The organism is Enterobacter cloacae complex sp. IR5422, assembly GCF_049238165.1.
GTDB lineage: Bacteria > Pseudomonadota > Gammaproteobacteria > Enterobacterales > Enterobacteriaceae > Enterobacter > Enterobacter roggenkampii.
This window is the reverse complement of record NZ_JBMKHT010000006.1, coordinates 1-113,224: the sequence shown is the minus strand read 5'-3', so window position 1 is coordinate 113,224 and position 113,224 is coordinate 1. Positions and strand designations below refer to the sequence as shown.

Below are 113,224 nucleotides of genomic sequence, written 5' to 3'. Positions count from 1 at the left end.
TCCTGGTGTGGGGCGCCGCGATCCAGCTGCCGGGCTGGGGAGAAAGCTTCTCCTGGCACGGGCTGGTCGGCGTCGTGTTTATTATGTTGGGTGTACTGGTGATTTTCCTGCCCCGACGTGGATAATCGACTCGGTGGTCAGGGTGTAAGGGGTCGACGTACAAACGGCCAGGCTGAGTGAGCCGATCTGCACCTGGCTGACCGAGTGCGACGGCGCCGTGCTGTCGATGCTGACAATCTGCCAGGCGCTACCGCCACGCTGTTTGATGATTGCCTCTTTTCGCGTCCAGATACGCCAGAAGGCGGCAAGCCGTTCCTCTGGCGCTTCGCGCTCAAGCTCATCATGCTCCGTCATGCTGAAGACGGCATTCGCCAACGCCTGCCAGTTCTTCCTGGGGCGAATCACTTCGATATCACAGCCGACTTCGCCTTCATCGCTCATCAGCAAGGCGATATCGTCACCGCTGTGGCTCAGGTTGAACCACAGCGGATGGCCCTCCGCAAAGGCCGGTTTCCCCTGCTCGCCGTAAATAATGTCGGGGAGCGGATGAGGGGATAACGCTCTGGCGAGCAGCATCCTGCCAGCCAGCCATGAGGCATTGCGAGCACCCTGAGGTGCGCTGTCTGCGAGCGTTGACGCCAGCGGGTCCGCGCAAAGGGTGGATATTTTTCCCAGTACAAACTGGTACATAGTTACGCCCAGCGTTTAATGATAATCGAGGTGTTGATGCCGCCAAACGCGAAGTTATTGCTCTGCAGGTACTCGCAATCGATCTGGCGGGCTTCTCCCATAATATAATCTAAAGCACCACATTGCTCATCCGGTTGCCTTAAATTGAGTGTCGGGGCAAACCAGCCTTCACGCATCATCTGTAAACTCATCCATGCTTCCAGCGCGCCGCAGGCTCCGAGCGTGTGGCCAAAATAGCTCTTCAGCGATGAAATCGGCACGTTGTCACCATAGATAGCGGCAGTGGCCTGGCTTTCAGCAATATCGCCGCGATCGGTGGCAGTACCGTGTGCGGAGATATACCCCATATCCAGGGCGCTTAGTCCCGCCATGGCCAGCGACTGCTCCATACAAATCTGCATGGTTTCACGCTGAGGCTGGGTGATATGGGCCGCATCACAGTTAGTGGCAAAGCCCACGATTTCGCCGTAGATAGTGGCTCCGCGCGCTTTGGCATGCTCCAGCTCTTCGAGTATCAGGGTGCCCGCGCCTTCCCCAATCACCAGACCATCGCGCTGCGTATCAAATGGCGAAGGGGTGGTTTTGGGTTCATCGTTACGCTGGCTGGTGGCAAACAGCGTGTCAAACACCGCCGCTTCAGACGGGCACAGCTCCTCAGCGCCCCCCGCAACCATAACGGTCTGATAGCCGTGGCGAATCGCCTCCCAGGCGTAGCCAATTGCCTGGCTGCCGGACGTACAGGCGCTTGAGGTCGGGATGACGCGGCCACGTAATCCAAAGAACAGTCCGGTATTCACCGCGGTGGTGTGCGGCATCATCTGCACGTAGGTTGTGCCGGTGATGTTATTGGTGTGCTTTTCGGTGAGCATAGTGGCGAATTCGCTGACGGGCCCGGTACTGCCTGTGGATGAGCCATACGCGATACCCGTTTGCCCATTGGTGAGCACCGCCTCGCCAATCAGCCCCGCCTGCTCCAGCGCCAGCTCGGTGGCGCGGGTCGACATCAACGACACGCGGCCCATGGCGCGGATCCGTTTGCGGGTATAATGTTCCGGCAGCGTGAAGTCATCAATCGGCGCGCCCAGCAGGGTGTGCAGGCCATCATAGACCTGCCACTCCGGCATTTTACGCACCGCGTTTTCATACGCCAGCAGCCTGCTGGACACGGATTGCCAGTTTTCGCCAAAGGCGGTCACGCCGCCCATGCCCGTAATCACCACGCGACGCGTCATAGCATTCCTCCGTTAATGGAAATGACCTGGCGGGTGACGTAACCCGCAATATCTGACATCAGATAGCTTGCCAGCCCGGCGACCTCCTCAGCCTGGCCCATGCGTTTCATTGGAATGATGGACATCGCTTCTTTCAGCGCGGCCTCTTCCATTTCAATCATTCCGGTATCAATCAGCCCCGGCGCAATGCAGTTCACGGTGATTTTGCGTTTTGCCAGCTCAATCGCCAGCGCTTTGGTGGCACCGATAATGCCCGCTTTTGCCGCGCTGTAGTTCACCTGCCCGCGGTTACCCATCACGCCGGACACGGACGATAGGGTGATAATGCGTCCCCCTTTACGGGTGCCAATCATCGGCATAATGCAGGGGTGAATGACGTTATAAAAACTGTCGAGATTGGTGTGGATCACGCTGTCCCAGTCGTCTTCACTCAATGCCGGAAAGGCGCCATCGCGGGTGATACCCGCGTTGCTGACCACGCCATACCATGCGCCATGGGCTTCAATGTCCTGTTCCAGCACCTCGCGGCACTGTTCGCGGTTGCCCACATCAAACGAGAGTAAACGGCCGTTGCCGCCCGCCTGCGTGATGGCGTCCAGCGTCTCCTGCGCGCCTGCGGCATCACGATGGTAATGCACGCCTACGGTAAACCCGTCGGCGGCAAGCTGGCGGGCGATGGCGCGCCCTATGCCTTTGCTGGCCCCGGTGACCAGTACGGAACGACTCATGCGTTAGATCCCTGATTAAAAAGCGAGGTTAATTCTTCTGCGCTTGGCTGGAAGGTGTTGACCCGGCCCGTGGCCAGCGTCTCTTCATTAGCGGAAATTGCGCATTCAAAACTGCCGAAGCGTTCGTCCTGCATCAGCAGCTTAACGGTGATGTCCAGCGTCAAGCCTGCGGCGAAACGCCCGCTGGCGCAGATCAGTTCACGCGCGCCGAGCACCATGCCCAGCGCAATATGCTCCTGCCCCTGCTGCTGGCGATGCCAGCCGGACCAGACGCCGACGGTCTGCGCCATCAGCTCGAGCGCGTACCAGCCCGGCATGTCGCCATCGGCATTCAGAAAGGGTGCCAGCACGCTTTGTCTGTCTATCGCGACGCGGCATACCGCCATGTCGTCCGTCACATTCTCAACGGACTCCAGCAGCATCATGGGCGCATCGTGCGGCAAATAGGCTTCGGGTGATAAGTAGCTCATGACGCTCTCCCCAGCAGAATGCTGGCGTTGTTGCCGCCAAACGCGAACGAGTTAGACAGAATGACCGGTTTTGTCAGCGCGGTGCGCTGGTGCAGCAGACCGCACGGCGCCAGCGTGTCGTCCGGTGCGTAGCGGGCGAAGTCCTGCGGCGGTAAGGGCAGATCGCGCGTCAGAATCAGCCAGCTCAGGGCCGCTTCGGTGATACCGGCAGCGCCCAGCGTATGGCCGGTAAGGTGTTTAGTAGAGCTACAGGGTACGCTTTCCCCAAAGAGATCGTGTACCACCTGCGATTCAATCTGATCGTTAAGCGGCGTGGCCGTGCCGTGCAGGTTGATGTAGCCGATATCTCCGGGCTGCATACCCGCTTCGTTGAGCGCCTGCGTGATGGCTCTGATCGCCCCTTCGCCCTGCGGATGCGGAGCGGAGATATGGTACGCATCGCTGGATTCCCCCGTCCCGAGCAGCGCCACGTCCGCGGGCTCACGGCTAAGCACCATCAGCGCGGCGGCTTCACCGATGGTGATCCCCCGACGGTCGCGACCAAAAGGCTCGCAGAGCGTAGGGGAGAAGGATTCAAGGCTGTTAAACCCGTTGACGGGCATCCGGCTCAGGGTATCTGCTCCGCCAACAATCGCGATGTCCACCAGCCCGGCTTCAATCAGACGTTTGCCGCCGATCATCGCCCGCGCGCTGGAAGAGCAGGCTGTCGAGATCGTATAGGCCGGGCCTTCGAGCTGAAGCCAGTTGGCGAGGAAGCGGGACGGATCGCCGAGCTCCTGCTGCGGGTACTGCCAGTGCGTGCTCGCTTCGCCATGGGTCATGCGCTGCACGTGCTCATCGCCTTCATCCAGCCCCGAGGTGCTGGTCCCCAGCACCACGGCCACCCGATCGCGGCCGACGCGGGCGATAGCCTCGTCGACGGTCGACTGAATCTGCGCCAGCGCGGCCAGCAGAAGCTGGTTATTGCGGGTGCGGTGTGCGGACAGCGTTTCCGGGATGGGCGGCAGTTCGCCTTCCACACCGCCCAGCACGGCGTCGGGTGAACCCTGTAACCAGCCGGTTCGGGCATGCATACCCGGCGCTACGCCCGTCACCAGGTTGGCAGCGATTTCATCATGCGAGTTGCCCAGCGCGTTGACCATGCCAACAGCGGAAATATAAATCATCTCAGTCACCCAGATATTGAATGGTGATGTGGTATTTAAAAACGTGTTGCTCGATGCTGATCGGCTCGCGCTTGCCTTTACGCTGCAGGTAGACAATCTCCGTCACCAGCTTGCCGCTGGCGTTACGCAGTTCGCGCCGATCGCCCGTGTCAGTCAGCGTCCAGCCCTTCGGCAACTGCGGCTGCCAGGCGCTAATCGGCCAGTGGCTGAGCATCACGTCGGCCAGCACCTGGCTGGCGGGCGGCAACTGCGGCACAACGATCGACTGCTCGGTATGAATACCGGTCTCATCGTACGTCGCCAGGAACAGACGAATGCCCACGGAAGAGAGCCCGGCCAGCGTCACTTTATGCGCATCCGCGTTGAGCATCACCAGCAGGGACTGCGTTTGCCCGTTAAAGCTGCCGGTCAGCAGCTGCTGGGAGCTTACCGCCGGGCTAATGCCGGGCGGCGGGAGCGTAACGCGGGTTCCCGGCTGGAGCCAGGCCTGGGGACGCGTCTCTTGGGTATCGGTCGAATGGCTGCAGCCTGCCAGCAGCAGCGCCGCAGCCAGCGCGGCGGCGCGGTAAAAAGCGTTCATTTACGTTTTCTCTCTTTCTTATCCGGCATCGCCAGCGGCGCCAGCAGGAAGGCGGTAAAAATACCGCTCACCAGCACGATACCAAAGCTGCTAATGGCCTGCGTGGCGCTGAAGACGAGCATGCCCAGCGTCAGCAGCGTGGTCATCATCGCCAGCGTAATCGCCAGCATCGAGGTCAGCGGCGTGCCGCGCGGGTTGCTGAAAAACAGCGTGTAGTTAATGCCAATGCCGAGCACCAGCACCAGCGCCAGCAGTGAAAACAGGTTTACCGGGTGGCCCGTTGCGGCCAGTACCGCCAGCCCGCAGCTCAGCGACAGCACGGACGGCACCAGGCTTATCAGCCCCTTACGCCAGCCGAGGCGCACCATCGCCCCGCAGGCAATCACCGCCAGCGCGGCAAACAGGAGCCCCGTCAGCAGCGTGCGGTAGAGGGCAAACAGGGTGTCAAAACTGGCTTTGCGATCGACCCAGACGACGCCGTCATGGCGCGCGGCCAGCTCGCCGAGGGCCGCGCTGTTTTTTGCGCCGTCCACCGGTACGAGCACGCCGCTTTGACCGTCGGGCAAGGTCAGCCAGAGCAGACGCCAGCCTTCGCTGGCCGGGCTTTTAAGCCACGCGTCCACGCTGACCGGCATGGCGTCCAGATTCGGGGAGACGGCGTTGAGCCCTGCGCTTTTCAGCACGTTCGTTACCGCAGGCGCGGCGTTTTGCAGCAGCGTAAGATCGCTTTTCTGACGGGCCAGCGAGTTCAGCGGCAGGGTGCGCCAGCGGGTAATTTCTCCCGCTTTCTGCGCCTCTGCCAGCGCCGGGGTAAAGGCTTCCAGCCGCTCCAGCGTTTGCTGAGGCGAAGCGCCATGAACCACAAACCATTTCTGATCCACGCTCTGTCCGGTCAGGGCGGTAATGGCCTTCTCCTGCGCCAGAATATCTTTCGGCAGCGCCTGCAGCTGGGCGATGTCGTCGTCCACCTTCAGCGTGCTTATTCCCACGGCGGAGAGCAGCGCCAGCGCGACGGGAAGACCAATTGACAGTTTTTTACTGCGTCGCCAGGCGGCCAGCCAGCGCAGCATCAGGACCATAAAGGGAACCGGGCGCACCGGTAACCCGCGGCACAACCACGGATGCCAGAAAATCACCGTCAGGCAGGAGGCGCTGAGTCCCACGGCAGCGAACACCGCCATCTGGCGGATCCCGGGGAAGGGGGCCAGCATCATAATCAGGTAGGCGGCGACGGTCGTCAGCAGCGCCAGCAGCAGCGCATTGCGAACTTTGGCCAGGCTTTGCCAGGGAGAATGCTCCGCGCCGTGTACCATCCGTTCGGTCAGGTAGTAAAGCGTGTAGTCTGCCGAAATTCCGATGATGCTCATGCTCATCACCAGCGTCATCAGGTGCAGCTCGCCAAAGAGCAGCAGCGTCACCACCGTCCCCGCCAGCGCGCCGATGGCAATGGAGAGCACGCTCAGCAGCAGCGGGCGCAGAGAGCGGAACACCGCCACGATGAGCAGGAACACGCCAAGCAGGGTGGCGATACCCAGCGTCGAAACATCACGTTTGGCCTGCTGGCTGGCGTAATCGCTGTAGAACACGGTCCCGCGGGAAAGCAGCTGTGCCTGAGGGTAGCGAGCTTTCAGCGTCTCCTGCAGCGCGTTAAGCGTCGTCACGAGCCGGTGGGTCTGCTGCATATCAAATGATGAGCCCGCCAGCTCGCCGTGGAGCAGATACCAGTAGTTTCCCGCCTCATCTTTTGCGACCAGCCAGCCGTCCATCAGCCGCAGCTTCTGGCCGTTTTGCGCCAGAGCGAGCTGCGAGCCGCGCATCAGCATCAGGGGATCGTTTTGCAGCTCTTTGCCGCTGACGCCGGAAAAGGCCGAGTAGAGCTGAGATAAAATCCACTGCGCCTGCGCTTCTCCGCCGTTTTGCAGGCGGGCGCGGGTGGCGGGGTCAATCAGGCCATTTCGGTGCTGCCAGAAGAACTCTCCCCAGGCCTTTTGCCCGGCGGCGTCCATCGGGCCTTTGACCTCGCTGAGCGAATCAGTGCTTTGCAGCAGCGCCAGCCACTGCTGTGCCACGCGCGGATCCGGCTCTTTGCCGGGGCTGACCAGCCAGACCAGCTGGCGGTCGAGACGCTGCATAAACCCGTCGTTGAGCGCCGGCGGGATCGCCCCCAGCGTCTGCTTCGGCAGCATGGCCAGCACGCTGCTGTTCAGTCGCGCGCCGGGCAGAAGCGACAGCAACACGCCCAGCAGAATCAGGCATAGCGTGGCCCACAGCAGCGCCGGGCGCAGGGATTTACGGTGCGGCAAAGCGTTGGCGTTCGTCATCGGTCAGGCTGGCGGGCGTCAGTTGGTGGCGAGAAAGGGCGATATCGGTACGGTCGCCCTGTTTGTCGTTGAGGCGAATCGTTTCCAGATAGGTTGCGCCGCCCAGATCGAGGGTGGCGAAAATCTTGTCCAGCGGCGTCGTTTTTGGCGTAAGCACCAGCGACCAGCGGCCCGCTCCCAGGTCTTTAAAATCGATGCGGAAGTTCTCTTCCAGCACCTTGCGGTCCGCCTGGAACAGGGCGCGCAGAAGATGGTTGAACTGGAACATCTGCGGATTATTGTCGGCAGTGATGGTTTGCGGCGGCTGGCCGTTAATCGCCTGAACCATCCGCTTGTCGTCCAGCAGGAGCGTCATCGGAAACGGCGCTTTTTGATCCCACAGCAGGCCGCTGTCGCGGGCGATCAGCATTTCGCCCTGCGAGCGCAGCGGCTGCGGCATATCTTTTATCGTGCGAACCTGTTCGAAATGCGCGCGCACCACGGGCTGCTCGGTGAAGCGCTGCTGCAGCTCATCCAGCGTCACGGCGCTGACCAGCGGGCTGACGATCAGCGCCAGTAAAGGCAACCATCTCATGGTGTTACTCCCATACGTTCAAACAGTATTGCCGGGCTTACAAAGCACATTTCGCGGGTCGCTTCTTCCACCGCCACCTGAATGGTGTAACCGGTGGTCGTGCGTTTGCCGGTCTGCGCATCGAAAATTTGATAGGCAATGCGCAGGCGGTTTTCATACTCTTCAATGTGCGCGCGGACGCGAATACGCTGCTCAAAGGTCACCGCATCGCGGTATTTCACCCGGGTGTCGACGACGGGCCAGACGTAGCCGGAGGCCTTCATCTGGCGATAGCCATAATCAAACTGATTGAGCAGCGCCTCGCGGGCGATCTCAAAGTAGCGGAAATAGTTACCGTGCCAGACCACGCCCATCATATCGACGTCGTGGAACGGAACGGTGATCTCGACTTCAGTCGTAAAGCGGGGATCGGTCAGCACCCTTTACTCCTTCTCACTGGACTCTGGCAGATGCCAGAAATCGAAAAAATTAAACCAGTCGAGCGGCGACATGAGGGCGTAATGTTCCAGCCGCTGCGCATAGCGATCGACGGTATCTTGCAGTGCCTGCTGGCGTTCACCGCGCGGCAGGCGCAGCGGGTCGGCAAACGGCTCGCAGTGCAGGACGAGCTTACCCTGCTGGCGCAGGGCGAAAATCAGCACCACCGGGCAGCGGAGGATGGAGGCCAGGATAAACGGCCCCTGTGGGAACGGTGCAGGCTGGCCCATGAATCGGCTCCAGATCACGCGCCATTCGCCGCCGCGCTGCGGATTCACCGCGATGCGATCCCCCACAATCGCGACCCATTCACCGCGCTCAAGCTTCTCTTTAATGGCAATGGCGGTATCCGGGCCGATGTCGGTGACCGACATCAAATTCACGCCAGCTTCGGGCGCCATTTCGCTCATGATTTGCTTAAAGCGCTGGGCGTTCTCGCTGAAAACCAGGGCGTTGATGATTTTACTGCCTTCCAGCTGAGCCAGGGCCCGGCAGGCCTCTACGTCGCCAAGGTGCGAGGCCAGCAGCAGTTTGCCCTGTGGAGCCGCGATGTTTAACGCTTCGCTCGCGCCGGGGGCAAAGACAATATCGCGATGAAGCTTCAGCTCGCCGCGCCAGCTGGCGACTTTATCCAGCATCGCGTTGCCGAAGCGCATGAAATGGAAAAAGCTGTTAAGCCGTGAGGGAACAGGCATGCTCCGCTGACGCAGTTCTTGCTTCACTCTCGCCATCCACTGCCGCGAGGCCTGCCGCGCCGGACGCGCGATAAGCCAGTACACGCCGATAACCGGCCACAACAGCACGGTAAAGGCCCGCCGACCCAGCCGTTCCCAGACGCGCAGCATCAGGCGCATCCCCCACAGACCCTTGACCTCGTCCTGCTGCGCCCAGTGCTGGCGGCGTCGACGGAAAAGCAGGCCGGGCATGCGGGGCAGCATGCCGAAGAAGAGCCGGGTATGCATCAGGGAGATCCGCACGTTATCTTTTAGCGCGTCGAAGTGGGACAAACCGTCCTGCGGATAGGTCACGCGCGTGGGCAGAAAGACGCTGGTGTTGCCCTGCCAGTAGAGACGAACCATCACTTCGGTGTCAAAGTCCATCCGCTTGCCGAGCGGTTCGCGCGCTGCCAGCCGCAGCGTGGGTGAAACCGGATAGACCCGAAAGCCGCACATGCTGTCTTTAAGCTGCAGCGATAAGGTTTCAATCCACACCCAGACGTGGGTGATCCAGCGCCCGTAAAGTCGGGAGCGCGGAATAGAGTCATCGTAAATGGGCTGGCCGGAAATCAGCGCGTCCGGGTGGCGCTCCGCCAGCGCCAGCAGTTTGGGGATATCTTCGATGGCGTGTTGGCCGTCCGCATCCACCTGCACGGCGTGGGTGTAGCCCGTCCGCGCGCACTCCTCCAGCCCTCTGATGACCGCGGCACCTTTTCCGGCGTTTTGCGCCAGACGAACCAGCGTCATCTGCGGCTGCTCCGCCGCCAGGCGCTCAAGCTCCTGACGGGTGACTGCGTCGCTGCCGTCATCCACCACCAGGCACGGCAGGCCGAACGGCGCGAGACGTGACAGCACGCTGGCAATCATCGCGCCGTGGTTGTAGCACGGGATCAGCACGCAGGGACGAAAGATTACGGACATAGACGAATTTTCCCGCTGCTGGCGGTGTGGCGCTCAGCCCCGGCATGGCGTTGATAGCTGAAGGTCAGCATCTGACGTTCGGCATGCCACTCAAGCATCAGCGTCACCGTGGTTTCCGGCAGCAGTGGTGCCTGAAACTTCACGTTTTGAATGCTGTGAAAGCGATAGCCCGGTGCCAGTAACGTCGTGGCGTAGTGCATCACCCAGTCAAGCTGCGCAACGCCGGGCAGCAGCGGTTGTACGGCGAAATGGCCCTGAAACCAGAACAGCGTTGCGTCGAGATGCAAAACGATCTCCAGCTTCTCCGGCTGTGTCTGGTGGCGCTCAATTTCATGAATTTTCATGAAATAACTCCTCTAACTGCGCATAGACACGCTTGTTCATACTGTTTACCGGCATTTCATCAACGATGCGCCAGTAGCGCGGCACCGCGACAGGTTCAAGCCACGGCAGCAGGGCGCGACGCCAGGCGAACTCCTGCGCTTTTTTATCCTGCACATACCCGCGCTGACGGGCCGTTTCATCCAGAACCAGCAGGGCGCCAATCCCCTGACGACCCCCGCGCGTGACCGGCAGGGCGGCCGCTTCGCAAATACCGTCGAGCTCCAGCAGGCGGCGTTCGATCTCGTTAAGCGAGATGCGTTTTTCTTCAATTTTGACCACTCGCCCGCGGCGACCGGCGATGCTGAAAAGCCCCTCGCTGTCGAAGTGCAGGATATCGTCGAGCTGGAGCCCTTCTGGCTCATGGATCAGTGGCGACGTAACGCGACAGGCGTCATCTTCCTAATGGAAGATCACGCCGGGGAACGGTAGCCAGGGCACGTTATCCTCCTGACGATGGCGCCAGGCGAGGATCCCGGTTTCGGTACTGCCATAAATTTCATCCGGCCAAAGGTTAAGCCAGCCGGAGGTGGTCGAGACGTCACGCCAGGGCAGCATTCCACCTGCTGAAATCAGCATCCTGACGGGCGGCGCGGCAAGCTCGGTATCCAGGCGCTTCAGGAACGCCGGGCTGCTGATAAACAGGTATTGCCTGTCAGGAGGCAGGGCGGCCAGTTGTTCTGCGTAATAGAGCATCGCGGCATGCAGCGGCAGACCCAGCGCCATCGGCAAGACGATACGGAATGTCAGGCCATACAGGTGTTGCGGTACGACCGAGGCCACAATGCTGCATCCGGCCAGACGCTCACCAAAGCGGTTAGCCAGCAGGCGGGCTTCGCGATCCAGACTGACGATGTGCTTAACCACCCGGCGCGGCGTGCCCGTGGAGCCTGAGGTGAACAGTTCAACGAAGCGGTTTTCGTCAATGGCCGGCAGAGGCACCCAGTGGCTGGCTGTCTGGTGGCTGGAGGCCACCACAATCTGTTTCCCATGAAAACCAAGCGTTCGATCGCTCAGAACGCCGCTAAACAAAGATTGCTGTTCTTCAAGCTGCGAGACGCGGCTATGGCCGGGAATGACCGGTGTTTTACCGGCGTGCAGCGAGGCCAGCAGCGCAACAATAAACAGGTAGCTGTTTTCAAAGCACAGCGCCCAGCGCTCGCCTTCCTGCTGACGCAGGGTCTCGACCAGTAAGGTTACGTCGTGGCGCAACTGGCCCAGCGTCCAGGTACGATCGTCGAGCCAGGCAACAGGCGTGTCGTCAGGGCGCGGCGCATTTAACCACTGGCCCAGCGGAAGGGGGTTAGTCATTGTGCATCTCTTTTTTTATCACCCGCTGGCGCACCAGCCACTCTGCTGCCATCAGCATCCCCATCAGGATGTAAGCCACCATACCATTCCATAGCGTCCACAGATGCATGTCGCCGTGGAGGACGGTAAACAGCGCCATCGTGCCGTTGCCGACGAAAAAACCGCACCAGACGAGGGTCACCTTACGGGTATAGCGCACGCCCTCCGGGGGCAAGTTTGGCTCGCGCAAGCGCGCCAGTCGTTCGACAAGCGGCATCGCTGTCCACAGCGAACCGCCAAACACGGCCAGCATGACAAGGTTGACGACCACCGGGTAGAGCAGCAGCCACTGGTGGGCTTTCAGCAGGTAGCTTGCCGTGCAGAGGGCGATCCCCGCCAGCGCCACGCACTGCACCACATACCGCATCGGGCTTGTGTTCCGCTGCGCCTGACGCAGCCGCAGCAGTAACACCAGAGCCATCACGGGTAATAGCCACTGCAGGCTGTTATGCGCCAGCCCAAATCCAATCAGGAAGGGCCACGCCAGCAGCATCAACCCCGTCAGAAGTGGGATGATCGGGAATGTCCGTCCGCCGCGCACGACGTCTTACTCTTCGCGCAGAAGCTGTTCGACGGCGTCTACCACATCCTGAACGGTACGAACCGATTTGAAGGTTTCCGGCTTGATTTTCTTGCCCGTTTTCTTCTGCAGATGAACAATCATGTCCACCGCATCAATGCTGTCCAGCTCCAGGTCTTCGTAAAGGCGGGCTTCAGGGGTAATATCCTGCGGGTCGATTTCAAACAGTCGGGTCAGAAGGCCACAGACTTCCTGATAAATGGTTTCTTGTTCGGTCATCGTGATCACATCTCAGGCGCGTTGAGCGTTGATAAAGGACGCCAGCGTGGCGACGGAAAAGAAGTGCTGGCGCATCTCTTCGCTTTCAGCGGAAAGCACCACGCCATACTGGTTTTTCACGGCCAGACCCAGTTCCAGCGCGTCGATAGAGTCGAGACCCAGCCCATCGCCAAACAGCGCGGCATCGGTATCAATATCCTCTGCGGTAAGCTCGTCCAGATTCAGCGTGGTGATAATGAGATTCTTAATTTCAAGATAAAGCGCTTGCATCATTAATTCCTGACAAAGATTGAAGGCCTGATGTTAATCGATGCTGTAGATGCCGGTTTAACTGCCTTGCCGCCAGCGCCGGTTCTTGTTCATTTGCATCGTAAAATTCGTCGATGTTCACGCGGTCGCGGACATCCACGGTGAAGACAGGTTTTTCTGGCGGCACATCATACCAGCGACTTTTTTTATCCAGCAGATGTTCGCTACAGTGGATCAGCACCACCCGCAGATCGCTGTTACAGCGCACGGCGATATTTGCTGCGCCGCGCTGGAGGGAAATAGCTTCGCCAGACCGGGTACGTGTGCCTTCCGGGAAGATTAACAGCGTGTCGCCCTGAGCCAGACGCTGCTGGCTTGCAGCCAGCAGAGGCTCGGCTTCGCTGTTAATCAGGTAATCCGCCGCGCGGATGACGCCGCTGACAAACGGATTGCGCAGCAGCGCGCTTTTCACCAGACAGTCGGTTTCTGGCATCACCGATGCCAGAATCACGTAGTCAATTAACGTGGGGTGGTTAGCCACCACCAGACAACCCCGATCGTTGCGCAGGGCGTCAAGATTGTGAATGCGATAGTCCAGTACCCCGAGGCCGCGGGCAACGGTCAGGAAGAAGCGGAAGCTGGCCGCAATGCTGCGCCGCGCAAGGCGACGGCGGTTGGTGCGGTCGCGCTGGACGATCAGCAGCAGGTTGAACCATACCAGTGACAGCAGCAGCCCGCCCACGCCAAACAGCACGAAGCAGAATCCGGTCATCACCAGACGCCATAACCAGTTAATTCGGTCAGTCAGGCGGTTCATGCGCGCGTCCATTGCCACAGCAAACGTTCGCCGGGTACCACAAACTGGCGTGCCTCGCTGAGATAGCGTTGCAGGAACACCAGGCTTTGCGGAAGGGCGGGTTCATCCCCCGTGCTGCCGCTGCGGGTTTCACACTGCAATTCCTTGCCGGATTCAATCACCAGCGCCAGCGCGTAGGGCCAGGTGGGCATCTGGTGCGGTAACGCCGGGTGGTAAAATTCCGGCAGTGCGCCGTCAAAATCGACCAGCAAGACGCGGGAGTAGCCCGCCTGCAGCAGGCTCAGGACTTCACATAATGCCTGCTGGAAGGTGTCCAGCCCGGCAGAAATGGATGACGAGACGATTGCCTGGCGTGCGGTAATCGTGAGATTGCCCACCGCCGAGTTGTGCACGGACATGGCGAAGTCGGTAGGCGATACGGATTGCCCCGTCGCCAAAGCATGCAGAATACGGTAGTTGCGCTCCAGCTCGCCGTGGCGGCTGGAATAGACGACGGCATCAATGGCGTGGTGTTGCAGCATAGCGAGACCAATGTCCACCGCCAGCTTACTGCCTGAATTGAGGCGGCGCGCGGTCATCATGGGTAAAGCGGTCAGCCGGGGAAGCGGGGCCGCTGGATCGACGGGCAGCTGCAGGCGTGACCACGCCTGCCACTCTGTGGCATCGCTGAGTCCTGGGGCTCTCGCCTGCCAGTCGATAATGTTCAGTGAAAATTTCATCTACGCGCGTCCGCGAAAAAAACCGTATTCAAAGGGCAGACCTGGCCACCCGGGCAGCTAAGCTGCTCTATTGTTCACGTTTGGTGCATATCAGCAGGGTATGACCGACCCCAAGGTTATCCAGACGCTGTTCAACGCTGAAACCTGCGCTCTCCAGGTAACGATAAAACGCCTCTACGCTGTAAAACCGGCTATTGCCATTCGCCATACAGGTGAAATAGAGCGAGGTGGCATTCAGGCTGAAAGAGGCCGCTTCAAACTTCTGGGCATCCCAGAAAAGCTCCATGATGCACAAACGTGCGCCTGGCTTCATGACCTGTGCGACGCGCGTCAGCATGGCGACAATCTGATCCGGAGAGAAACAATCCAGAAACTGGCTCATCCACCAGACGTCGGCCTCACCCGGCAAGGCTGCTGGGCTAAGCATATCGACAGCATGGAATCCAATACGATGAGAAAAACCTGCTTTTGCGATGTTTTCCTGCGCCAGCGCTATCTGCTGCGGCAGGTCGAGGATCGTCACGGCAACATTTTCGTCATAGCGGCAGCAGCGTAACGCCCATTTACCCGTATTTCCGCCCACATCGTACAATTTTGTCGGCGAGCTTGCGAATATATATGGCAAAGCGGCGTCAAACGCGGCGTCGGAATAGTAATGATCAAAGGCGAACCAGCTCTCTTTCGCCTGAGCCGGTAATTGGGATAATGCCGGATAGATGGTTGGCCAGTTGCCAAACACCGCTAAGCCCGCAGGTTTTTCTTCCTTCAGGGCGTCCGCCAGGTGAAATAGCCCTTTGTAACAAACGTCCTGAGTGAAATCCATATTTACGCGGGTCATTTCATCGTGCAGTAAAAAGTGGCCCACTTTCGCCAGAAAATAACGTCCATGCTGTTGGGTAACGATCCGCCCGCTTAATCCCATATCCAGCAGTACGCTGACGCCATAGCTGCCGAGCGTGCTGTGTTCGGTTATTTCCTCGAGGCTGGCACCCTCTTTACCTTGTTTATCGAGCCAGGCGAGAATGCCTGAGTTACGCAGACAAAGCGCGGTCTGAAATAACATCGGAGCAAAAGCGATGCGTTGCGCTTCGGTAATGGCATCCAGTGCGCTGAGCGTATCCTTTTCGTACATTGCTGCGTAACCTTTCAGGGCAAGAAATAGGGGTTATCGGGCCAAATGCGGCCCGACTTTAGAAAAATATTACAGTGCGGCGCCCGCGGAGAGGTTCAGCTGAATATCGTGGTCGAGGTTATTCACCCAACGGTTATAATTTTTGTGAATTTTACCGTCAGCCGCTTTCAGGTTCATACTGCTTTCGTAGTTAATGGAATAGCTTGTTGCGGAATAAGGGATACGAACGTCGACCGAGTGGTCGCGCGCCTGCAGACGACCTTTGATAACGCCCGGACCGGCTTCCGTCATGATCCAGTCACGTTTTTGTCCTGCTTTCAAAATCGCTGTTTTTACCTGGTCGGCGGTATGACCCGCGCTCACAGTAGAGTGAACCTGAGCGATTGGAGCAGTACGCGCACAGCCTGCCAGTGCGCCAACGAATACGGCGGCAGCACACCATTTAACGATCTTTTTCATCAACAACTCCATATCAATAATAACAATTAAAGGTAGTGGTTTTTACAAATAATATTCATCCGGCGTTTCTTTTGTGCCAGATGTTTTTTTAATCAATATTAAGGTTTGCATTACGTTGACGCGAAGGCGGGCATAATAACATGGAAAATAATTAACAATTTCATTTTTTTTAATTTGCGTTAAATCATGATTTGCGTTTCAACGTAATGCGACCGACGTAAACAAAAACAGAATTAATATTTCCTTAACGCAAATAAAAATACCGCGACAGGTTATGAACGCGGTAATTTAAGGCGGATTATTGGCGGTTTAAACCTACCTATAAAGGTAGGTCAGCTACCCGGGCAACCTGCTTTTCGGCCTTCCCGGCCCGAGCAAAATGGCCAGCTTGCTGCCGCCTTTGGTGGTCTCCATCCAGATCTTACACACGCTGGTCAGGGGGACCGAGAGCAGCATACCGACCGGGCCCAGCAGCCATCCCCAAACCAGTAAGGATAAAAAGACGACCAGCGTCGACATGCCGAGCCGGTGCCCCATCATGCGTGGTTCGAGAATATTGCCCAGCACCATGTGCACGACGAGGAATAACGCGCCGACCAGCATACATTCGTAGAAACCGTTAAACAGAAACGCCTGAATCATCGGCGGCACGGCGGAAAGCACCGCGCCAATGTTGGGCACGTAGTTCAGCAGAAACGCCAGCACGCCCCACATCAGCGCGAACTGCACGTTCATCAGCATCAGCCCCAGCCAGACGATGATCCCGGTCCAGACGCTCAGCAGCGTTTTCAGCGCCAGATATTTAGAGACGCCCTTCAGCGCCCGGTGTAAGCCAGCAATGTGAATTTGTGGGTTATTCAGTGCAAAGCGCAGCTTATAGGGGACGTGGCGGACTTCAAACAGCATAAACACCACCGTCATGACCAGCAGCAGAATGCTGGCCATCGCGCCGGAAAGCCCCGTCATCAAGGTGGTGGCGTAGGTCATGACCTTCTCGGAGTCCATCCTGCGCAGCATCCGTTCGGGTGAGATATGCAGATTAAGGAAGGGCACCATCTCCTGGAGTGCGACGATCTTACGCGTCAGCTCTTTGTTGTACTGCGGCAGCATGGTGGAGAATTCACTCAGCGAGGCCGCCAGCACGCCGAAGAGCGCCGTCAGGGCAATCAGCATCACGATGACGACAATGGTGATGGCGACCGGGCGGCTAACGCCCCGGCGCAGAAACCAGGTGACTAAAGGATTAAGCACAATGGCAAAAAAGAGCGCCAGCAGGAGCTGAACTATGATGTCGGCGGCCGCATGGATACCCGCAAGGATAACCACCAGACAGGCGAGCTTTAATAAGATGTGGAGTCCTGCTTTGTCGGACGGGTTAGCGATCATGCGCGTTCCTTAATGTGATGACCCGGTAAGTGTAGTGCCCGGGCCTCGCTTCGTCTGGCACCGTTAATCTGAAAGTCGCTGCTGATTTTCTTATTGGGGCGTGGTAATAGTGAAACACTGTTGTAAAAAATCCAGGTAGAACCCCATGCCCGAACCTGCCGCTGAACCGGCACTGAGCGGACTGCGCCTCAATCTGCGCATCGTTTCCGTTGTGATTTTTAACTTTGCCAGCTATCTCACCATCGGCCTGCCGCTGGCGGTTCTGCCGGGCTATGTCCATGACGTCATGGGCTTCAGTGCCTTCTGGGCGGGGCTGGTGATTAGCCTGCAGTATTTCGCCACGCTCCTGAGCCGCCCGCATGCCGGGCGCTACGCGGACACGTTCGGTCCAAAAAGCATCGTGGTGGTGGGATTGTGCGGCTGCTTCCTCAGTGGTCTGAGCTACCTGCTGGCTGCCTCAGCCAGCCACTGGCCGCTGGTCAGCCTGGCGCTGCTCTGCCTGGGCCGCGTCATCCTCGGCATTGGGCAAAGCCTGGCGGGAACCGGCTCGACGCTCTGGGGCGTGGGGGTTGTCGGGACGCCACACATTGGTCGGGTGATCTCCTGGAACGGGATTGTCACCTACGGCGCGATGGCGCTCGGTGCGCCGCTCGGCGTGGCCTGCTATGCGTTTGGCGGGCTGTATGGACTGTCGCTCACCATTATGGCGGTCGCGCTTGTGGCGATTCTGTTTGCGCTGCCGCGCCCGAAAGTGAAGGCCAGCAAGGGCAAGCCGCTGCCGTTCCGGGCGGTGCTCGGGCGGGTCTGGCCATACGGGATGGCGCTGGCGCTGGCGACCACCGGCTTCGGGGTCATCGCCACCTTCATTACCCTGTTCTATGACGCCAAAGGTTGGGACGGCGCGGCCTTTGCGTTAACCCTGTTTAGCTGTGCGTTTGTTGGTGCGCGCCTGCTTTTCCCTAACGGCATCAACCGTCTGGGCGGGCTGAACGTGGCGACGATCTGCTTTGCGGTAGAGATTGTCGGGCTGCTGTTGACCGGCGTAGCCAGCGCGCCCTGGATGGCGAAAATGGGCGTATTTCTCGCGGGAGCCGGTTTTTCACTGGTCTTCCCGGCGCTGGGCGTGGTCGCGGTGAAAGCGGTGCCGCAGCAGAACCAGGGGGCGGCGCTGGCGACCTATACGGTATTTATGGATATGTCGTTAGGCATTACCGGGCCGCTGGCAGGGCTGGTAATGGCCCGGGCGGGGGTGCCGGTGATCTATCTTGCCGCGGCGGGTCTGGTCATGATGGCATTGCTGCTGACGTGGCGGCTAAAAAAATGGCCCCCGGTGCAGGCACCGGAGGCCACGTCATCATCGTGAAACGTTACTGGATTACGATGGTGTTAATGATGTTTTCAGCAGCCGTCTGCGCTTTCTGCTGATCTTCCGCTGGCAGGGTGATCTGCAGGGTCAGCAGTTTGTTATCGACCTTGCCCAGCACGACAGAGGAGTATGCGGTCTGGCCTTTCGCAGAGATGATGCTGTCCAGCTGCTGCAGCTTATGGCCTTTCAGTTCGATGGATTTATTGGTCACGACCTGCAGCTGCGGGTCGCGGCCGCGCTGCTGATCTTCCAGACGTTTGGACAGCACGGCCAGATCTTCGCTGGTGTCGTCGCCCACAATCACAATGACCGCTTTCTGCCCGGTTGCGTCGGAGTAAACGTGCATATTGTTCGCCTGAGTGCCCAGCTTGCCGCTCTGGTCAGTCATATCGGCTGGCAGAGAGAAGCTGAGTTTGCCATCCATCAGATTCACCGGTTGACCGGTCGCATTGCTCTCTGCGGATGCGCCCTGAGCAGGCGTTTTCGTGTCGCTGTTATCACAGGCTGCAAGACCCACAACCAGCAGGCCAATCCCGACATATTTAACCAGATTGCGCATTGACTTCTTCCTTTCGATAAACGGCCATAACGGCTCATTCGCTCATCTTATCACAACTGATAAAGCGAACCCTTAACCAGCCTGCAATGCCGTGATTTCAGATTTATCTGCCAGCCTTTTCAGCAGCATATTCAGCAGCACGCCGTACATGGGCAGGAAGAAGACAATGCTGATGAGCACCTTGAAGCAGTAGTCCACCAGCGCGATTTCCATCCAGTGTTCGGCCATGAACGCATCCGGGCTACGCCAGAAGGCGATGAAGAAGAAGGCCAGCGTATCGCTCACGTTACCGAACAGCGTGGAGGCGGTGGGTGCCATCCACCAGCGATGATTCTGACGCAGGCGGTTAAACACGTGCACGTCCAGAATCTGCCCCAGCGCGTAGGCCATAAAGCTTGCTGCGGCGATACGGGCGACAAACAGGTTGAAGTGGGTTAACGCCTCAAAGCCCTGCCAGCTTCCCATATAAAACAGGGACGAAACCCCGTACGAGATGAACAGCGCCGGGAGCATGACCGCAAAAATAATGCGGCGAGCCAGCGGTGCGCCAAAAATACGCACGGTCAGATCGGTGGCGAGGAAAATAAACGGAAAGCTGAACGCGCCCCAGGTGGTATGAAAACCAAAGATGGAGATAGGGAGCTGCACCAGATAGTTGCTGGAGGTGATCACCAGCAAATGGAAAAGCGAAAGCCAGAACAACGCTTTTACGCGCTGTGATTCAGAAAACTGCGTCATATTGTGACCTTTTTATACGTTGGGGTGAGGGAACCCAATAAAAACCGCAGCATGATACTGCTTTGGCGGGACATTGCAATGGTTAGTTTTTACGCAATCGTTAACCTGGTTTGCATTGACCGCAACGGGGCGTAAACTACAGCCGTTTTTACCTGACCGAGAAGATCATGACCGACCTGTTTTCCAGCCCAGACCACACTCTTGATGCCCAGGGCCTTCGCTGCCCGGAACCGGTAATGATGGTACGTAAAACCGTGCGCAACATGCAGACCGGTGAAACGCTGCTGATCGTTGCCGACGACCCGGCCACCACGCGCGACATTCCCGGTTTTTGTACCTTTATGGAGCATGAGCTGGTGGCGCAGCAGACGGAAACGCTGCCGTACCGGTATTTGATTCGTAAGGGGTAGCCCTCACTTATTTGGGGGGAGGTTGAGGGTATCAGGCCGCACCCATGCTTGAACCTGTTCCTGAATATTTAAAAGCGAGTTTAACGGTAGATGACCTGCCTCTGGACGTCCCTGCCTTCGAACCGGAAGTTGATCAGTTGGGATGCTATTGCCCGCTATTAACACAGTTGCTGTTGGCTCGTTCACTTTCAGAGAGTGATGAAAGAGTGGCTGGAGATTTTTGCAAGGCTTAGTTGGGCTGTATAGCGGTATGTTGAAAGCACCGCGCTGGTTGCGTACAAATGAAGGCATCTTGCCACTGTGAAAAAAGTCGGGTGGCGCTAACGCTTACCCGACCTACGGGACTAGAGCCGTTGTAGGCCGGGTAAGGCGAAGCCGCCACCCGGCAAGAATACGGCCTCCCCACAGGGAGAGGGAGAACGTCATCCCTTCATCCACGCCCGGATCCCATCCAGGAACATCTGCGTTGCCATCATGACCAGAATGAGCCCCATCAGGCGCTCCAGCGCGTTTACCCCTTTTTCGCCCAGCAGGCGCAGGAACAGGGACGACTGCAGCAGGATGATAAACGTCCCGCCCCAGGCAATCAGCAGGGCAATGACCAGATGGCTCATCTGGTTCGGATACTGGTGCGACAGCAGCATCAGCGTCGCCAGAATGGTTGGCCCCGCGACGAGCGGGATCGCCAGCGGCACAATAAACGGCTCTTCACCCGCAGGCAGGCCGCTGCTGCTGCCTTCCGCGCTCGGGAAAATCATCTTAATCGCAATCAGGAACAGAATAATCCCACCGGAAATCGACACGGTTTCAGCGCGCAGGTTCAGGAAGGCGAGAATTTTTTCACCCGCAAACAGGAAGATAAACATCACCAGCAGGGCGATGAGCAGCTCGCGGATCATGATCGCCCGGCGGCGCTTCGGCTCGGTGTGCTTCAACACCGACATGAAGATCGGCAGGTTACCCAGGGGATCCATTATCAGGATCAATAAAACCGCGGCGGAAATGATTTCACTCATGTAAATTATCCCTGAAACTCTCTATGGTTATTATGATGATTAGCTGTATTTCTGATTGCCGGGCAATCATCGATTAATTTCGCTTGCGACTTTGGCAGCATTTTGTAATGTGAAGCATATCCCAGTTCAATACTGGCTTGCACAATCAGCACACACCCTCAGCAGGAAAAAAATGCTATGAAAAACGTTGGTTTTATCGGCTGGCGCGGTATGGTCGGCTCTGTACTCATGCAACGCATGGTTGAAGAGCGCGATTTCGACGCTATCCGCCCGGTCTTCTTCTCCACTTCCCAGCTCGGCCAGGCTGCTCCGTCCTTTGGTGGTACCACAGGCACGTTGCAGGATGCTTACGATCTGGAAGCGCTGAAGGCACTCGACATTATTGTGACCTGCCAGGGCGGCGATTATACCAACGAAATCTATCCAAAGCTGCGTGAAAGCGGCTGGCAGGGCTACTGGATTGACGCGGCCTCGTCGCTGCGCATGAAAGACGATGCCATCATCATTCTCGACCCGGTTAACCAGGGCGTGATCGCCGATGGCCTGAACAACGGCGTAAAAACCTTTGTTGGCGGTAACTGCACCGTCAGCCTGATGCTGATGTCCCTCGGCGGCCTGTTCGCGCAGGATCTGGTGGAGTGGGTCTCCGTGGCGACCTACCAGGCGGCGTCCGGCGGCGGCGCGCGTCATATGCGCGAACTGCTGACCCAGATGGGCCAGCTGCACCAGAGCGTCGCGACCGAGCTGGCAAACCCGGCGTCGGCTATTCTCGATATCGAGCGTAAAGTGACCGAGCTGACCCGCAGCGGCGAGCTGCCGGTGGATAACTTTGGCGTACCGCTGGCCGGCGGCCTGATCCCGTGGATCGACAAGCAGCTGGATAACGGCCAGACCCGCGAAGAGTGGAAAGGCCAGGCCGAGACCAACAAAATCCTCAATACCGCGAACACCATTCCGGTTGACGGTCTGTGCGTGCGTATCGGCGCGCTGCGCTGCCACAGCCAGGCTTTCACTATTAAACTGAAAAAAGATGTGTCTATTCCGACCGTGGAAGAGCTGCTGGCCGCGCACAACCCGTGGGCGAAAGTGGTGCCAAACGATCGCGATATCACCATGCGCGAGCTGACCCCGGCAGCGGTGACCGGCACGCTGACCACGCCGGTTGGCCGTCTGCGTAAGCTGAACATGGGGCCGGAGTATCTCTCCGCGTTCACCGTTGGTGACCAGCTCCTGTGGGGCGCCGCTGAGCCGCTGCGCCGCATGCTGCGCCAGCTGGCGTAATAATTTGTTAAATACCGGGGGTGATTTTCACCCCTTTTTTTTGCGTACTACATGGAGTAACACGCGTATGTCTTATTTTTTATCAGGAGTCATTTAGAGCGTTGGCTATGCTTTAAGGAAGAGTCATTTCTTACCTGAGGTTCGAACGGAGCAGAATGGATGCACATTTTTGTGCTGTCCCGTTCAGGTCACATTAAAAGTCGTCCCGGAGCGCTTAAAAAGGACGACATAAAAACAGGATGAATACCATGTCCGATCGTGTGGATAGAGACGTGATTAATGCGCTTATTGCGGGTCATTTCGCTGACCCCTTTTCTGTGCTTGGGATGCACCGTACTGAGGCCGGTCTGGAAGTTCGTGCCCTGTTGCCGGATGCCACAGAAGTCTGGGTGATTGAACCCAAAACCGGCCGCAAAGTCGGTAACCTTGAATGCCTCGATTCCCGTGGCTTCTTCTCGGGCGTGATGCCCCGTCGTAAAAACCCTTTTCGCTATCAGCTCGCCGTTCTCTGGCACGGCCAGCAGAACCTGATTGACGATCCCTACAGCTTCGGCCCTCTGCTTAAAGAGATGGATGCCTGGCTGCTCTCCGAGGGGACGCATCTGCGTCCTTATGAAACGCTGGGTGCCCATGCCGATACCATGGACGGCATCACCGGCACGCGGTTCTCCGTGTGGGCGCCCAATGCCCAGCGCGTCTCCGTTGTCGGCCAGTTCAACTACTGGGACGGCCGCCGTCACCCGATGCGCCTGCGTCGGGAAACAGGCATCTGGGAGTTGTTTATCCCCGGGGCGCACCACGGGCAGCTTTATAAATTCGAGATGATCGACGCCCACGGCAAGCTGCGCATTAAAGCCGACCCGTATGCCTTCGAAGCGCAGATGCGCCCGGATACCGCGTCGCTGATCTGCGGCCTGCCGGAGAAGGTCGTCCAGACGGAGGAGCGTAAACAGGCCAACCGTTTTGATGCGCCAATATCCGTCTATGAAGTCCATCTCGGCTCCTGGCGCCGCCATACCGATAACAACTTCTGGCTGAGTTACCGGGAGCTTGCCGACCAGCTGGTGCCATACGCCAAATGGATGGGCTTTACCCACCTTGAGCTGCTGCCGGTCAACGAGCATCCGTTCGACGGCAGCTGGGGCTATCAGCCCACCGGGCTGTATGCGCCGACCCGCCGCTTCGGCACCCGCGACGACTTCCGCTATTTCATTGATGCCGCGCACGCCGCCGGGCTGAACGTGATCCTCGACTGGGTGCCGGGCCATTTCCCGGCGGATGATTTTGCGCTGGCAGAGTTTGACGGCACGAAGCTGTACGAGCATAGCGATCCGCGCGAGGGCTATCACCAGGACTGGAACACGCTGATCTACAACTACGGTCGCCGTGAAGTGTCGAACTACCTGGTCGGGAATGCCCTGTACTGGATCGAGCGGTTTGGCATTGACGCCCTGCGCGTGGATGCGGTGGCGTCAATGATCTACCGCGACTACAGCCGCAAAGAGGGGGAGTGGATCCCGAACGAGTTTGGCGGCCGCGAAAACCTGGAAGCCATTGAATTCCTGCGTAATACCAACCGCATTATCGGCGAGCAGGTGGACGGTGCCGTGACCATGGCGGAAGAGTCCACCGACTTTGCGGGCGTCTCCCGTCCGCCGTCATCAGGCGGCCTGGGGTTCTGGTATAAGTGGAACCTGGGCTGGATGCACGACACGCTCGACTACATGAAGCTGGATCCGGTTCACCGTAAGTATCATCACGATAAGCTGACGTTCGGTATGCTCTACAACTACACCGAAAACTTCATGTTGCCGCTGTCGCACGATGAAGTGGTACACGGTAAAAAATCGATTCTCGACCGCATGCCGGGCGACGCGTGGCAGAAGTTTGCCAACCTGCGCGCCTATTACGGCTGGATGTTTGCCTTCCCGGGCAAGAAACTGCTGTTCATGGGCAATGAGTTCGCCCAGGGTCGCGAGTGGAACCACGACGCCAGCCTCGACTGGCATCTGCTGGAAGGCGGCGACAACTGGCACCACGGCGTGCAGCGTCTGGTGCGCGATCTGAACCTGACCTATCGCCACCACAAAGCGCTGCACGAGCTCGACTTCGATCCGTACGGCTTTGAATGGCTGGTGGTGGACGACCACGAGCGCTCGGTGTTTGTCTTTGTGCGTCGTGACAAAGCGGGTAACGAGATCATCGTCGCCAGCAACTTTACGCCGGTGCCGCGCGAACATTACCGCTTCGGCATTAACCAGCCGGGCAAATGGCGCGAAATTCTGAATACCGACTCGATGCACTACCACGGCAGCAACGCCGGTAACGGTGGGCTGGTACAGAGCGACGCCATTGAAAGCCACGGGCGACCCAACTCCCTGAGCCTGACGCTGCCGCCGCTTGGCACCATCTGGCTAATGCGGGAGGGCGAATGACGCAGCTTACGGCAGGTAAACCCGAACCGCTCGGGGCGCATTTTGACGGAAAAGGGGTGAACTTCACCCTCTTTTCCGCTCACGCCGAGCGGGTTGAACTGTGCGTGTTTGACGGGGAAGGTAACGAGCACCGTTACGATTTACCCGCGCGCACGGGGGATACCTGGCACGGCTACCTGGCCGGAGGGCGGCCCGGCATGCACTACGGCTTTCGCGTTCACGGTCCGTGGGATCCCGCGCAGGGGCACTGGTTTAACCCGGCGAAGCTGCTGATTGATCCGTGCGCGCACCGCGTGGACGGCGAATTTAAAGATGACCCGCTCTTCCACGTGGGCTACGGCGAGCCCGACCACCGCGACAGCGCGCCCGTCGCGCCAAAAAGCGTGGTGGTGAACGATCTTTATGACTGGGAAGACGATGCCCCGCCGCAGACGCCGTGGGGCAAGACCGTCATTTATGAAGCCCACGTCAAAGGGCTGACGTACCTGCATCCGTCGATCCCCAAAGAGATGCGCGGCACCTACAAGGCGCTCGGGCATCCCACCATGATCGCCTACCTGAAACACCTCGGCATCACCGCCCTGGAACTGCTCCCCGTCGCCCATTTTGCCAGCGAGCCGCGTCTGCAGCGGCTGGGGCTGAGCAACTACTGGGGCTATAACCCGCTGGCGATGTTCGCGCTCGAGCCGCGCTATGCCGTCCATCCGGAAAAGGCGCGGGACGAGTTCCGCGATGCGGTGAAGGCGCTCCACGCGGCGGGCATTGAGGTCATTCTGGACGTGGTGCTGAACCACAGCGCAGAAAGCGATCTCGACGGCCCGACGCTCTCCATGCGCGGAATTGATAACCGTAGCTATTATTGGATCAGGCACGATGGCGATTATGAGAACTGGACCGGCTGCGGTAACACGCTCAATCTCAGCCATCCGGCGGTCACGCACTTTGCGTATGAATGCCTGAAATACTGGGTGCAGACGTTCCACGTCGACGGTTTTCGTTTCGACCTGGCGCCGGTGATGGGACGCACGCCGGCGTTCAGCCAGCAGGCGCCATTGTTTGAGGCGATAAAAAACTGTCCGGTGCTCTCGCAGGTGAAGCTGATTGCCGAGCCGTGGGACATCGGTGAAGGCGGTTATCAGGTCGGGAATTTCCCGCCGCTGTTTGCCGAGTGGAACGACCACTACCGCGACGCCGTACGCCGCTTCTGGCTGGAGCGGAACCTGTCGCTGGGGGAATTTGCCGGGCGCTTTGCCGCGTCGAGCGATCTCTTTAAGCGCGACGGCAAACGCCCGTCGGCCACCGTTAATCTGTTGACGGCGCACGACGGTTTTACGCTCAGGGACTGCGTTTGTTTCAATCAGAAACACAATGAGGCGAACGGCGAAGAGAATCGCGATGGCACTAACAATAACCATAGCTTTAATCATGGTATAGAAGGGTTAGGCGGAAGTCTGGATGTGATAGAGCGGCGACGCGCCAGCGTTCATGCGCTGCTGACAACGCTTTTACTGTCGCAGGGCACGCCGATGCTGCTGGCAGGCGACGAGCATGGTCACAGCCAGCACGGTAACAACAACGCCTATTGCCAGGACAACACCTTAACCTGGCTCGACTGGGGTGAAGCCAACAGCGGGCTGATTCATTTTACCGCTGCGCTGATCCATCTTCGCCAGCAGATCCCCGCGCTGACCGCCAACAGCTGGTGGGAAGAGGGTGACGGCAACGTTCGCTGGCTGAATAAAGACGCGCAACCGTTAAGCGCGCAAGAGTGGCAACACGGCGTACCACGCCTGCAAATCCTGCTGTCGGATAAATGGCTGGTCACGCTGAACGCGACGGATGACGTCGCAGAGATTGTTTTACCTGACGGGGAGTGGCGAGCCGTTCCCCCCTTTGCCGGAGCGGATAATCCGGTAGTAATGGCTGTCTGGCACGGGCCTGCGCACGGAGTGTGCGTATTCCAAAGATGATAAAAAAGGAGTTAGTCATGGTTAGATTAGAGAAGAACGATCCCTTAATGTTGGCACGCCAGCTACCATTAAAAACGGTTGCCCTGATACTTGCGGGCGGGCGTGGTACCCGTCTGAAAGATTTGACCATCAAGCGCGCCAAGCCGGCCGTTCACTTTGGTGGTAAGTTCCGTATTATCGACTTTGCGCTCTCCAACTGCCTGAACTCGGGCATTCGCCGCATTGGCGTCATCACGCAGTATCAGTCGCACACCCTGGTGCAGCATATTCAGCGCGGCTGGTCATTCTTCAGCGAAGAGATGAACGAATTTGTCGATCTCCTTCCTGCGCAGCAGCGCGTTCACGGCGAGAACTGGTATCGCGGAACGGCGGATGCGGTCACCCAGAACCTCGACATCATTCGTCGCTATAACGCGGAATACATTGTGATCCTCGCCGGGGACCACATTTACAAGCAAGATTACTCCCACATGCTTATCGACCACGTCGAAAAAGGGGCGCGCTGCACCGTGGCGTGTCTGCCCGTGCCCGTTGCTGAAGCGACGGCGTTTGGCGTCATGCACGTGGATGCCGACGACAAAATTATCGACTTCGTTGAAAAACCGGCGAACCCGCCAACCATGCCGGGCGATGACACCAAATCGCTCGCCAGCATGGGGATCTATGTCTTTGACGCAGATTATCTTTATGAGCTGCTGGAAGAAGACGACAAAGACGAAAACTCAAGCCACGACTTCGGTAAAGACATCATTCCGAAAATCACCAAAGCTGGCATGGCGTATGCACATCCTTTCCCGCTGTCCTGCGTGCAGTCCGACCCGAATGCGGAACCGTACTGGCGCGATGTGGGCACGCTGGAAGCGTACTGGAAAGCGAACCTCGATCTGGCATCGGTCACGCCTGAACTGGATATGTACGACCAGAACTGGCCGATTCGTACCCATATGGAGTCGCTGCCGCCAGCCAAATTCGTGCAGGACCGCTCCGGCAGCCACGGCATGACGCTGAACTCGCTGGTGTCCGGCGGGTGCATCATCTCCGGTTCGGTCGTGGTGCAGTCGGTGCTGTTCCCGCGCGTGCGGATAAATTCATTCTGTAATATCGATTCGGCAGTCTTATTGCCGGATGTCTGGGTAGGGCGCTCGTGTCGTCTGCGTCGTTGCGTGATCGACCGTGCCTGCGTCATCCCTGAAGGGATGGTCATTGGGGAGAATGCGGAAGAAGACGCGCGTCGTTTCTACCGTTCGGAAGAGGGGATCGTGTTAGTCACACGGGAAATGTTGCGGAAGCTGCAAATCAAACAGGAGCGATGATGCAGGTTTTACACGTATGTTCTGAGATGTTCCCGTTATTAAAAACGGGCGGTCTGGCAGATGTGCTTGGCGCATTACCGGCGGCGCAAATCGCCGGAGGCGTGGATACCCGAGTCCTGCTGCCCGCCTTTCCGGATATCCGGCGCGGTATACCTGATGCAAAAGTGGTGACCCGCCGTGAAACGTTTGCCGGACGCATTACCCTGCTGTTTGGACATTACAATGGCGTAGGGATTTACCTGATCGACGCGCCGCATTTATACGATCGCCCGGGTAGCCCGTATCACGATACGAACCTGTTCGCCTATACCGACAACGTGCTGCGCTTTGCGCTCCTCGGCTGGGTTGGAGCAGAAATGGCGACGGGGCTGGATCCGTTCTGGCGTCCGGATGTGGTGCATGCGCACGACTGGCACGCCGGGCTTGCTCCGGCGTATCTCGCCGCGCGCGGCCACCCGGCGAAATCGGTCTTTACCGTGCATAACCTGGCCTATCAGGGGATGTACTACGCCCATCACATGAATGACATCGATCTGCCATGGTCGTTCTTTAACATGCACGGTCTGGAGTTTAACGGGCAGATCTCGTTCCTGAAGGCGGGACTGTACTACGCCGATCACATCACGGCGGTGAGCCCAACCTACGCGCGTGAGATCACCCAGCCGGCGTTTGGCTACGGCATGGAAGGGTTGCTGCAGCAGCGCCACCGCGAAGGCCGCCTGTCGGGCATTCTGAACGGCGTGGATGAACAGATCTGGAGCCCGGAAACCGATCTCCTGCTGGCGGCGCGCTACGGTCGTGACTCCGTGGAAGACAAAGCGGAAAACAAACGCCAGCTGCAGATTGCGATGGGCCTGAAGGTTAACGATAAAGTGCCGCTGTTCGCCGTCGTAAGCCGCCTGACCAGCCAGAAAGGGCTGGATCTGGTGCTGGAGGCGCTGCCCGGTTTACTAGAGCAGGGCGGGCAGCTGGCGCTGCTCGGCGCGGGCGACCCGGTATTGCAGGAAGGTTTCCTTGCCGCCGCCGCGGAACATCCGGGGCAGGTGGGCGTACAGATTGGCTACCACGAGGCGTTTTCGCACCGCATTATGGGCGGCGCGGACGTCATCCTGGTGCCGAGCCGTTTCGAACCCTGCGGCCTGACGCAGCTTTACGGCCTGAAATACGGCACCCTGCCGCTGGTGCGCCGCACGGGCGGGCTGGCGGATACGGTATCGGATAGCTCGCTGGAAAACCTGGTGGACGGTATCGCCAGCGGGTTTGTCTTTGAGGACAGTAATGCCTGGTCGCTGCTTCGGGCGATTCGGCGTGCTTTCGTCTTGTGGTCCCGTCCATCGCTGTGGCGCTACGTCCAACGCCAGGCGATGTCCATGGACTTTAGCTGGCACGTTGCGGCGCAGTCATACCGCGATCTCTATCAACGCTTGATGTAACGAGGCGAAGTTACTGATATGAACGCTCCATTTAGCTACTCTTCACCCACGCTCAGCGTTGAGGCGTTAAAGCACTCCATCGCCTACAAGCTGATGTTCACCATCGGGAAAGATCCGGTTATTGCCAACAAGCACGAGTGGCTGAACGCCACCCTGTTTGCGGTGCGCGACCGCTTAGTTGAACGCTGGCTGCGCTCAAACCGCGCCCAGCTCTCGCAGGAGACGCGTCAGGTTTACTATCTGTCGATGGAATTTTTGATTGGCCGCACGCTGTCCAATGCGCTGTTGTCGCTCGGTATTTATGACGACGTCAAAACCGCACTGGAAGAGATGGGGTTAGATTTAGAAGAACTGATCGACGAAGAGAACGACCCGGGCCTCGGTAACGGCGGTCTGGGACGTCTTGCCGCCTGCTTCCTCGACTCGCTGGCGACGCTGGCGCTGCCGGGCCGCGGCTACGGTATTCGCTACGATTACGGCATGTTCAAACAGAACATCGTCGACGGGCGTCAGAAAGAGTCCCCGGACTACTGGCTGGAGTACGGCAACCCGTGGGAGTTCAAGCGCCACAACACGCGCTATAAGGTGCGCTTTGGCGGGCGTATTCAGCAGGAAGGAAAAAAATCCCGCTGGGTGGAAACGGAAGAGATCCTGGCCGTGGCCTACGACCAGATCATCCCCGGCTACGACACCGATGCCACCAACACGCTGCGCCTGTGGAGCGCTCAGGCCAGTAGCGAAATTAACCTCGGTAAATTTAACCAGGGTGATTACTTCGCGGCGGTGGAGGATAAAAACCACTCCGAGAACGTATCCCGCGTGCTGTACCCGGATGACTCGACCTACTCAGGCCGCGAGCTGCGCCTGCGTCAGGAGTATTTCCTCGTTTCGGCGACCATTCAGGACATCCTCAGCCGCCACCATCAGCTGCACAAAACCTACGCCAACCTGGCGGAGAAAACCGCGATCCACCTTAATGACACCCACCCGGTGCTCTCTATTCCGGAGCTGATGCGCCTGCTGATCGACGAGCATAAGTTCAGCTGGGACGACGCCTTTGAGGTGACCTGCCAGGTGTTCTCGTACACCAACCACACGCTGATGAGCGAAGCGCTGGAGACGTGGCCGGTGGACATGCTTGGCAAAATCCTGCCGCGCCATCTGCAGATTATCTTTGAGATTAACGACTACTTCCTCAAGACGCTGCAGGAGCAGTATCCAAACGATACCGGCCTGCTGAGCCGCGCGTCCATCATTGATGAGTCGAACGGCCGCCGCGTGCGCATGGCCTGGCTGGCGGTTGTCATCAGCCACAAGGTCAACGGCGTGTCCGAGCTCCACTCGAACCTGATGGTGCAGTCGCTGTTTGCGGACTTCGCGAAGATCTTCCCGACGCGGTTCTGCAACGTGACCAACGGCGTCACCCCGCGCCGCTGGCTGGCGCTGGCCAACCAGCCGCTCTCGGAGGTGCTGGACGAGAATATCGGCCGCACCTGGCGTACCGATTTGAGCCAGCTGAGCGAGCTGGAACAGCATATTGATTTCCCGACGGTGAACAAAGCCGTGCGCGAAGCCAAGCTGCTGAACAAAAAGCGTCTGGCGGTCTGGCTGGCGATGCACCTGAACGTGGTGGCAAACCCGAAAGCGCTGTTCGACGTTCAGATCAAACGCATCCACGAATACAAGCGTCAGCTGATGAACGTGCTGCACGTGATCACCCATTACAACCGCATCAAGGCCGACCCGACGGCCGAATGGGTGCCGCGCGTGAAGATCTTCGCCGGTAAGGCGGCGTCGGCCTACTACATGGCGAAGCATATTATTCATCTCATCAACGACGTGGCGAAGGTGGTTAACCAGGATCCGGACATTGGCGACAAGCTGAAGGTGGTGTTCATTCCGAACTACAGCGTCAGCCTGGCGCAGCTGATCATCCCGGCGGCGGATCTCTCTGAGCAGATTTCCACGGCGGGGACGGAGGCATCCGGCACCAGTAACATGAAGTTTGCCCTCAACGGCGCGCTGACCATCGGCACGCTGGACGGGGCGAACGTCGAGATGCTGGAGCACGTGGGTGAAGACAATATCTTTATCTTCGGTAATACGACGGAAGAGGTGGAGGCGCTGCGCAGGAAAGGCTACTCGCCGCGTCAATATTACGAAGAGGATGAAGAGTTGCGTCAGGTACTGACGCAGATTGCAACCGGCGTGTTTAGCCCTGATGAACCGAGCCGCTACCGCGATCTGGTGGATTCGCTGATTAACTTTGGCGATCACTACCAGGTGCTGGCGGATTACCGCAGCTACGTCGACTGTCAGGATAAGGTGGACGAACTGTATCGCCAGCCTGAGAAGTGGACCAGCGCCGCGATGTACAACATCGCCAATATGGGCTATTTCTCGTCAGACAGGACCATCAAGGAGTATGCCGAGACGATCTGGCATATTGATCCGGTGAGGTTGTAAAAACAAAGCCGGGTGGCGGCTTCGCCTTACCCGGCCTACTTGATCACGTAGGCCCGGTAAGCGTAGCGCCACCGGGCGTTTTTTTGCATCAAGACGCCAGCGACAGCTCACGTTTCGCCGCATGTTGCAGCAACCACTGCGCCACGCGAGACTGCTGTTCGGCGTTGAGCCACATCCCTTCTTTGGTACGGCGCCAGATAGCATCATCCAGACGACGCACCCACTCGTGCTCAACCAGATAACGCAGCTCGGCTTCGTACAGCTCGTGACCGAAATGCTCGCCCAGATCGGCAATCTCTTTTGCATCACCCAGGATCAGCTCGGTATTGCTGCCGTAGGTGCGGGCATAGTGGCGCGCCATCCCTTCAGTGATGAACGGGAAGCGACGGCGCAGCTTCGCGGCGTAATCATCGCGGTTATCGCCGATATCACCGCCGGGCAGTACCGCGCCTTTGGTCCATGCCGGGCCAATGCCTTTATAGTACGGCGCCAGTTTTTCCAGCGCGTGCTCGGCCAGCTTGCGGTAGGTGGTGAGCTTGCCGCCAAACACGGACAGCAGCGGCGCCTGGCCGTCTACGTCGTGAATATCGAGCGTATAGTCGCGGGTGATGGCCTGCGGTGAGTCAGACTCGTCATCGCACAGCGGACGCACGCCAGAGTAGGTCCAGACCACGTCGTCGCGCGACAGCTGTTTCTTAAAGTGCGCGTTATACACTTTGAGCAGGTAGTTGACTTCGCTCTCGTCGATCTCAACGTTCTTCGGATCGCCTTTGTACTCCACGTCGGTGGTACCGATGATCGAGAATTCGTCCATCCACGGGATGACGAACACGATGCGCTTGTCTTCGTTCTGCAGGATGTAAGCCTGCTTCTGGGTATGCACGCGCGGCACCACAATGTGGCTGCCCTTTATCAGGCGGATGCCGTACGGGGATGGCAGATGCATGCCGTCATCAAAGAACTGCTTCACCCACGGGCCGGTGGCGTTCACCAGGCCGCGCGCTTTCCAGCTGAATTTCTCGCCGGTATCGATATCTTCCGCTTCGACAATCCACAGGCCGTTTTCACGACGGGCAGCGGTCGCGCGGGTGCGGGTTTTCACCTCGCCGCCTTTCTTCTCAACCATCTGCGCGTTCGCCAGCACCAGGCGGGCATCGTCCACCCAACAGTCGGAATATTCGAATCCGCGCACGATTTCAGGCTTAAGGACCGATTCTGAGCCAAAACGCAACCCTTTTGAACCCGGGAGGCTGGTGCGTTTACCCAGATGATCGTACATAAACAGACCAATGCGGATCATCCACGCCGGACGCAGATGCGGGCGATGGGGCAGGCGGAAGCGCATCGGAATCGCCAGATGCGGGGCCATTTTCAGCAGCACTTCACGTTCGGCCAGCGCTTCGCTGACCAGGCGGAATTCGTAGTGTTCCAGGTAGCGCAGGCCACCGTGAATCAGTTTGGAGCTGGCGGACGACGTCGCGCAGGCGAGATCGTTAGCTTCCAGCATCAGTACGGATAAACCGCGTCCTGCGGCATCGACCGCAATACCGGCACCGTTGATGCCACCGCCTATCACAATCAGATCTTTGGTTTCCATAACACCCTCATGCACTTTCGTTAAAGCTCAGAAATGTTCGATATCGCTCATAATAGCAAAGGAACGCGCTTTTGGTAACATCAAAAAAACAATTTAGAGTGATATGGATAACATAATGGCGTTTACCCGCCGCCAGGACGTACACTACGGGGTAAAATCTTGTCGTTGACCACTGTTAAGAGAACACCATGGATCAGTTTGAATGTATTAACGTAGAAGAAGCCCACCAGAAGATGCACCAGGGAAAAGCGGTGCTGGTGGACATCCGCGATCCGCAGAGTTTTGCGATGGGCCATACGCCGGGCGCGTTTCATCTCACCAACGACACGCTGGGCGCGTTTATGCGCGATAACGACTTCGACACGCCGGTGATGGTCATGTGCTATCACGGCAACAGCAGCAAAGGCGCGGCGCAGTATCTGCTTCAGCAGGGTTACGACGCGGTTTACAGCGTCGACGGCGGTTTCGATGCCTGGCATCGTCATTTCCCGGCGGAAGTGGAATACGCGTTTGAGCGCTGATCCCGCTATACTGTCCCCTTTTGTGTGGAAATAAGCGACCGCTGCCCATGTTGATGATCACCTCTTTTACCAACCCGCGCGTCGCCCAGGCGTTTGTCGACTATATGGCGACGCAGGGCGTTATTCTTACTATTCAGCAACATACGCAAACCGACGTCTGGCTGGCCGATGAGAGCCAGGCCGGGCGGGTAAACGAGGAGCTGGCGCGTTTTCTTGAGAACCCTGGCGACCCGCGCTATCTCGCGGCCAGCTGGCAATCCGGCCAGACCGGCAGCGGATTGCACTACAGCCGCTTTCCCTTCCTTGCCACCCTTCGCGAGCGCGCGGGCCCGTTTACGCTGCTGCTGATGGCGGCCTGCATCATCGTCTTTATTATCATGAACGTGGTCGGCGACCAGAGCGTGATGATTGCCCTGGCGTGGCCCTATGATCCGTCGCTTGAGTTTGACGTATGGCGCTACTCTAGCCACGCGCTGATGCACTTCTCGGTGATGCATATCCTCTTCAACCTGCTCTGGTGGTGGTATCTCGGCGGTGCCGTTGAAAAGCGTCTGGGCAGCGGCAAGCTGATCGTTATCACCATCATCAGCGCCCTGTTGAGCGGCTACGTACAGCACAAGTTCAGCGGCCCGTGGTTTGGCGGGCTGTCGGGTGTCGTCTATGCCCTGATGGGCTACGTCTGGCTTCGCGGGGAGCGCGATCCGCAAAGCGGCATCTATCTGCAACGCGGATTGATAACCTTTGCGTTAATATGGCTAATTGCCGGATGGTTTGATCTGTTTGGTATGTCTATCGCCAACGGTGCGCACGTCGCCGGGCTGGCCGTGGGGCTGGCGATGGCCTTTGCCGACACGCTCCATGCGCGAAAACGAACATAATTCTCAGGGATAATTGATGAAACAAACACAACGTCATGACGCCATTATCGAACTGGTAAAAAAACAGGGATACGTCAGCACCGAAGAGCTGGTGGAGCAGTTTGCCGTCAGCCCACAAACCATCCGTCGTGACCTGAACGACCTGGCCGATCAGAACCGTATTCTTCGCCACCACGGTGGCGCGGCGCTGCCGTCCAGCTCGGTTAACACCTCCTGGCACGACCGTAAAGCCACGCAGACGGCGGAGAAAGAGCGCATTGCCCGCAAGGTCGCCAGCCAGATCCCGAACGGGGCGACGCTGTTTATTGATATCGGCACCACGCCGGAGGCGGTCGCCCATGCGCTGCTGGATCACGAGAACCTGCGCGTGGTCACCAACAACCTGAACGTGGCCAACACCCTGATGCAGAAAGACGATTTCCGCATCATCCTCGCGGGCGGCGAGCTGCGCAGCCGCGACGGCGGGATTATCGGTGAAGCGACCCTCGACTTTATCTCTCAGTTCCGCCTCGACTTCGGCATTCTGGGCATCAGCGGCATCGACAGCGACGGTTCGCTGCTGGAGTTTGATTACCACGAGGTACGCACCAAGCGCGCGATCATTGAAAACTCACGCCACGTGATGCTGGTGGTGGATCACTCGAAGTTTGGCCGTAACGCGATGGTGAACATGGGCAGCATCAGCATGGTGGATGCGGTCTATACCGACGTGATGCCGCCAGCGGGCGTGATGCAGGTAATTAAAGATAATAATTTGCAGCTGGAACTGTGCTAACGGTTGTGTCGGGTGGCGCTGCGCTTACCCGACCTACAAATTGTTTTCCCTCTCCCTGTGGGAGAGGGCATCAGACCGCACAAAACTAAACGCCGTACCCCATCATCTTCAACAGCTGCTGCGCATGCTGCACCGCATCCTGTCGATGCGCCACGCCCAGCTTCTGGTACAGGTTGCGGATATGCGTTTTGATGGTGGTCGCCGCCACCGCCAGCTCGCCGGCAATCTGCTCGTTGCTGTAGCCTGAATAGATCAGCCCCAGAACCTGCCATTCGCGCTGGGTAAGCGGACTGGTGCGGATAAGCTCCGGCACTTCCGGGTGGTTTAGCAGACGTTCAACGAAGTTCTCATCGAAATGCGCAAACTTGTGGCGATGATGCTGGTTAATCTCGCGCAGAATGCGCTGGGCGCGATGCTGATCCAGCTCCGGCAGCGTGTTGAGCTGAATGAGCTGACGCAGCTGCTGGGCCATCACTTCCCCTTCAATTACAAAGTGGCTGATAAACCCGGTGCGGTTTGCCAGCTGTAGCGCCTCCAGCAGCACGCGCTGGGCATCGTTTTTACGGCCCGCCTGCCAGTAGAGCTGGTTTTGCAGCAGCAGGTTGCGGTTCAGGTCGCTCATCAGGCGCAGGCTGCGCGCGTTTTCGTTCAGCTCTTCCAGCACAATCTCTGCGGGCTCTAATTCACCGAGCAGGATCTGCGCGCGGGCAATGTTGCGCCACTGGCTCTGCAGGAAGTGGTTGTTGGCAAATTCCGGTTTTGGCGTCTGACGCAGCCAGTTGGCGGCGGATTTTTTATCGCCGGTCATCTGCCAGTAAATCACCCGGACCTTGTCGGCGTTTGACACCCAGTCGCTATGATACTGGCCGTTGCCGAGCAGGTTTTCCAGGCGGTTAAGATGGTTGCGGGCGTTATCGAGATCGCCGCGCGCCAGCGAGCACTGCACCAGCAGCGCCAGGCACTGCAGCTGCTGCTGAGGCTGGAAACTGGAAAGAACATCCACACCCTGGCGGGCGCAGCTTTCTGCTTCATCCAGACGCGACCATGCCCACAGTAATTGAGCGCGAATACGCAGCAGGAACTCGTGCATCGGCAGCTGTTCCAGATGCTGCTCGCGAATCAGCTGGAACGCTTTTTCCTGATTTTCCCAGGCGGCCTGCAGGAACCCCTGCGCGAATAAAATCTCGCTCTGCTGGATCAGGCTCCACAGCGCGTAGTGCCAGACATCATGACGACGCGCCATCTGTTCGGTTTGCTGCATCAGTGAAAGCGAGCGCGTGAGGTCGCCCTTGCAGTGCAGTACTTCGCCGTGTACGGAGGTCGCAACGATGCGGCTGTAGAAGTTGGCCAGCGGCAGTTCATCCAGCGCGACCATCGCCAGCCGTTCCGCTTCGTCCGGGTCGCCATCGTTAATGGCCACCTGAGCGCGCAGCGCGTTGAACTCGCCGTGCAGGGTGGTATCCATCTCGCTTTCCATCTCCTGCTCGGCGCGCGCCAGCAGGGTGTTCACTTCGCTGTAGCGATGCTGGCTCTGCATCAGCCAGGCCTGCAGCAGCACCAGACGCGGATTCTCCAGCAGGCTTTCCCACGGCAGGGCTTTCAGGGACTCTTCCAGCAGGGTCAGCTCGCTGTGGTTAAACAGGCCCCACGCGTGATTGAGGAGGATATCGCGCAGCATGCTGGCGTCACCGGCGGCGAGCGCGTGGTGGATGGCCTCGCTCGGGAAGCCCTGTGCCATCCAGCTTTCGGCAGCGGCACGGTGGATCTCCGGCAGTTCAACCGCCAGCTCCCACTGACAGCGCTGGCGCAGGAAGCTGCCAAACAGCGGATGATAGCTAAACCACTCGCTGGGATCGTCCATGCGCGTCAGGAAAAGGCCCTGACGTTCAATCTCTTCGAGCTGAAGCTGACCGTTTTCACAGCCCGTCACCCGCACGATCAGCGCATCGTTCATGGAGCGCAGCAGCGAGCTTTTCAGCAGGAAATTACGCGTCGAGGGATCGACGCTGTCCAGCACCTCATCCACCAGATAATCAGAGAGGTGGCTGGCGTTGATGCCGGCCAGGCGGCGCGCTGACTGATGCGCCGGGCTGTTGTTTTGCCGGGCAGAGAGGGCAATCAGCTGCAGCGCCGTTGCCCAGCCTGCGACGTCATCACACAGACGGCTGCTTTCGGCGGCCTCAATCGGTGAGTTCAGGCGGCAGTCGAAGAACTGTTTCGCTTCCTGGTGGGTAAAAGCAAGCTGTTGGCTACCCACTTCCAGAAGCTGATCGCGCACGCGCAGGTTGGCAATACCCAACTGCGGCAGGTTGCGTGACAGCACCACTAACGTCAGGTTTTCCGGCTGATGGCGCAGGAAGAAACGCATCGATTCATGAATCACCGGGTTAGTGATGAGATGGTAATCATCAATCACCACGTAAAGCGGGCGATGCCATTCAGCCAGTTCGATAAACAGCTGAGAGAAAAGGGAGGACAGGCTGGCGTACTGGCGCTTTTGCACCATCACCTCACTGGCGACGCAGTGTCCATGGGTGGCTTGCTGTATGGCGGCAATCAGATAGCTGGCAAAACGTTCTTGCTGGTTATCGCCCTCATCAAGGGAGTACCAGCCAAGATCGCTCTTACCTGCGGCCCATTGCGAGATGAGCGTTGTTTTTCCATAACCTGCAGGGCTCGTAACCAGCGCCAGTCGGAAATTATGCGCGCCGGAAAGTTTAGCCAACAGACGCTCGCGGACCACTGTATGGTCAAGACGAACCGGGCGACTTAATTTAGACGGAATCAACATAGGTTTCACTTCACTGTGGGGAACGAGAGATTTTATTTTTTTTGCGCTTCGTAATTAATACGATATAAGGTCGGTCAGAAAGAGAACTATTGCAAGTTATGTCTGGATTTGGTGGCTCTGAATTTGCACTCTGTCACAAAACATTCAGGCAGATGATGGAACTTTCTGGAAAGGGCTTTAATGCCGCGTCATTGCTGGCTTGTATGGTTGTGCTGCGGCTGCGCTGAAACTGGTTTCAGGAAGGGATAGTGACGTCAAATTTAATAAAGTGTGGGTAAAGTTCAGCGAGAATAATACCTTTCATCGTCATGACATCCTGTTGCAAAAATATTATTCCAGGTAAGTAATTATTTCGGCAGGGTTTAATTTCATCCGAAACTGCATTTCATTTCTTTGACATTCTCCTCGGTTACTTTTTTATCTTCCGGGCACACTCGAACTATGCTCTGAGAGTGGCCTTGATCACACTTTTCTGCTCATCCCCGCTACTCCTCCCTGTCTAATCCCCTACGGGAGGAGGAAGAGGTGAAATGAGCCAGGCACACTAGCGCCAACTTGTGTTTTCTTTCTAAAGGATGCCGATCCCCTATGTCACAGCCTACCTTCAACAAAGCTCAATTCCAGGCTGCCCTGACGCGTCAGTGGCAGCGTTTTGGCCTTCATGCTGCTAACGAGATGACGCCTCACCAGTGGTGGCAGGCAGTGAGCGGTGCGCTCGCAGAGCAGCTGGATGCTCAACCTCTGGCAAAACCGGCAAACGGGCAGCGCCATGTAAACTACATTTCAATGGAGTTCCTGATTGGCCGTCTGACGGGCAACAACCTGTTGAACCTCGGCTGGTATCAGGAGGTTGGTGACGTTCTTAAAGAACACGACATTAACCTGACCGATCTGCTGGAAGAAGAGATTGACCCGGCGCTGGGCAACGGTGGCCTGGGGCGTCTGGCGGCCTGTTTCCTGGATTCCATGGCGACCGTCGGCCAGTCGGCGATTGGTTACGGTCTGAACTACCAGTACGGCCTGTTCCGTCAGTCCTTCGCTGACGGCCATCAAATGGAAGCGCCGGACGACTGGCATCGCAATACCTACCCGTGGTTCCGTCATAACGCGCAGCTGGACGTGCAGGTTGGCATTGGCGGGAAAGTGACGAAGCAAGGCCTCTGGGAACCTGCGTTCACCATTACCGGCGAAGCCTGGGATCTGCCGGTGCTTGGCTACCGTAACGGCGTGGCGCAGCCGCTGCGTCTGTGGCAGGCGAAGCACGCCCATCCGTTTAACCTGACCAAATTTAACGACGGCGATTTCCTGCGTGCCGAGCAGCAGGGCATCGACGCCGAGAAGCTGACCAAAGTTCTCTACCCGAACGACAACCACCTGGCCGGTAAAAAGCTGCGCCTGATGCAGCAGTACTTCCAGTGCGCCTGCTCCGTGGCGGACATTCTGCGTCGCCATCACCTGGCGGGCCGCAAGCTGGCGCAGCTGCCGGACTTCGAAGTGATTCAGCTCAACGACACGCACCCGACCATTGCCATCCCGGAACTGCTGCGCGTGCTGATTGACGAGCATCAGCTGAGCTGGGACGACGCCTGGGCCATCACCAGCCGTACCTTTGCCTACACCAACCACACCCTGATGCCAGAAGCGCTTGAGTGCTGGGATGAGAAGCTGGTGAAAGCGCTGCTGCCGCGCCACATGCAGATCATCAACAAGATTAACGACCAGTTTAAAACCCTGGTGGATAAAACCTGGCCGGGCAACAAAGCGGTCTGGGCGAAGCTGGCGGTGGTTCACGATAAGCAGGTACGCATGGCGAACATGTGCGTAGTAAGCGGCTTTGCGGTGAACGGCGTGGCGGCGCTGCACTCGGATCTGGTGGTCAAAGATCTGTTCCCGGAATACCACCAGCTGTGGCCGACCAAATTCCACAACGTGACCAACGGCATTACGCCGCGTCGCTGGATCAAGCAGTGCAACCCGCTGCTGGCTGGCCTGCTGGACAAGACCCTGAAGAAAGAGTGGGCGAACGATCTGGACCAGCTCATCAACCTGGAAAAATACGCTGACGACGCGAAATTCCGCGAACAGTACCGCGCGATCAAGCTGGAGAACAAAGTTCGCCTGGCGGCGTTCGTGAAAGCGCGCACCGGGATTGAGATCAACCCGAATGCGATTTTCGATATCCAGATCAAACGCCTGCACGAGTACAAACGTCAGCACCTGAACCTGCTGCACATTCTGGCGCTGTACAAAGAGATCCGCGAGAACCCGCAGGCTGACCGCGTGCCGCGCGTGTTCCTGTTCGGCGCGAAGGCGGCGCCGGGCTACTACCTGGCGAAAAACATTATCCTCGCCATCAATAAAGTGGCGGAGGCGATCAACAGCGATCCGAACGTGGGCGACAAGCTGAAGGTGGTGTTCCTGCCGGATTACTGCGTCTCGGCGGCTGAAATGCTGATCCCGGCGGCGGATATCTCCGAGCAGATCTCAACCGCAGGAAAAGAAGCCTCCGGTACCGGCAACATGAAGCTGGCGCTGAACGGCGCGCTGACCGTCGGCACGCTGGACGGGGCGAACGTCGAAATCGCCGAGAAGGTGGGCGAAGAGAATATCTTTATCTTCGGCCACACCGTGGAAGAGGTGAAAGCCATCAAGGCCAAAGGCTACGACCCGGTGAAATGGCGTAAGAAAGACAAAGTGCTGGACGCGGTGCTGAAGGAGCTGGAGAGCGGCAAATACAGCGACGGCGACAAGCACGCGTTTGACCAGATGCTGCACAGCATGGACAAACACGGCGGTGACCCGTATCTGGTGATGGCGGACTTCACGGCCTACGTTGAAGCGCAAAAACAGGTCGACGTGCTGTATCGCGACCAGGAAGCGTGGACCCGGGCGTGCATTCTGAACACCGCGCGCTGCGGCATGTTCAGCTCTGACCGCTCAATCCGTGATTATCAGGCCCGTATCTGGCAGGCAAAACGCTAAGGAAGCGCGATGGAGAGTAAACGTCTGGACAGTGCCGCGCAGGCGGCGGGAATTAGCCTCAGTTACATTAATGCTCACGGCAAACCACAGTCTATTGGCGCCGACACCAAAAGACGTTTGCTGGATGCCATGCACAAAACCGACGCGAAAGCGTCGGTTGCGCCGGTGCCGAACGTGAAGGTATTCACCGCAGGTAAAAAGATGCCGCTCGCGGTGGAAGGGCGCGGCGAGTTTAGCTGGCTGCTCACGACCGAAGAGGGGCATCAGCACAAAGGCCACGCCACCGGCGGCAAAACCCTTAACCTTCCGGCGAAGCTGCCGGAGGGCTACCACACCCTGACGCTCACCCAGGACGATCGGCGTTTCCACTGCCGGGTGATCGTCGCGCCAAAACGCTGCTACGAGCCGCAGGCGCTGCTCGAAGGGAAAAAGCTGTGGGGCGCCTGCGTGCAGCTCTATACGCTGCGCTCCGACAGCAACTGGGGGATCGGTGATTTTGGCGATCTGAAGAACATGCTGGCATCCGTGGGCGAGCGCGGCGGCGCGTTTATCGGCCTCAACCCGATCCACGCCCTCTATCCGGCCAACCCGGAGAGCGCCAGCCCGTACAGCCCGTCCTCCCGTCGCTGGCTGAACGTGATTTATATCGACGTTAACGCCTTAGATGACTTCAAAAACAGCAAAGAGGCGCAGGCCTGGTGGAAACTCAGTACCACGCAGCAGGCGCTGAAGCAGGCGCGCGAAGCCGACTGGGTGGATTACTCCACCGTCACGGCGCTGAAAATGGCCGCGCTGCGTCTGGCGTGGAAAGGCTTTTCGCAGCGCGATGACGAGCAGATGGCTGCGTTCCGCCAGTTTGTGGCGCAGGAGGGCGAGAGCCTGTACTGGCAGGCGGCGTTCGATGCGCTGCACGCATATCAGGTAAAAGAGGACGAAATGCGCTGGGGCTGGCCGGTCTGGCCTGAAGCGTATCAATCCGTCGACACGCCGGAAGTGAAAGCGTTCTGTAAAAAATATGCTGATGAAGTGGACTTCTACCTGTGGCTGCAGTGGCTGGCGTACAGCCAGTTTGCCGCCTGCTGGCAGGTGAGCCAGGGCTATAAAATGCCGATTGGCCTGTACCGCGATCTGGCCGTCGGTGTGGCAGAGGGCGGCGCGGAAACCTGGTGCGACCGTGAACTCTACTGCCTGAAGGCCTCCGTCGGCGCGCCGCCGGATATCCTTGGCCCGCTCGGCCAGAACTGGGGCTTGCCGCCGATGGATCCGCACGTGATGGCGGCGCGCGCCTACGAGCCGTTTATCGACCTGCTGCGCGCCAACATGCAGAACTGCGGGGCGCTGCGTATTGACCACGTGATGTCCGTGCTGCGCCTGTGGTGGATCCCGTACGGTGAAACGGCGGATCACGGGGCATACGTGCAGTATCCGGTTGACGATCTGCTGTCGATCCTGGCCCTGGAAAGCAAGCGTCACCAGTGCATGGTGATCGGTGAAGATCTCGGTACCGTGCCGGTGGAGATTGTCAGCAAGCTCCGCGACAGCGGCGTCTACTCCTATAAAGTGCTCTATTTTGAAAACGACCATGAGAAAACCTTCCGCGCGCCGCAAGCGTACCCTGAACAGTCAATGGCAGTCGCGACGACGCATGACCTTCCTACGCTTCGTGGCTATTGGGAAAGCGGCGATCTGACCCTTGGCAAAACGCTGGGCCTGTATCCTGACGAAGAGGTGTTACGCGGTCTTTATCAGGATCGCGAGCTCTCCAAACAGGGGCTGCTGGATGCGCTGCATAAGCATGGCTGTCTGCCGAAGCGCGCCGGGCATAAAGCGTCGCTGATGGCGATGACTGCGACACTCAACCGCGGTTTGCAACGCTATATTGCCGACAGCAACAGCGCGCTGCTGGGCCTGCAGCCGGAAGACTGGATTGATATGGCGGAGCCGGTGAACATTCCGGGTACCAGCTATCAGTACAAGAACTGGCGTCGCAAGCTGTCCACCACGCTTGAGGCGATGTTTGCCGATGATGGGGTGAACAGGCTGATTAAGGATTTGGATAAGCGGCGAAAAGCTGCTGGTAAGAAGTAATAAAAAACCCGCCAGTGGCGGGTTTTTTATTATCAGGTGGTGCTCATGTAGGTCGGGTAAGGCGTAGCCGCCACCCGACTTAGGGCATCAGACCACCATATTCAGCAGCAGCACCCCGACCAGACCGCACACCGAAATAATGGTTTCCAGCGCAGACCAGGACTTGATGGTTTCACCGATCGTCAGGTTGAAGTACTCCTTGAACAGCCAGAAGCCCGGATCGTTTACGTGAGAGAAAATCACGCTACCGGAACCGACGGCGATAACCATCAGCTCAGGGCTCACGCCCGTGGTGGCAATCAGCGGCGCAACGATGCCGCCTGCGGTGATCGCTGCAACGGTCGCAGAACCCAGCGCAATACGCAGAACCGCGGCAATAGACCAGGCCATCAGAAGCGGCGACACGTTGGTTTCATGCATCATAGCAGCGATGTATTTGTCCACGCCGCTGTCAACCAGAACCTGTTTGAACGCACCGCCACCGCCGATGATCAGCAGCATCATGGCAATGATTTTGATGGAAGAGGTCAGCGTGTCGTTGATCTGATCCATGGAGCGGCCGCGGTTCAGACCGAAAGTGAACATTGCGATCAGCACGGCAATCAGCGTTGCCATCACCGGGTCACCCAGGAATTCTGCAACGGACAGGAACGCATGACCTTTTGGCAGAACCATCTCTGCCACGGCGCGCATCGCCATCAGGATCACCGGTACCAGAGAGGTCCAGACGCTGACGCCAAAGCCAGGCATCTCTTCTTCGGTGAAGGTTTTGGCGCTGTACAGACCTTCCGGAATCGGCTTATCAATGCCTTTCAGGAAGCGGGCATAAACCGGGCCTGCCAGAATCACCGTCGGGATCGCCAGAATCGTGCCGAACAGAAGGGTTTTACCCATGTCGGCGTGGAAGATGGTGGCGATAGCGGTTGGGCCCGGGTGCGGCGGCAGGAAGCCGTGGGTCACGGACAGCGCCGCGGCCATTGGCACACCGACATACAGCAGCGGGATGCTCGCGGCAGCCGCAATGGTGAACACCAGCGGCAGCATCAGCACGAAGCCTACTTCATAGAACAGCGCGAAACCAACGGTAAAGCCGGTTAACACCACTGCCCACTGAATGTTCTTCTTACCAAATTTGTCGATAAGCGTGGTGGCAATACGCTGGGCGCCACCGCAGTCCGCCAGCATTTTACCGAGCATGGCGCCGAAGCCCATGATCAACGCCAGGCTGCCGAGCGTGCCGCCGACACCGGCTTTAATCGAGCTGATAACTTTAACCAGCGGCATCCCCTGCATCAGACCGACTGCAAGTGCCACCAGAACCAGAGCGATAAATCCGTTCATTTTGAAGCGGATCATCAAGAGCAGTAATAACACAACACCGATAGCAACGATGACTAATGGCATGATTTACCTGGCCTTTGAATTGTTATGGGTAACGTCATTGTTTCAACGACAAATTCCGGTTGTCCCAACTGGGAACAGAGAAGTAACGGCACTAATACTGATGCCTTTTAAACGATTAAGTTTAGTCGGCTGTTATGAGTGTGCTTAGTGCCCATGGGAATGATACGGGTAACATGGCGTGATTGAGAATCACCCTGGAAGGCAAAATGTGAATTATGAGACGCAGGTCAACATATAGAGGGGAGTGAAGAGGGGGAGCAGGGTTTTGTAGGCCCGGTAAGCGCAGCGCCACCGGGCAATACAGACGGGCAATGAATCAGTAATAAGAGTGCTCGCCGCGCTGGTGTTCGGTCAGGTCACGCACGCCTTTCAGTTCCGGGAACTCGTTCAGCAGCTGCTTCTCGATCCCTTCTTTCAGGGTGACATCGACCATTGAACAGCCGTTACAGCCGCCGCCAAACTGCAGAATGGCAAAACCTTCGTCGGTGATTTCCATCAGGGAAACACGACCGCCATGGCCAGCCAGCTGCGGGTTAATCTGGGATTGCAGCAGATACTCAACGCGCTCCATCAGCGGGGCATCGTCAGACACTTTACGCATTTTCGCGTTCGGCGCTTTCAGGGTCAGCTGAGATCCCAGCTGATCGGTGACGAAGTCGATCTCCGCATCTTCAAGATACGGTGCGCTCAGCTCATCAACATAGGCGGTGAGCTGTTCAAATTTAAGGGCAGTGTCGGTGGCTTCCACGGCGTCCGGAGGACAATAAGAAACACCACATTCTGCATTCGGCGTGCCTGGATTGATCACAAACACACGGATCTGCGTCCCTTCTTCCTGATTTGCCAGCAGTTTGGCAAAGTGCGCTTGTGCAGAATCGGAAATACGGATCATAGCTTTGGCCTAATAGTTGACTAAATTACCTGGGTATAATCATACGCCCATTGAAGAAGGGCTACAAGGTACGGCACAGACACCATACCTGAACCGACGCGGCGCCGCTTTGCAAAAGCAGTCGGGAAAGTTCAGCAACGGTACTGCCTGTGGTGACGACATCATCCACAATCGCGATATGGAGACCGTCGACCGGCAATTCAAGGCGAAAGGCATTTTTGAGGTTTCTTTTGCGAAGCCGGGCGCTGAGCTGATGCTGGATGGCGGTGGCATGAACACGCGTCAGCGCGCGGGCATCATACTGACAGCCAAGCCACCGGGCGAGGTGACGGCAGATCAGGTCACTCTGGTTATAGCCCCGCCGCCAGTGCCGACGTCGGTACAGGGGGACATTTACCACCCTGTCGATTTTCGGCAATGCGCGGTGGCGCCGCGCCTGCAAAACCGCCAGCAGTAGCAGTCGCGCAAGGGGCTGTGCCAGGGAACTTTGACCGGAAAACTTCAGCGCGTGAATCAGCCTGCTCAGCGGCGGAACATAATTATCCACCGCCACCAGCGCGCTCCACGGCGGGGATTTTTTCAGGCACCGGCCACAGGGCAAAGAGGGATTTGTGGCCGGTAAACCACATTGTGGACAGATCCCGATACGCCATTGCAGCGATCGCGTACAGACGGAGCAGATGCCCCACCTGCTGAGTGCCAGCGGCATTCGGCATAGCCAGCACAACCCAGGTACTGTTAGCATGTGCAACCTCCATGTGAAAAAGAGAACAGTAACTGATGAAGACGCTGTGGTGGCAGACCGTCGGAACGGGAAATTGCCATCTTGTGCTGCTGCACGGATGGGGACTGAATGCTGAAGTGTGGCGTTGCGTAAGCGAGGAACTTGCCTCGCAATTTACGCTGCATCTGGTGGATTTGCCGGGTTATGGCCGCAGCCGCGGCTTTGGCGCGATGTCGCTTGATGAGATGGCGCAGCAGGTTCTGGACGCCGCGCCGCAAAACGCTGTCTGGCTGGGCTGGAGCCTGGGCGGGCTGGTGGCAAGCAAGATTGCGCTGGATAACCCCGGGCGCGTAAGCGCGCTGGTTACCGTTGCCTCGTCACCCTGCTTTAGCGCGCAGGACGCGTGGCCGGGGATCAAGCCTGAAGTGCTGGCAGGATTCCAGCAGCAGCTAAGCGACGATTTCCAGCGGACGGTGGAGCGTTTTCTCGCGCTGCAGACGATGGGTACAGAAACCGCGCGTCAGGACGCGCGCACGCTGAAGCAGACCGTGCTGTCGCTGCCGATGCCTGACGTTGAGGTGCTTAACGGGGGGCTTGAGATACTCAAGACGATCGATCTGCGTGAACCGCTGGCGTCGCTGGCGCTTCCGCACCTGCGTATGTATGGCTATCTGGACGGGCTGGTTCCGCGTAAGGTGGTGCCACTGTTGGATAACCTGTGGCCGGAAAGCCAATCAATGGTGGTTGCTAAAGCGGCACACGCGCCATTTATTTCACATCCTGGCGAGTTTTGTTCGGCGCTGTCCGCCTTTATTCGCGCAGTGCCCACCACTCCCTGAGGCAGGCTTTTCCTTCCGGGCAATGTTTACAGCTGCCGGACAGACAACCGTCCGGCTCTTCCTGAATGCGCACCGCTTTCCCCATGGCTTCCAGTCTTTCCAGCATGGCGTCGATCATCGGCTGCGGCGTATGCAGGCTGAGGCTCAGCTGTTTCGCCTCCATTCGCCCCTGCAGTGCCAGCAGGTCACGAACCTGAATCAACGATGCCATGGGGTGTGCTCCTTAGTGACAGTCGCCTGCCGGGCTGTTGCAGCAGGTTGCGGCGGTTTTACGGTTTGCCAGCAGGTCGATGTCGACGCGGCTGCGTGCCCGCCGCAGCAGGCCGAGAACGATCACGTTAAACAGCACAACCGCGAGAATGCAGACCAGGCTGTAGCGCGGGTGCTGGCTGAAATTAACGGTTTGATAAAACAGCGTCGCCAGCGAATACGCGATGTTTAATCCCCACAGGATGGAGAAGCCCATCCAGCCGCGGCTGGACTCGCGGGCAATCGCCCCCATCACGGAGATGCATGGAATATAGAGCAGAACGAAGATGAGGTAGCTGTAGGCCGCGGACGCGCTGCCAAACTTCTCGCCCATCACGCCCATGGCACCGGTCGCCATCTCGCCGTCGCCTTTGCTCGCCTCAATCGGGTTCGCCAGCACGCTCAGGCTGAAGGTGTCCTTCAGGCTCTGCCAGGTTTCCTCTACGGCACCCAGCAGTTCGTCACCGAGGTGAAACTCCGCCGGGTTAAATTCCTGCTCCTGAATGTTCTCGGCGGTGTAGAGCGTGTTCAGGGTACCGACAACCACCTCTTTTGCCATCGCGCCGGTAAACAGCCCGACGGTTGCCTGCCAGTTATCCTCATGCACGCCAATCGGTTTGAAGACCGGCGTGATGACGCGGCTGACGGAGGCGAGGGCAGAGTCGTTAATGTTATCCGCTGCCTGTCCACTCAGGGTAAAGCTGTTCAGCGCGCTCAGGAAAACGCTGACGATGACAATCACCTTACCGGCGCGCAGGACGAAGCCTTTCAGACGCTGCCAGGTCTGGATCGCCAGGCTTTTCAGATGGGGGACGTGGTACACCGGCAGCTCCATCACGAACGGCGACGCTTCACCGCGCATGATGGTGTGTTTCAGCATTAAGCCGGTCAGGATCGCCATCACGATGCCCAGGACGTACAGCGAGAAGACCGCCAGCGCGCCCTGCTGGCCAAAGAAGGCTGCCGCAAAGACCGCAAAGATCGCCAGTCGGGCACCGCAGGACATAAACGGCGCCATCATGATGGTCATCAGACGCTCGCGCGGTGCATCCAGCGTGCGCGCGCCCATCACCGACGGCACGTTACAGCCGAAGCCGACGATCAGCGGGACGAAGGATTTGCCCGGCAGGCCCAGCGCCTGCATCAGACGATCCATCACGAACGCCGCGCGCGCCATGTAGCCGGAATCTTCCAGGAACGAGAGGAACAGGTACATCATGCCGATCTGCGGCACCAGCGGCAGAACGGTATTGATACCGCCGCCGATCCCCTGCGCGAGGAAGATGGTGAGCCATTCCGGGAAGTGCAGGGTGTAGCCCACCCACTGAATGCCGTGCACGAAGACCGCGACGGAACCGGCGTCAAAAATCGGCTGCAGCGCGCCACCGATGTTAATGGCGAGCAGGAACATCACGTACATCACCAGCAGGAAGATCGGCAAACCGAGGAAGCGGTTGAGCACAATCTTATCCACCGCCGCCGTAAAGCGGCTGGGTTCCGCCGTCAGCGCGTTACTGACCACGTCGCAGATCGAGGCGATAGCCTGGTAACGGGCATCGGCGATGTGCAGCGCCGGGTCGTCCAGCTCGTCGCTAAGACGGGCCACCGTCACGTCCAGCTTATCGGCCGCATGACCGGCATAAGCGCGGCTGTAGATATCCCCTTCCAGCATCTGCAGGCCAAGCCACAGGCGCTGTTTAGCAGGCATGGCTTTGTCCATCTCCTGCGCCAGCACGTTGGCTTCGCGCAGGAGAGGCTGGGCGTAGTGCACCAGCTCAACGTCGCGATTTCCCGCGTGACGGTCAATGGCCAGCTTCAGCGCATCAATACCGCGCGCGCGCGTCGAGACCAGCGGAACGACCGGGCACCCGAGGCGCGCGGAGAGGGCATCAACGTCGATGCGTAGCTTTTGTTTCTCTGCGATGTCGAGCATGTTGAGCGCCACGATGCAGGGGATACCCAGCTCCAGCAGCTGCAGCGTCAGATAGAGGTTACGCTCGAGGTTCGAGGCATCGACCACGTTGATCAGCAGATCCGCATCGCCGCCAAGAATGTAGTGACAGGCGATTTGCTCATCGAGCGAAGTTTGCGACGAAATGGTGGTTAAGGAGTAGGTGCCGGGAAGGTCAACCAGCGTCACCTGGTTGTCTGTCGTCGTGAACTGGCCCTCTTTACGTTCAACCGTTACGCCCGCCCAGTTGCCCACGCGCTGGCGAGCCCCGGTCAGCTGGTTAAAAAGCGTAGTCTTGCCGGAATTAGGATTGCCAATTAAGCCAATAGTTAACTTTTTCATTTTTCTGGACTCACTGAAACCGCTGGCTTGTTATCGGGATAAGGCTTCGACTTCTATTAACGCGAGGTCTTTTTTACGCAGGACCAGATTCACGCGTCGGGTTTCGATATGAACCGGATCGCCTAACGGCGCCACGCGTACGACCTGGAATGACGAGCCGGGCAGCATGCCAAGCGACAGCAGCTTTTGCCGATAGGCCGGGCTAATTTCGCGGGTAAAACCGGTAATCTTCCATGCACTGTCTGGAGTGAATTGCATAACGCCTGATTCCACGAAAGGTTAAATTATCTACTATGCGATGATAATGAGAATAGTTTTTATCAGCAATATTAAAACTGTGACGGAATGTTGTTTACGGTATTAATTTACGGCCTGTTTGACCTTGCTCAATATTTGCTGAAATGCCGGGAAAACGAAAAGAGAGGTATTTGTTAACGGGGTGATAATTCGCGGTTTAAATATGGCTACACGCTATTTATTTTAATTCCCTGCGGCCTGCTTGCCGGGCGGCACTGCGTTTGCCCGGCCTACAAAACCGTAGGCCCGGTAAGCGTAGCGCCACCGGGCATGTACAACCTTAGCGTTTTTTACCCATCGCGGCCGCCAGCGCATCCATCATCGCGCTGTTGCCTGCAGGCTGGGCGTCACGTCCACGCGGTTTTGCCGCTTTCGCGGCCGGACGCTGCTGCTCGCGGCCCCCGCCGTTGCCGCCGCGGCGCGCGCTGGTGTCACCCGGCTGCTCGTCCAGACGCATGGTCAGGGCGATACGCTTGCGCTGCAGATCCACTTCCAGCACTTTGACCTTCACGATGTCGCCCGCTTTGACCACGGTGTGCGGGTCTTCAACGAACTTGTCGGCAAGGGATGAGATATGGACCAGGCCATCCTGATGCACGCCGATATCCACGAACGCGCCAAAGTTGGTGACGTTAGTCACCGCACCTTCCAGCACCATGCCTGGCAGCAGGTCGTTCATGGTCTCGATACCGTCAGCAAAGGTCGCCGTTTTGAACTCAGGACGCGGATCGCGGCCCGGTTTTTCCAGCTCTTTAATAATGTCGGTAACGGTTGGCACACCAAATTTGTCGTCAGTGAAATCAACGGCTTTCAGGTTGCGCAGGGCGCTGCTGTCGCCCATGAGATCCTTCAGCGCCTGCTGGGTGGCGGCCAGGATGCGTTCCACCACCGGGTACGCTTCCGGGTGAACGGTGGAGGCATCGAGCGGGTTATCGCCGTGGTTGATGCGCAGGAAGCCCGCGCACTGCTCAAACGCTTTTGGCCCCAGACGGCTTACCTTCAGCAGCTGCTGACGGTTCTGGAACTGGCCGTTCTCATCGCGCCAGGCGACGATGTTTTGCGCCATCATGCGGGTTAAGCCCGCTACGCGGGTCAGCAGAGGGACGGAGGCGGTGTTCAGGTCAACGCCAACGGCGTTTACGCAGTCTTCCACCACCGCATCCAGCTTGCGCGCCAGCTGAGTCTGGCTCACGTCATGCTGATACTGGCCCACGCCGATCGATTTCGGATCGATCTTCACCAGTTCCGCCAGCGGATCCTGCAGGCGGCGAGCGATCGAGACTGCACCGCGCAGGGAAACGTCCAGGTCCGGGAACTCCTGGGCCGCCAGCTCGGACGCAGAATAGACGGACGCCCCGGCCTCGCTGACGATCACTTTCTGCGCCGTCACTTTCGGGAACTGCTTCTGCACGTCGAGATAGAAACGTTCGGTTTCGCGGGACGCCGTACCGTTGCCGATGGCGACAAGTTCGACGTTGTATTTTTCGCACAGCGCCGCCACCACGACGGCCGCTTTCGCTGCCTGGCCGGTGTGCGGATAGATGGTATCGGTGGCGACCAGCTTGCCGGTGCCGTCAACGACAGCGACTTTTACACCGGTACGCAGACCCGGATCGAGACCCATGGTCGCGCGCAGGCCAGCAGGGGCGGCCATCAGCAGGTCGTGCAGGTTGCGGGCGAAGACGTTGATGGCTTCATCTTCGGCGCGTTCGCGCACGGTGCCCATCAGCTCGGTTTCGAGGTGCATCAGCACCTTGATGCGCCAGGTCCAGCTCACCACGCCTTTGCGCCAGCTGTCAGCCGGGGCGTTGTTCAGGCGCAGGCCGAGATGGTCGATGATGATCTGCTCGCAGTGGCTCTCTTTCGGCGGCTCGTCAAACTGCGGGTCGGCGTTCAGGGAGAGCTGCAGCACGCCTTCGTTGCGGCCGCGGAACATTGCCAGCGCGCGGTGGGAAGGGGTGGTGGAAATCGGTTCGTGGTGATCGAAGTAGTCGCGGAATTTCGCGCCTTCTTCCTCTTTACCCGCGACGACGGTAGAGACGATGTGGGCGTTCTTCCACAGGTAATCACGCACTTTAGCGAGGAGGGCGGCATCTTCAGCGAAGCGCTCCATCAGAATGTAGCGTGCGCCGTCGAGGGCGGCCTTGGTGTCCGCTACGCCTTTGTCGGCGTCGATGAATTTCGCCGCTTCGGTATCCGGATCGTGGGACGGCTCGTTCCACAACAGGTCGGCCAGCGGCTCAAGACCCGCTTCAATTGCAATCTGTCCGCGCGTGCGGCGCTTCGGCTTGTACGGCAGATAGAGGTCTTCGAGTTCGGTTTTGCTCAGGGTGCCGTTAATGGCGCTTTCCAGCTCGCTGGTCAGCTTGCCCTGTTCGCCGATAGATTTGAGGATCGCCTGACGACGTTCTTCCAGCTCGCGCAGATAGCCCAGACGGGTCTCCAGGTTACGCAGCTGCGTGTCATCCAAACCGCCGGTGACTTCCTTACGATAGCGTGCAATAAACGGCACGGTGTTCCCTTCATCAAGCAGGCGAACGGCAGCTTCTACCTGTTCGGCTCTGGCCTGAAGTTCACCCGCAATAATGCGGCAGAGCGAATCTTTCATCATGGCTTTATCATCTGTTGAGTCGAAAAAATCAGGGGATAGTTATACGGGCTGACACGGCAAAATGCCAGCCGGGGAGGGCGCTCTCGGACTATTTTACGTAGACGATCTCATTAACGTACCAGCTGGCTTCACCGGCTGGGGTTTGCACGACGGCCAGATCCCCCACTTCCTTTTTCAGCAGCGCGCGGGCCATCGGGGAGTCGATGGAGATGTAATCCTTACGACCAAAAATTTCATCGTAGCCGACGATGCGAAAACGCAGGGTGTCACCGTCGTCGTTTTCAATCTCCACCCACGCGCCGAAGAAGACCTTGCCCTCCTGCTGCGGGGAGTAATCGACGATTTTCAGGTTCTCAAGGCACTTCGTCAGATAGCGTACACGGCGGTCAATTTCGCGCAGCCGCTTCTTGTTATACTGGTAGTCAGCGTTTTCGCTGCGATCGCCCAGGCTCGCGGCCCAGGTCACCTTTTTGGTCACCTCAGGACGCTCTTCGCGCCAGAGGAAATCCATCTCTTTTTTGAGCTTCTCGTACCCTTCGCGGGTGATCAGGGGCGTTTTCATGGTGCTGCCTTTGCTGCCGGTTCTCTGTTTTGCGCACAATACGTACCACACAGTGTAACAGACAGGATTAATAATAATTTATGTGGTGAAATGAAAAGATAAGCTGCTGTTAAATATGCTTTGTAACAATTTCGACTAGAATTTATACCAGAATTAACTGGTCGAATACGTGCACTTTTTTAGAATACGCTGTTACAAAGACTATCCGAACCTTTGGGAGTACACACAATGCAAGAAAACTATAAAATTCTGGTCGTGGATGACGACATGCGCCTGCGTGCGCTGCTGGAGCGTTATCTGACCGAGCAGGGCTTCCAGGTTCGCAGCGTCGCGAACGCTGAGCAAATGGATCGTCTGTTGACCCGTGAATCTTTCCATCTGATGGTTCTCGACCTGATGCTGCCAGGCGAAGACGGGCTCTCTATCTGCCGCCGTCTGCGCAGCCAGAGCAACCCGATGCCGATCATTATGGTAACGGCGAAGGGCGAAGAAGTTGACCGTATCGTGGGCCTCGAAATCGGCGCCGACGACTACATTCCAAAACCGTTTAACCCGCGTGAACTGCTGGCGCGCATTCGCGCCGTGCTGCGCCGTCAGGCGAACGAGCTGCCGGGCGCACCGTCGCAGGAAGAAGCCGTTATTGCCTTCGGCAAGTTCAAGCTGAACCTCGGCACGCGCGAAATGTTCCGTGAAGACGAGCCAATGCCGCTCACCAGCGGCGAGTTTGCGGTGCTGAAAGCGCTGGTCAGCCACCCGCGTGAACCGCTCTCCCGCGACAAGCTGATGAACCTGGCGCGCGGTCGCGAATACTCCGCAATGGAACGCTCCATCGACGTGCAGATCTCCCGTCTGCGCCGCATGGTGGAAGAAGATCCGGCGCATCCTCGTTATATTCAGACCGTGTGGGGTCTGGGCTACGTGTTCGTCCCGGACGGCTCTAAAGCATGAGGCGAATGCGCTTCTCGCCGCGAAGCTCGTTTGCCCGCACCCTGTTACTGATCGTCACCCTGCTGTTCGTCAGCCTGGTGACGACCTACCTGGTGGTGCTGAACTTTGCGATCCTGCCGAGCCTCCAGCAATTTAATAAGGTCCTGGCCTACGAAGTGCGTATGCTGATGACCGATAAGCTGCAGCTGGAGGACGGCACGCAGCTGGTTGTTCCCCCGGCGTTTCGTCGTGAAATCTACCGTGAACTGGGCATCTCGCTCTATTCGAATGAAGCGGCGGAAGACGCGGGTCTGCGCTGGGCGCAGCACTATGAATTCCTCAGCCAGCAGATGGCGCAGCAGCTGGGTGGCCCGACGGAAGTGCGCGTCGAGGTCAACAAAAGCTCGCCCGTTGTCTGGCTGAAAACCTGGCTGTCACCCAACATCTGGGTGCGCGTCCCGCTGACCGAAATCCATCAGGGCGATTTCTCGCCGCTGTTCCGCTATACCCTGGCGATTATGCTGCTGGCGATAGGCGGAGCCTGGCTGTTTATCCGAATACAAAACCGACCGCTGGTCGACCTGGAGCACGCTGCGCTGCAGGTCGGTAAAGGCATTATTCCTCCTCCGCTGCGCGAGTATGGCGCTTCGGAAGTCCGCTCGGTGACGCGTGCGTTTAACCATATGGCGGCAGGCGTGAAGCAGCTGGCGGATGACCGTACGCTGCTGATGGCGGGCGTGAGCCATGACCTGCGCACCCCCCTGACGCGTATTCGTCTGGCGACGGAGATGATGGGGGAAGAGGATGGTTACCTTGCCGAGTCCATCAACAAGGACATCGAAGAGTGCAATGCCATCATCGAGCAGTTCATCGACTACCTGCGCACCGGCCAGGAGATGCCGATGGAAATGGCGGACCTGAACGCGGTGCTGGGTGAAGTGGTGGCGGCAGAAAGCGGCTACGAGCGTGAAATTGATACTGACCTTCAGGCCGGTGAAATTCAGGTTCGTATGCACCCGCTCTCCATTAAGCGCGCGGTGGCGAACATGGTGGTCAACGCGGCGCGCTACGGCAACGGCTGGATTAAGGTCAGCAGCGGGTCTGAGCTCAACCGCGCCTGGTTCCAGGTGGAAGACGACGGCCCGGGCATTAAACCCGAGCAGCGTAAGCATCTGTTCCAGCCGTTTGTGCGCGGCGACAGCGCGCGCAGCACCAGCGGTACGGGCTTAGGCCTGGCGATTGTGCAGCGTATTGTGGATAACCATAACGGGTTGCTGGAGATTGGTACCAGCGAGCGGGGTGGGTTGAGCATTCGCGCCTGGTTGCCGGTTCCGGTCACGCGGGGGCAGGTGAAAGAGAGTTGAAAAAAGGGTGGCATGAGCCACCCTTTTTTGCAGGTCGGGTAAGGCGAAGCCGCCACCCGACATGGACTACAGTTTTGGACCCGCGCTCACCAGCGCAGCACCCGCCGGGGTATCGGTATACTTCTCGAAGTTCTCGATAAACAGCTTCGCCAGCGATTCCGCTTTCTCGCGCCACTGTTCAGGCGAACCGTACGTATTGCGCGGGTCGAGGATATGCGTATCCACACCCGGCAGCGACGTTGGGATCGCCAGGTCAAACATCGGCAGCGTGAAGGTTTCGGCGTCGTCCAGAGAACCATCCAGAATAGCGTCGATAATGGCGCGGGTATCTTTGATGGAAATACGTTTGCCGGTACCGTTCCAGCCGGTGTTCACCAGGTATGCCTGCGCGCCGGATGCCTGCATGCGTTTCACCAGCACTTCAGCGTACTGCGTCGGGTGCAGCGACAGGAAGGCTGCGCCGAAGCAGGCGGAGAAGGTTGGGGTTGGCTCCGTCACGCCGCGCTCGGTACCCGCCAGCTTGGCGGTAAAGCCGGAGAGGAAGTGGTACTGCGTCTGGCTGGCCGTCAGGCGAGACACCGGCGGCAGCACGCCAAACGCATCCGCCGTCAGGAAAATGACCTTCGTGGCATGACCCGCTTTTGACACCGGCTTCACGATGTTGTCGATGTGGTAGATGGGGTAAGAGACGCGGGTGTTTTCCGTTTTCGACGCATCGTCGAAGTCGATGGAGCCGTCGGCACGCACGGTGACGTTTTCCAGCAGCGCATCGCGACGGATCGCGTGGAAGATATCCGGCTCGGCCTCTTCAGACAGGCGAATGGTCTTCGCGTAGCAGCCGCCTTCAAAGTTGAATACGCCGTCGTCATCCCAGCCGTGTTCGTCATCACCAATCAGACGACGTTTTGGATCGGTAGACAGGGTGGTTTTCCCGGTGCCGGACAGGCCGAAGAAGACCGCCACGTCGCCTTTTTCACCGACGTTAGCCGAGCAGTGCATGGAGGCGATGCCCCGCAGCGGCAGCAGGTAGTTCATGACCGAGAACATCCCTTTCTTCATTTCGCCGCCGTACCAGGTACCGCCGATCAGCTGGATACGCTCGGTCAGGTTGAAGGCAACAAAGTTTTCGGAGTTCAGACCCTGCTCTTTCCACTGTGGGTTGGTGCATTTCGCGCCGTTCATCACGATGAAATCAGGGGTGAAGTCCTGCAGCTCTTCGTCGGTTGGACGAATAAACATGTTTTTCACGAAATGCGCCTGCCAGGCCACTTCGGTGATAAAACGTACGGAGAGACGGGTGTCGGCATTAGCGCCGCAGAAAGCGTCGACAATAAACAAACGCTTGCCGGAAAGTTGATGGGTGACGAGCCCTTTCAGGTGCTGCCAGATTTCCGGAGAGAGCGGTTTGTTGTCGTTCTTCCCTTTGCCCTTGTCAGCCCACCACAGCGTATCGCGGGTGGTTTCGTCTCGGACGATATACTTATCTTTCGGCGAACGACCGGTAAAAATACCGGTATCGACGGCGATAGCACCAAGATTCGTCAACACACCGCGCTCGTATCCTTCCAGTGCTGGATTGAGCTCTTCCTGATACAGCGTATCGTAGTCGGGGTTGTAGACGACTTCCTGGACGTCGTGAATACCATAAGCCTTGAGATCTTGCGGGGTTAAACCAGTAACACGCATATCACTGCTCCTTAGCCAATATGTACTGCCTGAAATTGTAGGGTTTTTCTGAGGTTGTTTACCGCGACGGGGCTCATAGATTCACGCATCTGGACAAAACCCTTACTAACGGAAAACGCTGCGACTCCAGTCACAGCGCAGGCGGATTATCGCAGGAATCGCTTTTTTGTTGGGGAAAATGTTCCGAAAAGGTTAAAGGCTGGTGATTTTATCGGAAAGAATGTGAATGTAATCGCATACACGTAAGAAAATTACGTAAGAGTTACATTGGGAAAACGATTCAGCTTGGGGGGTGTTTTTTACCCCTCAACCCAGCCCTCTTCCCAAACGGAAGAGGGTGAGGGGAAAGAGGTTTAGTGAACCTGCGGATCCGCCGGGGAGGCGTTGTTGCGGATCTCAGCGATATCCATCGAATTGAACACATAGTGCGTACCGCAGTAGTCACAGTGCATATCAATTTCACCGTCTTCCGCCATGATGCTGTCGATCTCTTCATCCGGCAGGGTTTTCAGTGCGCCAGCGCAGCGCTCGCGGGAGCAGGTGCACTTAAACTCCACGGACTGCGGGTCGTAGACGGTCACTTCTTCTTCGTGGTACAGACGCCACAGCACGTCGGTCGCCGACAGGTTGAACAGCTCTTCCGCCTTGATGGTTTCGGTCAGTGTTGCCAGGTGCTCGAAATCATTGGTCTGCGCGTCCTGCGCAGGCAGAACCTGCAGCAGCATGCCGCCAGCAGCAGGCTGACCGTCCACTTCACCGGTGCGGATGAAGAGACGCGTCGGCAGCTGTTCAGAACGCATGAAGTAATCTTCCAGGCAGGCTGCCAGGGTATCGCCTTCCAGACCGACCACGCCCTGATAGCGTTCACCTTCCTCCGGGGAGATGGTGATCACCAGGTAGCCATTACCTACCAGCGTTTTGAGGTCAGCATTTTCAGGCACGTCGCCCTGAACGCGCGCCACGCCGCGCATCTGCTGCTGGTTATTGCCGTTGATCACCGCCAGCGACATTGGGCCGTCACCCTGCAGCTGCACGGTGATATCGCCGGCAAACTTCAGCGTTGCGGTCAGCAGGCTGGTGGCAACCAGCAGTTCGCCCAACAGGGTCTTCACCGGCAGCGGGTAGTTGTGGTTTTCCAGAATCTGTTTCCAGGTTTCGGATACGGTGACCAGTTCGCCGCGCACGGCGAATTGTTCAAACAGATAGCGGTGTAATTGGTCGTGTTGGGCCATTTTCATCTCTCGTGCGGGTGAGGGTTACTCGCTCTCACCATGTTTAAATTTCATCAGATCGCGGCGCTCTTTTTTGTCCGGTCGCCGGTCCGGGTGGGGCATGGTCAGCGCATTCATTTTGCGCGCCAGCGCGGTCTTCTCGCGCTTTTCAATGCTTTCCGCCGTCTCTTCATAAAGCAGGACGGCTTCCGGGGCGGGCCGTCGTTGTTCGGTAATGGCTTTAATCACTACCGTACGTTCATCGTTGCCCTGACGCAGCGTTAAGGTGGCATTCAGCTCAACCAGCTTGCTTGGTTTGCTGCGCTGGCCGTTGTAATGCACCTTTCCGCCGTCAATCATCTCGCGGGCAAGGGCGCGCGTTTTATAAAAACGCGCCGCCCACAGCCATTTATCCAGTCTTACCCCGTCAGAGGGTTTTTCTTTCATGGCCTCTCCTTCACGGTCAGTGAGGGGATCATCTGGCGGTAGTCGTTCAGTCCCGGGTGGCGCAGATAGCTTTTTTCAGCCAGGCCAGAGTCAGGATTGGTGACGCCCAGACAATAGCGAATGCCAAACCTTGCCGCGGAATCCAGAATGGGCTCGCTGTCGTCAATGAACAGCGTACGTTCCGGCTGCAAGCCCGTCTCTTCCTTCACCGCATGCCACAACCGCTGATCCTCTTTCGGATAACCAAATGTGTGGGTGGAAAGTAATAAATCAAGGTGTGATGCCAGACCCGTATGCTCCAGCTTCACGGCCAGGTTATGGGGATGCGCATTGGTCAGCAAAATACGGCGTTTGCCGCTGGCTTTCAGCGCATCCAGGAACGGAACCGTATCCTCGCGCAGCACGGCGCGTGGACCCTGGGCGGTGGTCATGGCACAAATATCCAGACCGAGGCGCTCGCTCCAGTAGTCCAGACAGTACCAGTTTAGCGTATGTTGCACGGCGCTATATTGCGAACGAATGAATGCCTGCGCTTCTGCCGGGGAGATTCCCTGCTGCTCGCCATAGGTTTCCGGCACCAGCGTTTGCCAGAAATAGTTATCAAAGGCGAGATCGAGCAGCGTGCCGTCCATATCCAGCAGAACGGTGTCGACCTGCTGCCAGTCGATATCAAGATGCATAGGGGGGAACTCCAGCCAGAAGAATCGTGCGCGACAGGGTAGCACATCTTGTCGCGCAACGACGTTATCAGATCAGGCTCTCAGAGGAGGGGATCAGCTTAGGATTGAGGCAATTTTCATAATATTGCTGGATCTCTGCAAGCCGGGTGCGCGAGCGCTGGTAGCGTCGCAGGGCCATAAAGCCGTTCCAGAAAATGGCGATCAGCATCGCGGTCATCAGCAGAGAGGTGCCGATGTAGCGCCATAAACCTGCGCTATCCGGCATCCGGTGCAGGCCGATATGGCGAGTGCCGTTGGCGTCGGTATAAACACTCGTGACAATCCCTTCTGCGCTGAACGGCGTTTGCATTAGCATCTGCGCCAGGCGCTGGAACTGGCTCCACTGCTCCTGCGCCGGGTAGTCATAAAGCGCAACCTGCGGGTAAGGCTGATCGACCAGGTCGCTGCCTTCATCGCTTGCAATCACAAAGCCTCCCGGTGCCGGGCTGTTCAGCGCCTGAGCCGCCCGGGTGGTTTCGCGCATCATAAACGGTGATGTGGAGGTGGCGACCAGGTTATCCAGCGATTCAGCACTCACCGGACGCAGCAGCACGTTGACGCCATCCAGTCGTCCCGCTTCGGCGCGCTTTACCAGCGAGTCCCAGTCTTTACTGTTCCCCAGGTTGACCAGGGCATTTTTAAGACGTATGCACTCATCCTGCGAAGAACAGAGATCCTGCGTTTTCAGAACGATGTCACCAAAATCATCCAGCAGAACCATGCCTGATTTTTGAATGGCCGAACGCAGTGCGGGACTAACGCGTGAATCATCGTCCGGTTTCGGGTGCAGCTGGCGGTTAACCGTCTGGGTAAGCGCCGTGGCTTTATTCACCACTTCTGATTCCGGCAGCGGCAGCGGCGGTGCGTCGTTCCAGATAATTTGCGAGCAATCGAAAGGCATGAACGGCGAGTTCTGACGCGTGTTCCATGCCCCCGGCGTGTGAATATTACACATCCCGGTTCCCTTCAGGCGCAGCGTGTCCCCCACGCGCACGCCGGCTTCATCCAGCTTGTTGACGCTGGTCGCTTCAATGGTTTGCGCCCCTTTGATCCACGACAGGGTGAATTTGATGGGCATATCCAGCGGCACGAAAAGCAGCAGCATGACTAAGACCAGCGCCGCGCCCCCTGCAATGACCGTGCTGCGAAGCCAGTGCTGAAGCGGGAAATTTTTCACTTCATCATGCAGGGATAAGAAGCGTCCCTGACGCACAACGTGGCGGTCAAGGTAGATATCAATATCGGTTTTCTGGCCTAAATCCTGCGCGATCCACGGTTGCCAGTGGCGCGGGTAAATCAGATCAATAATCCCGAGCGAGATATTGTTGAGGTGTTCCTGATCGTTTTCACCGAACAGACCCCAGCGCTTTGGCGTCCCGCGCAGGCAGTGGATCTCGCGCAACGAGGTTTTGGCCGGCGGAGCAAAGAGCCCCCAAAACCCGCCCGCCAGCAGCAGCACCGCACCGCCCGCCAGCCAGGGGACAAACACATCCGGCGTCAGCAGGCAGAAAAAAAAGAGCAGGAAGGCGGCGACGATCAGCAGGGCTTCACGAATGCCGTCCGGGCGGCTCAGGGCGTACTCTTCATGCGTCTCCTGGCGAATGTTCAGCAGTTCAATCTGCTCTGTCTCTTCGCCACGAATAGAAGCCTGCGTCGAACTGGCGCGCTCCAGCGCAAAACGCGGGGCTTCCTGAAGATATTCATTCAGCGTGTGGCCGTTAAGCGAGATAACCAGAGGCAATGAATCGGTGTGAATCAGCTCAACGCTGTTTTCGTCATTAATGTATTGCTCCCAGGACGGAGGGAGATGCACTTCGACGGAATCAAGGTAATAGCGCCACTTGTTGGGGTCATCAGTCGTGATGCCGTAGCGCGTGATGGAACGCGTCACGCAGAGCACGGTATCACTCTGCGCATTAAGCTTTAACGCCACGGGCGCAGCGGTGGCACCCGTTGGCCCAGGCGTGAGCTGAGTACGGTTTAGGATTTCGAGATAGTTTTCAACCGCATCGCGCTCGTCTTGCGTGAGTTTACGCGTGGTCGCGCCCGCAAATGCAGTTAAAAAAGGCAGGCGATAACGGCGCTGTATGCGGCGCCTGTACAACCACCCTGCAACCAATGCGCCGGCCAGCATAGCAGCGAGAACAATCAAAATGGTGCTCATGCTTTCCCCATCTTACTTATCTTCTTACAGGTGTAGTCAGTAGCACCTTTACATTGAATGAGAGTCTGTGGCTGGCTATCGGCAAGTATGGAGTCGAACTTGAGCATTCTGAAGCGCATCCCAGTGACCGGTGATGATAGCAAAGCCTGTTATGGCGCGATATCAGCAAATTCCTGGAAACATTTCAACCTCTTGACATTTGTTTTGAATTGAGGATTGATCCCTGCTACGTTGCATAAATGTAAATAAAGAACGATTGACATTGCCGAAACCGTGCGGCGTATCGCACAATAACGCCAGTTCTCACTGCTAAGACCCATCACGATGAGCAAACCACTACAAAAACCCACCATTCTGAATGTTGAAACAGTCGCCAAATCGCGCCTGTTTAATGTCGAAAGTGTGGATCTGGAGTTCAGCAACGGTGTGCGTCGCGTTTATGAACGTATGCGCCCCTCGTCGCGCGAAGCGGTGATGATTGTGCCGATTGTCGACGATCATCTGATTTTGATCCGCGAATACGCTGTGGGAACGGAATCTTACGAGCTTGGGTTCTCGAAAGGGCTGATCGACCCGGGCGAAACCGTCTTTGAAGCGGCAAACCGCGAGCTGAAAGAAGAGGTGGGGTTCGGGGCGAATGAGCTTTCATTCCTGAAAAAACTGAGCATGGCGCCGTCCTATTTTTCCAGCAAAATGAATATCGTGGTGGCGGAAGATCTCTATCCTGAATCGCTGGAAGGGGATGAGCCGGAGCCGCTGCCGCAGGTTCGCTGGCCGCTGGCGCACCTGATGGACCTCCTGGAAGACCCTGACTTTAATGAGGCTCGCAACGTGAGCGCGCTGTTCCTGGTACGGGAGTGGCTGAAGGGGCAGGGGCGGCTGTAGGCCATAAAAAAAGCCGGGTGGCGGCTTCGCCTGACCCGGCCTACGCTGTGTTGCCCGGTTTTTACCGGGCATTTTTACATTTAGAACAGCTCGTGCGTTTCGCCGTTATCGATAATCTCTGTACCCACCTCATGCACCGCCTGTGTGGTTGGCTGTGTGCCCTCGATGAAATACTCCTCGCGACTATTACCGCCGTTGGCGAGCTGGCCCGTGCTGCGGTCGATATTGACCGTCACCACGCCTGGCGGTGGCGTCAGCGGCTGCTCCGGCACGCCTTCAAGAACGGCCTTCATGTAGGCGTCCCAGGCTGGCTGCGCGCTCTTCGCGCCGCCTTCATAGCCGGAAATCTGATCTTTAATCGCGCCGGAGGCCGTGGTACGCCCTAAATCGCGGCGGTGATCGTCGAAGCCGATCCAGACCGAGGTCACCACGCCCGGACCGTAACCGGAGAACCACGCGTCTTTCGAGCTGTTGGTTGTCCCCGTTTTACCGCCGATATCATGGCGCTGCAGATCGCGTCCTGCGCGCCAGCCGGTACCCTGCCAGCCTGGCTCACCGAAGATGTTGGTGTTCAGCGCGCTTTTGATCAGGAAAGACAGCGGCGTGTTGATCACATGCGGGGCGTATTCCTGCGCGCCGGTCTGCGCCACCAGCGCCTGGTTCGCCTGCTCGAGCTGCGGCTGCGGCACCACGCCGTTCTGCTGCTCCTGCGACACGGCAGGGTCTTCCATGTCCTTGTTTTCAAGTACTTCAGATTTCGGCGTATTGCCATAAATGACCGGAATATCGCAGTCAGGGCAGGCAATTTTCGGCTTCGCCTCGAACAGCACGCCGCCCTGATCGTTCTCGATCTTGCTGATGAAGTACGGGTCAATCAGGAAGCCGCCGTTGGCCATCACCGAGTATCCACGCGCGACCTGAAGCGGCGTAAAGGAGGCTGAGCCTAACGCCAGCGACTCGGTGCGAACGATGTTCTGCGCCGGGAAACCGAAGCGCTGCAGATACTCTGCGGCATAGTCGACGCCCATGGCGCGCATGGCACGCACCATCACCACGTTTTTCGACTGTCCCAGACCCTGACGAAGACGAATCGGGCCGGCATATTCCGCAGGGGAGTTTTTCGGCTGCCAGTCGGAACCCGCCCCCGCATCCCAGCGGGAGATTGGCACGTCGTTTAGGATGCTGGCGAGGGTCAGGCCCTTATCCATCGCGGCCGTGTAGAGGAACGGTTTGATATTCGAACCGACCTGACGCAGCGCCTGGGTGGCGCGGTTAAATTTGCTCTGGTTGAAATCGAACCCGCCGACCAGGGCCAGTACAGCGCCGTTCTGCGGATTGATAGAAACCAGGGCCGAGTTGACGTCCGGCACCTGCGCCAGCCACCAGGATTCGCCAACCTTGCGCACCCAGATTTGCTGCCCGGTCTGTACCGCATCGGTCACTTTACGCGGCGTGGCGCCCTGCAGGGTATCCGAGCGGTACGGACGCGCCCAACGGATACCGTCCATGCGCAGGGAGACGGACGTACCGTCCGCGAGCGTCGCAACGGCTTCCTGAGGATCGGCCTGCGTCACCACGGCAGGAAGGAGCGGACCGTAGGTAGGCAGTGCTCTCAGCGTACTGATGATTTTTTTGCTGTCCCACGCGCTTTCGCCCACCTTCCAGAGCACGTTTGACGGGCCGCGATAGCCGTGACGCATATCGTAGTCCATCACGTTGTTGCGTACCGCGTCCTGCGCCGCCTGCTGCACTTTACGGGTGACGGTGGTGTACACGCGATAGCCATCTTCATAGGCCTTGTCGCCATAGCGATTCACCATCTCCTGGCGAACCATTTCGGTCAGGTAAGGCGCAGAGAAGGCGATCTCCGGAGCATGGTAGTTAGCGTCAATGACGTCGTTGCGCGCCTGGTCGTACTCGCTCTGGCTGATATAGCCTTCGCTCAGCATACGTGACAGGACGACGTTACGACGCGCGGTGGCGCGATCGAGCGAGTAGAGCGGGTTAAAGGTGGACGGCGCTTTTGGCAGACCGGCGATGGTGGCCATTTCGCTTAAGGTGAGTTGCTCCACAGGCTTACCGAAGTACACCTGCGCAGCCGCCCCCACGCCATAGGCACGGTAGCCCAGGTAGATTTTATTGAGGTACAGCTCAAGGATCTCGTCTTTGCTCAGCAGCTGCTCAATACGGATCGCCAGGAACACCTCTTTGATCTTACGGGTCAGCGTCTTTTCAGGGCTGAGGAAGAAGTTACGCGCCAGCTGCTGCGTAATGGTACTCGCCCCCTGAGAGGCGTGACCAGAGAACAACGCAATGCTCGCGGCACGGAAAATCCCCACCGGATCGACACCGTGGTGCTCGTAAAAACGGCTGTCCTCCGTGGCGATAAAGGCTTTCACCATCACGGGTGGAATTTGGTTTAAGGTCAGCGGGATACGACGCTTCTCGCCATACTGCGCCATGAGCTCGCCATCGGCGCTATAGACCTGCATCGGGATCTGGAGACGCACATCGCGAAGCGTGGCGACATCAGGTAGCTGTGGCTCAATATATTTGTACAAACCGTAAATCGAGCCTGCTCCCAGCAGAATGCAACAGACTGCAAGGATGAATAAATACTTTACGAACTTCACCGGAGATTTCCCATTTGGTTTCACTTGGGCAGTTTCTAAACAATCGCGCGGTAGTATAAAGGCAAGCCTGATTCATTGATATAGCCGTCAGGGCGACGGGCGATAAGGAGATCGTGAAGCATGGCCTTCAAAACATGGCAAACGGGCGTTCATATTCAACAGGATAGGGTGCTGATCGTGGCGCTGGACCGGAATAAGTCCGGCTGGCGTCTGCGGCGCTGGTGGGCAATCCCGCTGGGCGAAGGCATCATTCGTGACGGCAAAATTTGTCAGCCAGAACAGCTGGTTGATGCGTTGCGCGACTGGCGAAAAACGCTGCCGCACGCTCATCGGGTGTTCCTCTCTTTCCCGGCAGCACGCACTCTGCAGCGGTCGCTTCCCCGTCCGACCGTTGCGCTGCGCGACAGCGAGCAGCTCTCATGGCTGGGTAGCGCGCTCGCCCGCGAACTGGAGATGTCTGCCGATACCCTCTGTTTCGACTACGCCCAGGATACCTTCAGCAATACCTTTCACGTGACGGCCGCACAAAACAACGAGGTCGATACCCTTCTGGCGCTGGCGAAAACGCTGCGTTTGCGGCTGGTGACCATTACCCCGGATGCCAGCGCGCTGACGAATCTTCTTCCCGCAGTGGCGCCAGCGAAGTGCGTCGCCTGGCGGGACGATCGGCAGTGGCTCTGGGCGATGCGCCACCAGTGGGGACGCCGCTTAACTACCGAAGCAGAAAACGTGGCCGAGCTGGCGGCGCTGCTGGCGCTTGGTCCGGATGACATCGCGCTGTTTGATTGCCGACGTGATCCGTGGGAAATCCTGGAACGCTGCCATGCTCCGCTGCCGGAATGCGGGGCTGATTATACCGTCGCGCTGGCGTTGGCCATGAGCGAGGTGCCCGGATGAGCATCCTGAATTTTCTGCCCTGGCGACAGCAGCGGCGCGCGCGATGCATGCGCTTCTGGGGCGCAATGTGTATCAGTACAGTACTGTTGATGTTCGTAGTCATTGTTTGTCTGCGGATGAACCAGTTCGTGAAACTGCGCGCGCTGCAAACGGATCTGACGGGAATGCAGTCCGTGCAGCACACGCTGGTCGCCCGGCAAAAACTGGCCGCACAGGCGCAGCTACCCGCGCAAACCAGGCAACGACGCGCATGGCAACCGGTGCTGGCCTCCCTTTCCCGCGCCATTCCTTCACAGGTCTGGCTGACAGAGCTGCGCTATCAGCCGCCTGCGTTGATTTTGACCGGTTATGCCATCACCCTGCCGGCCCTCTCTGCTCTGCGCGATGCGCTTGGCCAAATAGCGGGCTTTACGCCCGGGACGCCGGGCGAGCTTCGGCAGGATAGCCGGGGGCACTGGATGTTTACGCTTCATCTCAAAAGCGAGGGGTAACGCGTGAATACCTTGTTAGAACGCTGGTGCGAAAGCCGTCCCTGGCATCGGGTACTCTGCTGGTGCCTGGGGAGTCTCCTGGCAGGGCTGGTCGCGTGGGGCGCGTTGCTCAGACCGGTAGACAGGCAGTGTGCTGAACAACAACGCCAGCTGATTGAGGATGTAAGCACTAACGCATCGTTATGGCCTGCCGTCAGAAAGGGGCCGTTTCGTCCGGACTCTGCGAAGGCTCGGGAGCTGGCGCCGTTCTCCCCGCTCAATTTTCAGGGCGATGAGACGACGCTGGTTCACTGGAAGCCGCTGCAGAATGGAGGGGAGCTGGCGCTGGATGCGGAGTGGCAGGCCATTCCGGAACTTTTTTCCCGGCTGGCACAGCAGGATGTGGAGATCGCCGCTTTCGCAATTGCGCCACAAGGTAGGGCGTTACGCCTGCAGCTGGAGCTGGAACATGCGAAATAGCGCGCGATGTTTGCTGGTTTGCTCAGTGCTGCTATTGACCGGTATGCGCGATCCGTTTCGTCCTCCGGACGATCCTTGCGCCATTGGCGAGCTGGCGCAGTGGCGCTTTCGCGGCATGGTGGAAGGGCAGGAGACTATCGGCATTTTACAGGATGGGCAAAAGCGCTGGCACCGGCTGAAAATGCATGAGCGCTTCCCGGCTGGCTGGAGGATAACCGCCGTCAATGCAGCGGAGCTGGCAGTTGATGTGGGTGACACCTGTGACCCGGGAAAATGGACGTGGCAACGAGAAGGAACGGACAAAAATGAATTTACGGATAATGCTGTGGCTGCTGGCGTTCAGCCAACCGCTGTGGGCCGCCGCGCCAAAACCGGTCACGCTGGTGGTGGATGACGTGCCTGTGGTCCAGGTGTTACAGGCCCTGGTCGCACAGGAGAACCGTAATCTGGTGGTATCGCCTGATGTCAGCGGTACGCTTTCGCTTAACCTGACGCGCGTCCCCTGGAGGCAGGCGTTACGGACGGTCGTCTCCAGCGCCGGACTCGTCTTGCGCGAGGAGGGCGGTATTTTTTATGTGCATACCGCGGCCTGGCAGCGTGAACAGCGGGAGCGTTCAGAACAAGAACAGTCGCGTCGACAGCTTGATGCCCCGCTGGTCACTCAGGGCATTCCCTTTTCTTATGCGGATGCCGGGGAGCTGCAAAAAGCCGCGGAAAAACTCCTGAGCCCAAAGGGGAGTTTATCCGTCGACAAACGTACTAACCGTCTGCTGATTCGGGATAACCAGGCTGCGGTGGATACGCTGCAGCGCTGGGCCGCCGAGATGGATATTCCCGTCGAGCAGGTCGAACTGGCGGCGCATATTGTGACCATTAACGAAAAAAGCCTGCGTGAGCTGGGGGTGAAGTGGAATCTCGCCGACGCTACCGATGCGGGCAAGGTGGGACAACTGACGACGCTGGGCAGCGATCTTTCTGTTGCCAGCGCCACTAGCCACGTGGGGTTTAATATCGGTCGGATTAACGGCAGGTTGCTTGATCTGGAACTTTCAGCGCTGGAGCAAAAACAGCAGGTCGATATTATCGCCAGCCCGCGGCTGTTGGCCTCGCATATGCAACCTGCCAGCATTAAGCAGGGCAGTGAGATCCCGTATCAGGTCTCAAGCGGGGAAAGCGGCGCCACCTCCGTTGAGTTTAAAGAGGCGGTTCTCGGAATGGAGGTCACACCGGTGGTGTTGCCGGGGGGACGCGTGCGCCTGAAATTACACATCAGCGAAAATATGCCGGGACAGGTTCTGCAGCAGGCCGATGGCGAAACGCTGGCTATCGATAAGCAGGAGATAGAAACCCAGGTGGAGGTAAAAAGTGGAGAAACGCTGGCGTTGGGCGGAATATTTTCCCAGAAGAACAAAACCGGCACTGACAACGTACCCGGTCTGGGAAGCATCCCCTGGATTGGATCGCTTTTTCGCCATGACGGGAAAGACAACGAACGGCGTGAACTAGTGGTGTTTATTACACCACGTCTGGTCGGTATTCGCTGACGGGTAACGATCCCCGCAATGATTTTGCATTCAGTTTGTTGCAGATGTTTGACGTGGGGCATGAATTAGCATACAAGGAGTACCGATTTGAGTTGGACTTACGTCTTATTACCTTATGCGCCCGGCGCGGTGATTTAATCAGTTGCCAAACAAGCCGGAGTATTGAGATAATTTTTAGTCTGACTCTCGCTCTATTGCATATGAGGTTTCAGTTCATGTCCTGCTACGCCGGGTGTCTGCGAAGCGGGGATTACCATTAACGAATAGTCTTAGTAGTACCGATAAAATGGCAGAGAAACGCAATATCTTTCTGGTTGGGCCTATGGGTGCCGGCAAAAGCACTATTGGGCGTCAGTTAGCTCAACAACTCAATATGGAATTTTACGATTCTGATCAAGAGATTGAGAAACGAACCGGAGCTGATGTGGGCTGGGTTTTCGACGTAGAAGGCGAAGAAGGTTTCCGTGACCGAGAAGAAAAAGTGATCAACGAACTCACGGAAAAACAGGGCATCGTTCTGGCAACAGGCGGCGGCTCTGTGAAATCTCGCGAAACCCGCAACCGTCTCTCCGCCCGTGGCGTAGTGGTCTATCTTGAGACGACCATTGAGAAACAGCTGGCACGTACGCAGCGCGATAAAAAGCGCCCGCTGCTGCAGGTTGAAACGCCACCACGCGAAGTTCTGGAAGCGTTGGCCGATGAACGCAATCCGCTGTATGAAGAGATTGCCGATGTGACCATTCGTACCGACGACCAGAGCGCTAAAGTGGTTGCAAACCAGATTATTCATATGCTGGAAAGCAACTGATTCTGGCTTTATATACACTCGCCTGCGGGTAAAAGCATTAAAGGTGGATGTCGCGTCATGGAGAGGATTACAGTTACTCTCGGGGAACGTAGTTACCCTATCACCATCGCGGCTGGTTTGTTTAACGACCCAGCTTCCTTTTTACCACTGAAAGCGGGTGATCAGGCGATGCTGGTCACCAACGAGACGCTGGCTCCGCTTTATCTCGACCGCGTACGCCACCTGCTTGAGCAGGCGGGCGTAAAAGTCGACAGTGTGATTCTCCCCGATGGCGAGCAGTATAAAAGCCTGACGGTACTGGATACCGTCTTTACCGCATTGCTGCAAAAACCGCATGGTCGCGATACAACACTGCTTGCCCTGGGCGGCGGTGTTGTGGGCGATCTGACCGGCTTTGCGGCCGCAAGCTATCAGCGTGGTGTCCGCTTTATTCAAATCCCAACCACGTTGCTGTCCCAGGTCGACTCCTCTGTCGGTGGTAAAACGGCAGTGAACCATCCGCTTGGCAAAAACATGATTGGCGCGTTCTATCAGCCCGCATCGGTGGTGGTGGATCTCGACTGTCTGAAAACCCTGCCGAAGCGCGAACTGGCTTCGGGTCTGGCGGAAGTGATCAAATACGGCATTATTCTGGATGGCGAGTTCTTTAACTGGCTTGAAGAGAATATGGATGCGCTGCTGGGCCTCGATGAGGCAAAACTGGCATACTGCATTCGTCGTTGCTGTGAGCTGAAAGCAGAAGTTGTTGCCGCAGACGAGCGTGAAACGGGCTTACGTGCTTTACTGAATCTTGGGCATACGTTTGGTCACGCGATTGAAGCCGAAATGGGTTATGGCAACTGGCTGCACGGTGAAGCCGTCGCGGCCGGCATGGTGATGGCTGCCCGCACCTCTGAACGCCTTGGGCAGTTCAAACCGGAAGAGACGGCACGTATCATTGCGCTGCTTGAGCGTGCAGGTTTGCCGGTGAACGGGCCGCAGGAGATGTCGGCGCAAGCGTATTTACCCCACATGATGCGCGATAAAAAAGTATTGGCAGGTGAGATGCGTCTTGTACTCCCGCTTGCAATAGGGAAGAGTGAAGTGCGCGGCGGAGTGCCGCACGATGTCGTTCTTGGCGCTATCGCTGACTGTCAGCAAGCGTAACAACTAGAAAGGTCAGGCCACTGTCGCAGGTGGTCGTTTAGCTTCAGGTGAAATGCAAAGTCGTTGGCATAAGCCTTTGAGTGGGGTGTTAAATGGATGAATTCAAACCAGAAGACGAGCTGAAACCCGATCCCAGCGATCGTCGTACTGGTCGTTCTCGTCAATCTTCAGAACGTGATAACGAGCCGCAGATCAACTTTGACGATGTTGATCTGGATGCAGACGATCGTCGCCCTTCGCGCAGCCGCAACGCGCACGAAGAGCGAGCAGAAGAGGATTATGAGTCCGAAGAAGATTCAATGGACGAACAGCCTGTAGAGCGTCGCCCGCGTAAACGTAAAAAAGCCGCTGCGCCAAAACCGGCTTCCCGCCAGTACATTATGATGGGCCTTGGCGTTCTGGTGCTTGTGCTGCTGATTGTCGGCATTGGCTCCGCGCTTAAAGCACCGTCAACGAACTCAACCGAGCAAACGGCTTCCGCTGAGAAGAGCATCAACCTTTCCGGTAACGATGCGTCCAATCAGGCGAATGGCGCACAGCCAGCGCCGGGTGCTACTTCCGCAGAGCAGACCGCCGGTAACACCACAGCGCCGCAGGATGTTTCTCTGCCGCCCGTTTCTTCAACCCCAGCTCAGGGTCAGGCACCTGCTGCGCCAGAAGGTCAGCAGCGTGTGGAAGTTCAGGGAGACCTGAACAATGCGCTGACGCAGCCGCAGAACCAGCAGCAGGTTGATAACGTCGTGGTTAACTCTACGCTGCCAACTGAACCTGCAACCGTTGCCCCGATTCGCGGCGGTAACGCTCAGCCGCAAACGGCCGCGACGGAAACCAAACCGCACCAGACGCAGACTACAACACGTCCTGAACGTAAGCAGGCAGTGATTGAGCCTAAGCGTGAAACCAAACCTCAGGCAGTGGTAAAAGCGCCTGAAGTGAAAGCCGTACCGGCCCAGCCGAAACGCACGGAAACGGCTGCGGTGAGCGAGCCTGCTAAAGCGCCCGTCACGCAGACTGCGCCGAAAGCCACGGCGACCACCACGGCACCGGCTGCCACAGCGGCACCAGCCGCGACGGCAACCGCATCCAGCAGCGCGGCAGGTAAAACGGCAGGTAACGTCGGTTCGCTGAAGTCTGCGCCTTCCAGCAACTACACGCTGCAGCTGAGCAGTTCGTCTAACTACGACAACCTCAACAGCTGGGCGAAGAAATCAAATCTGAAAAACTATGTTGTTTATCAGACGACCCGTAACGGTCAGCCGTGGTATGTGCTGGTGAGCGGTGTTTATTCGTCAAAAGATGAAGCAAAACGTGCCGTAGCGGCGCTGCCAGCTGACGTTCAGGCGAAGAACCCATGGGCGAAGCCGATTCATCAGGTTCAGGCCGATCTGAAGTAATGTTTAAAGCGCAGGATGCTGTCGGAGCTTTCTCCACAGCCGGAGAAGGTGTAATCAGTTAGTCAGCATGAAAAAAAATCGCGCTTTTCTGAAATGGGCGGGGGGGAAATACCCCCTGCTCGATGATATTAAAAAGCACCTGCCTGAAGGCGAGTGTCTTATCGAACCTTTCGTGGGTGCGGGATCGGTGTTCCTCAACACCGATTTTTCTCGTTATATCCTGGCGGATATCAACAGCGACCTTATCAGCCTCTATAACATCGTTAAGCTCCGTACCGATGAGTATGTCGCAGAGGCGCGCAAGCTGTTTACGCCCGAGAACAATAACCCGGACGTTTACTACCAGTTCCGCGCGGAGTTTAACCAGAGCCAGGATCCGTTCCGCAGAGCCCTGCTGTTCCTCTATCTCAATCGTCATGGTTACAACGGCCTGTGCCGGTATAACCTGCGCGGGGAATTTAACGTGCCGTTTGGTCGCTACAAGCGCCCGTATTTCCCACAGGACGAGCTTTATCACTTTGCTGAAAAAGCGCAGAACGCGGAGTTTCATTGCCTCTCCTATGAAGAGTGTATGGAACTGGCAGGCGTTAATTCGGTGGTTTACTGTGACCCGCCATACGCGCCGCTGTCTGCGACGGCGAACTTCACCGCCTACCACACCAACAGCTTCAGCCCTGCCGAGCAGGCGCGTCTGGCGGAGATGGCGGAAAAGCTGGTCAGCAAAAGAATTCCGGTGTTAATTTCGAATCACGACACGCCTGATACGCGCGAATGGTACAAAGCCGCGAAGCATTTTCAGGTTAAGGTGCGGCGTAGCATTAGCAGCAACGGCGGCACACGTAAAAAGGTGGACGAACTCCTGGCTCTTTATCGCCCCTGAGCCGTTTTGCCCGCCGGTAAACACATTTCAAGGAGAAGCGGATGAAACAGTTTTTGATTGCTCCCTCAATTCTGTCGGCCGATTTTGCCCGCCTGGGTGAAGATACCGCCAACGCACTGGCGGCTGGCGCGGATGTCGTCCATTTCGACGTGATGGATAACCACTACGTTCCTAACCTGACCATCGGTCCGATGGTGCTCAAGGCGCTGCGTAACTATGGCATTACCGCCCCGATCGACGTTCACCTGATGGTGAAACCGGTTGATCGCATCGTGCCTGACTTCGCCGCGGCGGGTGCCAGCATCATCACCTTCCATCCGGAAGCCTCTGAACATGTGGATCGCACGCTGCAGCTGATCAAAGAGAACGGCTGTAAAGCGGGTCTGGTGTTTAACCCGGCCACGCCGCTGAGCTATCTCGACTATGTCATGGACAAGCTGGACGTGATCCTACTGATGTCCGTTAACCCCGGTTTTGGCGGCCAGTCATTCATTCCTCACACGCTGGATAAGCTGCGTGAAGTCCGCCGTCGTATCGACGAGTCAGGCTACGACATTCGTCTGGAAGTAGACGGCGGCGTGAAAGTGAATAACATTGGTGAAATTGCGGCGGCAGGCGCGGATATGTTCGTTGCCGGTTCTGCCATTTTCGACCAACCGGATTACAAAAAAGTCATCGATGAAATGCGCCGCGAGCTGGCGAAGGTAAGTCATGGATAAATTACAGGCTATTCGGGGTGTGGCATTCGACCTCGACGGCACGCTGGTTGACAGCGCGCCGGGCTTAACGAGCGCCGTCGACCAGGCGCTGTATGCACTTGAACTCCCCGTTGCGGGTGAAGAGCGCGTCGTCACGTGGATTGGCAACGGCGCCGATGTTCTGATGGCGCGCGCGTTGACGTGGGCGCGTCAGGAGCGTGCGTCGCAGCGTTCCGCCCAGGGTAAACCGAGCGTCGATCACGCGGATATCCCGCAGGAAGAGCAGCTGCGTATTCTGCGCAAACTGTTCGATCGTTTCTATGAAGAGACCGTCGAGGAGGGCAGCTTCCTGTTCCCGGACGTTCAGGAAACGCTGAGTACGCTGCACGCGAAGGGCATCCCGCTGGGTCTGGTGACCAACAAACCCACGCCGTTTGTCGCACCGCTGCTGGAAGCGCTCAATATCGCGAAGTATTTCTCCGTGATTGTGGGCGGCGACGATGTGCAGAACAAAAAGCCCCATCCGGAACCGCTGCTGCTGGTGGCAGGAAAATTATCCTTAACGCCTGCGGAGCTGCTCTTTGTCGGCGATTCCCGCAATGATATTCTGGCTGCCCGCGCGGCCGGGTGTCCTTCCGTGGGGTTAACCTATGGCTACAACTACGGTGAGGCCATTACGCTGAGTGAGCCGGACGTCGTTTTCGACCACTTCAAAGATTTGTTGCCCGCACTCGGGCTTTCGCACAGTGAACATCAGGAATTGAACAATGACTAAGCCCATCGTTTTTAGTGGCGCACAGCCTTCAGGTGAATTGACCATTGGTAACTACATGGGCGCGTTACGTCAGTGGGTCAGCATGCAGGATGACTACCATTGCATTTACTGCATCGTCGATCTCCATGCGATTACCGCCCGTCAGGATCCTGAGAAGCTGCGCAAAGCCACGCTGGACACCCTGGCGCTGTATCTTGCCTGTGGCATCGATCCGGAGAAGAGCACCATCTTCGTTCAGTCGCACGTGCCGGAGCACGCGCAGCTGGGCTGGGCGCTGAACTGCTACACCTATTTCGGCGAGCTGAGCCGCATGACGCAGTTCAAGGATAAATCCGCGCGCTACTCTGAAAACATCAACGCCGGCCTGTTTGACTATCCGGTGCTGATGGCGGCAGACATCCTGCTGTACCAGACTAACCAGGTTCCTGTCGGCGAAGACCAGAAGCAGCACCTGGAGCTGAGCCGCGATATCGCCCAGCGCTTCAACGCGCTCTACGGCGATGTGTTTAAAGTACCAGAGCCATTTATTCCGAAGTCCGGCGCACGCGTAATGTCGCTGCTGGAGCCGACCAAGAAGATGTCCAAGTCTGACGATAACCGCAACAACGTTATCGGCCTGCTGGAAGATCCGAAATCGGTGGTGAAAAAACTCAAGCGTGCCGTGACCGACTCCGACGAGCCGCCTGTTGTGCGCTACGACGTGCAGAACAAAGCGGGCGTCTCCAACCTGCTGGATATCCTCTCCGGCGTCACCGGCCAGAGCATCCCAGAGCTGGAAAAACACTTCGAAGGCAAGATGTACGGCCACCTGAAAGGCGAAGTGGCAGATGCCGTTTCCGGCATGCTGACCGAGCTGCAGGAGCGTTATCACCGCTACCGTAACGACGAAGCGTTCCTGCAGAAAGTGATGAAAGAGGGGGCGGAAAAAGCCAGCGCGCGCGCGTCCGAAACCCTGAAAGCGGTGTATGAAGCGATTGGGTTTGTGGCGAAACCTTAAGCCGCTGTGCCGGGTGGCGGCTTCGCCTTACCCGGCCTACGGGACCGTGTAGGTCGGGTAAGCGTCAGCGCCACCCGACAAAAAAACGCTCCGCATCAACAAAAAAACCGGGACATCCCGGTTTTTTTACGCCTGTAAAACGCTTACTGCTGTGCCGCCGGGCCGCAACCACCGATGATCTTCGAAATGGAGATCGCCGGGTGCAGCAGGTAATCGTAGCTGCAGTTATTTTTGGTGTTTTGAACGTGACCGGTGCAGGCCGTCAGCGTCGATAACAGGCCAACCAGAACGGCGGCTTTTGCCAGTTTGAACATACGCATTCCTTGTCTTTAAAACGAAAATTGGATGTAACTCAAGGGAATAAAGGGAAAAGTTCCACTTCGGGGCGGTATGTTATCGGTAGCGGTAAGAGGGGAGTAGTCCGCTTAAGGACTACTCCGGGGAGGAGGAATATGCGTTAGTGATTGGAGAACCAGTTCAGCCTGTCGCGCAGTTCAACCACGCGGCCCACCACAATCAGCGCCGGGCTTTCGACCTGCTGCGCCAGCTCGCCTAACTGCGTCAGCACGCCATCCACCACGCGCTGCGTAATGGCGGTGCCGTTTTCGACCAGCGCGACGGGCATATCCGCATCCATACCGTGCTCCAGCAGCTTCGCCTGAATCGTGGCGGCCTGATTGAGCCCCATGTAGAACACCAGCGTCTGCTTTTCGGCGGCCAGGTTATGCCAGTCCAGCTCGCTGCCGGTCTTCAGGTGGCCCGTCACCAGACGCACGCTCTGAGCGTAGTCGCGGTGGGTCAGCGGAATGCCAGAGTACGCTGAACAGCCGGACGCCGCCGTAATGCCGGGCACCACGGAGAACGGAATACCCGCGTCGCACAGGGTTTCCAGCTCCTCGCCGCCGCGACCAAAGATAAACGGATCGCCGCCCTTAAGGCGCACTACGCGTTTACCTTTCTGCGCCTCGCGCAGCAGGATCTGGTTGATCTCCTCCTGCGGCACGCAGTGGTAGCCCGCCCGTTTGCCCACGAAGACGCGGTCGGCATCGCGGCGCACCAGGTTCATGATGTCATCGGAGACCAGACGGTCGTACACCACGATATCCGCCTGCTGGATCTGCTGTAGCCCTTTCAGCGTCAGCAAACCCGCATCTCCGGGGCCTGCGCCTACCAGCACCACTTCGCCGCGATGGTCCAGCGGTTCGCTTAGCAACTGCTCGGTCGTCTCTTCAACGGCTTTGGTGTCCTGATTCGCCAGCGACTGCGCCAGCCTGTCGTTCACAAAGAATTTTTCCCAGAAGCGACGGCGCTCGCCCACGGTCGCGAAGGTTTGCTTCACGCGGGAACGCAGCTGACCGGCATAATGCGCAATCTGGCCAAGGTGTTGAGGCAACAGGGCTTCCAGTTTTTCCCGCAGCAGACGCGCGAGAACCGGCGAACGTCCCCCGGACGATACCGCAATCATCAGCGGCGAGCGGTCGATAATCGACGGCATGATAAAGCTGGCCTCTTTCGGCGCATCCACCACGTTGCAGAAGATACGGCGCGCTTCGCAGGCGTCGCTCACGCGCTGGTTCACTTCATCGTCATCCGTCGCGGCAATGGTCAGCCAGCAGGTGTCCAGCAGGGATTCATTAAACGCACCCTGTTCCAGCGTGAGCATCCCTTCCTGGGCCCAAACCTCAAACTGGGGGGCGAAGGAAAGGGCATTCACGGTCAGGCGGGCGCCAGCCTCTAACAGCAGGCGCGCTTTGCGCTCGGCCACGTCGCCGCCGCCCACGAGCAGGCAGTCGCGGTTGCGTAATTGACAAAAAATCGGCAGGTGATCCACGACGTTACCTCACAGCATTCATGGCGGGGGAAGAATTGACGTCAGGATAACAGCAGGAATCGTACAGAACATACGGTTTTTCCTGCCGTTACCCATAAGGGGTCATAAGCCTTTCCTATTGAAAAGGCGAGGGGTTACGCTTTCAGCTGCACCTCGCCGTCCTTCACGCGGACGTCGTAGTGTTTGACCGAGAAGCTTTCATCTTCCATGCAGAGTCCGTCGGTTAAGCGGAAACGCTGCTTTTTCAACGGGCTGGCGACCCACAGTTCACCCTGGTGCTCGGCAATCAGGCCGCGGGAGAGCACGCTGGCCTCAAAGAACGGGTCGATATTGCTGATAGCAAAGACCTGTTCATCGTGGCGAGGGCGGAAAATCGCCACCTGCTCGTTGCCCAGCAGCGCGCAGACGCCGGTGGCGGGGAGAATGTCGTTAATATTGCAGATGTTTACCCACTGGCTCATGCGTTTTCCTCCACCAGCGTGACCGGAATACGTTCATACGGCGTGGCCGGACGATGCTGTTCGCGCTCCGGCACAACCTGTACGTTCGGGTCGCGCAGGGTGCTGTTGATAAAGTGTTTGAAGCGCGTCTGCGCCGCCGGGGTGTTGACGGTTTCCGTCCACTCGCAGATCACCGCCTCACGCAGGCGGGCCATCTCCGCTTCCAGATGTTCGTTCAGGCCCAGCTTGTCGTCGATAATGACCGATTTCAGGTAGTCGATGCCGCCCTCGAGGTTATCGAGCCAGGAGGCGGTACGGGTCAGCTTATCGGCGGTACGGATGTAGAACATCATGAAGCGGTCGAGATACTGAATCAGCGTGTCGCGATCGAGATCCGCCGCCAGCAGGTCCGCATGGCGCGGTTTCATCCCGCCGTTGCCGCATACATACAGGTTCCAGCCTTTCTCGGTGGCAATAATACCCACGTCTTTACCCTGCGCTTCCGCACATTCGCGGGTACAGCCGGAGACGCCGAACTTCATTTTGTGCGGGGTACGGATGCCTTTGTAGCGGTTTTCCAGCTCAACGCCGAAGCCCACGCTGTCGCCGACGCCGTAGCGGCACCAGGTGCTGCCCACGCAGGTTTTTGCCATGCGCAGCGCTTTGGCGTACGCGTGGCCGGTTTCGAAGCCCGCTTCAATCAGCTGACGCCAGATTTCCGGCAGGTCGTCCTTCTGCGCGCCAAACAGGCCGATACGCTGGGAGCCGGTAATTTTGGTGTAGAGGTTAAATTCACGTGCGATACGGCCCACCGCGACCAGCCCTTCCGGCGTAATTTCACCACCGGCGGAACGCGGAATGACGGAGTAAGTACCGTCTTTCTGAATGTTCGCCAGGAAGTTGTCGTTGGTGTCCTGCAGCGGCGTATGTTCTGGTTTGAGCACGTACTCATTCCAGCAGGACGCCAGCAGGGAGCCGACGGTCGGTTTACACACTTCACAGCCGTAGCCCTGGCCGTGTTTCGCCAGCAGTTCGTCGAAGGACTTGATGCCTTCCACGCGGATCAGATGGTACAGCTCCTGGCGAGAGTAAGCGAAGTGCTCGCACAGGTTGTTGTTCACTTCGATGCCCTGTTTCGCCAGCTCGGCGTTCAGCACCTGGGTGACCAGCGGAATACAGCCGCCGCAGCCGGTACCGGCTTTGGTTTCCGCTTTCAGCGCCGCAACGGTGTGGCACCCTTTGTTGATCGCGGAGATCAGCATGCCTTTGGTGACGTCGAAGCAGGAGCAAATCTGCGCGCTGTCCGGCAGTTTATCCACGCCGATGGACGGCTTGCCGCTGGAGGCGTGCGCCGGGAGGATCAGCGCGTCCGGGTTTTCCGGCAGCTCGATGGCGTTGAGCACCAGCTGGAGCAGGTTACCGAAGTCGCTGGTGTCGCCCACCAGCACCGCGCCGAGCAGGGTTTTGTTGTCCTGGCTGACGATGAGACGTTTGTAGACTTCTTTGCTTTCGTCGAGGTAGACATAGCTGCGCGCGCCGGGCGTGCGGCCGTGCGCATCGCCAATACCGCCTACGTCCACGCCCAGCAGCTTCAGCTTGGCGCTCATGTCTGCGCCTGTGAAGGCGTTTTCGCTGCCCAGGATATGATCCACGGCGACCTGCGCCATTTTGTACCCGGGCGCGACCAGGCCGAATACGCGGTTGTTCCAGCTGGCGCATTCGCCGATGGCGTAAATATCCGGGTCGGAGGTCTGGCAGGTGTCGTTAATCATGATCCCACCGCGCTGCGCGACGGCCAGGCCGCACTGCGTTGCCAGCTTGTCGCGCGGGCGGATGCCGGTGGAGAAGACGATGAAGTCCACCTCCAGCTCGCTGCCGTCGGCAAAGCGCATGGTTTTGCGCGCTTCAGTCCCTTCCTGCACGATCTCTTTGGTGTTCTTGCTGGTGTGAACCTTCACGCCCATGCTTTCGATCTTACGGCGCAGCTGATCGCCACCCATGTGGTCGAGCTGTTCGGCCATCAGCATTGGCGCAAATTCGATAACGTGGGTTTCAACACCGAGGTTTTTCAGCGCGCCAGCCGCTTCCAGACCCAGCAGACCGCCGCCGACCACCGCGCCGCGTTTGCTTCGACGCGCACAGGATTCGATGGCGTTGAGGTCTTCAATGGTACGGTAAACGAAGCAATCCTGGGTTTCCGAGCCTTTAATCGGCGGGATCCACGGATACGAGCCCGTCGCCATGATCAGCTTATCGTAAAAAACCGTACGGCCGGCGCTGGAGTGGATCACTTTTTCCTGACGGTTGATGGTGATAGCGCGTTCGCCCACCAGCACTTTTACGCCATGCTTCTCGTAGAAACCTTCACGCACCAGAGAGAGCTCTTCGGCGGTATGATGGGAGAAGTAGGAAGACAGGTGCACACGGTCGTATGCCTTGCGGGGTTCTTCACAGAACACGGTAATATCGAACTGCTCAGCATCGGCTTTATCGAGAAGATCCTCAATAAAGCGGTGGCCGACCATGCCGTTACCGATGATAGCGAGTCTGACTTTGCTCATTATTGCCTCGATTTCTTTTCTATTATTGCCTACCTTAACGATTCAGCAGGGGCGCTTATTGATGCAAATCAAATACGCCTTCGCCTACTCCTTAGGTGGTATATGACTGATTTGTCAGGATTTTTATAAGTGGCGGAAATCGCAGGCTTTTCGTGTTCGTTGAATTTGTGTACAAATCAGGGGCGGTTTTGCAAAAATCGATACGCCTGAATATCAGCTGCGTTTATGAGGGGAAAGGTATGTCTACATCACCGTTATGGCTTGTTCAGAATGTGCGTTTACCGGGTCGGGAAGGGCTGTGGCAACTTGCCATCGAGAACGGGCGTTTTGGTGATATCACCCCCATGGACGATACCCACGCCGAAAGTTATGAGGTACTGAACGCGCGCGGTGGGCTTGCTCTCCCGCCGTTCATCGAGCCGCATATTCATCTTGATACCACCCAGACGGCGGGGGAGCCGAACTGGAACCAGTCCGGCACGCTGTTTGAGGGCATTGAGCGCTGGGCGGAGCGCAAGGCGCTGCTCAGCCATGACGACGTGAAAGCACGCGCCTGGAAAACGCTGAAGTGGCAAATCGCTAACGGCATTCAGTTTGTCCGCACCCATGTGGATGTCTCTGACCCAACGCTTACCGCCCTGAAGGCGATGCTGGAGGTGAAGCAGGAGGTGGCCCCGTGGGTAACGCTGCAAATCGTCGCGTTTCCTCAGGAAGGTATTCTCTCTTACCCGAACGGCGCGGCGCTGCTGGAAGAGGCGTTAAAACTGGGGGCCGACGTGGTGGGGGCGATCCCACATTTTGAGTTCACCCGTGAGTACGGCGTCCAGTCGCTGCACATCGCTTTTGAGCTGGCGAAGAAGTATGACCGCCCGCTGGATATCCACTGCGATGAAATTGACGACGAACAGTCGCGGTTTGTCGAGACGGTGGCCACGCTGGCGTATGAGGCCGGCATCGGCCCGCGCGTGACGGCCAGCCACACCACCGCCATGCACGCCTATAACGGCGCTTACACCTCGCGGCTCTTCCGTCTGCTGAAGATGTCGGGGATTAACTTCGTTGCGAACCCGCTGGTCAACATCCACCTGCAGGGGCGCTTTGATGACTATCCGAAGCGTCGTGGCATCACCCGCGTGAAAGAGCTGCAGGAGGCAGGTATTAACGTCTGCTTTGGTCATGACGACGTCTTCGACCCGTGGTACCCGCTCGGCACCGGCAACATGCTGCAGGTGCTGCATATGGGGCTACATGTCTGCCAGATGATGGGCTATCCGCAAATCGACAGCGGCCTGAACCTGATTACCCATAACAGCGCCCGCACCTTTGGCCTGAGCGATTACGGTATTGAAACGGGAAATCCGGCAAACCTGATTATTCTGCCTGCGGAGAGCGGGTTTGAAGCGGTGCGCTGTCAGGTGCCGGTGCGCTGGTCGATTCGTCAGGGGCGGATTATTGCCACTACGCAGCTGGCGCAGACCTGGATCCAAATGGATACCGGAGGAGAAGAGGTCAGTTTCGCCAGAAACAGCCCCTCTGCGTAATGCAAAGGGGCGCAGGGTTTAGTGCGATGCCGCTGTCGCGTTGTGCTGGCGGTGGCGGGTCACAAAGCCCAGGATGAAGCACATAATGAACACCACGGCGTACAGACCGTTCGCGGTGTGCAGCGCCGCCAGCGGGCCGCTGTGGGCAACGATCGGGCCCGTCACCACGAAGGTCAGCATGGTACCGATGGTGCCGCAGGTCAGAACGAAGTTAACCAGCTTCGGCGAGGCCACTTTGGTCTGTAGGGAGCCCAGGGTGATGATCGAGGTGTAAATCGCGCTGGAGAAGAAGCCCAGGGTCAGAATGAACCACGGCATATGCTCCGGCGAACCGTTGATGAACAGATACATCAGAACGGTCGCCAGGCCCGCCAGCACGGTCAGAATGCGCTGCAGGTCGAAGAAGCGCAGGATGAAGCTAAACGCCCACATGCCGAACATGTAGGACATCCAGAAATCGCTCACCAGTTTGCCCGCGTCGTTCAGGCTCATGCCCAGACCTTTGGCATATTCCGGTACCCAGGAGATAAAGCCCAGCTGGCCCAGGATGTAGCACAGGGCGGCGATGGAGAGGAACAGCACGCCGATACCCCATTTCTCTTTCGCCACAGGCTCTGCCGTGGTTTGCGCTTTTTTACCCAGCACCGGGAAGTCGCAGCCGAAGGTCAGAATGAAAATTGCAACGTAGACCAGACCGATGCAGGCGTAGACCCAGTACCACTCAATGCTGCGTGCCAGCAGAACGGCAGCGACCATCGGGAAGATCATTCCGGCCATGCTGAAGAAGGAGTCGGTAAACAGCAGGCGCGCGCCGCGCTGGCGGCCTTCATACATATGGGTAATCAGGAACGTCCCGATCGACATGGTGATCCCGCTGACCAGGCCGAGCACGAACATGGCGGCTGAGAACAGGGCGATGCTGTGGCTGAGCATCAGACCCGCCACGGCGGCAACCATCAGCACGAAGCCGAAGCGAAGCTGGGTTTTCAGCGGCACGATTTCCATCAGCCAGGCATTCAGGAAGATAGAGATCAGGATCCCTGCGTTGAGGAAGGTGAAGGTGTTGCTCATGCTGGAAACGGGCAGCTGGAAGTAGTCTGCGATATTCCCCATCACCATCCCGGTGACGATCACCAACGCGCCGGTCAGGGCGTAGGAGAAGAAGCTGATCCATGTGAGCTTGATGCGATTGCTGTTAGTCATGTCTGGCCTGTTCAAAAAAAGAAAAGCGCCGAAGGGGCGCTGAGAGCGGGCAGATTTTAGTCGCTAAAGTGATCCATTCCTATCTTTTAAGGGTAATGATTATGTCATTGCAGGTTTTAATGTGATCTAAATCACATTAAGTGGCGGTCTAACCAATCGTTTGCGCAGTAATAATTGTTTCAATTTCGTAAAATTAGGTAAAAGGCTGGTCTACGTTCATACTGCTCTTTAGAATCAAGCCATTCGCTTTTTATACTGCGCTTTGTTAAGGAATTCTCATGCTCAAATCAACACTGGCGGCTGTCGCAGCTGTGTTTGCTCTTTCTGCCGTTTCCCCTGCTGCGCTGGCAGCAAAAGGGGACCCTCACGTTCTGCTGACCACCTCCGCCGGGAATATTGAGCTGGAACTGAATAGCCAGAAAGCTCCGGTTTCTGTGAAAAACTTCCTCGACTATGTGAACAGTGGTTTCTATAACAACACCACCTTCCACCGCGTGATCCCGGGCTTCATGATTCAGGGTGGCGGCTTCAACGAGCAGATGCAGCAGAAACAGCCGAACCCGCCAATCAAAAACGAAGCGGACAACGGCCTGCTGAACAAGCGCGGCACGATCTCTATGGCGCGTACCGCAGACAAAGATAGCGCGACCAGCCAGTTCTTCCTCAACGTGGCGGATAACGCCTTCCTCGACCACGGCCAGCGCGACTTCGGCTATGCGGTGTTCGGTAAAATCGTGAAAGGGATGGACGTGGCCGATAAGATTTCTCAGGTGCCTACCCATGACGTCGGTCCGTATCAGAATGTGCCGTCCAAACCTGTCGTGATCCTCTCCGCAAAAGTTCTGCCGTAACGTTCTTCGACGCGGGCGAGGCTCGCCCGTGTTGTGACCCCTCCCTGCGAAAGCGCGTTTTGCTGCTTATACTTGTGGCAAACGGACTATTCAGGGAGGCGTTAAGTGAAAAAACTCACCGACAAGCAAAAATCCCGTCTCTGGGAGCAGCAGCGTAGCGTCAACTTTCAGGCCAGTTGTCTCCTTGAGAAAGGTAATGGTCCATCGGATCCCGAGATTGAGAGCCTGGCGCTTGGGCCTTCCGCGCCCGGGTTACCCCATCTGTGCCTTATTCACCGCCATCTCTACCGCAGAGAGATGAAGCGGGCAGGTGAGTTCCGTACCGACGATATTTTCAAAGGTGATATTCCCTTCTGCCATTTCGAATACATCGAAAAGATGGGTAATGAACTGATGGCGGCGCTGGAAAGCGAAAAGTATCTGGCTGGCCTTGAGAAAGCGGCGTTTATTGAAAAAATTAGCCATTATTATTGTGAAATCAACATGCTGCATCCTTTTGCGCGTGGTAACGGTATTGCTCAGCGCGTTTTCTTTGAGCAGCTGGCGATCCATGCGGGCTATTCACTGGACTGGCGCGATATCGATCCCGAGGAGTGGGTGTCCGCTAACCGCAGCGGCGCAACGGGGGATTTAACCGCGCTAAACGCGATCTTTGCCAAAGTAGTGAGCGAAGCGCGGGAATCTGAGTAGAATAGGGCGGCATTTTTTTCGGGAGCCGCCATGATTCTGCTGATTGATAACTACGATTCCTTCACCTGGAACCTTTACCAGTATTTTTGCGAACTGGGTGCAGAGGTGGTTGTCCGACGTAACGACGAGATTGGCCTGGCCGATATCGAGACGCTGGCTCCGCAGAAAATCGTGATTTCACCCGGCCCCTGCACGCCGTCGGAATCAGGTATTTCGCTGGAGGTTATCCAGCACTATGCCGGCAAGCTGCCGATCCTCGGCGTTTGTCTGGGCCATCAGGCGATTGCCCAGGCCTTTGGTGCCACCATCGTGCGCGCCGCCAAAGTCATGCACGGTAAAACCTCGCCGGTCACCCACACGGGCACCGGAGTGTTCACGGGGCTCAATAATCCGTTAACCGTGACGCGCTACCATTCGCTGGTGATTGACCCGTCGACGCTGCCCGACGGCTTTGAGGTGACCGCCTGGAGCGATACGCAGGAGATCATGGGGATTCGTCACCGCGAATGGGATCTCGAAGGCGTGCAGTTCCATCCAGAAAGCATCCTCAGCGAGCAGGGGCACGCGCTGCTGGCAAATTTCCTCCATCGCTGAATATCTGTTGCCTTGCTGTGATTTTTTATGCATATTTTGTGATTATATTTTCACAATCAATGTGACATAAAATGGATGGGCATGACATGGCAACTGAACAACCAGCAATTACCCGCGCGACATTCGATGAAGTGATTCTGCCGATTTATGCACCGGCTGAATTTATCCCGGTGAAGGGGAAAGGCAGCCGCGTCTGGGATCAGCAGGGCAAGGAGTATGTGGATTTCGCGGGCGGTATTGCGGTCACGGCGCTGGGTCATTGCCATCCCGCGCTGGTGGAGGCGCTGAAAACCCAGGGTGAAACCCTGTGGCACACCAGCAACGTGTTCACCAACGAACCGGCGCTGCGCCTGGGCCGTAAGATCATTGATGCCACGTTTGCCGAGCGCGTGCTGTTTATGAACTCCGGCACCGAAGCCAACGAAACCGCCTTTAAGCTGGCGCGCTACTACGCGACCACGCGCCACAGCCCGTACAAAACCAAAATCATCGCCTTCCACAATGCCTTCCACGGGCGCTCCTTCTTTACCGTCTCCGTTGGCGGCCAGCCGAAGTATTCCGACGGGTTTGGTCCGAAACCGGCCGACATCATCCACGTGCCGTTTAACGATCTGCACGCGGTGAAAGCGGTGATGGACGACCACACCTGCGCGGTGGTGGTCGAGCCTATTCAGGGGGAAGGCGGCGTGACCGCGGCAACCCCGGAATTCCTGAAAGGGCTGCGCGCGCTGTGCGACGAACATCAGGCGCTGCTGGTGTTTGATGAAGTGCAGTGCGGGATGGGGCGTACCGGGGACCTGTTTGCCTATATGCACTACGGCGTGACGCCGGATATTCTGACCAGCGCGAAAGCGCTCGGCGGCGGTTTCCCGGTGAGTGCGGTCCTGACGACGCAGGAGATCGCCTCCGCGTTCCACGTCGGTTCTCATGGCTCTACCTACGGCGGTAACCCGCTGGCGAGCGCCGTGGCGGGGGCCGCGTTCGACATCATCAACACGCCAGAGGTGCTAAACGGCGTTAGCGCGAAGCGCGAGCTGTTTGTGAAGCACCTGAAGCAGATTGACGAGCAGTACGACGTGTTCAGCGAGATCCGCGGGATGGGGCTGCTGATTGGCGCCGAGCTGAAGCCGCAGTACAAGGGCCGCGCGCGCGACTTCCTGCACACCGCCGCTCGCGAAGGGGTGATGGTGCTCAACGCCGGGCCGGACGTGATGCGCTTTGCGCCGTCGCTGGTGGTGGAAGACAAAGACATCGAAGACGGCTTAACCCGCTTTGCCGCGGCGGTTGCAAAGATCGTTAAAGGCTAATATTCGGTTCGTTTCAACCGGCGCGTTAACCAAACCCCATGATGCGGACGCTGACGCCATGCCACCGACGAAATGGTGTGCATGGTGTTCAGATGCCCCAGCACGCGCTGCAAGTGTTGCTCCAGGGTGCTCATTGGCCCGTGGGTTAACGTCTCCGGCGCTTCCAGAATATTTAAATCCCCCGACTCGCCCGGCGAGTCATACTCCAGACGCTGCTGGCAGCGCTGCAACGCAATTTCACACGACTGCAGGTAGCGCTGCGCCAGATCCGGCGTCAGCATCGTGTGCTCGCGCGCCAGCGTCGTCATGGCGTTAATGTGCTCAACGATAAACTGACTGTGCGTTACCCACAGCTTCATATCGGCCAGATAATGTGAGTTAAAGCCCGGCTCCTGCATCGCCTGGTTGAGCGAGTTGAACAGGGCGTTGTGCGCCTGGTTGACCTTCATGCGCTGATACGCCAGCGGGGAGGGCTGCGGGTCGTCGCTCAGGATGAGGCGAATGGCCTGCTGGTCGGCCTCCAGCGCGTCGTGGGCGTTCTGCCTGAGCAGCCCGCTCTGCCACTGCGGCCACAGCCAGACCATGCCGCCGAAGGCAATCAGGCAGCCGATCAGGGTATCAATCAGCCTGGCGATAATAAACTGTTCGCCGTTCAGCGTAAGCAGCTGCAGGGTGTAGACCGCCGTCACCGTAAAGCCCACCATCGCCCAGCCGTAATTTTTGCGGATAATCAGGTAGCTAACCAGCGTGATCGCCAGCATGCCTGCCAGGGTATAGCCTTCCGGCACGTGGAAGTGCAGCGTTACGCCTGCAATGATCAGCCCGGCCATGGTGCCGCCCGCCCGGTGCAGAATACGCACCCGCGTGGCGCCGTAGCCGTTCTGGGTGACGAACAGCACGGTCATTAAGATCCAGTAGGGCTTCGGCAGATGCAGTGCCATGCCCATCAGGCTGGCGATACTGAGCATCACGCTAATTCGTGCGGCATTGCGCAGGGCGGACGATTTGAGAGACAGATAGCTTTTGAGCGCGGGCAACAGGGGAAGCCGTTTTTGTTTATCCGCCATCAGGTCGCGGGAATAAAGCGGGCGCTGGGTGCGCAGCACGCGGGCGATGCGGCTGAAGTGCCAGGCGGCAAACTGGCCGACCGGATTATCCGGATGCTGACGGGCGATTTTCTCCAGCGCGCCGAGCTGTTTTTCCATGTTAAAGCGCGTGGGATAGCGGTGGTAGAGAATATCGTCAGCCAGCACGCGCAGGCGTGCCGAGACGGTCTGCGCGTTCCAGCGGATCACCGCTTCGGCGTGGCTGCGCTCAACCAGCTTTTGCACCTCCTGCGGGTGGTGCAGGCTAACGGAGATATGCTCCTGCAGATCCAGGCCTACCTGGAAGGTGCGCAGCAGCCGTTTGTATTCGTGGTTCTTATTGGCGGCGAGCATATGCAGCTGCTGATAGCACTGGCTTATCAGATCCACCACCTTCTGCTGGCGCGTCAGCAGCGGCGGTAAGGCTTTTTCCGGATCGGTATGCTGGGTGAGCAGGGTATATTTGGCTTCGCAGTATTCCGCCAACTGCACATAGAGCAGGCTCAGGGATTCGCGCAGCGGCTGTTCCCGCCACAGCCAGAACCAGAACCAGTTAAACAGCCCGTACCACAGTGTCCCCAGCGCGTAGATCAGTAGCGGCTCCCACACCGGCATATTCCCGGCGAGGCTCAGCGTGAAGATGGCCGCAATCAGCGAGGCGGGTAGCAGGCGGGCGTGCAGCGAGCTGATTTCCGCCGTGACGCCGAGCGTCATCGCCAGCACCGTCAGGATCAGCGGCAGCGGGATATCCCGGGCCAGTAAAAGCTGTACGGCAAGGCTACAGCCAGCAAACAGGCAGCCGCCCACGATCAGTCGTTTGAAAAAGCGCTTATGCGGTGTGTCCAGGCCAGCAATGTTGCAGCAGGCGGGCACGAGGGAAAAGAGCAGGCCTTGCTGAAGGTGTCCGAGGATCAGGCCGATGGCCACGGGTAGACACAACACCAGCGTTTGTCGCAGTGCGTAGTTAACTTCCGGGTGATAGATCAGCCTGCGCCACATGAGGAGTAGAGACAAAAACGGCGTGACACCTTGCGATGGCACGCCGTTTAAGCGGAATTAACGCGTTCCGTAGACCACGATGGTTTTACCGTGGGCGGAGATCAGGTTTTGATCTTCGAGCATTTTCAGGATACGACCCACTGTTTCACGGGAGCAACCGACGATCTGACCAATTTCCTGACGGGTAATTTTAATTTGCATGCCGTCCGGGTGGGTCATGGCGTCCGGCTGTTTCGCCAGGTTCAGCAGCGTCTGCGCGATACGACCGGTTACGTCCAGGAAGGCGAGGTTACCTACCTTCTCAGAGGTCACTTGCAGACGGCGTGCCATTTGGGAAGAGAGACGCATCAGAATGTCAGGGTTAACCTGAATCAGCTGACGGAACTTCTTGTAAGAAATTTCAGCCACTTCACATGCTGTCTTTGCACGAACCCAGGCGCTACGTTCCTGGCCCTCTTCAAACAGGCCCAGTTCACCGATGAAATCGCCCTGGTTCAGATAAGAAAGGATCATCTCTTTCCCTTCTTCATCTTTGATCAGCACTGCCACCGAGCCTTTAACGATGTAATACAACGTTTCCGCTTTTTCACCCTGGTGAATCAGCGTGCTCTTTGATGGGTACTTATGAATGTGGCAATGAGACAAGAACCATTCGAGAGTCGGGTCTGTTTGCGGTTTGCCAAGCACCATGCGCTGTTATCCTCTGTTATAAGCTGTCACCAGAGTCATCAGATGCATCCGGACTCTGGGGTTGCAATCGAATTCTTACCCATACCCTGGGAAGTCGGCTACCGTAACGTTTCGCAGCCAGTAAAGTTTGATGTCCTCTGCATACATGTGTAACGTCAATGTATTACTGTAGCATCCTGAGTGTTTTAGCATAGCTTTCGCCGCGTGTCTCCTGGTGTCTCGCTTCAGCATGATGCAGGTCGCCTTCCATTGCGAGAAATGTAACGCACGCGTAATCTGTCACCAAAAATGCAACGTTGGAGTTTAAGAATATGCAAGCGCGCGTGAAGTGGGTTGAAGGTTTAACGTTCCTGGGCGAGTCCGCGTCAGGACATCAGATTTTGATGGATGGTAACTCCGGCGATAAAGCGCCCAGCCCAATGGAAATGGTGCTGATGGCGGCAGGGGGATGCAGCGCCATTGACGTGGTGTCGATTCTGCAAAAAGGCCGTCATGACGTGACGGATTGTGAGGTCAAACTCACGTCAGAACGCCGCGAAGAGGCGCCACGCCTGTTCACCCACATCAATCTGCACTTTGTGGTCACCGGTAAAGAACTGAAAGACGCGGCGGTTTCACGTGCGGTGGACCTGTCTGCGGAGAAGTACTGCTCTGTCGCGTTAATGCTGGAGAAAGCGGTAAAAATCACCCATTCGTATGAAGTGATCGAGGCTTAATGTTTTGGCGGGTGGCGCTTCGCTGACCCGCCCTACAAAAGCACGACCGTAGGCCCGGTAAGCGCAGCGCCACCGGGCAAAAAACTCACGCGATCTGTTTCCCTTCCATCAGTCGCTCCACCAGCGGCGTCATGATGAGCTCCATCGCCAGCCCCATTTTTCCGCCCGGTACGACTAATGTATTCATGTGAGAAATAAACGAGCCCTGCAGCATCGCCAGCAGCCAGGGGTAGTCGATGCCTTCGAGATTGCGGAAATGGATCACCACAAAGCTCTCATCCAGGGATGGGATACTTTTGGCCGCGAACGGGTTGGAGGTGTCCACCGTCGGCACGCGCTGGAAGTTGATATGGGTGCGGGAAAACTGCGGCGTCAGGAAGTTGATGTAGTCTTCCATGGAGCGCACCACCGAATCCATCACTGCTTCGCGCGAGTGGCCGCGCTCGCTCATGTCACGCGTCAGCTTCTGGATCCACTCCAGGTTAACGATAGGCACCACGCCAACCAGCAGATCCACGTGGCGCGCCACATCGTGCTGCGGCGTGACCACGCCGCCGTGTAATCCTTCGTAGAACAGCACGTCGGTAGGTTCCGGCAGGGGCTGCCAGGGGGTAAAGGTGCCAGGCACCTGATTCCAGGGAACGGCTTCATCATAGGTATGCAGATACTTGCGGGACTGCCCTTTACCGCTCTGGCCGTACTCAATAAAGGTTTGTTCCAGCAGGCCGAAGTCATTGGCTTCCGGACCGAAGTAGCTGATGTGTTTACCCAGATCGCGCGCCTTACGGATGGCCATGTCCATCTCCGGGCGCGTGTAGCGGTGAAAGCTGTCGCCTTCGACCTCCGCCGCACGGAGATTCAGCTGGGCGAAAATCTTGCGAAATGCGAGGCTGGTGGTGGTGGTTCCCGCACCACTTGACCCCGTAACGGCAATAACCGGATGTCTGGCAGACATAGCAACTCCCTGACTGAAAAGGGTGGAAGATCAGCCGTGAAACGCGTTGCGGGGCATGATATTGACCGTCTCATGCAGTTCTGACCACACCAGCACCACGTCGCCGCTTTTCAGCTGGCGCTTTACATCGTTGACCTTTTGCTCAAGCGAGCGTTCCTGTTCACCATAATCGGTGCCTTCGCGTAATACAAAGCTTTCAATCAGATTATCGAGCGTTTCGGGAGCCAGATCCTGCCAGGGAATAATCATGTTGCACCGTCCAGATAAGGGGTTAGCCAGTCAGGAATACGCGCCTCAAGCCACATTTTCGGGCGACGCAGCGTGCCGCCGATAAACCCGACGTGGCCGCCGTGCTCGGTCAACTGATAGTGAACGTTGTCGGGCAGGAATTCCTGAGCGGGAATCGAGTGATGATCCATAAAAGGGTCATCTTTGGCATGAATGATCAGCGTCGGCTGCGTGATCTTGCTGAGCAGCGGCATGGCGCTGCATTGACGATAATAGTCAATCGCATCGGCGAAACCGTGAATTTTCGCGGTGATCAGATCGTCGAATTCGCGTATGCGGCGCACTTTTTTCAGCTGGCGCAGGCTGACCGGGAGGGTGTCCGGGTAGGCCTTCAGCTTACGCGCCGCGTTGGCCTTCAGCAGGTTGAGCAGGTAGCGCTGATAGACGCGGGAAAAGCCTTTATCCATGTGGTAGCTGCACTGCTCCAGCATGAACGGGGCGGAGACGATGACGGCGGCATCCAGCGGGACGCTTTCCCCTTCTTTAGCTAACAGGCAGGCCAGCATATTTCCGCCCAACGAGTAGCCTACGGCCGCGGTGGGCACGGTGCCAAAGTTGTCCCGCAGCCAGTGTAAAAACCACGTGCCGTCTTCTGTTTCACCCGAGTGATAGATACGCTTCTGCCGGTTCGGCTCGCCGCTGCAGCCGCGAAAATGCATCACCACGCCGAGCCAGCCGCGCGCTTTGGCCGCCTCAATGAGCCCGTGTGCATACGGGCTGTGCAGGCTGCCTTCCAGACCGTGAAAAACCACCAGCCGCGGCTTATGTCGAGCCTGATCCGGCGCTTCGCTCCAGGCGAGATCCAGAAAGTCACCGTCTGGCAGATCTAGCCGCTGCCAGTGTGGGGTGAACTGAACCTTGCGGCGGATCAGTCGCGGCAGCATGGTCTGCAAATGGCGATTGGCGACGCCGCGCATAGGCACGAACTCAGTGCTGTCTTCGGCTGCAATCTCGAAGCCTGATGGAATGATTTGGGTCATAAGCGCGATGCTGATTCTTGTCGGAAATTAACGATACTTTCCGAATTGTACCCCGTTTAGCCTGGTTTTCCGAAACATGAACTGATCCCGATCACAAATATTTACCTTGATTATTACTCTCAGGCTAATGATTCAGCTCTACGCTTAATTGATGCCTTTCTCACCAGAGCGCACACTCTACTCAACGTTAAGCAAATCAAAATGATTAGCTGAATCAGGAGGTTAATAATGTTATCTGGGCAAACACCCACCCGGCAATGGAACACGCGACGCAGCGAAAAAGCGCGTCGTCTGGCCTCCGTACCGGTGCAGGGCAAGGTACTGCCAACCGGCGATCTCGTCGCCATGCTGGAAAAACTGATCGCGCCAGGCGACAAGGTCGTGCTGGAAGGTAACAACCAGAAGCAGGCCGATTTCCTTTCCCGCTCGCTGGCCGAAGTGAACCCGCAGATCGTCCACGACCTGCATATGATCATGCCGAGCGTTGGCCGTAGCGAACATTTGGATATCTTTGAGAAAGGCATCGCCCGCAAGCTGGATTTCTCCTTCTCCGGGACGCAGAGCCTGCGCATCTCCCAACTGCTGGAGGATGGTCAGCTCGAAATCGGCGCGATTCACACCTACATCGAACTCTACTCCCGTCTCTACGTCGACCTGTCGCCCAACGTGGCGCTGATTGCTGGCTTTAAAGCTGACCGCAAAGGCAACCTCTATACCGGGGCGAGCACCGAAGATACCCCGGCGCTGGTGGAAGCCGCCGCGTTCCATGACGGCATCGTCATCGCGCAGGTGAACGAGCTGGTGGATGACGAGTGTGACCTGCCGCGCGTGGACATTCCGGGTTCGTGGATTGACTTTGTGGTGGTGGCCGATAAGCCGTTCTTTATCGAACCGCTGTTTACCCGCGACCCGCGCCTGATTAAACAGGAACACATCCTGATGGCGATGATGGCCATCAAGGGTATTTATGCGGAACACCAGGTGCAGTCCCTGAACCACGGGATCGGCTTTAACACTGCGGCGATTGAGCTGCTGCTGCCTACCTACGGTGAACAGCTCGGCCTTAAAGGCAAAATCTGTAAACACTGGACGCTGAACCCGCATCCGACGCTGATCCCGGCTATTGAAAGCGGCTGGGTCGAGAGCGTGCACTGCTTCGGCGGCGAGCTGGGGATGGAAGAGTACATCCGCGCGCGTCCGGACGTCTTCTTTACCGGTGCCGACGGCTCCATGCGCTCCAACCGCGCGTTCTGCCAGCTGGCAGGTCAGTACGCGGTGGATATGTTCATCGGCTCTACGCTGCAGGTGGACGGCTACGCCAACTCCTCAACCGTGACCCGTGGTCGTCTGTCCGGCTTCGGCGGTGCGCCAAACATGGGTCACGACCCGCACGGTCGTCGCCACGCCACGCCAGCCTGGCTGAACATGATCACCGAACCTGACCCAATGCAGCGCGGCAAAAAACTCGTCGTGCAGATGGTGGAAACCTTCCAGGCGGGCGTGAAGCCGACCTTCGTGGAAAAACTCGATGCCGTTGACGTGGCGAAAGCCTCCGGTATGCCGCTGGCGCCGGTGATGATCTACGGCGATGACGTCACCCACGTGCTGACGGAAGAGGGGATTGCCTACCTCTATCGGGCGAAAGATCTGGAAGAGCGTCGCGCCATGGTCGCCGCCGTCGCGGGGATCACCGACATCGGTCTGGGCGTGGATGCCAAACGCGTGGCGGAACTGCGTCAGAGCGGCAAGGTGCTCTATCCGGAAGATATGGGGATTCGCCGCACTGATGCCACCCGCTCTCTGCTGGCGGCAGGCAGCGTGTCTGATCTCGTGGAATGGTCCGGCGGTCTCTATAACCCACCTGCGAAATTCCGGAGCTGGTAATGAAACTTCTCCCCCAGATTCAGGTTGAAGGCGGTGCCGAATGGCTGGCGCGAACCGCCACGCAGTGTCTGATTGACGAAGCACGTTTAAGCCCGAAACCCGGTCTGGTGGACAGTCGGGGGAACGGCGCGCACCACGATTTATCCCTTGCGCTGATGGAGTGCTCCGCGCACAGCCTGACCTCCACGTTTCAGGCACTGGCGCTGCAAAGCTGGCAGCGCCCGGCAGATATCGCACTTCGGCAAACCGTCGGGCGACTCGGTCGCGAAGGCGAGCAGCAGATGATGGCCGCAACCGGTGGCGTAAACACCCATCGCGGCGCGATTTGGGCGCTGGGGCTGCTGGTCAGCGCGGTGGCGATGCTCGGCGGTGATGCCAGGGCGCAAGACGTCGCCCGCACCGCCGCACAGCTGGCGAGACTGCCGGACGACGCGGCGCCGAAGGTGTTCAGTAAAGGCCTGCGCGCCACGCACCGTTACCGCGTGCCGGGCGCGCGTGAAGAGGCGCAGCAGGCGTTCCCGCACGTTATGCAGCGCGCGCTGCCGCAGCTTCGTCTGAGCCGCCTCAACGGCAGCAGCGAAACGCACGCCAGGCTCGACGCGCTGATGGCCATCATGACCTCACTCACCGACACCTGCGTGCTGTCACGTGCCGGAATGGAAGGGCTTGATGCTATGCAGGACGGCGCCCGTGCGGTGCTGAATGCCGGCGGCAGCGCAACGCCTGCGGGCCAGCAGGCGCTGGCGAGGTTAGACCGTCAGATGCTGGCGCTCAACGCCTCACCGGGCGGCGCTGCCGACCTGCTTGCCGCCACGCTGTTTCTCGACCGCATCGAAACGCCAAATTCAAAGCATTAAGAGGATGTTATGGAAAAAATCACATTGACCGTGCCAGCCAGCCGCACGTTAAGCGGCAGGGCGCTGGCAGGGGTAGTCGGTTCCGGGGATATGGAGGTGCTCTTCACCGCCGAACCGGGCCAGACGTTAACCATTGATATCACCACCTCCGTGGACAACAGCCGGGGGCGCTGGGAGGCGCTGTTCAACCGTCTGCAAACCGTCAGCAGCCTGCCCGCAGGGAAGCTGACCATCCACGACTTCGGCGCGACGCCGGGCGTGGCGCGCATTCGCATCGAACAGGTTTTTGAGGGGGTGAGCCATGCGTGATGACAGCAGCTTTATCGAACTGAAAGCGCGCCAGCGCGCGCAGGCCCTGCTCGATGAGGGCAGCTACCGCGAACTGCTGGATCCGTTTGAAGGCATTATCTCTCCGTGGCTGGGACCACAGGGCATTGTGCCGCAGGCGGACGACGGCATGGTGGTAGCGAAGGGCACCATCAACGGCAAGCCTGCCGTCGTCGTGGCGATTGAAGGCGCGTTCCAGGGCGGCAGCATGGGCGAAGTGTCCGGCGCCAAAATGGCGGCGGCGCTGGAGCTGGCGGCGGAGGATAACCGCAACGGCATTCCGACTCAGGCGGTACTGTGCCTCGAAACCGGCGGCGTGCGTCTGCAGGAGGCGAACCTCGGCCTGGCGGCGATTGCCGATATTCACGCGGCGATTGTGGACCTGCGTCGCTACACGCCGGTTATTGGCATTGTGGCCGGAACCGTGGGCTGCTTCGGTGGGATGTCCATCGCGGCGGCGCTCTGCAGCTACCTGATCGTGACCCGCGAAGCGCGTCTTGGCCTCAACGGCCCGCAGGTTATCGAACAGGAGGCGGGCATTGAGGAGTACGACTCCCGCGATCGTCCGTTTATCTGGAGCATGACCGGCGGTGAAGTGCGCTATCAAAGCGGGCTGGTGGATGCGCTCGTCGGCGACGGTATCAACGCGGTGAAACAGGCGATGAACGACGCGATTGCTAAAGGCGTTCCCGCGAAACATCGCACCGATAACTACGACGATTACCTGAACCGTCTGACGAATTTCGACACCCGCAAACAGGCTGATGCCGAACAGATTAACGCGCTTTTTGCCCGGGAGGTGAAATGATGAGTAACGCAATAAGCCGTGGCGAACGCTGGCTGGACATCCTCGCCCCGAACGCCAAACGTATCGAGGGGCTATGCCCGTCCGTCCAGGCGGCAGACGGCGAGCTGAACGGCGAGGCGGTGCGCTTTGTTGCCGTGGTGCCGGATGCCAACAACCACTTCCCGCGTGCGGCGAAAGGGGAAGTGGGGCTGCTGGAAGGCTGGACCCTGGCGAAAGTGGTCAGTGAAACCGTCGCGGCGGATGCTGACAAACCCGTGAAGCGCCCGATTGTGGCGGTGATCGACGTCCCAAGCCAGGCCTATGGCCGACGCGAAGAGGCGTTTGGGATTCATCAGGCGCTGGCCGGTGCGGCAGCAGCCTATGCGAATGCCCGCCTGGCCGGTCACCCGGTGATTGGGCTTATCGTCGGCAAGGCGATGTCCGGCGCGTTCCTGGCGCACGGCTACCAGGCTAACCGTCTGATCGCCTTTAACGACAAAGGCGTGCTGATCCACGCGATGGGCAAAGAGTCTGCGGCGCGCATCACGCTGCGTACCGTCGAGGCGCTGGAAAAACTGGCGGCGACCATTCCGCCAATGGCCTACGACATCAGCAACTACGCCACGCTGGGGCTGCTCTCTAACCTGCTGGATATCAGCAACCCGGATGCCCCCTCCGATAACGATCTGACGCTGGTGAAATCCACCCTGCAACAGGCCATCAGTGACGCTCGTCAGGACACCACGTTGAAAAACCGTCTGGGTGCTGACAATCGCCGCAGCTCGGCGCTCGTACGCGAACGTATGCGAGCCAGCTGGTAAGTAAAAAGAGACCTGCCAGATGCATCAACCCGTGGGCGCGTGACAGCGCCCACGCGGGAACCTGCATCCTGAAAATAATAATCATCGCGCCAGTGCTAAAACTTTTTTACTACAGGTGATTTATGACTTACGTAATTGTTCATGCTCTTGCACCGATTTTCGTCATCATGCTGCTGGGATTCTGGGCCGGCAAGGCAAAGATGGTCGATAACAAAAATGTTTCCCTGCTTAATATCTTCGTAATGGATTTTGCACTCCCTGCCGCGCTGTTCAGCGCTACCGTGCAAACCCCGTGGACCGGCATCGTTGCCCAGTCGCCGCTGATCCTGGTGCTGACGCTGGCGATGTGGATCACCTATGCGGTCATCTATTTCCTCGCCACCGGCGTCTTTAAGAAATCGCCACAGGATGCGGCCGTGCTGACGCTCACCGTCGCGCTGCCCAACTATGCAGCGCTGGGTCTGCCGATTCTGGGCAGCGTGCTGGGCGAAGGTTCCTCTACGTCGCTCTCCGTCGCGGTCTCCATCGCCTGCGGTTCGGTGCTGATGACCCCGTTCTGCCTGCTCATTCTGGAGCGTGAAAAAGCGCGCGCTGAAGGCAATAGCTCCGGCTCAACGCTCTCGATGCTGCCGGTGCTGATGTGGCGTTCCATTAAAAAACCGATCGTGATGGGCCCGCTGCTGGGCGTGATTTTGTCCGCCATCGGCATCAAAATGCCGGAGCTGGTGCTGGCGGCGATCAAACCGCTGGGGCTGTCCGCGACCGCTGCAGCGCTGTTCCTGACCGGGGTGATCCTCTCTGCCCGTAAGCTGCAGATTAATACCATGGTCATCACCTCCACGATCGCCAAGCTGCTGATTCAGCCAGCCATTGCCTGGGGTATCGTCTTGATCTTTGGTCTGCACGGCTCCGTGGCGATCACCGCTATCCTGATGATTGCGCTGTCTGCGGGCTTCTTCGGCGTCGTGTTCGGTAACCGCTTTGGCGTGCAGTCGCCGGATGCAGAAGCCGTGCTGCTGTTAAGCTCCGTCCTGTGTATCCTGTCGCTGCCGCTGTTTATCTCGCTAACTTCAGGAATGTAACCATGACCATCCCATTACGCCCGCACGACCTTATCTGGCTTACTTCCCGCGATGCGCTGGAAGGCATCACTGAATCCTGGGTGGAGGCCGCCTGGCATACCGGCCTGCCGGTGGTGGTGCGGCGTGATGTTGACAGTGAAGGCCGGATCCCCGTTGGCGTGCGCGGTTTACGTCGCGACCAGCGGGCGGCCGGATGGGTGAAGCCCGAAAACGTGCGGCGTGTGGTATCACCGGAAGACCTGTGCGCAACCGCCGATCTGCTGCGCTCGCCGTTTGTCACCCAGCCACCCGTTCAGGTGGCGCTTCAGCTTTCTCAGCAGGCGTGGTCGTGGACGTGGGGCATTACCGGCAGCACCGGCTACGCGCTGGCGACCGGTATTCCGGTTATTCATGCCGAAAGCGATCTCGATCTGCTAATCCGCGTGCCGCAGCCAATTTCCCCCGATGCTTTTACCGCATGGCAGTCGCAGCTGAGCCGCGCATTGTGCCGGGTGGATACGCAGGTCGATACGCCCGAGGGCGGTTTCGCGCTGGCGGAGTGGTTGCGCGACGGCAAAACGCTGCTGAAAACCCGCCGAGGACCGCGCCTGGTAGCGGATCCGTGGCGCAGGGAGGAGTGATGAAAATAGTGTTTACCTTTCCGGGGCAGGGCACGCAGCACGAAGGCATGCTGCAAAACCTGCCGGGAACGGAACTGGCTCAGGCGCGTGAGGTGCTTGGCACCGAAGTGGATACGCTGGATAGCGCAGACGCGTTAAGCCATACCCGCGCGGTTCAGCTTTGCCTGCTAATTGCAGGCGTGGCCTGGGCGCGCGAGCTGGAACGGCGCGGCGTGGCGCCGGATATCGTCAGCGGGCTGTCCATCGGCGCTTATCCGGCGGCGGTCATTGCAGGCGCGCTGGACTTCACGGATGCGCTGAAGCTGGTGGCGCTGCGTGGCGATCTGATGGAGCAGGCGTATCCGCACGGCTACGGCCTGACGGCAATTATGGGGCTCACTCTGCCGCAGGTGGAAGACCTTATCCAGGGCACCGGGACCTACATTGCCAACCTGAATGCCGAAACGCAGATCGTGATTGCCGGAACCGATGAAGGGATGGCGGAGGCGGCGTCGCGCGCGCTGGCGAAAGGGGCGAGCAAGGCCAAACGGCTGGCGGTCAGCGTGCCGTCGCACTGCGAACTGCTGACAGCACCCGCGCAAAAGCTGGCAACGGCGTTTGAATCGGTCACGCTTTCACGCCCACGCTGCGCCTACCTGAGCGGCAGCACCGGGCGCGTGTTGTGGCAGCCGGAAAAGATCGCCGACGATCTGGCGATGAACATGGCGCGTACGGTGCGCTGGCAGGAGGCGATGATTTCAGCGAATGAACGCGAAGCCCGGCTGGCGATCGAGATGCCCCCCGGCGGCGTACTGACCTGCCTGACGCGTCAGGCGCCGTGGGAAGGAGAGACGATTTCACTGGAGCGCAGCGGGGTGGACGTGGCGGTACATCTGGCGAAGCGACTCCGTGCGTGATGGTTTAGCACGGTGGCGGCTGCGCCTTACCGGGCCTACTACGGACTGTAGGCCCGGTAAGCGTAGCGCCACCGGGCAATAACATCAGGCACTATCCTGCAAACTGCGGGCATACATCCGCCCTTCGGCGGCCAGCGCCCGCAGGCTTGGATCCTGCTCGCGGTTGCGGGCAAAGACGATGGCGATCAGCTGTTGCATCTGGTACGGCTCGGCAAGCTTCAGGAGCTGCACGGAATTCTCATAGACCTTTTTCATCCTGCCCGGCATCAGCGTAAAGCCCACTCCCGCCTGCACCAGACTGAGCATGGAGAAAATGTCATTCACCCGGGTAACAATCTCCGGCTCGAACCCGGCGATATGAAACGCCTCCTGGAAGCCTGCATAGGTGGCGAACCCTTCCGCAAGAGAGACAAATTTCCGATCTTTATAGTCGCGCAGATCGGCCGGGCCGCGGGTATTGAGCGTCGCGGAGGCCGGTGCGGCAAGGAAGATGTCGTCATGGAACAGCGGGAGCACTTCCAGGCTGTTACGGTCGATATCGCTCTCGGAAATGGAGATAAGAATGGCGTCCAAAGAGCCTTCATCCAGCATGTGCAGCAGGGTTTCGTTGGAGCCCATCGTCAGATCCATTTCCAGATCCGGACGACGTAGCTTCATGCCCATGATCAGACGCGGCACGGTTTCCAGGGTGAGCGAGTAGAGCGTTCCGACTCGCAGCCGCCCCTGGCCGATCCCGGCAATTTTGCGCGACGCTTCCAGCCCGCGCTCCATCACCTGCATCACTTCCTGACAATATTCCAGTAAGGTCCAGGCGGAAGGGAGAGCAATCAGGTTGCGCCCCTTATGGGTAAAGAGCGGACAGCGCACGTTCTCTTCCAGCGTGTGCAGCGCACGGTGAACGCTGACGCCGCTCAGGCCCAGAGTTTCGGCGGTACGCGCGATATTCCCCTTCTCCATAAACGTCATGAAGATGCTGAGCTTGCGGAATGTAATCTCGCTCGTGTTATCGAAACTCATAGCCCTCCCGGTATCAGTCAGCCTGCAGCATCGCTTCCAGCTGTTCCTGCGCGTCCAGCCACGCCATCTCACACTCTTCAAGGCTGGATTTGGTCTTCGCCTGGGTTTGCAGGCAGTCCGTCAGTTCGGCTTTACGGCTCTGGTCATACAGACCGCTGTCGCCGAGCTTCTCTTCAACGGTAGCAAGCGTGGCGTTGAGCTTTTCCATCTCTTTTTCGAGACGGGCAATCTCTTTACGCAGCGGCTGAGTCTGGGTGCGCAGCTCCGCTTCACGGCGCTTCTGGTCTTTACGTGCCTGCGCGCTGTTGGCGTTGTCTTTCGCCGACTCCTCCGGCTGGTTTTCCTGCTTCTGCACGTCCGTCAGCCACTGCTGGTAGTCTTCCAGATCGCCGTCGAACGGTTCGACTTTGCCGTCGTGCACTAAGTAGAGATCGTCCGTGGTGGAGCGGATCAGGTGACGATCGTGCGAAACGACAACCAGCGCCCCTTCGAATTCAATCAGCGCTTCGGTCAGCGCCTGACGCATGTCGAGATCCAGGTGGTTGGTCGGTTCATCGAGCAGCAGCAGGTTCGGGCGCTGCCAGACGATCAGCGCCAGCACCAGACGGGCCTTTTCGCCGCCGGAGAAGCGCTCGGTGTTTTCGGTGACCTTATCGCCCTGGAAGCCGAAGCCGCCGAGATAGTCGCGCAGCTTCTGCTCCATCTCCTGCGGCGCCAGACGCGCGAGGTGCTGAATCGGGGATTCATCCGCGCGTAAAAATTCCAGCTGATGCTGGGCGAAGTAACCCAGCTTGATGCCCTTCGCCAGGACGATTTCACCGTTGACCGGATTAAGCTCGCCCGCCAGCAGTTTGATCAGCGTGGATTTACCGGCACCGTTGCGCCCGAGCAGACCAATACGTGAACCCGGCACCAGGTTGAGCTTGATGGAGTCGAGAATAATGCGGTCGGCATAACCCGCGCTGACCTTTTCCATTTTCAGCAGGGGATTTGGCAGGCTTTCCGGGACCCGGAAGCTGAAGTGGAACGGGTTGTCGACGTGCGCCGGGGCGATCATCTCCATGCGCTCCAGCATCTTGATGCGACTCTGGGCCTGCTTCGCCTTTGACGCCTTGGCCTTGAAGCGATCCACAAAGCTTTGCAGGTGCGCCACGCGCTGCTGCTGGCTTTCGTACATGGACTGCTGCTGGGCAAGACGCGTCGCGCGCTGGCGCTCGAAGGAGCTGTAGTTGCCGGTGTACTCGAACATCGTTTGCTGTTCGATATGAATGATTTTATCCACCACCGGGTCAAGGAAGTCGCGGTCATGGGAGATCAGAATCAGAGTGCCCTGATAGCTCTTGAGCCACTTCTCCAGCCAAATAACCGCATCGAGATCGAGGTGGTTAGTCGGTTCATCGAGCAGCAGCAGGTCAGAGCGGCAGATGAGCGCCTGCGCCAGGTTGAGGCGCATGCGCCAGCCACCGGAGAAGTCGCTGACCGGGCGTTCCAGCTGTTCGTTGCTGAAGCCCAGGCCATGCAGCAGGCTGGAGGCGCGGGAGCGAATGGTCCACGCGTCAATGGCGTCCAGCTTGCCGTGAACGGTGGCGATGGCGTGGCCGTCGTTGCGCTCGTTAGCGGCGTTAAGTTCCGCCTCGAGCTTGCGGTATTCCCGGTCGCCATCAATAACATAGTCGAGTGCCGGTTCGCTCAGGGCGGGCGTCTCCTGGTTCACCCAGGCGAGCTGCCAGTTCCCCGGGAAGGTGAAGTTACCGCCATCCGCGCTAATCTCGTTTTTCAGCAACGCCAGCAGCGTGGATTTACCACAGCCGTTTTTGCCGACCAGACCCACTTTTTGGCCTGGGTTGATGGTAGCAGTGGCGTTATCCAGCAGGACGCGCACGCCGCGACGAATTTGTAACGAGGAGAAAACAATCATAGAAGCGCCGTATGTTCCGACTATGTTAATTTGTCATTATGATAATGTAAGGTGTGGGCCATTTTCCGCACCGGGCCGCCATGGTAGCCCAAAACAGCGACGATACACAAAAACAGAAACAAGACCGGGAGGGGAATGATGTCTCAGACAGCAAAAGTGCTGCTGCTGTATGCCCATCCGGAATCTCAGGACTCGGTGGCAAACCGGGTGCTGCTTAAGCCGGCTACTCAGCTCAGCAACGTGACGGTGCACGATCTCTACGCGCACTATCCTGATTTCTTTATTGATATTCCTTACGAGCAGGAACTGCTGCGTCAGCATGACGTGATTGTGTTCCAGCATCCGCTTTATACCTACAGCTGTCCGGCGCTGCTCAAAGAGTGGCTGGACCGCGTGCTTAGCCGGGGCTTCTCCAGCGGGGTGGGGGGCAACCAGCTGGCGGGAAAGTACTGGCGTAGTGTGATTACGACCGGTGAACCCGAAAGCGCCTACCGCCACGACGGGCTGAACGGCTATCCGATGAGCGACATTCTGCGGCCTTTTGAGCTGACGGCGGCCATGTGCCGTATGCACTGGATGAGCCCGATTATTGTCTACTGGGCCCGTCGTCAGGATCCGAAAGAGCTGGCCAGCCACGCCAGAGCCTACGGTGAATGGCTGGCGTCACCGATTCCGGCAGGAGGGCGTTAATGGAAGGATCGAATTTGCTCCTCGCCGGGGTGCTGTTTTTATTTGCGGCCGTCGTCGCGGTGCCGCTTGCCGCCCGTATCGGCATCGGGGCGGTGCTGGGGTATCTGCTGGCGGGGATCGCCATTGGCCCCTGGGGACTGGGATTCATCAGCGATGTGGATGAAATACTCCACTTCTCCGAGCTGGGCGTGGTGTTCCTGATGTTCATCATTGGCCTTGAGCTGAACCCTTCAAAATTGTGGCAGCTCCGACGCTCCATCTTTGGCGTAGGTGCCGCGCAGGTGTTGCTCAGCGCCGCGATTCTGGGTGGCCTGTTAATGCTGACGAATTTCTCCTGGCAGGCGGCGGTGATCGGCGGAATAGGCCTTGCGATGTCGTCGACGGCGATGGCCCTGCAGCTGATGCGCGACAAGGGGATGAACCGTAACGAAGCCGGTCAGCTGGGTTTTTCGGTGCTGCTGTTCCAGGATTTGGCGGTCATCCCGGCGCTGGCGCTGGTGCCGCTGCTGGCGGGCTCCGGCGACGACCACTTCGACTGGGCGAAAATCGCCATGAAGGTGCTGGCCTTCGCGGGGATGCTGATTGGCGGACGTTTCCTGTTACGTCCGGTGTTCCGCTTTATTGCCGCGTCCGGCGTGCGCGAGGTGTTTACCGCCGCGACGCTGCTGCTGGTGCTGGGGTCGGCATTGTTTATGGACGCGCTGGGGCTGTCGATGGCGCTCGGGACCTTTATCGCCGGGGTGCTGCTGGCGGAAAGTGAATACCGCCACGAGCTGGAAATTGCCATCGATCCCTTCAAAGGGTTGCTGTTGGGGTTGTTCTTTATTTCGGTGGGGATGGCGCTCAATCTTGGCGTGCTCTATACCCATCTCCTGTGGGTTGTGGTGAGCGTCGCTATCCTGGTGGCGGTGAAAACGCTGGTGCTGTACGTTATGGCGCGCATATACGGCCTGCGCAGTTCGGAGCGCATGCAGTTTGCGAGCGTGTTGAGCCAGGGAGGCGAGTTCGCGTTTGTGTTGTTTTCTACCGCCTCCTCCCAGAAGCTGTTTAAAGACGATCAGATGGCGCTTTTGCTGGTAACGGTCACGCTGTCCATGATGACCACGCCGCTGCTGATGAAGCTGGTGGATAAACTGCTGTCGCGCCGCCTGAACCCGACAGACGATGAAGACGAAGCGCCGTGGGTGGAAGACGATAAGCCCCAGGTGATCGTGGTGGGCTTTGGCCGTTTTGGACAGGTAATCGGCCGTTTGCTGATGGCGAACAAAATGCGCATTACGGTGCTGGAGCGGGATATCAGCGCGGTCAACCTGATGCGCAAATATGGCTATAAGGTTTATTACGGCGACGCGACCCAGCTCGAGCTACTGCGCTCGGCGGGGGCAGAGGCGGCAGAGTCCATCGTCATTACCTGTAACGACCCGGAAGACACGATGAAGCTGGTGGATCTCTGCCAGCAGCATTTCCCGCATCTGCATATTCTGGCGCGTGCGCGGGGACGTGTTGAAGCTCACGAATTATTGCAGGCGGGTGTGAAACACTTCTCCCGTGAGACGTTCTCCAGTGCGCTGGAGCTGGGGCGCAAGGCGCTGATCTCGCTTGGCATGCATCCGCATCAGGCGCAGCGCGCCCAGATGCACTTCCGCCGGCTGGATATGCGGATGCTGCGCGAGCTGATGCCGGTACATACCGATACGGCGCAGATCTCCCGCGTGCGGGAAGCCCGTCGCGAGCTGGAGGAGATCTTCCAGCGCGAGATGCAGCAGGAACGACGCCAGCTCGATGGCTGGGATGAATTTGAATAAAGGGTAACGAAAGATGGCTGTACGTAAACGCTTTATCGCGGGTGCAAAATGCCCGACCTGCCAGGCGCAAGATACCCTGGCGATGTGGCGGGAAAATAATATTGATGTTGTTGAGTGTGTTAAGTGCGGTCACCAGATGCGTGAGGCCGACAAAGAGGCGCGCGAGCACGTTCGCAAAGAAGAGCAAGTTATCGGGATTTTTCATCCGGACTAGCGATATGCCCTGAGTTTTTTTAAGCTAAAGGGTACACAGGTGCAGATTTCCGCTACAATCTGCGCCAGCAATTTTCCCACGCTCAGGAGATATCATGAAAGTAGCAAAAGACCTGGTGGTCAGCCTGGCCTATCAGGTACGTACAGAAGACGGTGTGTTGGTTGATGAGTCTCCGGTGAGTGCGCCGCTTGACTACCTGCATGGTCACGGTTCCCTGATTTCCGGCCTGGAAAACGCGCTGGAAGGTCATGAAGTTGGCGACAAATTTGACGTTGCTGTAGGCGCGAACGACGCTTACGGTCAGTATGACGACAACCTGGTTCAGCGCGTTCCTAAAGACGTGTTCATGGGCGTTGACGAACTGCAGGTTGGCATGCGCTTCCTGGCGGAAACCGACCAGGGCCCGGTTCCAGTTGAAATCACCGAAGTGGAAGATGACCACGTCGTGGTTGACGGCAACCACATGCTGGCTGGCCAGAACCTGAAGTTCAACGTAGAAGTTGTTGCGATCCGCGAGGCGACCGAAGAAGAGCTGGCTCATGGCCACGTTCACGGTGCGCACGGTCACGACCATGACCACGATCACGGCCACGACGGCTGCTGCGGTGGTCACGGCCACGACCATGGTCATGACCACGGCCACGGTAAAGGTGGTTGCGGTAACGGCGGCTGCGGCTGCCACTAATTCCGTCATGCGGAAAATAAAAAAGCGGGATTATCCCGCTTTTTTTACGCCTCAATAATGAGGCGGTGGCGTCTCTTCTGACTGAGAGGCGATGTTCGACGGCTGCGTAGCCTTCAGCTTTTCCGTCAGCAGGCGCATATGATCCCGCAGTTTCGCCATTTCGAGCTCATGTGCGGTCACGGTCTGGTTTAGCTCTTCGATGGTGATGTCCTGAAAAGCCAGGCGGCTTTCCAGCTCAGCCATTCTCGCTTCTATCGTTGTATCCTTCATCATTCACCTCGTTTATTTCAGATTCGCCATAATGGCCCAGCGGCGGCGCAGTTTAACTGAGTTTATCCTTAAGTACAGTTCGCATCCCTCTGGCAAGAAACTTATTTAAACAAAAATAGTCTGAAAAGTGGCGAGAATTGGACGTGTCTGTCTGTAGATTTCTTCTGCAACGTTTTATAGTACGTCACTCATTTACGTTTAACGCTGGGGTGAGAGTCCCCAGGCCCTGGAGATATGGATGAAATCACTGTTTAAAGTAACGCTGCTGGCGACGACGATGGCTGTTGCGCTGAACGCGCCGCTGTCATTCGCTGCTGATACTGCTGCGAAGCCTGCTGCCACTGCAGACAGCAAAGCAGCGTTCAAAAATGACGACCAGAAATCCGCCTACGCACTGGGCGCATCTCTGGGTCGTTACATGGAAAACTCTCTGAAAGAACAAGAGAAACTGGGCATCAAACTGGATAAAGCTCAGCTGATCGCAGGCGTTCAGGACGCATTTGCCGATAAGAGCAAGCTGTCTGACCAGGAAATTGAACAGACTCTGCAGGCGTTCGAAGCGCGTGTGAAGGGCGCCGCGCAGACTAAGATGGACGCGGACGCTAAAGACAACGAAGCGAAAGGCAAAGCCTACCGCGATGCCTTCGCTAAAGAGAAGGGTGTGAAAACCTCTTCGACTGGCCTGGTATACAAAGTTGAGAAAGAAGGCACCGGCGATGCGCCTAAAGACAGCGACACGATTGTCGTGAACTACAAAGGTACGCTGATCGACGGTAAAGAGTTCGATAACTCTTACACCCGTGGTGAGCCGCTCTCCTTCCGTCTGGATGGTGTGATCCCTGGCTGGACTGAAGGCCTGAAAAACATCAAGAAAGGCGGCAAGATCAAGATGGTCATCCCACCGGATCTGGCCTATGGCAAAACCGGCGTTCCGGGGATCCCTGCCAACTCTACGCTGGTCTTTGACGTAGAGCTGCTGGACATCAAACCGGCACCGAAAGCGGATGCCAAGGCAGACGCACCGGCTGACGATAAAGCCGCTGCTGCTAAGAAGTAATGCTGAAAAAAAACCGCCGCCTTTAAGGCGGCGGTTTTTTATTGTGGGGCAGATATAATTAACACTGGAAAGCGTTAGGCACGCTGTATTAATTTAGTTGTCCGTGTAGATAATGAGCCTGCCCTGAAAACCTAACGACAGGCTCCTGAAAAGGAGTGTTTTTTTCATGTCCAGGTCGCTTTTAACCAACGAAACCAGTGAACTTGATTTGCTGGATCAACGTCCTTTTGACCAGACCGACTTCGATATTCTGAAATCCTATGAAGCGGTAGTGGACGGGTTAGCGATGCTCATTGGCTCCCACTGCGAAATCGTATTGCACTCCCTGCAAGATCTGAAGTGTTCCGCCATCCGCATTGCGAATGGTGAGCATACTGGCCGTAAAATTGGCTCGCCAATTACCGACCTTGCATTGCGTATGTTGCATGACATGACCGGCGCGGACAGCAGCGTCTCCAAATGCTATTTCACCCGCGCCAAAAGCGGCGTGCTGATGAAATCAGAAACCATCGCGATTCGAAACCGCGAGCATCGTGTAATTGGGCTGCTGTGCATCAACATGAACCTTGATGTGCCTTTCTCGCAGATCATGAGCACCTTTATTCCACCAGAAACGCCGGATGTTGGCTCTTCTGTTAACTTTGCCTCTTCCGTCGAAGATCTCGTCACGCAGACGCTTGAGTTCACCATTGAAGAGGTGAATGCCGACCGCAACGTCTCTAACAACGCCAAGAATCGCCAGATCGTGCTCAATCTCTATGAAAAAGGGATTTTTGATATTAAAGACGCCATCAACCAGGTGGCCGATCGTCTCAACATCTCCAAGCACACGGTCTACCTCTATATTCGCCAGTTCAAAAGCGGTGATTTCCTGGGACAAGACAAGTAATGCGTTATGCGTTAATGGTGACAGGCCCGGCGTACGGGACTCAGCAGGCAAGCAGCGCGCTGCAGTTTGCGCAGGCGCTGCTGGCAGCCGGACATGAGCTGGCGAGCGTCTTCTTCTATCGGGAAGGGGTGTATAACGCGAACCAGTTTACGTCGCCGGCGAGCGATGAGTTTGATGTGGTGCGCGGCTGGCAGGCATTAAACGAAAAGCAGGGCGTAGAACTGCACATCTGCGTGGCGGCGGCACTGCGCCGCGGCGTGACCGATGCAACCGAAGCCGCCCGTCTTGGTTTGTCGGGTTCTAACCTGCAGCCCGGTTTTTCGTTAAGCGGTTTGGGCGCGCTGGCACAGGCGGCGCTCACCTGCGACAGAGTGGTGCAATTCTGATGAAGCGCGTGGCATTTGTTTTTGCGTCTGCGCCGCACGGGAGCGCTTCTGGCCGCGAAGGGCTGGATGCGTTACTTGCGACGTCCGCGCTGACCGAAGATATCGGCGTCTTCTTTTTAGGGGACGGTGTGTTTCAGCTTCTGGCGGGTCAGCAGCCACAGGCCATTCTGGCGCGGGATTACATCGCTACGTTTAAAGTGCTGCCGCTGTATGACATTGAAACCCTTTATGTCTGCGCCGACTCGCTGGCCGCTCGCGGTTTGGATGAGAAGACGCCTTTCGTGCTGGATGTGACCGTCGTGTCTTCTGCGGCATTGCGCGAACACCTTTCCCACTACGACACCGTTCTGACTTTCTGAGGCTGCCATGCTCCATACTCTGAGCCATTCACCATGGCAATGTGATATCGACGCGTTACTGAGTATGCTGCGCGACGGTGATGACCTGCTTCTGATTCAGGACGGCGTGCTTGCCGCACTTGAAGGCAGCCGCTTCGTTGAAATGCTCACGAATGCCCCCATAACAGTTTCTGCGCTGAAAGACGATCTGGATGCGCGGGGTCTTTCTGGTCAAATTTCAGCCAAAATTGACGTGGTTGGCTATACTGATTTCGTCAATCTTACTGTGACGCACGCCAGTCAAATGAACTGGTGATTTGAGATCGCTGTATATTTCTTGACACCTTTTCGACGTAGCCCTAAAATTTCGCGTCCTCATATTGTATGAGGTCGTTTTATTACGTGTTTACGAAGCAAAAGCTAAAACCAGGAGCTATTTAATGGCAACAGTTAACCAGCTGGTACGCAAACCACGTGCACGCAAAGTTGCGAAAAGCAACGTGCCTGCGCTGGAAGCCTGCCCGCAGAAACGTGGTGTATGTACTCGTGTATATACCACCACTCCTAAAAAACCAAACTCCGCACTGCGTAAAGTATGCCGTGTGCGTTTGACTAACGGTTTCGAAGTGACTTCCTACATCGGTGGTGAAGGTCACAACCTGCAGGAGCACTCCGTGATCCTGATCCGTGGCGGTCGTGTTAAAGACCTTCCGGGTGTTCGTTACCACACCGTTCGTGGTGCGCTGGACTGCTCAGGTGTTAAAGACCGTAAGCAGGCTCGCTCCAAGTACGGCGTGAAGCGTCCTAAGGCTTAATGGTTCTCCGTTAAGTAAGGCCAAACTGATTTATCTTAATGTCATACTAAACTCTTTGAGTTTTGGACAATCCTGAATTAACAACGGAGTATTCCCATGCCACGTCGTCGCGTCATTGGTCAGCGTAAAATTCTTCCAGATCCGAAATTCGGATCAGAACTGCTGGCAAAATTTGTAAATATCCTGATGGTAGATGGTAAAAAATCTACTGCAGAAGCAATCGTATACAGCGCGCTGGAGACCCTGGCTCAGCGTTCTGGTAAAAATGAACTGGAAGCTTTCGAAGTCGCTCTCGACAACGTTCGCCCAACTGTAGAAGTTAAGTCCCGCCGCGTTGGTGGTTCTACTTATCAGGTTCCAGTTGAAGTTCGTCCGGTTCGTCGTAATGCCCTGGCAATGCGTTGGATCGTTGAAGCTGCTCGTAAACGCGGTGATAAATCCATGGCTCTGCGTCTGGCGAACGAACTTTCTGATGCTGCAGACAACAAAGGTACTGCAGTTAAGAAACGTGAAGACGTTCACCGTATGGCAGAAGCCAACAAGGCGTTCGCACACTACCGTTGGTAATCCCTTCGGAGTCTTAGTCACCAGGCGGGCGCTTCAGAGAAGCCGCCCGCTCTGGGTAACTTAACTGAACGCCTAAAGATATAAACGAGGAATCAAATGGCTCGTACAACACCCATCGCACGCTACCGTAACATCGGTATCAGTGCGCACATCGACGCCGGTAAAACCACTACTACCGAACGTATTCTGTTCTACACCGGTGTAAACCACAAAATCGGTGAAGTTCATGACGGCGCAGCCACCATGGACTGGATGGAACAGGAGCAGGAGCGTGGTATCACTATCACCTCCGCAGCGACTACTGCATTCTGGTCAGGTATGGCTAAGCAGTACGAACCGCATCGCGTAAACATCATCGACACCCCAGGGCACGTTGACTTCACCATCGAAGTAGAACGTTCCATGCGTGTTCTTGACGGCGCGGTAATGGTTTATTGCGCAGTTGGTGGTGTTCAGCCACAGTCTGAAACCGTATGGCGTCAGGCGAACAAATATAAAGTTCCACGCATCGCGTTCGTTAACAAAATGGACCGTATGGGTGCTAACTTCCTGAAAGTTGTTGGCCAGATCAAAACCCGTCTGGGCGCGAACCCTGTTCCGCTGCAGCTGGCAATTGGTGCTGAAGAAGGCTTCACCGGCGTTATCGACCTGGTGAAAATGAAAGCCATCAACTGGAACGATGCAGACCAGGGCGTTACCTTCGAATACGAAGATATCCCAGCTGCAATGCAGGACCTGGCTGACGAATGGCACCAGAACCTGATCGAATCCGCTGCTGAAGCTTCTGAAGAGCTGATGGAGAAATACCTGGGTGGTGAAGAACTGACTGAAGAAGAGATCAAAAAAGCTCTGCGTCAGCGCGTTCTGAACAACGAAATCATCCTGGTAACCTGTGGTTCTGCGTTCAAGAACAAAGGTGTTCAGGCGATGCTGGATGCGGTAGTTGACTACCTGCCATCCCCAGTTGACGTTCCTGCGATCAACGGCATCCTGGACGACGGTAAAGATACCCCGGCTGAGCGTCACGCAAGCGACGAAGAGCCATTCTCTGCACTGGCGTTCAAAATTGCTACCGACCCATTCGTGGGTAACCTGACCTTCTTCCGCGTTTACTCTGGTGTGGTTAACTCCGGTGACACCATCCTGAACTCCGTGAAAGCGGCGCGTGAGCGTTTTGGCCGTATCGTACAGATGCACGCTAACAAACGTGAAGAAATCAAAGAAGTTCGTGCGGGCGACATCGCTGCAGCTATCGGTCTGAAAGACGTGACCACTGGTGACACCCTGTGTGACCCGGATCACCCGATCATTCTGGAGCGTATGGAATTCCCAGAGCCGGTAATCTCCATCGCAGTTGAACCAAAAACCAAAGCTGACCAGGAAAAAATGGGTCTGGCTCTGGGCCGTCTGGCGAAAGAAGACCCATCATTCCGCGTATGGACTGATGAAGAATCTAACCAGACCATCATCGCTGGTATGGGTGAACTGCACCTGGACATCATCGTTGACCGTATGAAGCGTGAATTCAACGTTGAAGCGAACGTGGGTAAACCTCAGGTTGCTTACCGCGAAGCGATTCGCGCGAAAGTTACCGATATTGAAGGTAAACACGCTAAGCAGTCTGGTGGTCGCGGTCAGTACGGTCACGTTGTGATCGACATGTACCCACTGGAGCCGGGCTCTAACCCGAAAGGTTACGAGTTCATCAACGACATCAAAGGTGGTGTAATTCCTGGCGAATACATCCCAGCCGTTGATAAAGGCATCCAGGAACAGCTGAAAGCGGGCCCTCTGGCTGGCTATCCGGTTGTTGACATGGGTATCCGTCTGCACTTCGGTTCTTACCACGACGTTGACTCCTCTGAACTGGCGTTTAAACTGGCTGCGTCTATTGCCTTTAAAGAAGGCTTTAAGAAAGCAAAACCAGTTCTGCTTGAGCCAATCATGAAGGTTGAAGTAGAAACTCCTGAAGAGAACACCGGTGACGTTATCGGTGACTTGAGCCGTCGTCGCGGTATGCTGCGTGGTCAGGAATCCGAAGTGACTGGCGTTAAGATCCACGCTGAAGTTCCGCTGTCTGAAATGTTCGGATATGCAACTCAGCTGCGTTCTCTGACCAAAGGTCGTGCATCATACACCATGGAATTCCTGAAGTATGATGATGCGCCTAACAACGTTGCTCAGGCCGTTATTGAAGCCCGTGGTAAGTAATCCACAGGATTAAAACCTAAGTCCCGTGCTCTCTCCAAAGGGGAGAGCACTATAGTAAGGAATATAGCCGTGTCTAAAGAAAAATTTGAACGTACAAAACCGCACGTCAACGTTGGTACTATCGGCCACGTTGACCATGGTAAAACTACCCTGACTGCTGCAATCACTACCGTTCTGGCTAAAACCTACGGTGGTTCTGCTCGTGCATTCGACCAGATCGATAACGCACCAGAAGAAAAAGCTCGTGGTATCACCATCAACACTTCCCACGTTGAATACGACACCCCGACTCGCCACTACGCACACGTAGACTGCCCAGGCCACGCCGACTATGTTAAAAACATGATCACCGGTGCTGCGCAGATGGACGGCGCGATCCTGGTTGTTGCTGCGACTGACGGCCCAATGCCTCAGACTCGTGAGCACATCCTGCTGGGTCGTCAGGTAGGCGTTCCTTACATCATCGTGTTCCTGAACAAATGCGACATGGTTGATGACGAAGAGCTGCTGGAACTGGTAGAGATGGAAGTTCGTGAACTGCTGTCTCAGTACGATTTCCCAGGCGACGATACCCC

The 113,224-nt window shown here is 57.6% G+C and carries 109 protein-coding genes and 1 pseudogene (1 of these 110 cut by a window edge); 58 read left to right on the top strand and 52 right to left on the bottom strand.

The features are described 5' to 3' along the window. Positions 1 to 125 carry the end of a 4-amino-4-deoxy-L-arabinose-phosphoundecaprenol flippase subunit ArnF gene (gene arnF, locus ACOTXT_RS05070; RefSeq protein WP_055321719.1) on the top strand. Its footprint begins 256 nt before the window's first position, so 125 of the gene's 381 nt are visible here — the last part of the coding sequence; its start codon lies off the left edge, out of view; the stop codon is at positions 123 to 125. On the opposite strand, the gene acpT is transcribed toward arnF, so the two are convergent. The 20 genes and pseudogenes from acpT to ACOTXT_RS04970 all read right to left on the bottom strand — a co-directional run bounded on the left by acpT (position 82) and on the right by ACOTXT_RS04970 (position 17,167). Beyond that, positions 82 to 690 (bottom strand): 4'-phosphopantetheinyl transferase AcpT, encoded by a 609-nt coding sequence (acpT, locus tag ACOTXT_RS05065; protein ID WP_023326249.1) that lies wholly within the window; start codon positions 688 to 690, stop codon positions 82 to 84. The two genes, arnF and acpT, sit on opposite strands and share 44 nt — an antisense overlap. Positions 691 to 692: 2 nt before the next feature. After that, positions 693 to 1,922, bottom strand: a complete 1,230-nt coding sequence (locus ACOTXT_RS05060; RefSeq protein ID WP_021242168.1) for a beta-ketoacyl-ACP synthase — start codon at positions 1,920 to 1,922, stop codon at positions 693 to 695. Then, positions 1,919 to 2,650 (bottom strand): 3-ketoacyl-ACP reductase FabG2, encoded by a 732-nt coding sequence (locus ACOTXT_RS05055; RefSeq protein ID WP_008503093.1) that lies wholly within the window; start codon positions 2,648 to 2,650, stop codon positions 1,919 to 1,921. Before ACOTXT_RS05055 ends, ACOTXT_RS05060 begins: the two co-directional genes overlap by 4 nt. Continuing rightward, on the bottom strand, positions 2,647 to 3,120 hold the full coding sequence (locus ACOTXT_RS05050) for a hypothetical protein (RefSeq protein ID WP_055321720.1): 474 nt from the start codon (positions 3,118 to 3,120) through the stop codon (positions 2,647 to 2,649). The genes ACOTXT_RS05055 and ACOTXT_RS05050 overlap by 4 nt, the downstream gene beginning before the upstream one ends. Further along, positions 3,117 to 4,286, bottom strand: coding sequence for a beta-ketoacyl-[acyl-carrier-protein] synthase family protein (locus ACOTXT_RS05045; protein ID WP_008503091.1), 1,170 nt, complete (start codon positions 4,284 to 4,286; stop codon positions 3,117 to 3,119). Before ACOTXT_RS05045 ends, ACOTXT_RS05050 begins: the two co-directional genes overlap by 4 nt. A 1-nt stretch (position 4,287) precedes the next feature. Then, complete coding sequence (locus ACOTXT_RS05040) at positions 4,288 to 4,866, bottom strand: DUF3261 domain-containing protein (RefSeq protein WP_046092700.1); 579 nt, start codon at positions 4,864 to 4,866, stop codon at positions 4,288 to 4,290. Then, on the bottom strand, positions 4,863 to 7,187 hold the full coding sequence (locus ACOTXT_RS05035; RefSeq protein ID WP_055321721.1) for an MMPL family transporter: 2,325 nt from the start codon (positions 7,185 to 7,187) through the stop codon (positions 4,863 to 4,865). Before ACOTXT_RS05035 ends, ACOTXT_RS05040 begins: the two co-directional genes overlap by 4 nt. Further along, a complete protein-coding gene (locus ACOTXT_RS05030; protein ID WP_025910258.1) occupies positions 7,156 to 7,761 on the bottom strand; it encodes an outer membrane lipoprotein carrier protein LolA in 606 nt (201 codons plus the stop codon). Before ACOTXT_RS05030 ends, ACOTXT_RS05035 begins: the two co-directional genes overlap by 32 nt. Next, positions 7,758 to 8,180 (bottom strand): acyl-CoA thioesterase, encoded by a 423-nt coding sequence (locus tag ACOTXT_RS05025; RefSeq protein WP_008503087.1) that lies wholly within the window; start codon positions 8,178 to 8,180, stop codon positions 7,758 to 7,760. Before ACOTXT_RS05025 ends, ACOTXT_RS05030 begins: the two co-directional genes overlap by 4 nt. Positions 8,181 to 8,183: 3 nt before the next feature. After that, a complete protein-coding gene (locus ACOTXT_RS05020; protein ID WP_055321722.1) occupies positions 8,184 to 9,875 on the bottom strand; it encodes a glycosyltransferase family 2 protein in 1,692 nt (563 codons plus the stop codon). Further along, on the bottom strand, positions 9,866 to 10,219 hold the full coding sequence (locus ACOTXT_RS05015) for a hydroxymyristoyl-ACP dehydratase (RefSeq protein ID WP_055321723.1): 354 nt from the start codon (positions 10,217 to 10,219) through the stop codon (positions 9,866 to 9,868). Before ACOTXT_RS05015 ends, ACOTXT_RS05020 begins: the two co-directional genes overlap by 10 nt. After that, positions 10,206 to 11,567 (bottom strand): annotated as a pseudogene (locus ACOTXT_RS05010) (AMP-dependent synthetase). The gene ACOTXT_RS05015 and the pseudogene ACOTXT_RS05010 overlap by 14 nt, the downstream one beginning before the upstream one ends. Beyond that, positions 11,560 to 12,099, bottom strand: coding sequence for a hypothetical protein (locus tag ACOTXT_RS05005; protein ID WP_023294735.1), 540 nt, complete (start codon positions 12,097 to 12,099; stop codon positions 11,560 to 11,562). Before ACOTXT_RS05005 ends, ACOTXT_RS05010 begins: the two are co-directional and overlap by 8 nt. 54 nt (positions 12,100 to 12,153) lie before the next feature. After that, entirely contained in the window at positions 12,154 to 12,405 is a 252-nt protein-coding gene (locus ACOTXT_RS05000) for an acyl carrier protein (RefSeq protein ID WP_008503082.1), read from the bottom strand. A 12-nt stretch (positions 12,406 to 12,417) separates the two neighbouring features. Further along, the gene (locus ACOTXT_RS04995; protein ID WP_008503081.1) at positions 12,418 to 12,675 is read right to left on the bottom strand and encodes a phosphopantetheine-binding protein; all 258 of its coding nucleotides are present in this window, start codon (positions 12,673 to 12,675) and stop codon (positions 12,418 to 12,420) included. Further along, positions 12,656 to 13,471, bottom strand: coding sequence for a lysophospholipid acyltransferase family protein (locus ACOTXT_RS04990; protein WP_032675590.1), 816 nt, complete (start codon positions 13,469 to 13,471; stop codon positions 12,656 to 12,658). Before ACOTXT_RS04990 ends, ACOTXT_RS04995 begins: the two co-directional genes overlap by 20 nt. After that, positions 13,468 to 14,190: a beta-ketoacyl synthase chain length factor gene (locus tag ACOTXT_RS04985; protein ID WP_008503079.1), complete on the bottom strand. Its 723-nt coding sequence runs from the start codon at positions 14,188 to 14,190 to the stop codon at positions 13,468 to 13,470. Before ACOTXT_RS04985 ends, ACOTXT_RS04990 begins: the two co-directional genes overlap by 4 nt. A 67-nt stretch (positions 14,191 to 14,257) precedes the next feature. Further along, positions 14,258 to 15,322 carry a class I SAM-dependent methyltransferase gene (locus ACOTXT_RS04980; RefSeq protein WP_008503077.1) on the bottom strand — a complete coding sequence of 355 codons (1,065 nt, stop codon included), beginning with the start codon at positions 15,320 to 15,322 and terminating at the stop codon, positions 14,258 to 14,260. Positions 15,323 to 15,391: 69 nt separating this feature from the next. Then, a complete protein-coding gene (locus ACOTXT_RS04975) occupies positions 15,392 to 15,781 on the bottom strand; it encodes a hypothetical protein (protein ID WP_008503076.1) in 390 nt (129 codons plus the stop codon). 336 nt (positions 15,782 to 16,117) lie between these two features. Beyond that, positions 16,118 to 17,167 (bottom strand): AI-2E family transporter, encoded by a 1,050-nt coding sequence (locus ACOTXT_RS04970; protein WP_008503075.1) that lies wholly within the window; start codon positions 17,165 to 17,167, stop codon positions 16,118 to 16,120. A gap of 145 nt (positions 17,168 to 17,312) precedes the next feature. On the opposite strand from ACOTXT_RS04970, the gene ACOTXT_RS04965 reads away from it, so the two are divergent. Further along, entirely contained in the window at positions 17,313 to 18,530 is a 1,218-nt protein-coding gene (locus tag ACOTXT_RS04965; RefSeq protein ID WP_058654969.1) for an MFS transporter, read from the top strand. A 4-nt stretch (positions 18,531 to 18,534) separates the two neighbouring features. Here the strand turns inward: ACOTXT_RS04965 and ACOTXT_RS04960 are convergent, their stop codons facing one another. After that, positions 18,535 to 19,092: a DcrB family lipoprotein gene (locus tag ACOTXT_RS04960; RefSeq protein ID WP_008503073.1), complete on the bottom strand. Its 558-nt coding sequence runs from the start codon at positions 19,090 to 19,092 to the stop codon at positions 18,535 to 18,537. Between the two features lie 72 nt (positions 19,093 to 19,164). Beyond that, positions 19,165 to 19,830: a 7-cyano-7-deazaguanine/7-aminomethyl-7-deazaguanine transporter gene (locus tag ACOTXT_RS04955; RefSeq protein WP_008503072.1), complete on the bottom strand. Its 666-nt coding sequence runs from the start codon at positions 19,828 to 19,830 to the stop codon at positions 19,165 to 19,167. A 167-nt stretch (positions 19,831 to 19,997) separates the two neighbouring features. On the opposite strand from ACOTXT_RS04955, the gene tusA reads away from it, so the two are divergent. Continuing rightward, positions 19,998 to 20,240 (top strand): sulfurtransferase TusA, encoded by a 243-nt coding sequence (gene tusA / locus ACOTXT_RS04950; RefSeq protein WP_017693840.1) that lies wholly within the window; start codon positions 19,998 to 20,000, stop codon positions 20,238 to 20,240. A gap of 44 nt (positions 20,241 to 20,284) precedes the next feature. Continuing rightward, positions 20,285 to 20,473: a hypothetical protein gene (locus ACOTXT_RS04945; RefSeq protein WP_224162587.1), complete on the top strand. Its 189-nt coding sequence runs from the start codon at positions 20,285 to 20,287 to the stop codon at positions 20,471 to 20,473. 189 nt (positions 20,474 to 20,662) lie between these two features. Here ACOTXT_RS04945 and yhgN read toward each other — a convergent pair whose 3' ends face one another. After that, entirely contained in the window at positions 20,663 to 21,256 is a 594-nt protein-coding gene (yhgN, locus tag ACOTXT_RS04940) for an NAAT family transporter YhgN (protein WP_003861574.1), read from the bottom strand. A 177-nt stretch (positions 21,257 to 21,433) separates the two neighbouring features. Between yhgN and asd the strand changes: the two genes are divergently transcribed. The 6 genes from asd (at position 21,434) to glgP (ending at position 32,154) form a co-directional block, all read left to right on the top strand. Then, a complete protein-coding gene (asd, locus tag ACOTXT_RS04935) occupies positions 21,434 to 22,537 on the top strand; it encodes an aspartate-semialdehyde dehydrogenase (protein WP_021242179.1) in 1,104 nt (367 codons plus the stop codon). Between the two features lie 248 nt (positions 22,538 to 22,785). Next, the gene (glgB, locus tag ACOTXT_RS04930) at positions 22,786 to 24,972 is read left to right on the top strand and encodes a 1,4-alpha-glucan branching enzyme (RefSeq protein WP_021242180.1); all 2,187 of its coding nucleotides are present in this window, start codon (positions 22,786 to 22,788) and stop codon (positions 24,970 to 24,972) included. Further along, complete coding sequence (gene glgX / locus ACOTXT_RS04925) at positions 24,969 to 26,942, top strand: glycogen debranching protein GlgX (RefSeq protein WP_039024281.1); 1,974 nt, start codon at positions 24,969 to 24,971, stop codon at positions 26,940 to 26,942. Before glgB ends, glgX begins: the two co-directional genes overlap by 4 nt. A 17-nt stretch (positions 26,943 to 26,959) precedes the next feature. Continuing rightward, entirely contained in the window at positions 26,960 to 28,255 is a 1,296-nt protein-coding gene (glgC, locus tag ACOTXT_RS04920) for a glucose-1-phosphate adenylyltransferase (RefSeq protein WP_008503066.1), read from the top strand. After that, positions 28,255 to 29,688 carry a glycogen synthase GlgA gene (gene glgA / locus ACOTXT_RS04915; RefSeq protein ID WP_421625289.1) on the top strand — a complete coding sequence of 478 codons (1,434 nt, stop codon included), beginning with the start codon at positions 28,255 to 28,257 and terminating at the stop codon, positions 29,686 to 29,688. Before glgC ends, glgA begins: the two co-directional genes overlap by 1 nt. A gap of 18 nt (positions 29,689 to 29,706) precedes the next feature. Further along, positions 29,707 to 32,154: a glycogen phosphorylase gene (glgP, locus tag ACOTXT_RS04910; protein WP_025910282.1), complete on the top strand. Its 2,448-nt coding sequence runs from the start codon at positions 29,707 to 29,709 to the stop codon at positions 32,152 to 32,154. Positions 32,155 to 32,242: 88 nt separating this feature from the next. Here glgP and glpD read toward each other — a convergent pair whose 3' ends face one another. After that, a complete protein-coding gene (gene glpD / locus ACOTXT_RS04905) occupies positions 32,243 to 33,751 on the bottom strand; it encodes a glycerol-3-phosphate dehydrogenase (RefSeq protein ID WP_021242183.1) in 1,509 nt (502 codons plus the stop codon). 188 nt (positions 33,752 to 33,939) lie between these two features. Here glpD and glpE point away from each other — a divergent pair, with 188 nt between their 5' ends. Genes glpE through ACOTXT_RS04890 form a run of 3 tightly spaced genes read left to right on the top strand, consistent with a single transcriptional unit; the run spans position 33,940 to position 35,925 of the window. Further along, entirely contained in the window at positions 33,940 to 34,272 is a 333-nt protein-coding gene (glpE, locus tag ACOTXT_RS04900; RefSeq protein ID WP_008503062.1) for a thiosulfate sulfurtransferase GlpE, read from the top strand. 47 nt (positions 34,273 to 34,319) lie between these two features. Beyond that, entirely contained in the window at positions 34,320 to 35,150 is an 831-nt protein-coding gene (gene glpG / locus ACOTXT_RS04895) for a rhomboid family intramembrane serine protease GlpG (RefSeq protein WP_421625287.1), read from the top strand. 16 nt (positions 35,151 to 35,166) lie between these two features. After that, positions 35,167 to 35,925 (top strand): DeoR/GlpR family transcriptional regulator, encoded by a 759-nt coding sequence (locus tag ACOTXT_RS04890; RefSeq protein ID WP_008503060.1) that lies wholly within the window; start codon positions 35,167 to 35,169, stop codon positions 35,923 to 35,925. A gap of 85 nt (positions 35,926 to 36,010) precedes the next feature. On the opposite strand, the gene malT is transcribed toward ACOTXT_RS04890, so the two are convergent. Beyond that, complete coding sequence (gene malT, locus ACOTXT_RS04885; RefSeq protein ID WP_333163906.1) at positions 36,011 to 38,716, bottom strand: HTH-type transcriptional regulator MalT; 2,706 nt, start codon at positions 38,714 to 38,716, stop codon at positions 36,011 to 36,013. A gap of 588 nt (positions 38,717 to 39,304) precedes the next feature. Here malT and malP point away from each other — a divergent pair. Further along, on the top strand, positions 39,305 to 41,698 hold the full coding sequence (gene malP / locus ACOTXT_RS04880; RefSeq protein ID WP_045353292.1) for a maltodextrin phosphorylase: 2,394 nt from the start codon (positions 39,305 to 39,307) through the stop codon (positions 41,696 to 41,698). Between the two features lie 9 nt (positions 41,699 to 41,707). Beyond that, positions 41,708 to 43,786 (top strand): 4-alpha-glucanotransferase, encoded by a 2,079-nt coding sequence (gene malQ, locus ACOTXT_RS04875; protein WP_055322005.1) that lies wholly within the window; start codon positions 41,708 to 41,710, stop codon positions 43,784 to 43,786. Between the two features lie 87 nt (positions 43,787 to 43,873). Here malQ and gntT read toward each other — a convergent pair whose 3' ends face one another. The 3 genes from gntT to gntX all read right to left on the bottom strand — a co-directional run bounded on the left by gntT (position 43,874) and on the right by gntX (position 46,827). Further along, on the bottom strand, positions 43,874 to 45,190 hold the full coding sequence (gene gntT / locus ACOTXT_RS04870; protein WP_013099097.1) for a gluconate transporter: 1,317 nt from the start codon (positions 45,188 to 45,190) through the stop codon (positions 43,874 to 43,876). Between the two features lie 316 nt (positions 45,191 to 45,506). Continuing rightward, entirely contained in the window at positions 45,507 to 46,082 is a 576-nt protein-coding gene (gene nfuA, locus ACOTXT_RS04865) for a Fe-S biogenesis protein NfuA (protein WP_008503055.1), read from the bottom strand. Positions 46,083 to 46,143: 61 nt separating this feature from the next. Further along, positions 46,144 to 46,827, bottom strand: a complete 684-nt coding sequence (gene gntX, locus ACOTXT_RS04860) for a DNA utilization protein GntX (RefSeq protein ID WP_055322004.1) — start codon at positions 46,825 to 46,827, stop codon at positions 46,144 to 46,146. A gap of 35 nt (positions 46,828 to 46,862) precedes the next feature. Here gntX and bioH point away from each other — a divergent pair, with 35 nt between their 5' ends. Next, positions 46,863 to 47,645: a pimeloyl-ACP methyl ester esterase BioH gene (gene bioH / locus ACOTXT_RS04855; protein ID WP_008503053.1), complete on the top strand. Its 783-nt coding sequence runs from the start codon at positions 46,863 to 46,865 to the stop codon at positions 47,643 to 47,645. Here the strand turns inward: bioH and feoC are convergent. From feoC to greB, 5 genes are all read right to left on the bottom strand, one after another. After that, positions 47,617 to 47,856, bottom strand: coding sequence for a [Fe-S]-dependent transcriptional repressor FeoC (feoC, locus tag ACOTXT_RS04850; RefSeq protein WP_008503052.1), 240 nt, complete (start codon positions 47,854 to 47,856; stop codon positions 47,617 to 47,619). The genes bioH and feoC overlap by 29 nt on opposite strands. Positions 47,857 to 47,868: 12 nt before the next feature. After that, a complete protein-coding gene (feoB, locus tag ACOTXT_RS04845; RefSeq protein WP_021242189.1) occupies positions 47,869 to 50,187 on the bottom strand; it encodes a Fe(2+) transporter permease subunit FeoB in 2,319 nt (772 codons plus the stop codon). 30 nt (positions 50,188 to 50,217) lie between these two features. Beyond that, a complete protein-coding gene (gene feoA / locus ACOTXT_RS04840) occupies positions 50,218 to 50,445 on the bottom strand; it encodes a ferrous iron transporter A (RefSeq protein ID WP_008503050.1) in 228 nt (75 codons plus the stop codon). Between the two features lie 319 nt (positions 50,446 to 50,764). Next, positions 50,765 to 53,095, bottom strand: coding sequence for a Tex family protein (locus tag ACOTXT_RS04835; RefSeq protein WP_021242190.1), 2,331 nt, complete (start codon positions 53,093 to 53,095; stop codon positions 50,765 to 50,767). Between the two features lie 88 nt (positions 53,096 to 53,183). Continuing rightward, positions 53,184 to 53,657, bottom strand: coding sequence for a transcription elongation factor GreB (gene greB / locus ACOTXT_RS04830; RefSeq protein WP_008503048.1), 474 nt, complete (start codon positions 53,655 to 53,657; stop codon positions 53,184 to 53,186). Between the two features lie 228 nt (positions 53,658 to 53,885). Between greB and ompR the strand changes: the two genes are divergently transcribed. Both ompR and envZ read left to right on the top strand, forming a co-directional pair. Then, positions 53,886 to 54,605 carry a two-component system response regulator OmpR gene (ompR, locus tag ACOTXT_RS04825; protein WP_001157751.1) on the top strand — a complete coding sequence of 240 codons (720 nt, stop codon included), beginning with the start codon at positions 53,886 to 53,888 and terminating at the stop codon, positions 54,603 to 54,605. Then, positions 54,602 to 55,948, top strand: coding sequence for a two-component system sensor histidine kinase EnvZ (gene envZ / locus ACOTXT_RS04820; protein ID WP_008503047.1), 1,347 nt, complete (start codon positions 54,602 to 54,604; stop codon positions 55,946 to 55,948). Before ompR ends, envZ begins: the two co-directional genes overlap by 4 nt. A gap of 66 nt (positions 55,949 to 56,014) precedes the next feature. Here the strand turns inward: envZ and pckA are convergent, their stop codons facing one another. From pckA to ACOTXT_RS04795, 5 genes are all read right to left on the bottom strand, one after another. Then, positions 56,015 to 57,634, bottom strand: coding sequence for a phosphoenolpyruvate carboxykinase (ATP) (gene pckA, locus ACOTXT_RS04815; RefSeq protein WP_055322002.1), 1,620 nt, complete (start codon positions 57,632 to 57,634; stop codon positions 56,015 to 56,017). Between the two features lie 353 nt (positions 57,635 to 57,987). After that, a complete protein-coding gene (gene hslO, locus ACOTXT_RS04810; protein WP_161958630.1) occupies positions 57,988 to 58,872 on the bottom strand; it encodes an Hsp33 family molecular chaperone HslO in 885 nt (294 codons plus the stop codon). An 18-nt stretch (positions 58,873 to 58,890) separates the two neighbouring features. After that, positions 58,891 to 59,292: a ribosome-associated heat shock protein Hsp15 gene (hslR, locus tag ACOTXT_RS04805; RefSeq protein ID WP_008503044.1), complete on the bottom strand. Its 402-nt coding sequence runs from the start codon at positions 59,290 to 59,292 to the stop codon at positions 58,891 to 58,893. Continuing rightward, the gene (gene yrfG / locus ACOTXT_RS04800; RefSeq protein WP_008503043.1) at positions 59,289 to 59,972 is read right to left on the bottom strand and encodes a GMP/IMP nucleotidase; all 684 of its coding nucleotides are present in this window, start codon (positions 59,970 to 59,972) and stop codon (positions 59,289 to 59,291) included. The genes hslR and yrfG overlap by 4 nt, the downstream gene beginning before the upstream one ends. 67 nt (positions 59,973 to 60,039) lie before the next feature. Further along, on the bottom strand, positions 60,040 to 62,175 hold the full coding sequence (locus tag ACOTXT_RS04795; RefSeq protein WP_333163901.1) for an intracellular growth attenuator family protein: 2,136 nt from the start codon (positions 62,173 to 62,175) through the stop codon (positions 60,040 to 60,042). A gap of 324 nt (positions 62,176 to 62,499) precedes the next feature. Here ACOTXT_RS04795 and nudE point away from each other — a divergent pair, with 324 nt between their 5' ends. After that, complete coding sequence (gene nudE / locus ACOTXT_RS04790) at positions 62,500 to 63,060, top strand: ADP compounds hydrolase NudE (RefSeq protein ID WP_008503041.1); 561 nt, start codon at positions 62,500 to 62,502, stop codon at positions 63,058 to 63,060. Between the two features lie 80 nt (positions 63,061 to 63,140). Here nudE and mrcA read toward each other — a convergent pair whose 3' ends face one another. Beyond that, positions 63,141 to 65,693: a peptidoglycan glycosyltransferase/peptidoglycan DD-transpeptidase MrcA gene (gene mrcA / locus ACOTXT_RS04785; RefSeq protein ID WP_023326230.1), complete on the bottom strand. Its 2,553-nt coding sequence runs from the start codon at positions 65,691 to 65,693 to the stop codon at positions 63,141 to 63,143. A 120-nt stretch (positions 65,694 to 65,813) separates the two neighbouring features. Between mrcA and pilM the strand changes: the two genes are divergently transcribed. From pilM to trpS, 12 genes are all read left to right on the top strand, one after another. Next, complete coding sequence (pilM, locus tag ACOTXT_RS04780) at positions 65,814 to 66,590, top strand: pilus assembly protein PilM (RefSeq protein ID WP_055322000.1); 777 nt, start codon at positions 65,814 to 65,816, stop codon at positions 66,588 to 66,590. Continuing rightward, on the top strand, positions 66,587 to 67,081 hold the full coding sequence (locus ACOTXT_RS04775) for a PilN domain-containing protein (protein WP_055321999.1): 495 nt from the start codon (positions 66,587 to 66,589) through the stop codon (positions 67,079 to 67,081). The genes pilM and ACOTXT_RS04775 overlap by 4 nt, the downstream gene beginning before the upstream one ends. Before the next feature lie 3 nt (positions 67,082 to 67,084). Beyond that, the gene (locus tag ACOTXT_RS04770) at positions 67,085 to 67,540 is read left to right on the top strand and encodes a hypothetical protein (RefSeq protein WP_055321998.1); all 456 of its coding nucleotides are present in this window, start codon (positions 67,085 to 67,087) and stop codon (positions 67,538 to 67,540) included. Next, positions 67,530 to 67,934: a HofP DNA utilization family protein gene (locus ACOTXT_RS04765; protein WP_032623079.1), complete on the top strand. Its 405-nt coding sequence runs from the start codon at positions 67,530 to 67,532 to the stop codon at positions 67,932 to 67,934. The genes ACOTXT_RS04770 and ACOTXT_RS04765 overlap by 11 nt, the downstream gene beginning before the upstream one ends. Then, on the top strand, positions 67,846 to 69,084 hold the full coding sequence (hofQ, locus tag ACOTXT_RS04760; RefSeq protein WP_055321997.1) for a DNA uptake porin HofQ: 1,239 nt from the start codon (positions 67,846 to 67,848) through the stop codon (positions 69,082 to 69,084). Before ACOTXT_RS04765 ends, hofQ begins: the two co-directional genes overlap by 89 nt. Positions 69,085 to 69,370: 286 nt before the next feature. Next, positions 69,371 to 69,892, top strand: a complete 522-nt coding sequence (gene aroK / locus ACOTXT_RS04755) for a shikimate kinase AroK (RefSeq protein ID WP_003861630.1) — start codon at positions 69,371 to 69,373, stop codon at positions 69,890 to 69,892. A gap of 57 nt (positions 69,893 to 69,949) precedes the next feature. Further along, on the top strand, positions 69,950 to 71,038 hold the full coding sequence (gene aroB / locus ACOTXT_RS04750) for a 3-dehydroquinate synthase (protein ID WP_021242200.1): 1,089 nt from the start codon (positions 69,950 to 69,952) through the stop codon (positions 71,036 to 71,038). Positions 71,039 to 71,130: 92 nt separating this feature from the next. Then, positions 71,131 to 72,432 carry a cell division protein DamX gene (gene damX, locus ACOTXT_RS04745; protein WP_032675573.1) on the top strand — a complete coding sequence of 434 codons (1,302 nt, stop codon included), beginning with the start codon at positions 71,131 to 71,133 and terminating at the stop codon, positions 72,430 to 72,432. Positions 72,433 to 72,499: 67 nt separating this feature from the next. Continuing rightward, on the top strand, positions 72,500 to 73,312 hold the full coding sequence (dam, locus tag ACOTXT_RS04740; RefSeq protein ID WP_008503033.1) for an adenine-specific DNA-methyltransferase: 813 nt from the start codon (positions 72,500 to 72,502) through the stop codon (positions 73,310 to 73,312). A gap of 41 nt (positions 73,313 to 73,353) precedes the next feature. Next, entirely contained in the window at positions 73,354 to 74,031 is a 678-nt protein-coding gene (gene rpe / locus ACOTXT_RS04735) for a ribulose-phosphate 3-epimerase (protein ID WP_008503032.1), read from the top strand. Next, positions 74,024 to 74,785 carry a phosphoglycolate phosphatase gene (gph, locus tag ACOTXT_RS04730; protein WP_055321996.1) on the top strand — a complete coding sequence of 254 codons (762 nt, stop codon included), beginning with the start codon at positions 74,024 to 74,026 and terminating at the stop codon, positions 74,783 to 74,785. The genes rpe and gph overlap by 8 nt, the downstream gene beginning before the upstream one ends. Then, positions 74,778 to 75,782: a tryptophan--tRNA ligase gene (gene trpS / locus ACOTXT_RS04725; protein WP_023298773.1), complete on the top strand. Its 1,005-nt coding sequence runs from the start codon at positions 74,778 to 74,780 to the stop codon at positions 75,780 to 75,782. Before gph ends, trpS begins: the two co-directional genes overlap by 8 nt. A gap of 143 nt (positions 75,783 to 75,925) precedes the next feature. Here trpS and ACOTXT_RS04720 read toward each other — a convergent pair whose 3' ends face one another. The 4 genes from ACOTXT_RS04720 to nirB all read right to left on the bottom strand — a co-directional run bounded on the left by ACOTXT_RS04720 (position 75,926) and on the right by nirB (position 80,614). After that, positions 75,926 to 76,096, bottom strand: a complete 171-nt coding sequence (locus ACOTXT_RS04720) for a YhfL family protein (RefSeq protein ID WP_008503029.1) — start codon at positions 76,094 to 76,096, stop codon at positions 75,926 to 75,928. A gap of 143 nt (positions 76,097 to 76,239) precedes the next feature. Then, positions 76,240 to 77,613: a siroheme synthase CysG gene (gene cysG / locus ACOTXT_RS04715; RefSeq protein ID WP_055321995.1), complete on the bottom strand. Its 1,374-nt coding sequence runs from the start codon at positions 77,611 to 77,613 to the stop codon at positions 76,240 to 76,242. Between the two features lie 134 nt (positions 77,614 to 77,747). After that, positions 77,748 to 78,074: a nitrite reductase small subunit NirD gene (gene nirD, locus ACOTXT_RS04710; protein WP_008503027.1), complete on the bottom strand. Its 327-nt coding sequence runs from the start codon at positions 78,072 to 78,074 to the stop codon at positions 77,748 to 77,750. Next, positions 78,071 to 80,614: a nitrite reductase large subunit NirB gene (nirB, locus tag ACOTXT_RS04705; RefSeq protein WP_055321994.1), complete on the bottom strand. Its 2,544-nt coding sequence runs from the start codon at positions 80,612 to 80,614 to the stop codon at positions 78,071 to 78,073. Before nirB ends, nirD begins: the two co-directional genes overlap by 4 nt. Positions 80,615 to 80,853: 239 nt before the next feature. Between nirB and ACOTXT_RS04700 the strand changes: the two genes are divergently transcribed. Then, on the top strand, positions 80,854 to 82,155 hold the full coding sequence (locus ACOTXT_RS04700) for a cytosine deaminase (RefSeq protein ID WP_055322006.1): 1,302 nt from the start codon (positions 80,854 to 80,856) through the stop codon (positions 82,153 to 82,155). 18 nt (positions 82,156 to 82,173) lie between these two features. On the opposite strand, the gene tsgA is transcribed toward ACOTXT_RS04700, so the two are convergent. Next, on the bottom strand, positions 82,174 to 83,358 hold the full coding sequence (gene tsgA / locus ACOTXT_RS04695; protein WP_055321993.1) for an MFS transporter TsgA: 1,185 nt from the start codon (positions 83,356 to 83,358) through the stop codon (positions 82,174 to 82,176). Positions 83,359 to 83,636: 278 nt separating this feature from the next. Here tsgA and ppiA point away from each other — a divergent pair, with 278 nt between their 5' ends. The 4 genes from ppiA to argD all read left to right on the top strand — a co-directional run bounded on the left by ppiA (position 83,637) and on the right by argD (position 86,800). Then, complete coding sequence (ppiA, locus tag ACOTXT_RS04690) at positions 83,637 to 84,209, top strand: peptidylprolyl isomerase A (RefSeq protein ID WP_014885514.1); 573 nt, start codon at positions 83,637 to 83,639, stop codon at positions 84,207 to 84,209. 105 nt (positions 84,210 to 84,314) lie between these two features. Further along, entirely contained in the window at positions 84,315 to 84,899 is a 585-nt protein-coding gene (locus ACOTXT_RS04685; protein ID WP_008503022.1) for a putative adenosine monophosphate-protein transferase Fic, read from the top strand. Positions 84,900 to 84,929: 30 nt separating this feature from the next. After that, positions 84,930 to 85,493, top strand: coding sequence for an aminodeoxychorismate synthase component 2 (gene pabA, locus ACOTXT_RS04680; protein WP_008503021.1), 564 nt, complete (start codon positions 84,930 to 84,932; stop codon positions 85,491 to 85,493). 86 nt (positions 85,494 to 85,579) lie between these two features. After that, positions 85,580 to 86,800, top strand: coding sequence for a bifunctional acetylornithine/succinyldiaminopimelate transaminase (gene argD, locus ACOTXT_RS04675; protein WP_333163883.1), 1,221 nt, complete (start codon positions 85,580 to 85,582; stop codon positions 86,798 to 86,800). Here argD and ACOTXT_RS04670 read toward each other — a convergent pair. Beyond that, the gene (locus ACOTXT_RS04670) at positions 86,797 to 88,884 is read right to left on the bottom strand and encodes a YccS/YhfK family putative transporter (protein WP_008503019.1); all 2,088 of its coding nucleotides are present in this window, start codon (positions 88,882 to 88,884) and stop codon (positions 86,797 to 86,799) included. The two genes, argD and ACOTXT_RS04670, sit on opposite strands and share 4 nt — an antisense overlap. A gap of 57 nt (positions 88,885 to 88,941) precedes the next feature. Beyond that, positions 88,942 to 89,574, bottom strand: coding sequence for a cAMP-activated global transcriptional regulator CRP (gene crp, locus ACOTXT_RS04665; RefSeq protein WP_000242758.1), 633 nt, complete (start codon positions 89,572 to 89,574; stop codon positions 88,942 to 88,944). A 311-nt stretch (positions 89,575 to 89,885) separates the two neighbouring features. Here crp and ACOTXT_RS04660 point away from each other — a divergent pair, with 311 nt between their 5' ends. Next, positions 89,886 to 90,290 (top strand): OsmC family protein, encoded by a 405-nt coding sequence (locus ACOTXT_RS04660; protein WP_008503018.1) that lies wholly within the window; start codon positions 89,886 to 89,888, stop codon positions 90,288 to 90,290. 85 nt (positions 90,291 to 90,375) lie between these two features. Here the strand turns inward: ACOTXT_RS04660 and ACOTXT_RS04655 are convergent, their stop codons facing one another. Genes ACOTXT_RS04655 through ACOTXT_RS04645 form a run of 3 tightly spaced genes read right to left on the bottom strand, consistent with a single transcriptional unit; the run spans position 90,376 to position 92,513 of the window. After that, on the bottom strand, positions 90,376 to 91,245 hold the full coding sequence (locus ACOTXT_RS04655; RefSeq protein ID WP_008503017.1) for a phosphoribulokinase: 870 nt from the start codon (positions 91,243 to 91,245) through the stop codon (positions 90,376 to 90,378). 30 nt (positions 91,246 to 91,275) lie between these two features. Further along, entirely contained in the window at positions 91,276 to 91,494 is a 219-nt protein-coding gene (locus ACOTXT_RS04650; RefSeq protein ID WP_008503016.1) for a YheU family protein, read from the bottom strand. Beyond that, entirely contained in the window at positions 91,491 to 92,513 is a 1,023-nt protein-coding gene (locus ACOTXT_RS04645) for a hydrolase (protein ID WP_023294713.1), read from the bottom strand. The genes ACOTXT_RS04650 and ACOTXT_RS04645 overlap by 4 nt, the downstream gene beginning before the upstream one ends. 228 nt (positions 92,514 to 92,741) lie before the next feature. On the opposite strand from ACOTXT_RS04645, the gene mdcA reads away from it, so the two are divergent. The 8 genes from mdcA (at position 92,742) to mdcH (ending at position 99,787) form a co-directional block, all read left to right on the top strand. After that, positions 92,742 to 94,397 (top strand): malonate decarboxylase subunit alpha, encoded by a 1,656-nt coding sequence (mdcA, locus tag ACOTXT_RS04640; protein ID WP_021242210.1) that lies wholly within the window; start codon positions 92,742 to 92,744, stop codon positions 94,395 to 94,397. Further along, a complete protein-coding gene (locus ACOTXT_RS04635) occupies positions 94,397 to 95,254 on the top strand; it encodes a triphosphoribosyl-dephospho-CoA synthase (RefSeq protein ID WP_021242211.1) in 858 nt (285 codons plus the stop codon). The genes mdcA and ACOTXT_RS04635 overlap by 1 nt, the downstream gene beginning before the upstream one ends. A 9-nt stretch (positions 95,255 to 95,263) precedes the next feature. Next, positions 95,264 to 95,563: a malonate decarboxylase acyl carrier protein gene (gene mdcC, locus ACOTXT_RS04630; protein WP_023294711.1), complete on the top strand. Its 300-nt coding sequence runs from the start codon at positions 95,264 to 95,266 to the stop codon at positions 95,561 to 95,563. Continuing rightward, positions 95,556 to 96,389: a biotin-independent malonate decarboxylase subunit beta gene (locus ACOTXT_RS04625; RefSeq protein ID WP_021242213.1), complete on the top strand. Its 834-nt coding sequence runs from the start codon at positions 95,556 to 95,558 to the stop codon at positions 96,387 to 96,389. The genes mdcC and ACOTXT_RS04625 overlap by 8 nt, the downstream gene beginning before the upstream one ends. Continuing rightward, entirely contained in the window at positions 96,389 to 97,189 is an 801-nt protein-coding gene (mdcE, locus tag ACOTXT_RS04620; protein ID WP_025910348.1) for a biotin-independent malonate decarboxylase subunit gamma, read from the top strand. The genes ACOTXT_RS04625 and mdcE overlap by 1 nt, the downstream gene beginning before the upstream one ends. Before the next feature lie 122 nt (positions 97,190 to 97,311). Then, positions 97,312 to 98,271, top strand: a complete 960-nt coding sequence (locus ACOTXT_RS04615; protein ID WP_021242215.1) for an AEC family transporter — start codon at positions 97,312 to 97,314, stop codon at positions 98,269 to 98,271. 2 nt (positions 98,272 to 98,273) lie between these two features. After that, positions 98,274 to 98,891 (top strand): malonate decarboxylase holo-ACP synthase, encoded by a 618-nt coding sequence (locus ACOTXT_RS04610; protein WP_055321990.1) that lies wholly within the window; start codon positions 98,274 to 98,276, stop codon positions 98,889 to 98,891. Further along, on the top strand, positions 98,891 to 99,787 hold the full coding sequence (gene mdcH, locus ACOTXT_RS04605) for a malonate decarboxylase subunit epsilon (RefSeq protein ID WP_023294708.1): 897 nt from the start codon (positions 98,891 to 98,893) through the stop codon (positions 99,785 to 99,787). Before ACOTXT_RS04610 ends, mdcH begins: the two co-directional genes overlap by 1 nt. Positions 99,788 to 99,871: 84 nt before the next feature. On the opposite strand, the gene ACOTXT_RS04600 is transcribed toward mdcH, so the two are convergent. Both ACOTXT_RS04600 and ACOTXT_RS04595 read right to left on the bottom strand, forming a co-directional pair. After that, positions 99,872 to 100,804 (bottom strand): LysR family transcriptional regulator, encoded by a 933-nt coding sequence (locus ACOTXT_RS04600; RefSeq protein ID WP_021242218.1) that lies wholly within the window; start codon positions 100,802 to 100,804, stop codon positions 99,872 to 99,874. Positions 100,805 to 100,817: 13 nt separating this feature from the next. Then, on the bottom strand, positions 100,818 to 102,722 hold the full coding sequence (locus tag ACOTXT_RS04595; RefSeq protein ID WP_421625286.1) for an ABC transporter ATP-binding protein: 1,905 nt from the start codon (positions 102,720 to 102,722) through the stop codon (positions 100,818 to 100,820). Positions 102,723 to 102,857: 135 nt separating this feature from the next. On the opposite strand from ACOTXT_RS04595, the gene kefG reads away from it, so the two are divergent. The 4 genes from kefG (at position 102,858) to slyD (ending at position 106,116) form a co-directional block, all read left to right on the top strand. After that, complete coding sequence (gene kefG / locus ACOTXT_RS04590) at positions 102,858 to 103,412, top strand: glutathione-regulated potassium-efflux system ancillary protein KefG (RefSeq protein ID WP_055322449.1); 555 nt, start codon at positions 102,858 to 102,860, stop codon at positions 103,410 to 103,412. Beyond that, complete coding sequence (kefB, locus tag ACOTXT_RS04585; RefSeq protein ID WP_044597551.1) at positions 103,412 to 105,217, top strand: glutathione-regulated potassium-efflux system protein KefB; 1,806 nt, start codon at positions 103,412 to 103,414, stop codon at positions 105,215 to 105,217. Before kefG ends, kefB begins: the two co-directional genes overlap by 1 nt. A gap of 13 nt (positions 105,218 to 105,230) precedes the next feature. Then, positions 105,231 to 105,431: a YheV family putative zinc ribbon protein gene (locus tag ACOTXT_RS04580; RefSeq protein ID WP_008503011.1), complete on the top strand. Its 201-nt coding sequence runs from the start codon at positions 105,231 to 105,233 to the stop codon at positions 105,429 to 105,431. A gap of 94 nt (positions 105,432 to 105,525) precedes the next feature. Beyond that, positions 105,526 to 106,116 (top strand): peptidylprolyl isomerase, encoded by a 591-nt coding sequence (slyD, locus tag ACOTXT_RS04575; protein WP_008503010.1) that lies wholly within the window; start codon positions 105,526 to 105,528, stop codon positions 106,114 to 106,116. Positions 106,117 to 106,167: 51 nt separating this feature from the next. On the opposite strand, the gene ACOTXT_RS04570 is transcribed toward slyD, so the two are convergent. After that, complete coding sequence (locus ACOTXT_RS04570) at positions 106,168 to 106,386, bottom strand: protein SlyX (RefSeq protein WP_008503009.1); 219 nt, start codon at positions 106,384 to 106,386, stop codon at positions 106,168 to 106,170. Between the two features lie 238 nt (positions 106,387 to 106,624). On the opposite strand from ACOTXT_RS04570, the gene fkpA reads away from it, so the two are divergent. The 9 genes from fkpA to ACOTXT_RS04525 all read left to right on the top strand — a co-directional run. Further along, complete coding sequence (fkpA, locus tag ACOTXT_RS04565) at positions 106,625 to 107,443, top strand: FKBP-type peptidyl-prolyl cis-trans isomerase (protein ID WP_421625285.1); 819 nt, start codon at positions 106,625 to 106,627, stop codon at positions 107,441 to 107,443. Positions 107,444 to 107,609: 166 nt separating this feature from the next. Further along, positions 107,610 to 108,332, top strand: coding sequence for a helix-turn-helix transcriptional regulator (locus ACOTXT_RS04560; RefSeq protein ID WP_003861697.1), 723 nt, complete (start codon positions 107,610 to 107,612; stop codon positions 108,330 to 108,332). After that, positions 108,332 to 108,718 carry a sulfurtransferase complex subunit TusD gene (tusD, locus tag ACOTXT_RS04555; protein WP_021242223.1) on the top strand — a complete coding sequence of 129 codons (387 nt, stop codon included), beginning with the start codon at positions 108,332 to 108,334 and terminating at the stop codon, positions 108,716 to 108,718. Before ACOTXT_RS04560 ends, tusD begins: the two co-directional genes overlap by 1 nt. Continuing rightward, positions 108,718 to 109,077: a sulfurtransferase complex subunit TusC gene (tusC, locus tag ACOTXT_RS04550; protein WP_008503006.1), complete on the top strand. Its 360-nt coding sequence runs from the start codon at positions 108,718 to 108,720 to the stop codon at positions 109,075 to 109,077. Before tusD ends, tusC begins: the two co-directional genes overlap by 1 nt. A gap of 7 nt (positions 109,078 to 109,084) precedes the next feature. Continuing rightward, the gene (gene tusB, locus ACOTXT_RS04545; protein WP_008503005.1) at positions 109,085 to 109,372 is read left to right on the top strand and encodes a sulfurtransferase complex subunit TusB; all 288 of its coding nucleotides are present in this window, start codon (positions 109,085 to 109,087) and stop codon (positions 109,370 to 109,372) included. A gap of 124 nt (positions 109,373 to 109,496) precedes the next feature. After that, positions 109,497 to 109,871 (top strand): 30S ribosomal protein S12, encoded by a 375-nt coding sequence (rpsL, locus tag ACOTXT_RS04540; RefSeq protein WP_000246815.1) that lies wholly within the window; start codon positions 109,497 to 109,499, stop codon positions 109,869 to 109,871. A 96-nt stretch (positions 109,872 to 109,967) separates the two neighbouring features. Then, entirely contained in the window at positions 109,968 to 110,438 is a 471-nt protein-coding gene (gene rpsG / locus ACOTXT_RS04535; protein ID WP_004106370.1) for a 30S ribosomal protein S7, read from the top strand. A gap of 96 nt (positions 110,439 to 110,534) precedes the next feature. Further along, on the top strand, positions 110,535 to 112,649 hold the full coding sequence (gene fusA, locus ACOTXT_RS04530; RefSeq protein WP_021242224.1) for an elongation factor G: 2,115 nt from the start codon (positions 110,535 to 110,537) through the stop codon (positions 112,647 to 112,649). Between the two features lie 69 nt (positions 112,650 to 112,718). Continuing rightward, on the top strand, positions 112,719 to 113,224 hold a 506-nt coding region (locus tag ACOTXT_RS04525), incomplete at its 3' end, for a GTP-binding protein (RefSeq protein WP_004152698.1).

Excerpts from the sequence above, each read along its gene's own strand:
- tusC (WP_008503006.1), top strand. The coding sequence starts at position 108,718 with ATGAAGCGCGTGGCATTTGTTTTTGCGTCTGCGCCGCACGGGAGCGCT.
- ACOTXT_RS04635 (WP_021242211.1), top strand. The coding sequence starts at position 94,397 with ATGAAACTTCTCCCCCAGATTCAGGTTGAAGGCGGTGCCGAATGGCTG.
- crp (WP_000242758.1), bottom strand. The coding sequence starts at position 89,574 with ATGGTGCTTGGCAAACCGCAAACAGACCCGACTCTCGAATGGTTCTTG.
- yhgN (WP_003861574.1), bottom strand. The coding sequence starts at position 21,256 with ATGAGTGAAATCATTTCCGCCGCGGTTTTATTGATCCTGATAATGGAT.
- rpsG (WP_004106370.1), top strand. The coding sequence starts at position 109,968 with ATGCCACGTCGTCGCGTCATTGGTCAGCGTAAAATTCTTCCAGATCCG.
- ACOTXT_RS05055 (WP_008503093.1), bottom strand. The coding sequence starts at position 2,650 with ATGAGTCGTTCCGTACTGGTCACCGGGGCCAGCAAAGGCATAGGGCGC.
- ACOTXT_RS05020 (WP_055321722.1), bottom strand. The coding sequence starts at position 9,875 with ATGTCCGTAATCTTTCGTCCCTGCGTGCTGATCCCGTGCTACAACCAC.
- greB (WP_008503048.1), bottom strand. The coding sequence starts at position 53,657 with ATGAAAACGCCCCTGATCACCCGCGAAGGGTACGAGAAGCTCAAAAAA.
- ACOTXT_RS04995 (WP_008503081.1), bottom strand. The coding sequence starts at position 12,675 with ATGCAAGCGCTTTATCTTGAAATTAAGAATCTCATTATCACCACGCTG.
- nudE (WP_008503041.1), top strand. The coding sequence starts at position 62,500 with ATGAGCAAACCACTACAAAAACCCACCATTCTGAATGTTGAAACAGTC.
- mdcE (WP_025910348.1), top strand. The coding sequence starts at position 96,389 with ATGAGTAACGCAATAAGCCGTGGCGAACGCTGGCTGGACATCCTCGCC.
- feoA (WP_008503050.1), bottom strand. The coding sequence starts at position 50,445 with ATGCAATTCACTCCAGACAGTGCATGGAAGATTACCGGTTTTACCCGC.
- ACOTXT_RS04615 (WP_021242215.1), top strand. The coding sequence starts at position 97,312 with ATGACTTACGTAATTGTTCATGCTCTTGCACCGATTTTCGTCATCATG.
- ACOTXT_RS04670 (WP_008503019.1), bottom strand. The coding sequence starts at position 88,884 with ATGTGGCGCAGGCTGATCTATCACCCGGAAGTTAACTACGCACTGCGA.
- ACOTXT_RS04890 (WP_008503060.1), top strand. The coding sequence starts at position 35,167 with ATGAAACAAACACAACGTCATGACGCCATTATCGAACTGGTAAAAAAA.
- nirD (WP_008503027.1), bottom strand. The coding sequence starts at position 78,074 with ATGAGCCAGTGGGTAAACATCTGCAATATTAACGACATTCTCCCCGCC.
- trpS (WP_023298773.1), top strand. The coding sequence starts at position 74,778 with ATGACTAAGCCCATCGTTTTTAGTGGCGCACAGCCTTCAGGTGAATTG.
- damX (WP_032675573.1), top strand. The coding sequence starts at position 71,131 with ATGGATGAATTCAAACCAGAAGACGAGCTGAAACCCGATCCCAGCGAT.
- glgP (WP_025910282.1), top strand. The coding sequence starts at position 29,707 with ATGAACGCTCCATTTAGCTACTCTTCACCCACGCTCAGCGTTGAGGCG.
- malP (WP_045353292.1), top strand. The coding sequence starts at position 39,305 with ATGTCACAGCCTACCTTCAACAAAGCTCAATTCCAGGCTGCCCTGACG.
- mdcC (WP_023294711.1), top strand. The coding sequence starts at position 95,264 with ATGGAAAAAATCACATTGACCGTGCCAGCCAGCCGCACGTTAAGCGGC.
- aroB (WP_021242200.1), top strand. The coding sequence starts at position 69,950 with ATGGAGAGGATTACAGTTACTCTCGGGGAACGTAGTTACCCTATCACC.
- ACOTXT_RS05045 (WP_008503091.1), bottom strand. The coding sequence starts at position 4,286 with ATGATTTATATTTCCGCTGTTGGCATGGTCAACGCGCTGGGCAACTCG.
- ACOTXT_RS04570 (WP_008503009.1), bottom strand. The coding sequence starts at position 106,386 with ATGAAGGATACAACGATAGAAGCGAGAATGGCTGAGCTGGAAAGCCGC.
- ACOTXT_RS04720 (WP_008503029.1), bottom strand. The coding sequence starts at position 76,096 with ATGTTCAAACTGGCAAAAGCCGCCGTTCTGGTTGGCCTGTTATCGACG.
- ACOTXT_RS04660 (WP_008503018.1), top strand. The coding sequence starts at position 89,886 with ATGCAAGCGCGCGTGAAGTGGGTTGAAGGTTTAACGTTCCTGGGCGAG.
- glgA (WP_421625289.1), top strand. The coding sequence starts at position 28,255 with ATGCAGGTTTTACACGTATGTTCTGAGATGTTCCCGTTATTAAAAACG.
- ACOTXT_RS05030 (WP_025910258.1), bottom strand. The coding sequence starts at position 7,761 with ATGAGATGGTTGCCTTTACTGGCGCTGATCGTCAGCCCGCTGGTCAGC.
- gntX (WP_055322004.1), bottom strand. The coding sequence starts at position 46,827 with ATGCTAACAGTACCTGGGTTGTGCTGGCTATGCCGAATGCCGCTGGCA.
- dam (WP_008503033.1), top strand. The coding sequence starts at position 72,500 with ATGAAAAAAAATCGCGCTTTTCTGAAATGGGCGGGGGGGAAATACCCC.
- mdcA (WP_021242210.1), top strand. The coding sequence starts at position 92,742 with ATGTTATCTGGGCAAACACCCACCCGGCAATGGAACACGCGACGCAGC.
- tusA (WP_017693840.1), top strand. The coding sequence starts at position 19,998 with ATGACCGACCTGTTTTCCAGCCCAGACCACACTCTTGATGCCCAGGGC.
- ACOTXT_RS04600 (WP_021242218.1), bottom strand. The coding sequence starts at position 100,804 with ATGAGTTTCGATAACACGAGCGAGATTACATTCCGCAAGCTCAGCATC.
- ACOTXT_RS04980 (WP_008503077.1), bottom strand. The coding sequence starts at position 15,322 with ATGTACGAAAAGGATACGCTCAGCGCACTGGATGCCATTACCGAAGCG.
- ACOTXT_RS05060 (WP_021242168.1), bottom strand. The coding sequence starts at position 1,922 with ATGACGCGTCGCGTGGTGATTACGGGCATGGGCGGCGTGACCGCCTTT.
- bioH (WP_008503053.1), top strand. The coding sequence starts at position 46,863 with ATGAAGACGCTGTGGTGGCAGACCGTCGGAACGGGAAATTGCCATCTT.
- ACOTXT_RS04945 (WP_224162587.1), top strand. The coding sequence starts at position 20,285 with ATGCTTGAACCTGTTCCTGAATATTTAAAAGCGAGTTTAACGGTAGAT.
- fkpA (WP_421625285.1), top strand. The coding sequence starts at position 106,625 with ATGAAATCACTGTTTAAAGTAACGCTGCTGGCGACGACGATGGCTGTT.
- ACOTXT_RS04970 (WP_008503075.1), bottom strand. The coding sequence starts at position 17,167 with ATGATCGCTAACCCGTCCGACAAAGCAGGACTCCACATCTTATTAAAG.
- ACOTXT_RS04795 (WP_333163901.1), bottom strand. The coding sequence starts at position 62,175 with ATGAGCACCATTTTGATTGTTCTCGCTGCTATGCTGGCCGGCGCATTG.
- glgC (WP_008503066.1), top strand. The coding sequence starts at position 26,960 with ATGGTTAGATTAGAGAAGAACGATCCCTTAATGTTGGCACGCCAGCTA.
- ppiA (WP_014885514.1), top strand. The coding sequence starts at position 83,637 with ATGCTCAAATCAACACTGGCGGCTGTCGCAGCTGTGTTTGCTCTTTCT.
- tusB (WP_008503005.1), top strand. The coding sequence starts at position 109,085 with ATGCTCCATACTCTGAGCCATTCACCATGGCAATGTGATATCGACGCG.
- ACOTXT_RS04610 (WP_055321990.1), top strand. The coding sequence starts at position 98,274 with ATGACCATCCCATTACGCCCGCACGACCTTATCTGGCTTACTTCCCGC.
- mdcH (WP_023294708.1), top strand. The coding sequence starts at position 98,891 with ATGAAAATAGTGTTTACCTTTCCGGGGCAGGGCACGCAGCACGAAGGC.
- slyD (WP_008503010.1), top strand. The coding sequence starts at position 105,526 with ATGAAAGTAGCAAAAGACCTGGTGGTCAGCCTGGCCTATCAGGTACGT.
- ACOTXT_RS04985 (WP_008503079.1), bottom strand. The coding sequence starts at position 14,190 with ATGAAATTTTCACTGAACATTATCGACTGGCAGGCGAGAGCCCCAGGA.
- ACOTXT_RS04990 (WP_032675590.1), bottom strand. The coding sequence starts at position 13,471 with ATGAACCGCCTGACTGACCGAATTAACTGGTTATGGCGTCTGGTGATG.
- ACOTXT_RS04645 (WP_023294713.1), bottom strand. The coding sequence starts at position 92,513 with ATGACCCAAATCATTCCATCAGGCTTCGAGATTGCAGCCGAAGACAGC.
- ACOTXT_RS04955 (WP_008503072.1), bottom strand. The coding sequence starts at position 19,830 with ATGACGCAGTTTTCTGAATCACAGCGCGTAAAAGCGTTGTTCTGGCTT.
- glpD (WP_021242183.1), bottom strand. The coding sequence starts at position 33,751 with ATGGAAACCAAAGATCTGATTGTGATAGGCGGTGGCATCAACGGTGCC.
- pilM (WP_055322000.1), top strand. The coding sequence starts at position 65,814 with ATGGCCTTCAAAACATGGCAAACGGGCGTTCATATTCAACAGGATAGG.
- fusA (WP_021242224.1), top strand. The coding sequence starts at position 110,535 with ATGGCTCGTACAACACCCATCGCACGCTACCGTAACATCGGTATCAGT.
- feoC (WP_008503052.1), bottom strand. The coding sequence starts at position 47,856 with ATGGCATCGTTGATTCAGGTTCGTGACCTGCTGGCACTGCAGGGGCGA.
- ACOTXT_RS04595 (WP_421625286.1), bottom strand. The coding sequence starts at position 102,722 with ATGATTGTTTTCTCCTCGTTACAAATTCGTCGCGGCGTGCGCGTCCTG.
- rpsL (WP_000246815.1), top strand. The coding sequence starts at position 109,497 with ATGGCAACAGTTAACCAGCTGGTACGCAAACCACGTGCACGCAAAGTT.
- nirB (WP_055321994.1), bottom strand. The coding sequence starts at position 80,614 with ATGAGCAAAGTCAGACTCGCTATCATCGGTAACGGCATGGTCGGCCAC.
- ACOTXT_RS04965 (WP_058654969.1), top strand. The coding sequence starts at position 17,313 with ATGCCCGAACCTGCCGCTGAACCGGCACTGAGCGGACTGCGCCTCAAT.
- rpe (WP_008503032.1), top strand. The coding sequence starts at position 73,354 with ATGAAACAGTTTTTGATTGCTCCCTCAATTCTGTCGGCCGATTTTGCC.
- ACOTXT_RS04960 (WP_008503073.1), bottom strand. The coding sequence starts at position 19,092 with ATGCGCAATCTGGTTAAATATGTCGGGATTGGCCTGCTGGTTGTGGGT.
- ACOTXT_RS04765 (WP_032623079.1), top strand. The coding sequence starts at position 67,530 with ATGCGAAATAGCGCGCGATGTTTGCTGGTTTGCTCAGTGCTGCTATTG.
- ACOTXT_RS04975 (WP_008503076.1), bottom strand. The coding sequence starts at position 15,781 with ATGAAAAAGATCGTTAAATGGTGTGCTGCCGCCGTATTCGTTGGCGCA.
- ACOTXT_RS05050 (WP_055321720.1), bottom strand. The coding sequence starts at position 3,120 with ATGAGCTACTTATCACCCGAAGCCTATTTGCCGCACGATGCGCCCATG.
- feoB (WP_021242189.1), bottom strand. The coding sequence starts at position 50,187 with ATGAAAAAGTTAACTATTGGCTTAATTGGCAATCCTAATTCCGGCAAG.
- glgX (WP_039024281.1), top strand. The coding sequence starts at position 24,969 with ATGACGCAGCTTACGGCAGGTAAACCCGAACCGCTCGGGGCGCATTTT.
- ompR (WP_001157751.1), top strand. The coding sequence starts at position 53,886 with ATGCAAGAAAACTATAAAATTCTGGTCGTGGATGACGACATGCGCCTG.
- ACOTXT_RS05000 (WP_008503082.1), bottom strand. The coding sequence starts at position 12,405 with ATGACCGAACAAGAAACCATTTATCAGGAAGTCTGTGGCCTTCTGACC.
- ACOTXT_RS04655 (WP_008503017.1), bottom strand. The coding sequence starts at position 91,245 with ATGTCTGCCAGACATCCGGTTATTGCCGTTACGGGGTCAAGTGGTGCG.
- asd (WP_021242179.1), top strand. The coding sequence starts at position 21,434 with ATGAAAAACGTTGGTTTTATCGGCTGGCGCGGTATGGTCGGCTCTGTA.
- aroK (WP_003861630.1), top strand. The coding sequence starts at position 69,371 with ATGGCAGAGAAACGCAATATCTTTCTGGTTGGGCCTATGGGTGCCGGC.
- pckA (WP_055322002.1), bottom strand. The coding sequence starts at position 57,634 with ATGCGTGTTACTGGTTTAACCCCGCAAGATCTCAAGGCTTATGGTATT.
- ACOTXT_RS04835 (WP_021242190.1), bottom strand. The coding sequence starts at position 53,095 with ATGATGAAAGATTCGCTCTGCCGCATTATTGCGGGTGAACTTCAGGCC.
- nfuA (WP_008503055.1), bottom strand. The coding sequence starts at position 46,082 with ATGATCCGTATTTCCGATTCTGCACAAGCGCACTTTGCCAAACTGCTG.
- envZ (WP_008503047.1), top strand. The coding sequence starts at position 54,602 with ATGAGGCGAATGCGCTTCTCGCCGCGAAGCTCGTTTGCCCGCACCCTG.
- tsgA (WP_055321993.1), bottom strand. The coding sequence starts at position 83,358 with ATGACTAACAGCAATCGCATCAAGCTCACATGGATCAGCTTCTTCTCC.
- ACOTXT_RS05005 (WP_023294735.1), bottom strand. The coding sequence starts at position 12,099 with ATGCTGCTGGCGTGGCCCTTCCTGATTGGATTTGGGCTGGCGCATAAC.
- glgB (WP_021242180.1), top strand. The coding sequence starts at position 22,786 with ATGTCCGATCGTGTGGATAGAGACGTGATTAATGCGCTTATTGCGGGT.
- ACOTXT_RS05015 (WP_055321723.1), bottom strand. The coding sequence starts at position 10,219 with ATGAAAATTCATGAAATTGAGCGCCACCAGACACAGCCGGAGAAGCTG.
- pabA (WP_008503021.1), top strand. The coding sequence starts at position 84,930 with ATGATTCTGCTGATTGATAACTACGATTCCTTCACCTGGAACCTTTAC.
- ACOTXT_RS04560 (WP_003861697.1), top strand. The coding sequence starts at position 107,610 with ATGTCCAGGTCGCTTTTAACCAACGAAACCAGTGAACTTGATTTGCTG.
- tusD (WP_021242223.1), top strand. The coding sequence starts at position 108,332 with ATGCGTTATGCGTTAATGGTGACAGGCCCGGCGTACGGGACTCAGCAG.
- yrfG (WP_008503043.1), bottom strand. The coding sequence starts at position 59,972 with ATGCATCTTGATATCGACTGGCAGCAGGTCGACACCGTTCTGCTGGAT.
- argD (WP_333163883.1), top strand. The coding sequence starts at position 85,580 with ATGGCAACTGAACAACCAGCAATTACCCGCGCGACATTCGATGAAGTG.
- ACOTXT_RS04650 (WP_008503016.1), bottom strand. The coding sequence starts at position 91,494 with ATGATTATTCCCTGGCAGGATCTGGCTCCCGAAACGCTCGATAATCTG.
- glpE (WP_008503062.1), top strand. The coding sequence starts at position 33,940 with ATGGATCAGTTTGAATGTATTAACGTAGAAGAAGCCCACCAGAAGATG.
- hslR (WP_008503044.1), bottom strand. The coding sequence starts at position 59,292 with ATGAAAGAAAAACCCTCTGACGGGGTAAGACTGGATAAATGGCTGTGG.
- hslO (WP_161958630.1), bottom strand. The coding sequence starts at position 58,872 with ATGAAAATGGCCCAACACGACCAATTACACCGCTATCTGTTTGAACAA.
- ACOTXT_RS04775 (WP_055321999.1), top strand. The coding sequence starts at position 66,587 with ATGAGCATCCTGAATTTTCTGCCCTGGCGACAGCAGCGGCGCGCGCGA.
- acpT (WP_023326249.1), bottom strand. The coding sequence starts at position 690 with ATGTACCAGTTTGTACTGGGAAAAATATCCACCCTTTGCGCGGACCCG.
- ACOTXT_RS04625 (WP_021242213.1), top strand. The coding sequence starts at position 95,556 with ATGCGTGATGACAGCAGCTTTATCGAACTGAAAGCGCGCCAGCGCGCG.
- gntT (WP_013099097.1), bottom strand. The coding sequence starts at position 45,190 with ATGCCATTAGTCATCGTTGCTATCGGTGTTGTGTTATTACTGCTCTTG.
- kefB (WP_044597551.1), top strand. The coding sequence starts at position 103,412 with ATGGAAGGATCGAATTTGCTCCTCGCCGGGGTGCTGTTTTTATTTGCG.
- ACOTXT_RS05040 (WP_046092700.1), bottom strand. The coding sequence starts at position 4,866 with ATGAACGCTTTTTACCGCGCCGCCGCGCTGGCTGCGGCGCTGCTGCTG.
- malQ (WP_055322005.1), top strand. The coding sequence starts at position 41,708 with ATGGAGAGTAAACGTCTGGACAGTGCCGCGCAGGCGGCGGGAATTAGC.
- ACOTXT_RS05035 (WP_055321721.1), bottom strand. The coding sequence starts at position 7,187 with ATGACGAACGCCAACGCTTTGCCGCACCGTAAATCCCTGCGCCCGGCG.
- ACOTXT_RS04580 (WP_008503011.1), top strand. The coding sequence starts at position 105,231 with ATGGCTGTACGTAAACGCTTTATCGCGGGTGCAAAATGCCCGACCTGC.
- hofQ (WP_055321997.1), top strand. The coding sequence starts at position 67,846 with ATGAATTTACGGATAATGCTGTGGCTGCTGGCGTTCAGCCAACCGCTG.
- kefG (WP_055322449.1), top strand. The coding sequence starts at position 102,858 with ATGATGTCTCAGACAGCAAAAGTGCTGCTGCTGTATGCCCATCCGGAA.
- glpG (WP_421625287.1), top strand. The coding sequence starts at position 34,320 with ATGTTGATGATCACCTCTTTTACCAACCCGCGCGTCGCCCAGGCGTTT.
- gph (WP_055321996.1), top strand. The coding sequence starts at position 74,024 with ATGGATAAATTACAGGCTATTCGGGGTGTGGCATTCGACCTCGACGGC.
- malT (WP_333163906.1), bottom strand. The coding sequence starts at position 38,716 with ATGTTGATTCCGTCTAAATTAAGTCGCCCGGTTCGTCTTGACCATACA.
- ACOTXT_RS04700 (WP_055322006.1), top strand. The coding sequence starts at position 80,854 with ATGTCTACATCACCGTTATGGCTTGTTCAGAATGTGCGTTTACCGGGT.